Origin of the sequence: Elstera cyanobacteriorum (genome assembly GCF_002251735.1) — a bacterium.
Classification (GTDB): Bacteria; Pseudomonadota; Alphaproteobacteria; order Elsterales; family Elsteraceae; genus Elstera; species Elstera cyanobacteriorum.
Window position 1 is genome coordinate 282,425 of the sequence record NZ_NOXS01000031.1, and the last position, 85,306, is coordinate 367,730.

An 85,306-nucleotide genomic window follows, 5' to 3' on the forward strand; every position below is an offset into this window, starting at 1 on the left:
CATAGGCCATGAGCAAACGTCCTCTTATTTCGCTGGCCGATCCGGCGATCTTGGTTCCGGCGATGGGCCAGGCGTTCACCAAACTGAACCCGCGCGCGCTGGCCCGGAATCCCGTTCTTTTCGTCGTGGCTGTGGTGGCCTTGGTGACGAATCTTCTATTAGCCCGCGATCTGATCATCGGTGCGGGCGGTACGGGTTTTACGGCACAGATCACCGCTTGGCTGTGGTTCACTGTGCTGTTCGGCACGTTTGCCGAAGCGGTTGCCGAGGGGCGCGGGCGCGCCCAGGCCGATAGCCTGCGCAAAACCCGCACCGAAACCACGGCCCGCCGCAAGACCGCGGGCGGCGAGACGGAAACCGTCTCCGCCCTCGACCTTAAGCCCGGCGACGTGGTGATTGTCGAGGCGCTGGAAATCATCCCCTCCGATGGGGAGGTAATCCAAGGCGTTGCCTCCGTCGATGAAAGCGCGATTACCGGCGAAAGCGCCCCGGTGATCCGCGAAAGCGGCGGCGACCGCTCGGCGGTCACGGGCGGCACGCGGGTTCTATCCGATGAACTGACGATCCGCATTACCGCCGCGCGCGGCTCCACCTTCCTCGACCGCATGATTTCCCTGGTCGAAGGCGCGCAGCGGCAGAAGACGCCGAACGAGATTGCCCTGTCGATCCTGCTGGCGGGCCTGTCCATCATCTTCCTGCTGGCGGTGGCGACCGTGCCGGGCTTTGCCGCCTATAGCAGCGGCAGCATCTCCGTCGTCGTGCTGATTGCGCTCTTCGTAACGCTTATCCCCACGACGATTGGCGCCCTGCTGTCCGCCATCGGCATCGCCGGGATGGACCGCTTGGTGCGCTTCAACGTGCTCGCCACCTCGGGCCGCGCAGTGGAGGCGGCGGGGGATGTTGATACGCTGCTGCTGGATAAGACCGGCACGATCACGCTGGGTAACCGCGTGGCGTCCGACTTCTTGCCGCTACCAGGCGTCGAGGCCAAGCGGCTGGCGGAGGCGGCGATGCTGGCATCCTTGTCGGACGAAACGCCGGAAGGTCGCTCGATCACGGTGTTGGCAAAGGATAACTTTGGCCTGCGGGCGCTCGATATGGCCGACCGTGGCGCCAAATTCATCCCCTTTTCCGCCAATACGCGCATGAGCGGGATCGACATTGGCGCGCGGCAGATCCGCAAAGGCGCGGCGGATGCCGTTATTGCCTGGAGCGGCGGCAAGGCCCCGGCGGCGCTGACGGCCAGTGTGGAAGCGGTCGCTAAATCCGGCGGCACGCCGCTGGTAGTGGCGGAAGGTGGCCAGCCGCTCGGCGTCGTTCACCTCAAAGACGTGGTGAAGGGCGGCATTCGTGAGCGGTTTTCCGAACTGCGGCGCATGGGCATCCGCACGGTGATGATCACCGGCGATAATCCGCTGACCGCCGCCGCCATCGCGGCCGAGGCGGGGGTGGATGATTTCCTCGCGCAAGCCACGCCGGAAGCAAAACTAAAGCTGATCCGCGACGAACAGGCCAAGGGCAAGCTGGTCGCCATGTGCGGCGACGGCACCAACGATGCGCCCGCCCTCGCCCAGGCCGACGTCGGCGTTGCGATGAATACCGGCACCGTGGCGGCGCGCGAGGCGGGCAATATGATCGACCTCGACAGCGACCCCACGAAGCTGATCGAAATCGTCGGCATCGGCAAACAGTTGCTGATGACGCGCGGGGCGCTGACGACCTTCTCCATCGCCAATGATGTCGCGAAATATTTCGCCATCATCCCGGCGATGTTCATCGGCCTGTACCCGCAATTGTCGGCGCTGAACATCATGGGGCTGGCGACGCCCAGCAGTGCCATCCTGTCCGCCGTTATCTTCAATGCCCTCATCATCGTCGCCCTGATCCCGCTTGCCTTGCGCGGCGTTACCTATCGGCCCCAGGGCGCGGCGGCACTGCTGCGGCGCAATCTGCTGATCTACGGCCTCGGCGGCCTGATCGTGCCCTTCATCGGCATCAAGCTGATCGATTTGGCCGTTTCCGCCCTCGGGTTGGCTTAAGGAGGTTTCTATGCTTACGTTTCTACGTCCTGCCCTGGTGGTTTTGGGTGGTATGAGCCTGCTACTCGGCCTTTTGTACCCGGCGGCGGTGACCGGTATCGCCCAAGTGGCTTTCCCGTCTGAGGCGAATGGCTCTTTGATCGAGCAAGGGGGCCGTATCGTCGGCTCCCGCCTGATCGGGCAGAATTTTACCGAGGCGCGCTATTTCCACGGTCGGCCCTCGGCCACCTCCGGGACGGATGCCAACGGCAATAGCGTCGCACTGCCCTACAATGGCGCGGCGTCGGGCGGCTCTAACCTCGGTCCAACCTCGAGGGCCCTGGTGGAGCGGGTGGCGGCGGATGTGACGGCGCTGGAGACCAAGGCCCCCGTGCCCGCCGATCTCGTCACGGCGTCGGGCAGCGGGCTTGATCCGCATATCTCGCCGGAAGCGGCGCTGATCCAAGTGGAGCGGGTGGCCGCCGCCCGCGCCCTGCCGCCCTCCGTGGTGCGGGAGATTGTGGCGCAAACCCTCGAAACCCCGCTGATTGGGGTAATCGGCGAGCCGCGCGTGAATGTGCTGGCGCTCAATCTGGCGCTTGATGCGCTAGCCCGCCCGAAAAACGCGCCGTAATCTGTCTGGCATGACGACGCCTGAGTCCCACGCCCCCGAGCCGCGCCCCGATCCCGAGGCGCTGCTGGCCCTTGCCGAGCGCGAGGGGCGGGGGCGCCTGCGCATTTTCCTTGGCGCGGCGCCGGGGGTGGGCAAGACTTACGAGATGCTGCGCATCGCCCGGCAGCGGCGGCGCGAGGGCGTCGATATGGTCGTCGGCATTGTCGAAACCCACGGGCGGGCGGAAACCGCGCGGATGCTGGCGGGGTTGGAGGCGGTGCCGCTGCGCGAGACGGTCTATAAAGGCCGCCCGCTGCGCGAGATGGACCTTGACGCTATCCTCGCCCGTCGCCCCGCGCTGGTGCTGGTCGATGAACTGGCGCATACCAACGCCCCTGGCTCCCGCCATCCCAAACGCTATTTGGATGTCGAGGAAATCCTGGCGGCTGGAATTGACGTCTTTACGACGCTGAACGTCCAGCATGTCGAAAGCCTGAACGATGTGGTGGCGCGCATTACCCGGATCCGCGTGCGGGAAACCGTACCGGATTCGATCATCGACCGTGCCGATGAAATCGAACTGGTCGATGTGACGCCCGAAACCCTGCGTCAGCGCTTGGCGGAGGGGAAAGTCTATGTGAAGGAGCAGGCGCAGCGCGCCCTGCAGCATTATTTTTCCCCCGCCAATCTGACCGCCCTGCGCGAACTGGCCCTGCGCCGAACGGCGGAGCGGGTGGACGCGCAGATGCGCGATTTTATGCAGACCCATGCCATCGCCGGGCCGTGGGAGACTGGGGACCGGTTGCTAGTCTGCATCGACCATCGCGCCGCCCCCGATCTGCTGATCCGCCAGACCCGCCGCATGGCCGACCGGTTGCGCTGCCCCTGGGGTGTGTTGCACGTCGAAATCCCCAGCCCACTTGGCACGCCCGACGCGGCGCGCACGCGGATTGCCGAAGCGATGCGGCTGGCGGAGCAATTGGGGGCGGAAACGGTGACCCTGCCGGGGAGGCGAGTAGCGGAGGATATTCTCGCCTATGCCCGCGCGCACAATGTAACGCAGATCGTGCTGGGCCATCGGCGCCTGCCGCGTTGGCGGCGCTGGCTGGCGGGGTCGGTCACGCAGGATCTCGTGCGCAAAAGTCACGATATCGGTCTGCGGATCGTGCCGCTGGGGGCTGGGGCAGCGCTCGAGCCGATTATTCCAGCCTGGCCGCCGCTAAGGGCGTTGGCCGAGGCGGTGCTGATCACCAGCGCGGCGACGCTGCTGGCGGCAGGGCTTGATCGGATCATCGAGGTCACGAACCTTGCGCTCGTCTTCTTAACCGGCGTGCTGCTGGTTTCGGTCCGGCGCGGCTTGGGGGCATCGCTGTTTGCGGCGGTGCTTTCGGTTCTGGCCTATAACTTCCTGTTCCTGCCGCCGCTCTACACCTTCACCATCGCCGATCCCGCCAATGTGGTAGCGTTGGTGGCCTTCTTCGTGACGGCCCTGGTGACGAGCAATCTTGCCGCGCGGACGCGGGCCCAAGGGACGGTGGCGGCGCAACGGGCGAAGGTGACGGCGGACCTTTACAGCTTCAGCCGCAAGCTGGCCGCCATCGGGACGATGGACGATCTTTTGTGGGCGATTTCCCATCAAATCGCGGCAATGCTGCGCGTGCATACGGTGGTTTTGCTGCCCGAAGGGGGGCGGCTCGTGGTGCGCGCGGGCTATCCGCCGGAAGACGAGCTTGATGCCGCCGATCTTGCGGCGGCGGAATGGGCATTCGGCAAGGGGCAGGAGACGGGACGCGATTCCGATACGCTCCCCGGTGCCCGTTGGCTGTTCCTACCGTTGCGGACGGAGCGCGAAACCCTGGGCGTGCTGGGGCTGGACCGGGCGGAGCGGGGGCGCCCGATTCTCTCCCAAGACGAGCGCCGCTTGTTGATCGCCCTTGCGGATCAGGCGGCGATTGCCATCGAACGCATCACGCTAGCGGGGGCCGTCGATGAAGCCCGGCTGCTGGCAGAGACGGAGAAGCTGCGCGCGGCGTTGTTGACGTCCATTTCCCACGATCTGCGCACGCCGCTTGCCACCATCATCGGGTCGGTCACCGCCCTGCGCCGCTTCGGCCCGCAGGTGGCGGAGGTGGCGCGCGACGAGTTGCTTGAAACCGTGCAGACGGAGGCCGAGCGGCTGAACCGGTTCGTCGGCAATCTCTTGGATATGATGCGCCTTGAGGCCGGGGCCTTGGCGCCCAAGCAGGAGCTATTCGACCTTGCCGAAGGCGTCGGCACGGCCCTGGCGCGTACCAAGGCGCTGCTGGCCCAGCACCGCATCGAAACCGACCTGCCCGACGATCTGCCGATGGTGCGGCTCGACCATGTGCTGTTCGAACAGGTGCTGGTGAACCTTTTGGACAATGCTGCCAAATATGCCCCGCCCGGCACCCGCATCCGCCTTGCGGCTGCGCGCGTGGCGGCAGGGATCGAACTGCGGGTGGAGGATGAAGGTCCCGGCATTCCGCCCGATCAGCGCGGCTCGATCTTCGATCGGTTCCAGCGGCTCGATATGAGCGATGCCGCGCCGGGCGGGTCGGGCCTGGGGCTTGCCATCTGCCGGGGCTTTATTGACGCGATGGGCGGCGCTATTGAAGCCCAGGCCGCGCCCGGTGGCGGGGCCGCCTTCGTGATTTCCCTACCCGCGAGCTTGATCGATGTCTCCCCCCATCGCGACTAACCCGCGCGCAACCTTGCTGGTGGTGGATGATGAACCCGCCATTCGCCGGTTTTTGCGCACCAGCCTTGCGGCGCAAGACTATACGATCATCGAAGCGGAAACGGCGGCAGAAGGGCTGGCGGCGGCGCGGCGACCGGGGGTTGATCTGCTGATCCTCGATCTTGGCCTGCCCGACCGCGATGGGCTGGATGTCATCGCCGAATTGCGCATGACCAGCGCCCTGCCCATCATTGTGCTGTCCAGCCGGGGGGAGGAGCGCAGCAAGGTCGATGCCCTAGACCTGGGGGCGGATGATTACATCGTCAAACCCTTCAGCATCGAAGAATTGCTGGCGCGCATCCGCGTTGCCCTGCGCCACCGGCTACAAAGTCAGGGCGCGGCAGAGGTTTTTACCCTGGACGCGCTCAGCATCGACTTGTTTCACCGCCGTGTGCTGCTGGCGGGGGAGGAGGTGAAACTATCGCCGAAAGAATGGGGCATTCTGGCCGAACTCGCTAAGCACCCGGGCCGGGTTTTGACCCATAAGCATCTGCTGAAAGCCGTTTGGGGGCACGAGGATGGCGCCGACGTGCAGTATCTGCGCGTCTACATGCGGCAATTACGCCAGAAGCTGCGCGATCCTGCCGATCAGCCACGCTATCTGCTGACCGAGGCCGGGGTAGGCTATCGCTTGGCGGTAACCTGATCCGCTTACTTGCGAGTGCTGGTAAGAATCACTCTCATTGTTATTGATAATTCTTCGCAAGTGCGGCAGGATGAAGGGGAAAGGTCCGAAACGGGCCTATTTTCTGCTACGGCTTGAAGGAGAATCATCGTGGACGCACCCGTGACCGGTCACAGCCTGTCGTTCGTTGGGCTGTTCCTGCAGGCGGATAGCGTCGTTAAAACGGTGATGGTCCTGCTCGCCCTTGCGTCCGTTTGGGGCTGGGCGGTCATTCTGGAAACTTTCCGCCGCCTGTGGGTCGCGCAGCGGAGCCTTGCGCCGTTCGAAACCGGCGCCGTCGTGCCGCTTGCCGAGGTCGCGCAGCGCCCGGTCGGGGCGGCGCAACGGGTGCTGGCAGTGGGGCTGAAGCTGGTGCAGCAGGAACGCGGGCATGCCGCCAGCCTCGTGCGTGATCATCTGATCAGCGCCATGCGCGTGCAATTGGGCCGCGAAGTGCGGGCGCTCGACCGCCGCTTACCGGTACTGGCGACGATTTCTTCTTCCGCCCCATTCATCGGTCTGTTCGGTACCGTTTGGGGCATCATGAACAGCTTCACGGCGATTGCCAGTGCGCGCGATACAAGCCTTGCCACCGTGGCGCCGGGGATTGCCGAAGCTCTGCTGGCAACGGCGATGGGCCTTGTCGCCGCCATTCCCGCCGTCATCGGCTACAATCTGTTGGCGGCGGCGATTGGCCGGTTTTCGGCGCGCAGCCAGGCGGTGATTGCCGATGCGGCGTTGAAGCTGACCCGTGCCCCGACCCCGGCCAGTCAGGAAGCGGCATAATGGCCGGTGGACTCTTGCCCAGCGGCGGCGGGGAGGATGCGGACGGTCTGCCGCCCGTTGCCGATATCAATATCACCCCACTGGTCGATGTGATGCTGGTGCTGCTGATCATCTTCATGGTCGCGGCACCGATGCTGGTAGCGGGCGTGCCGGTCGAACTCCCCAGCAGCCAAGCCGCGCAGATTACCCCGCCCGCGCCGCCGATCACCGTGTCGGTCGATGCGCAAGGGCAGGTGTTCCTCGATCACGAACCTTTGCCGAAAGAGCTTCTCTCCGCCCGCCTCAAGGCCCTTGCCGCCGCCGATAAGACCCGCCCGGTCTATGTGCGCGGCGATAAAAACCTGTCCTATGGCGTAATCGCCGATCTGATGGGGCAGGTGGGGGCTTCGGGCTTTAACCGCGTTGCCCTTCTGACCGAACAACCCCGACCGTAGCCCCCCGCCGGAAGCGAACGGATATGGCCAAAGCGTTTGTTGCCTCCTTTACGCTGCATGCGGCAGCGGTCGGCTTGCTGATCTGGGCGACCCCCGATCCGCAAATGCAGCCTGTTGAAGCGCCGCAATTGATCGAGTTGCAGCCGCTTGCCATGCTGTCGGAAGCGCCGCCGCCCGCACCCGCCGAGCCGCCGCCAGAGCCGGTTAAGGTCGAAACGCCGCCGGAACCGACGCCCGTGGAACCAACGCCAGTAGCAGTGGCCGAGGTGCCTCCGCCCCCCGAACCGCCGCCCTTGGACCTACCGTTGCCGGAACCGCCGCCCGAGCTGAAGCCGGAAGAGTTGATCCGCAGTGCAACGCCGCCCGTCGCGGATTTACCGCCGCCACCGCCACCGCTGCCGCCAAAACCGGCGCCCAAGCCGAAGCCTATCGTCGCGAAATCGCCGCCCGCCGTGCCGAAGCCTCCGCAAGCGGTGATTCCGGCGGCGCAGCCCGTGGGCGAGCCGGTACCTCAGGCCGCGCCGTCGCCCGTTGTTGCGCGTGACCCGGCGCCGGTGGTGGCCGCCGCGCCGCCTGCCCCTCCGGCGCCCGATAGCGATTACATCAGCAAGCTGTCGAGCTGGCTGGCCCGCCATAAGCCCGACGCCGGGCGCACGATGCGCGGTCAGCGGCAGGGGGAGGTGCTGGTCGAATTCACCCTGCGCCGCGACGGGAGTGTGCTGGGGAAGAGGCTAGTGCAATCGTCGGGCAACGAGACGCTGGACAAGGCGGCGCTGGAGATGATCGACCGCGCCAACCCGATGCCAGCCATGCCTGCGTCTTTCGCTGCCGAAACCTGGACCCTGGTTATTCCCGTGAATTTCCAATTGCGGTAAAAATATGGCTGATGCAATTAAGACGCAGTTGCGATTTTTGCGTCACACTGTTAAGGGCTAGAAAGCTCCCGCTGTCCGGCCGCCGCCGCTTCCCCCGGACTTTCCGAAGAACTCGATAAGGATATTCCGATGCGATCCCCTGATCCCTCGGCGACGCCCCGCCGTTTGCCTTTGGCGCTTGCCGCCGCTGCCCTGCCGCTGGCCGGGGCGTTTTTTCCGGCGGCGGCCCAAACGCCCGCCTCGGCGCCCAAAAACACCGTGCTGCCTGCGGTGACCGTGGAAGATAAGGCGGCCAAGCCGGATGCCAATCCGAACGCCAATCCCAACGCGCCGCTGGCGGTCGAACGCTCGGCCAACCCGAAGTTTGTCAAGCCATTGCTGGATACGCCGAAGAGCGTGACCGCGATTACCAAGGAACAAATCCAGGAATCGGGTGCAACCTCGCTGCGCGACGTGATGCGTCAACAGCCGGGCGTGACCTTGGGCACCGGGGAAGGCGGCAACGCATTCGGCGACCGCATTTTCATTCGTGGCTTTGATGCGCGCAACGATGTGTTCATCGATGGGCTGCGCGATCCGGGTGTGATTTCCCGCGAGACCTTTGCGGTCGAACAGCTCGAAGTCGTTAAAGGCCCAAGCTCGACCATCGGCGGGCGCGGCACCACCGGCGGGTCGGTCGATATCGTCACCAAGACGCCGACCGATAAGAACTTCATTAAGGGCGAAGGCTCGGTCGGGACCGATAATTACCGCCGCTTGACCGCCGATGTGAACCAGGTGATTTCCGACCGGTTTGCCGTGCGCTTCAACGGTCTGATCCACGATACCGACGTGGCGGGCCGCAAAGAAGTATTCGACAAGCGCTATGGCGGTGCCGTTGCAGCGCAGATCAAGCCCGCCGATGATTGGAAAATCACCCTCGATTATTACCACCTCAATACCGATGCGATGCCGGATTGGGGGATTCCCTACGATACCCGCGCCAATGCGCCGTTCAATGTGCCGCGCGATACTTTCTATGGGATTGTTGGCCGCGATTACTGGAAGACCCAGGCCGATATCGGCACCGTGCGCGTCGAAGGTAAGCTGAACAGCAACCTGAAGCTCGACGTGCGCACCCGCTATGGCGTGACCGGCAATGATTACGTAATTTCGGCGCCGGAAGGCGTCAATCTGGCGGCGTTGACCGTCGGCTCCAACGCCAAGACGCGCGAACAGACGAATAAATACGGCGGTCTCCAGGCCAATCTGATCTACGATCTTGATAGCAGCTTCGGCCAGCATACCTTTGTGGCCGGGACGGAAATCTCGCGCGAAAAAGTCTTCAACCGCGCACCGGGGGTAACCCCGCGCTCGATCACGCAGCCGATCTATAATCCCAATCCGAACTATCCGTGGACCGGCCAGATCACTGGCGGCACCTCGATCTCGGATACCACGGTTGATACCCGCGCCTTCTACCTGTCCGATACGCTAGAACTGTCGGATCAATGGCAGGTCAGCGGCGGTATTCGCTATGATCACTATGATATCGGCGCCTATTCCGGCCCCGGCGATTATTCCGCCACCGCCAACCGCGCGACCTATGAAAAAGGCTTCTTTAACTGGAACCTTGGCCTTGTCTATAAGCCGGTTCCCTATGCCAGCCTTTATGGGGCGGTCAGCACCTCCTCCAACCCGCCGGGCGAGCAGATTGACGGCGGCACGTCGGCCGGTTACGGCGGTTTGGCGCCGGGCTATGCCCAATATTCGCCGGAACGGAACACCAATTTCGAAATCGGCACCAAGTGGCAGTTGTTCGACCGGCGCCTGAACGTCAATGCCGCGATCTTCTACACGCTGAAAGACGAAATGCTGGTCAATAGCGGCACCCGCTTCAGCAACGGCGGTTCTGCCCGCTCGGCAGGGTTCGAAATCGGCGTGGCGGGGAATATCACGGACGACTGGAGCGTGACCGGCGGCTATACCTATCTTGACGCCAAGGTGACGGATAATCCCCTGAACCCGAGCGTTAAGAACAAGAAACTCGCCAATATTGCCAAACATTCGCTGCTGCTACAGACGAAGTATCAGGTGACGGAGGCTTTCTCCATTGGCGGGTCGGCGAATTACCGGTCAGAAGTGAATGGCGGCACGTTCGAAGCGCTGAGCACCAAAGTTCCCAGTTACTGGCGCTTTGACCTGATGAGTGAGTATAAGATCAACCAGAACGCCAGCCTGCGCCTCAATATCCTCAACCTGACCGACGAGACCTATTACGATACGCTGTATCGTAGCGCCTCGCCGTTTACCTATGTGGCGCCGGGCCGTTCGGCGATGATGTCGCTGGCTGTGACGTTCTAACCGGAAGGGCCTACCAGGATCATGCTTCTCGCCATTCCCGATATTCTGACGCCCGACGAAGTCGCTACCGCGCGCGCCGCTTTGGACGCGGCGGAGTGGATCGACGGGCGGGTGACGGCAGGTGCCCAGTCGGCTGCCGTGAAGAATAACGCGCAATTGGCGGAAGGCTCCCCCGTCGCGGACGCGCTGGGGGAGATGATTCTGGCGGGCCTTGCGCGCTCGCCTCTGTTTATTTCGGCGGCGCTGCCGCAGCGGATTTTTCCGCCGCTCTTTAACCGCTATGGTATCGGCGCGGATTTTGGTGTGCATGTGGATAACGCCATCCGCGCCGTGCCGCGCACGCCGATCCGGCTGCGGACGGACCTTTCGTGCACGCTGTTTTTCTCGCACCCCGAGGAATATGACGGCGGCGAGTTGTTGATCGAGGATGTCTACGGCCCGCAGCGGGTGAAGCTGCCTGCTGGGCATCTTATTCTCTACCCCTCGACCAGTCTTCACCGAGTAACCCCGGTAACGCGCGGGGCGCGGGTTGCCTCCTTCTTCTGGTTGCAGAGCATGATCCGGCAGGATGCGCAGCGCAGCTTACTATTCGATCTGGATCAGACCGTGCAGCAATTGGGGCTAGAGCATGGCGGCAATGATGCCAACGTTCTACGTTTATCGGGCATTTATCATAATCTGTTACGGCAATGGGCGGAGACGTAAGAAATATTTACGCTTAATTAATCTTGACCTGAGCGAAGGCGGGTGCAACCTAGCCTCAGGGCAGGTGTCATACAAGCGTCGGCACGGAGGGCCCTAGGGTGATAATGGGGGGCTGGGTGCGGGCAGGCCGGAAAAAGATTTGGCGGGTTCTGATCCTTGCGTCGGTATTGATGCCCGGCGCTGTGCGGGCGGACGAACTCCGGCTCGTCGCCCCCCATTTGCCGCCCTTTGCCTATCTTGAAGACGGGAAACCGAGGGGCTTTATGCTAGAAAGCCTGCTGGCCGTGGCGGCCGAGGTTGGCCATTCCGGCAAGGTTTCCGTCGTGCCGATCCCGCGCATGTTGCAAGAAATGGCCGAAGGTCACCGGATGATGACGGCCTTTCTGGCCCGCACGCCCGAACGGGCGGATCGCTATCGCTGGCTTGAGACGGGGGTCGAGGAAGCCCTATCCTTCGCGACCTTGGCGTCAGACCCTGGGCCGATGACGCTGGACAGGGCGCGGGAGTTCAGAGCGATTGCGACCATCGGCAATGGCGTGCCGGAAAATTTTCTGCGGGCGCGTGGGTTTAACAATTTCGACTCAGCAGGGACCGAGGACGCGGGGTTACGCAAGCTCTTGGCCGGGCGGGTGGAGGCGTGGTTTACCTCGCAATGGGTGATCCCCGCCGTCGTCGCCGCCGAAAACGCCCCGCGCGGCCTCGTCAAACTCTGGCCGCCGGTAACGCGCTACCCGCTGTATTTTGCCGCTACCCTCGATGTTCCGCCGGACGAATTGGCGGCTTGGGCCAAGCATTTGGCCGCCTTCCGGGCCGCTGGCGGGATTGACCGGCTGGCGGCGCCGTATCGGTATCGCCCCGAACTATGACGGACTGCCCGATACTGTGACGAGATGACGCAGCGTGCATCTCGACAAAACCCCGCTTTGCCGGTAAGGCGACGCTTTCCGTCACGTCCCCGGGGAGTCCGCAATGATCGCCACCTTATCCCGTCGCCTGTTTCTGATGTCCGGCGTAGCGCTCTGGTGGGCCGGGGGCGCCAGCGCGGCCGAACCGCTGAAGCTGGGGGTGATCGCCAGCTATTCCGGCGCTTACGCCGATTATGGCAAGCAATTTGATGGCGGCATGGCCGTCTATCTCGCCGAAACGGGCGGCACGCTGGCCGGGCGTCCGGTCACCTTTGTGCGCAAGGATACGGCGGGGGCAGCGCCCGATTTGGCGGCGCGGTTTGCCAAAGAACTGATCGTTCGCGATAAGGTGGATATCATTGTCGGTCTCGATTTCAGCCCGAATGCGCTGGCCGTCGCCCCGGTGCTGACCGAGGCGAAAGTGGCCGGGGTGGTGATGAATGCCGCCTCCTCAGTCATTCCCAGCCGCTCCCCCTATATCGTCCGCACGTCCTTCACGGTCGGGCAGGTATCGGCGCCGATGGCCGAATGGGCGCTAAAGCAGGGGATCAAGCAGGTCACGACGCTGGTGGCGGATTACGGGTCGGGTCACGACGCCGAACGGGCGTTTCAAACCGTGTTTAAGGCAGGCGGCGGGACGATCCTTAATCCCGTGCGCGTGCCGCTCAGCAATCCCGATTTCTCGGCCTATGTGCAGCGACTGAAGGACGATAAGCCGGAAGCCGCCTTCATCTTCTTCCCCTCCGGCGACCTGCCCACCGCCTTTTTGCGCAGCTTCCGCGAACGTGGGCTGGCGGCGGCCGGGGTCAAGCTGCTGGCGACGGGGGAGGCGACGGACGACGCTTTCCTGCAAAACCAGGGCGATGACGCGGCGGGCGCTTTGACCACCCATCATTATTCCTTCGTCCACGATAGCCCGCGCAATGCCGCTTTTACCGCCGCCTTCCGCAAAATCGTTGGCGAGGGCATGCGCCCCTCCTATATGTCGGTCGCGGCCTATGATGGGTTGGCGCTGATTGCGACGGCCCTTGGAAAGACCGGCGGAAAATCTGACGGCCCGGCCTTGGTTGAGGCGATGAAGGGTACGACGCTCGATAGCCCGCGCGGGCCGATCCTGATCGATCCGACCACGCGCGATATTGTCCAGACGGTCTATATTCGGAAAGCCGAGCGGGTGAACGGCCAGATGGTGAATGTCGAGTTCGACGCGATTCCCGCCGTGAAAGACCCCGGCATCGCGCCGTAAGCACAGGAGGGGCGATGGCGACGGTTTGGATCGGCCTACTGTTCGATGGGCTAGCCTATGGGATGCTGCTCTATCTCATGAGCCTCGGGCTGGCCATTACGCTGGGCTTGATGGGCTTCATCCATCTTGCCCACGGCGGCTATGCCGCATTGGGTGGGTATCTTGCGGTTGCGTGGGTTAAACAGGCGGGCGGGTCGTTCTGGGCGGCGCTGCCCGTTGGGTTTCTGGCGATGGCAGCGCTGGGGGCGGTGGTTGAACGCACGCTGCTGTGCCGCCTCTACGCCCGTCCGGCGTTCGATCAAATTCTCTTTTGCATCGGCTTTCTGTTTGTGGTGGTGGCGGGGATCACCGCCGTTTGGGGCGGCAGCCAGCAGACGGTGCCCTTGCCCGCCCTTTTGCAGGGGCAGATCGCCTTTGCCGGTCTCGAGCTTGGGCGCTACCGGCTGTTTCTGCTGGTCTTGGGGGCGGCGCTCATCGTTGCCCTACAACTCGGTCTGGCCCGGACGCGCTGGGGAATGCGCTTGCGTGCCGCCGTCGATGATCGCGATGTGGCGCGCGGCCTGGGGCTGCCGGTTGCGCGGCTTTTCGCCGGAACCTTCGCCCTCGGCACTGGGCTCGCGGGCTTGGGCGGAGTGCTAAGCGTGCCCCTGGTTGGGCTGGACCCGGCTTTTCCGCTGAAATATCTGGTGCTGTGCCTGATCATTGTTGCGGTCGGCGGCGTTGGCGGGATCGGCGGTCCGCTCGTCGCGGCGCTTAGTCTCGGGGTGCTGGATGTTTTCGGGAAATATTATCTGCCGCAGGTCGGCGGTTTCTTGATTTACGCCGTGATGGTTGGGCTGCTGCTGCGCTGGCCGGGCGGTCTGTTCGCTGGGCGACAGAGTTGATGCGCCGTTGGGCTGAACCGCTGGCCTGGGCCGTTGCAGCGCTGGCGATCTTCTGGGGGCTACCCGACCGGCTGGCGCTCGCCACCCATATCAGCGTGCTGGCGCTGTTTGCGCTATCCTTGCACGTGCTGACCGGTCTTGGCGGGATTCTCTCGCTGGGTCAGGCGGTGTTTTTTGGGCTGGGGGCCTATACGGCCGGAAAACTGGCGCAGGCGGGGTGGGACGAGCCGCTGTCCGGCCTGCTCGCCGCCGCGCTTGTCGGCGGGGTCGCCGGGGGGCTGGCGGGGGGCGTGCTCGCCCGGCTGCGCGGTCTGCCTGCGCTGATGGTCACGCTCGGGCTGGGGCTGCTGCTGCACGAGGCTGCCCTACGCCTGCCGGGGCTAACGGGCGGCGAAGATGGTCTCCCCAGCCTGACGATTGCCCCACTGTTCGGAACCTTCGCCTTCGACCTATGGGGGCGCACGGCCTATTGGTACGGGGTGGCCCTGCTGGCCCTTGGGTTCTGGGGTGTAAAACGGCTGGAAGCCGCGCCCTTCGGCCTGTCGCTGCGGGCTTTGCACGATAACCCTGTGCGGATGCAGGCCCTCGGCATGAGTATCGCCGCCCGGGTGCGCGGGGCGTATCTGATTGCAGGCGCCTTGGCCGGGGTGGCGGGCGGGCTTTTGACCCAAACGACGCAATTCGTCTCGGCGGAGGTGTTTAGCTTTCATCGCTCGGCGGATATTTTGGTGATGCTGATCCTTGGCGGCATCGGGCGGCGCTATGGCGCGCTCTTGGGGCCGCTGCTCTATGCCATACTGCGGGACTTTCTGGCCGATTGGCACCCGGCCTATTGGGGGGCGGGGCTGGGGGTGGCTCTGATGGCCATCGTGCTTTTAGCCCCGAAAGGGCTGCTGGGTTTGCGCTTTCCGGGCCAATGAAAACCGCCCCGGTCCAAGGGGACCGGGGCGGCATCGGGAAGGCTAAACGCTTAAGCTTACTTGAACTCGACCGGGGGCGGTTCGCTTTCATCCATCGGCGGAAGCTCGATCTGAATGGTATTCGGATCGAATTTAGCGGCGCCATGTACCGAGTCGAGCACCAGCCCCGGCCAGAAGATCAGGATCGCGACCATGATAATCTGGATCAGCACAAAGGGCACCGACCCCCAGTAGATCTGCTGGGTCGTGATCGGCGCCATTCGTTTGCCGGTAACCTTATCGGTATACTCCTTCTCCGGTGCGACGGAGCGCAGGAAGAAGAGCGCGAAGCCGAACGGCGGATGCATGAAGGACGTTTGCATGTTCACGCCCAGCAGCACGCCGAACCAAATCAGATCGATCCCAAGCTTATCCGCGACCGGCCCAACCAGCGGCACCAGAATGAACGCCAGTTCGAAGAAGTCGAGGAAGAAGGCGAGGACGAAGAAGAGGATGTTCACCACGATCAAGAAGCCGGTCTGACCGCCGGGAAGCCCGGTCAGCAGATGTTCGACCCACAGATCGCCGTTCACGCCCCGGAAGACCAGACCGAAGACAGTGGAGCCAATCAGGATGAACAGCACGAAGGACGAGAGCTTCGTCGTCGAGTCCATCGCCTGCTTCACCAGATCCCAGGACAGCGTGCGCTTCATCATCGCAAGGATCAGGGCACCCGCTGCACCCATCCCACCGCCTTCGGTCGGGGTGGCGATTCCAAGGAAGATGGTGCCCAGTACGAGGAAAATCAGAACCAGCGGGGGCACGAGCGAAATAAGAACCCGCTTCACCATCTCCATCCCGCGTAGGGTGCGGGCTTCTTTCGGTAGGGCGGGCACGAAGTCGGGCTTGAAGATCGAAATCAGGAAGATGAAGCCCGCGTACATCGCGCTCAGCATCAACCCAGGTAGAAAGGCGCCTTCGTACATATCGCCGACCGACCGGCCCAATTGGTCGGCCATGATAATCAGCACCAGCGAGGGCGGAATGATCTGCGCCAGCGTGCCCGAGGCGGCGATAACGCCGGAGGCAACGCGGCGGTCATAGCCGTAGCGCAGCATGATCGGCAGCGAAATCAGGCCCATCGAGATCACCGAAGCCGCGACGACGCCGGTGGTCGCCGCCAGCAGCGCGCCGACGAAGATCACCGCATAGGCAAGCCCGCCCCGGATCGGCCCGAAGAGCTGACCGATGGTATCCAGCAAATCTTCCGCCATCCCAGATCGTTCCAGGATCAGCCCCATGAAGGTGAAGAAGGGGATCGCCAACAGGGTATCGTTGGTCATAATCCCAAACACGCGCTCTGGCAGCGCCTGGAACAGTTGAACCTGAATAAGCCCAAGTTCGATGGCGAGAAGGCCGAACAGCAGCCCGTTTGCCCCCAGGGCGAAGGCGACCGGATAGCCAAGTAGGAGGAAGACGATGAGGCCGCCGAACATCAGCGGCGCCATATTCTCGATTAAAAATTGCGTCATGATGGATTACTCGCTCGCCGCTCAATGATGACCGCGCTTTTCGCCGGGATCAGGGATCAATCCCTGTAAAAAGGCGAAGCGCTTAATCATTTCCGACAGGCCCTGAAGCGAGAGCAGCACAAATCCAATCGGAATCAATACTTTGGCGGGCCAGCGGATCAACCCGCCCGCATTGCTGGACATTTCGCTATGGATAAAGGAGTCCCATACCATCGGCAGCGAGAGATAAAAAATCATCCCCGTCACCGGCAGCATGAAGACCAGCGTGCCGAAGATTTCGATCTTGGCGCGCGTTTGCGGGCTGAAGCGCCCGGTCACAACGTCGATGCGCACATGTTCGTTTTTCAGCAGCGTATAGCCTGCCGCCGGCAGAAACACGGCAGCGAATAGGTACCATTGCGCTTCCAGCCACGCGTTCGAACTCATATCGAAAAGGTAGCGCACGAACGCATTGACGGTGCAGATGATCACGGCGACGAGCAGCAGCCATTTGACCGCGCCCCCGACAAACGTGTTGAGCCGGTCGATCAACCGGCTGAGAGCAAGTAAGCCTGTCATAGCCCCCCTCGTTTCTTATGGCAGGCGGGGGACCGATCCCCCGCCCTTTATCCCTTCTTACTGCGCGCGTTGGCTGCCCGCCGTAAAGGTAAAATTGTCGAACGTGGTTTCGGCAACGCGGAACCACAGGTACTGGTCGTCGCGGAATGCCTTCCACGGTTCGTAGATTTTTTTCCACTTCGGATTGGTTTGCGCCAATTCGTCGTAGAGCGCATAGGCGGCCTTATGCGCGGCCTGCAGGATTTCGCGCGAGAACGGACGCAGCAAGGCCCCCGACCCAATGAGCTTTTTCAACGCGATGGGATTTTGCGCGTCGTATTTGCTCATCATCGTGACCGTTGCCTCGTGGCAGGCGGCTTCCAGAATGGCCCGATACTCCTTCGGCAGGGTTTCAAGTTGCGCCTGATTGACGATGGCCGACAGATTCAATCCGCCTTCCCACCATCCCGGATAATAATAATATTTTGCGACTTTGTAGAAGCCGAGTTTTTCGTCGTCGTAAGGGCCGACCCATTCGGCGGCGTCGATCGTGCCTTTTTCCAGCGCCGGGTAAATGTCACCGCCCGGGATCTGCTGCGGCACACCGCCGAGCTTCGCCAACACCTGACCGGCCAGACCGCCGATGCGCATCTTAAGACCGGTGAGGTCGGCGGGGGTTTTGATTTCCTTGCGGTACCAGCCGCCCATCTGGGCACCGGTCTGGCCCGCCGAGAAGCTGACGATGTTATAGTCCTTCAGGAAATCCGCTATCAGCGCATTCCCGCCGCCCTGGTTCAGCCACGCCAAGTGCTGGCGGGTATTCAGACCGAAGGGGATGGTCGATTCGAAGGCGAAGGTCGGGTCTTTCCCGACGTAGTAATACATGGCGGTATGGCCCATCTCGACCGTCCCGGCCTGCACCGCATCCAGCACCTGAAGGCCCGGAACGATTTCCCCGGCGGCGAAAACGCGGATCTGGAACTTGCCCCCGGTTGCGGCGGAGACCCGTTGGGCGATGGTTTCGGCGCCGCCATAAATGGTATCGAGGCTCTTCGGGAAGCTCGACGCCAGGCGCCATTTAATTTCGGGTTGGGATTGGGCAATTGCCGGGGCGGCGATGGTGGTGGCGGCAGCAGCGCCCAGCCCGGCGGATTTTAGAAACGCACGACGTTCCATAATCATTCCCTCAGCCTAAGGTCGGCCTTACGGGAAGCGGTCTGTTCGTGGCGAACCGAACGGTATGCCCCTCCCCCTAGGTGCCGACGATTTTTATGATTGTGTCGGTTCGTAGGCGGGAAGATAGGCTTCCGCTCTGAAAGCGGGAGAGCTACCTTCGTAGGGGGCGCGTAGCGCGCTACAGAAAGGGTTTGGCGGCGGGTGCAAGGCTGGGTGGTCATCGCGGTTTCGGCGGCTTACATCGCGGCCTTGTTCGGCGTTGCCTGGTACGGCGACCGGCGGGCGGAAGCCGGGCGCCCCCTGTTTCCCGGGCTGTGGCGCAGCGGCATTTTCTTCGCCCTGACGCTAACGGTCTATACGACAACCTGGAGTTTTTATGGTTCCGTCGGGCGGGCGTCGACGGGCGGTTTCGATTTTCTGCCGATCTATGTCGGTCCAACCCTGGCGCTGCTGTTCGGGCAGCGGATGCTGCGCAAAGCGTTGACGGTGGTGAAGGCACAGAACATCACCTCCATCGCCGATTTTCTGGCGGGCCGCTACGGCAAAAGCCAGGGGTTGGCGGCACTGGTCACGCTGACGGCGTTAATCAGCGTTCTGCCCTATATCGCCCTGCAACTCAAAGCGCTGGCCAGCAGTTTCGACGGTTTGACCGGGCAGGGTGCCTTGCCGTCCGATCCGATTTGGTCCGATACCGCCTTTGCCGTCACCTTGGCGACGGCGGCTTTCGCCATTCTCTTCGGCGTGCGCCATATCCACGCGCGGGAGCATCATCGCGGGCTGATGCTCGCCATCGTTTTTGAAAGCCTCGTGAAGCTGGCGGCCTTTATCGCGGTGGGCGTGTTTATCATGCTCGGGCTGCCGGAAGGGCCGGTGGAACTGTTCCAGATCGCCGCCCGCCAGCCGGAACTGATGCGCCTGCTCGATCTCGATTTGCTGGCGCCGACCTGGATCAGCAATACGCTGATCGCTTTTTTTGCCTTTTTCTGCCTACCGCATAAATTCCACGTGTTGATGGTGGAAAATGAGGACCGTCGGCATCTGCGCCCGGCGGCGCTGATTTTTCCAGCCTATTTATTGATCCTCTCGATCTTCATCGTGCCCATCGCGCTTTCGGGTCTCATGCTGGTGGGGCAGGGGACGCTGAACCCCGATAGTTTCGTGTTATCGCTGCCCCTGCGCCTGGGCGCGCCGGAAGTGGCGCTGATCGCCTTTATCGGCGGCCTGTCGGCGGGGACCGGCATGCTGATCATGACCGTGGTCGCCCTGGCGACAATGGTCTGTAACGATGTGGTGATGCCGCTGCTGCTGCGCCGCCGGGGGTTTCGCCAGGAACGCGATCTGGCGGGCGTGCTGCTGTTCATCCGCCGCGCCGCGATTATTGGGATTCTGCTGCTGGCCTATCTCACCTATCGGCTGATCGGCGAGAATTATGCGCTGACCACCATCGGCTTGCTGGCCTTCGTGGCGGTCGCGCAGTTCGGCCCAGCCTTTCTGGGGGCGCTCTATTGGCGGCGGGCCACGCGCTTGGGGGCGATTGCCGGGATCGGCGCGGGGATGCTGGTCTGGGTTTATACGATGCTGCTGCCCGCAACCGTCATTCTGCGCCGCATGGAAATCGAGTTTTTGCAGAAGGGGCCGTTTGGGCTGGAGTGGCTGTCGGCCCATGCGCTGTTTGGCATGGGCGGGCTGGATGCGATTTCCCACGCAACGCTGTGGAGCCTGCTGGCGAATATCCTGTTCTACGTCGGCGGCTCGCTGCTCTCCCGCCCCTCGGCGGTAGAGCGGGCGCAGGCCGCGGCCTATGTCGATGCCGACCCGCAGCCGGCGACCCTAGGGCCGCGCGGCTGGTCGGCGCTGACGCGGCTGGAGGAGCTGCGCAGTATCGCCGCGCGCTATTTGGGGGAGGAGGCGGGGGGCGGGGCCTTCGACCGGTTCGTTGCCGGGCGAACCGCCCAGGCCGGGCCGGTGTACCGCGACGGGGTGGCCGACCTCGACGCGGTGCGCTTTACCGAACATCTCTTGGCGGGGGCCATCGGCTCGGCTTCCGCCCGCGTGGTGCTGGCCGCCTCGCTGAAGCGGCGCAGCCTGTCGCGCGGGGCGGCGCGGCAGATGCTCGATCAAGCGTCGGAAGTCATCCGCACCCAAGCCGATCTGTTGCGCGGTACCATCGATAGCGTCAGCCAGGGCATCTGCGTCCTTGATACCGATCTGACGATTTTGATGTGGAACCGCCGCTTTCTCGATCTCTTGGATTTTCCCCCCGGCCTCGTCCGGGTTGGCGTGCCGCTGGCCGAATTGGTGCGCTATAACGCCGCCCGCAGCGATTACGCGGCGGGGGATGTCGATGCCCTGCTGGTCAACCGTTTTGATGCGATCACCGACTGGCCCTATCGCCACGAACGCACCCGCCCCGATGGCACCGTCATCGAAATGCTGACCAACGTCATGCCGGGCGGCGGCTATGTGACGACCTATACCGATGTGACCGAGCGGCATCTGGCGGCGGCGCGGCTTCAGGAAATCAATGAAAATCTGGAAGCGCGGGTGCGCGACCGGACGGAGGCGCTAGAGGCGGCAAAAGCGGAAGCGGAACGGGCCAATTCCTCTAAAACCCGCTTTCTCGCCGCCGCCAGCCACGATCTGATGCAGCCGCTGAATGCCGCGCGGCTTTTTTCGACGGCACTGTCGGATCGGCTGTCAGAAGGGAATATTGCCGCCGCGCGCGATATGGTGCGGCATATCGGGGCGTCGTTGCGCTCGGTCGAACAATTGCTGTCAGCGCTGCTCGACATTTCCGCGCTCGAAGCCGGGGCGATGCGGGCACAGAAGCGCGATTTCGCCCTGGGGCCGCTGCTGGAACGGCTTGCGATGGAAGTGGCGACCCAGGCGGCCCAGCGCCCGGCCCATCGACCCTTAAGGGTGCGCTTTGTGCCAACGTCGGTGCGGGTGCAGACCGACCCCGATCTGCTGCGCCGGATCGTCCAGAATTTTCTGACCAATGCCGTGCGCTACACGCCGCGCGGCACGGTCTTATTGGGCTGCCGCGTGCAGCGCGACACGGTGCGGATCGAGGTTTGGGATACCGGCCCCGGAATTCCCGAGGACCGGCAGCAGGAGATTTTCGAGGAATTTCGCCGCCTCAGCCCTGGCGGGGAGGATGGGCATACCGGCCTTGGTCTGGGGCTTGCGATTGTGGACCGGATCGCGCGCGGTCTCGGTCATCCCGTCGATGTTCGGTCGGTGCCCGGGAAGGGGGCCTGCTTTGCCGTAACGGTGCCGCGCGCGCTGACCCCGACCCCGCCGCAAGCCTCGCCCGTTCCCGTGGCGGCGCCGGTCTTCGCGGGTCTTGATATTCTCTGTCTCGATAATGATGCGGCAATCCTCGCAGGGATGCAGGCGCTGCTGGAGGGGTGGGGCTGCCGCGTGCGGCTGGCGGCGACGCCCAATGCGGCCCGGCAAGCTTTAGCCGAAGCCGTTCCCGCGCTTCTGATCGCCGATTATCATCTGGAAGCCGAGGTCGATGGCCTGGCGTTCTTGATCGAATCCGCCGCGCCCGATCATGCTCGGCTGCTGCTGACCGCCGACCGGTCCGAAGATTTACGCCGCCGCGCCCGCGCCGCCGGGGTGCCGCTTTTGTATAAGCCCTTGCGCCCGGCAGCGCTGCGCAGTTATCTCAGCAGTCTCACGCTCAGCCTGCCTGCGGAGGAAGACGCCGAGTGACGCCCCGCTTTCTGATTGCCGACGATCATCCGCTCGTGCGCGCCGCGCTGGGGGAGACGTTGCGCCGCCGCTGGCCAGAGGCGGAGATTCTGGAAGCGGCGGATTTCGACACGGTGACCGGGCGCCTTGCCCCTGCCGATCCAGGCGCGGCAGATACCGAGATTGACCTGGTGTTGCTCGATCTGACCATGCCGGGCAGTCAGGGGCTAATGGGGTTGATGCTGCTCCGCTCCCACGCGCCGACGGTGCCGGTGGCGGTGGTTTCGGCTCAAGAAGACCCGGAGACGGTGCGCCGCGCCCTTTCGTTCGGGGCGGCGGCCTTCATCCCGAAATCGGCGTCGGTCGAGGGTATTCAAGACACGATTGCCGCCATCCTGCGCGGCGAGTCCCTGCCTAGCGAGCCGCCCGCCCAGGAGGCTGCGGACGACCGAGATCTCTATCAGCGCCTCGCCACCCTGTCGCCGCAGCAGTTGCGCGTGCTGGCGATGATCGGCGAAGGCAAGCTGAACAAGCAGATTTGCTTCGAACTGGGCATCGCTGAACAGACGGTGAAAGCCCACGCCAGTCAGATATTCCGCAAACTCGGCGTTGTCAGCCGCACCCAGGCGGCGCTGGTCATGAACCGGCTGGCGCCCGGGGGCGGGGTTTAGCGTTTTGGCTTAGCGCTTCGGTGGCAGGCTTTGCAGGGCCGAGAGGGTGCCCTGGCTAACGGCGGCAACCGCCCGGTTTAGGGCGGTGACGGCGCCGGTGAGACCGGTGCCGCTAAAGCTCTCCCGCTGGCTGAAAACGGCGGCCTGCAGTTCTTTCCGGGCGTCGGTATCAAACAGGCTCCAGGTGCCTTCCAAGCTAACGTTCCGTCCAGCGGGGTCGATGTCAAGGCGGGTGACGGTCAGGAATAATTCGTAATCCGGCGCGGCGCCCGGTCGGTCGGCGGGGGTCAGCGGCACCGGGCGCCCGAGGGCGCGGGTCAGATTATCCGCGACCCCGCGCGCGAGCGTCAGCGGCAGCCGTTCGGCCCAGCGTTCGCCATCCACCGCTTTAACCTCATTCGGTCCCGTCCGCACGATCAACTCGGGCCGGTCGAGATACTCCGGCACCTGCGCCGGGGCGACGGCGAGGGAAACGCGGGTTAGGCTTGCCGCCGTTGGCACAACCGGGTCCAGCACATAGAGTTTCGGCGCCGGCTCCGGCGTAAGGCAGCCGGTTAGGGCAGGGGCGAGCAGCAGCAAGGGCAGCAGGCGGCGCATCAGCGTTTTCCGACGATCAGGGCATTGGGGTTACGCTCCAACTGTTCGGCAAAGCCGCGCAGGGAGCGGGTGACGTAATTAAGGTTGCGCAAAATCTGTTCAAGATCGGCGCGCTGGGCCGAGGCTGGGCCGATCAACCCATTGGCCGATTGGAGGGTTTGATCGAGCGATTTCAGCACACCGCTGGTCTGTGCGGTCAGGGCCAGAAGCTGCTTATCGGCATCCTGCGCCAGTTTGCGTGAATCGCCCATCAGGCCCGACACCTCGGTCTGGGTGGCCTTGGTGACCTGCTGGATGGTTTGCAGCGTGGTCCGCGCTTCGGTCAAGGTCGCCTGCAACGATTGGCTGATCGGGCCGATGGCGTCGCGGGCAGCGGTGGCGGTCTGTTCCAACGCTTCGGCACTGCGGGCGGTATTGGTGATGACGCTTTTGATTTCCGGCGAGGTCAGCAACTCGTTCAGGTTCGTCAGCAGCGCGAGCGCGGTGCCCGCCAAATCCTGCAAGGGCAGGGCGCCCACGGTTTCCAGCAGCGAATCGAAGCTGGACCGCATCGTCGGAATTTCCATCATCTGCCCTTCGATGAAGGGCGGCGGCGGCGGGGCGGCGGGGAAGAAATCGAGGTTGACCGACACAAGCCCGGTCACGAAGCTCTGCACTTGCAATTGTGCGCGCAGGCCTTTAGCGACGGCATCGTGCAGATTTTCGGCGATGGTCTGCGACACAGGACCGTCGAAGGAAATCTTGTCCCGGTCGATTTCCAGTTCCACCGGAATGCGCGCGGCATAGGTGCCGGGGGTGAGTTGCAGTTGAATACTGCGCACCTGACCAATGCGCACGCCCCGGAAGGTGACGGCGGCGCCGATGTTGAGGCCGCTGACCGACCCATCAAACCGCGCGATGGCGATTTCCTTGGTGTCCTTTTGGAACAGGCCAGAGCCAAAGGCCACCAGCCCGCCTAAGGCCAGCACCAGCGCCCCTAAGACGAAGCCACCGATAACGACTGGATTGGCGCGTTTACTCATTGTTTCAAGTTTTCCCGTTGGGGTGTCTAAGCTCGCCGCAAGCTGCTGAAGAAGCCATCGACCTGACCGCGCAAGGTTTCGGCCTGTTGGAACAACTCATGCGCCGCCCGCCGCACGTCGGCCGCATCCGTGCCCGTTGCGGCAGCGGATTGATTGATCCGATCAACCGTTTCCAGCACTTTCTGGGTTCCCTGAGCGGCGTTTTCGGAACTGCGAACAATCTGCTGCGTTGCCATGCTCTGTTCGTCAATCGCGCTGGCGATCGCGTTGGCGCTATCATTAACCGATGTGATCGTTCCAGCGATTTCTTGGATACCCGCTAAGGTTTCCTGAGTGGCCTCTTGGATCGCCGCAATTTGTTGGCTGATTTCTTCTGTAGATTTTGCCGTTTGACTGGCAAGGTTTTTGACCTCCGTCGCAACGACAGCAAAACCTTTACCGGCTTCCCCGGCGCGGGCCGCTTCGATGGTGGCGTTCAACGCTAAAAGATTGGTTTGGCTGGCAATATCGGTGATCAGTTTCACGACATCGCCGATTTGTTGCGTGCGGTCGGCGAGGCCCTGCATTGTGCCCTTAGTGCGGCTTGCCTGGGTCATGGCGTCGCTGGCGACCTTGGTTGAGTGTAAGACCTGTTGGCGGATTTCATCGACCAGCGTCAAAAGATCGCGCGCCGCCCCGGCAACCTTTTCGACATTCTGGGTGGCCTCGCCCGAGGCGCTCGCTACGGTGCCCGATTGCCGCGTGGTTTCATCGGCAGAGGTCGCAAGGCTTTGGGCCGTTTTTTCGAGCAGGGCCGACGCTTGGCTGATCCGGCCAAGGGCGGTCGTGGTTTGGGCGTCGAAAGCGACAACATTTTCTTCCAGCTTGGCCCGCTTGGTCAGTTGCCGCTCCGCCTCCTCCCGCGCTTGACGGTCGAAGAGGCGCGCCTGTTTGGCGGTTTCGGCATAGGCCATGAAGGCGTTGGCCAGAACCCCCACCTCGTCCCGGCGCTGGGCCGTCGCCGGATCGACGCTTCCGTCAACGACTGCGGGCTCGGTCCCAGCGGTCGTGCTGGCCATACCGCGCGCGATTTGAGTAAGCGGTTTGGCGATCAACCGATGCGCCATTAGAATAGCCAACCCCAAAGATACGGTAAGGCCAACGATGGCTAATCCAAATAGATCCCGTCGCGTATCGGTATAAAGCTCGTTCCCTCGAACGATATTATCGCCAAATTTTTTGAAGTTCGGTTCCTGGATCAGCGCAACTTGCGCCGGTAGGCTTTGTACAAGTTTGCGAATAGTATTAAGCCGCGCAGCGTCATGGGCCGTCATTAAAGCCTGGGTTTCGGTTTTAAACTGCGTGAATATTCCGTCGATGGCTTTCAGCGGGGCGGCGGATTGCGGGGTGACAACTGCGGCTTTCAGGGCGTCCAGGGATGCGCTCGCCTTCTCCAAATCTTTTCCGATTTGCGTGATCAGGGCGGGCCGTTCGGCGGCCGGGATGCCAGCGGCATTTTCCAAATGCTGCGCCGTTATCAACACATCGACCATCACCACGTCGGCGGTATGAACCTCGGTCGTTGCAATAAGAAGTTCATCAACGACGGTTGGAATAGCGCCAACGCGAATGACCCCGAGCGTCGCGACGGCAATCGTCGCAAAGCTAATCAAAATAAATGTAACGCAGAGCTTCCAAATCAGGGGAAGGTTCTCGATTAGCCGTATCATTGCAGCGCTCTCATTCCCGGGGGCTTGGGTTAAGCATTTCTAACACAGAGCCGGTATTTTTTCCGAGATGTTAATCTTTACCGCGTCACGCGGTTTCCGCCCCGCGTCTCAGAAAGGCCTGCACTTGCGGGCTTTGACAGTCCGTCAAAAGCTGACGCGGGGCGCCGTGGGCAATGGGGGTGCGCGTTTCGGCATCGAGGAAGATTGAATTGTCTGCGATGGCAAAAATGCTAGCAAGTTCGTGGGTGACGACAATGATCGTTGCCCCCAGCGAATCGCGCAGTTCCAAGATAAGATCATCGAGCCGTTTGGAACTCACGGGATCAAGCCCCGCCGAAGGTTCGTCGAAGAATAGAATATCGGGATCGAGCGCGATGGCCCGCGCCAGCCCAGCGCGTTTGCGCATCCCGCCCGAAATCTCCGACGGCATATAATCTTCAAACCCGCGCAGCCCGACCAGGGCGAGCTTGAGCGCCACCAATTCTTCGATTTCAGGCTCGCTGAGCTTCGTATAGGTGCGGATCGGCAGGGCGACATTTTCCGCCAGGGTCATCGAACTCCACAGCGCGCCGCTTTGGAACAGTACGCCAAAGCGGCGGGTTAGGCTATTCCGCTCTTGCCCGATGGCCGTGCAGAGATTCTCGCCATCGTAGCGGATCGCGCCGCGCACGGGGGTAAGCAGCCCGATCATATGGCGCAGCAGGGTCGATTTCCCGCAGCCGCTGCCCCCCATGATCACGAAGATTTCCCCGGTTTGGACGGTCAGGTTGATATTCTTCTGCACGACATAGGCGTCGAAAATCATATCGAGGCCGGTCACTTCGATGCGCGGTGCCATGCTTACAGCCCCAGAAGGTTCAGCAGCACGGCGAAAAGCCCGTCCGCGATGATGATGAACAGAATGCCGGTCACAACCGCTTTCGTCGTCGCATCCCCGACCGCCGCCGCGCTACGCCCGGCACGCAGGCCCTGCAGACAGCCCGCACTGGCGACGATGATGCCGAACACTAAGCTTTTCGCGAGGCCGACGAAGAAATCTCCCAGTTTAACGGCATTCATCGTTTGATTGACGTAGGCCGCGCCGGTGACGTCGAGAATCCCAACGGAGACGATATAGCCGCCGATGAGCCCCATGACATCGGCATAAAGGCACAGCAGCGGCGTCATCAGCACCAGCGCCAGCACGCGCGGCAGCACGAGGAAATCGATGGGCGACACGCCGAGGGTGGAGAGGGCGTCGACCTCCTCATTGCCCTGCATGGCGCCGATTTGCGCGGCAAAGGCCGCCCCCGTGCGCCCAGCCAGGACAATGCCGGTCATCACCGCCCCCATTTCCCGCGCCATTGCAATGGCGACGAGGTTGGCAACATAGAGTTCCGCCCCGAACTGCTTGAGCTGCATCGCGCCGACGAAGGCGAGGATCAGCCCGATCAGCAGCGAAATGATGGTGACGATGGGCAGCGCCTGCGCCCCGCATTCCTGCACGAACAGCAGAAAATCCCGATGCTGAAACTGCGCCTTGCCCCGGAACAGCCGCAGCATCGAGACCGTGATGGCACCGAGGAAGTTGAGCCAATCCTTCCCCTCCTTCACGGCACGCAGGGTGGTTTTGCCGATGGCGGTCAGCGGGGCGAACCCCAGGCCCTTTTTATCCGTGCCCTCGCGTTCCGGTACGGCGGTGGCGAGGGTATAGAGCCGCTGCGCCCCCTCTGGCAGGCCGGTGAGGGTCAGCGGAATATCGCCGAGCGCGCAAACTTCGTGCAGCTTTAGCAAAAAGGCGATCAGGCTGCTGTCGTAGCCATCGAGCTGGGCGTTGACCGTGATGCCCGCGATATAATCGCCATGCGCCAACTCCTGCGTAATTGGCCCCAGCGAGGCCACCCCCTGCGCCACCCGCCATTCCCCGGTTAGGGTGATGCGCAGGCAGCGATCCGATCCGCGTTCGACTGCAACGCGCGGGTCAGGCTCGCGGGAACGGGACCAGAGCAAGGCCAAAACAGAGTCTCCTTTTTACCGCACTCCGGTCTAGCGCCGGGGCGTGCGCAACCCTATCTTGTCGGGGCGGGAATGCCGAGAGGGAGGATAGCGGCCCGACCGATTTACCACAGGCGGCTTTCTTAGAAGCGTTATAAAATAGCCCTTGACGTCGCCCGGACGCCCTGCCATATCTAACCTCGTTCTTTGGAATTATTCCAAACCGGGGAGCGCCCCGGTTTTTTGCAAGTTTACCCTTACCCGAACAGGAGATGTTCACAATGTTGACCGTTGGCGATAGCTTCCCGAAATTCAACCTGACCGCCGTGACCGGCCCGAACCACCAGACCGATTTCGCGCAGGTTTCGAACGAAACCTATGCCGGTAAGTGGCTGGTCGTGTTCTTCTGGCCGAAGGATTTCACCTTCGTCTGCCCGACCGAAATCGTCGGCTACGGCAGCCTGGAAAAGGATTTCGCGGATCGCGATGCCGTGCTGATCGGCGCGTCGACCGATAGCGATTTCGTCCATGCCGCGTGGCGCACCCATCATGCCGACCTGAAGCCGCTGACCTTCCCGTGGCTGGCGGACATTAAGCGCGAACTGTCGACCGAACTCGGCATTCTCGCCAAGGACGCCGGCGTTGCCCTGCGCGCCACCTTCATTGTCGATCCCGAAGGCATCATCCGCCACGTGACCGTCAACGATCTGTCGGTTGGTCGTAACCCGCAGGAAGCGCTGCGCATCCTCGACGCGCTGCAGACCGACGAACTCTGCCCCTGCAACTGGAAGCAGGGTGAAGCCACCCTCTAATCCAGGTTAGGATGATCTCCCGCCAAGCTTGTCTTGGCGGGAGTTTGCCGGGGCCGTCCGGCGGCAGTCTGCCTGCCCCCCGACGACCCCGGCACTCTCGGAAATCACCTCGAAAATGCCCGCGCGCTGACGCGGCAGGAGATCGCTATGTCCATCGAAACCCTGAAATCCGCGCTGCCCGATTACGCCAAGGATCTGCGCCTCAACCTCTCCTCGGTCCTGTCGCAGCCGATGCTGTCGGCAAACCAGACCTGGGGCACCGCGCTTGCCACCGCAATCGCCGCGCGCAACCCCGCCGTGATCGCCGCGATCAATGCCGAACTCCAAGGTAAGATCGACGCCACCAACATCACCGCCGCCAAAACCGCCGCCGCGCTGATGGGTATGAACAATATCTACTACCGCTACGTCCACCTCTCCCCGACCGCCGACTTCAAGACGATGCGCGCGGGCTTGCGGATGAACGGTATGGTCGGCCACGGCGCCGATGGTCTCGATTTCGAACTCTGGTCGCTCGCCGTCTCCGCCGTCAACGGCTGCGGCATGTGCATCGAAAGCCACGAGCACGAAGTCTTTAAGAAAGGCGCGACCAAGGAACAGGTGCAAGCCGTCGTGAAAATCGCCGCCGTAATTACGGCTGTGTCGGCAGCCCTGGAAGGCGCGGCGGCGCTCGGCGAGTAAGCTTGGTGGGTTTGCCGGGGCAGCACTGCCCCGGCGCCCCGCTTAAGGGCGATTGCCCTTAAGAATCCCCTGCTTTTGAATGAACGCTATCCTGATTGGTCTGAGAATATTTTCCCTCAAAATATTGAAAACATATTTCAGTTCCAACATTCAGAAACTTCCGGTATAGATCGTTCGTTTTTTCTAAGAATTGATCGATATGTGAAATCCCCTTTGGCAGAGCAATTTTCTTAGAAATTACATTTGATAGGATGATATCAGGCGCTGATATGTATCGATAATCGCTATCATTATCCCACCGTATCAAAAATGTAGAATTTTCCAATTCTTTAATAGAGTCCTCTACATAACGTTTATCGTCTTTGTAATGGAAGATTAGATTATTTCTCATATGCGTCAGTGAGTCGAGAAATGAATTATTAATTTTTTTGAATTCTTCCAGTATAGTTTTATCGTTTTTTTCGAGTTGTGTTATAATGGAATTAATATTGCTTTCTGGTTTCTTCTGACAAAAGGAAATCATCTCCTTTATGACATATATTGCCTCATGTAGATGTCCTATTGTGATTTTTATGAGGTACATTTTATGTGATAAATCATTCCTGTTTTCATCTTCTTGTAAAAAATAATAATGAAGTTTTCGAATATCTTGCACTGCTAAGCAGAATCTTATCATAATATTTAATTCTTCTTTATTTTTAAAGTTTGAAAAATCTATCTTGATTTCCTGTAAGGTCATAATTTTTATCTTTTCTCATGGGTTTGATTTTTAGATGCAACCCTGAAATCTTACCTGGGCAACGACGAGGAGCACGCCTTACTCAGCAGCGCTTTTTGCAGCTTCTTCGGCGATCAAATCGGCGGCACTCAATTCAACCAGCTCACCGTGGCGACGGATGACGATCCCAGTATTGGTTTGAATGGCAATTTTGCGCGCCTCGGCAGCGGCGCGGCGCAGAGCAGCCAGAGCAACCAACGCTCCTTCAGGGAGAGGTTTTAAAGATGGAACGTCATTCATAACTCGCCTCCGCCATCTAAAGGGATCGGCACGTCACCATCGTTATCATATAGCGCCCAGCCATCGACGGCAAAACGGTAATGGTCGAAAAGATTTCGAAGGCCCGCGTCGAAGCGCCTACGGATCACATCTTCCGGGATCGAATGCCCGCCTTGATGAATGCGCAGGCGAACGCGCGCGACTGCTTGGTCGGCGGTCGGGAGGGAGAGAAAATACAAGCTCACCCGATACCCCGCCGCCCGCCACGCTGCGATCTGCTTGAGATACCCCAGCCCCGACAGGGTGGTTTCAATCGCAAAATCCTCCCGTGCCGCAAAAGCCCGGTCGATTTCTTCCAGCATGAGCCGCCCCGCCCGCAAGGCCACCTTTTCCGGGGCAAAGGGCGACAGGCCCGCCGCGATTAAATCGGCGTTAATGAAGCGCGGGCAGTCGGCTTCGTTCGGCAGAAACGCGCGGGCGAAAGTGGTTTTGCCCGCGCCGTTCGGCCCCGCGATCATCAGAACCCGGGGCCGCATCCGCTTACCCGCCCCGATAGCCGTTGGTGATCGGATACCGCCGCTCGCGCCCGAAGCTGCGGCGGGTGAGTTTTACCCCCGGCGCGGCTTGGCGGCGCTTATATTCGGCGCGGTCGAGCATCCCCCAAACGCGGGTGACGAGGGCTTCGTCGAACCCTGCGGCTACCAGCTCGGCGCGGGATTTTTGGTCTTCGATAATCCCGGTCAGAATGGCGTCCAGCACGTCATAGGGCGGCAGCGTATCTTGATCGGTCTGGTTGGGCTTCAGTTCGGCGGTCGGGGGCTTGGTGATAACGGTTTCCGGCATCACCAGCGTCTCCGATCCAATCATCGGCCCCAGGGCGCCCGCCGGGGCGGTGTGGTTGCGCCAGCGCGAGACGGCGAAAACATCGGTCTTATACAGGTCTTTCAGCACCGCATAACCGCCGCACATATCGCCGTAGAGCGTGGCATAGCCGACCGCCATTTCCGACTTATTGCCGGTGGAAAGCACCATTGCCCCCAGCTTATTGCTGAGCGCCATGAGGGTAACGCCGCGCGCGCGCGACTGGATGTTTTCTTCGGTCGTATCCGCCGCCCGCCCCTGGGTGAGCGGTGCCAGCATCTCGCCGAAGGCGGCCATCGCCGGGCCGATGGTCACCGAGTGTAGGGTAATCCCCAGGCGCATCGCCACGCCCGCCGCATCATCCAGGCTTTCCTGCGAGGTATAGGGGGAGGGCATCATCACGGCGGTCACCCGGCCCGCGCCCAACCCATCGACGGCAATCGCGGCGGCCAGCGCCGAATCGATCCCGCCCGACAGGCCTAGGATAACGCCGGGAAAGCGGTTCTTATTCACATAGTCGCGCAAGGCCACGACCATCGCGGTATAGAGCGCTTCTTCCCGTCCCAGCGCCGGGGCGGGGGGCTGGTCGGACGATAGCGCAATCCGCCCGTCCGCCCCGCGCGTAAGTGTCAGCCGTCCCAGCGCCGATTGAAAGGCGGGGAGGGTCAGCACGGTTTTACAATCAGCATCGACGGCGAAGGACGCGCCATCGAAGACCATTTCGTCCTGCCCGCCCACCTGATTGACATAGACCAGCGGCAGCGCGGTTTCGCCGATGCGGGCGACGGCGAGGGACAGGCGCTCGTCGGCCTTACCGTCTTCGAAGGGGGAGCCGTTGGGGACGATGAGGATTTCCGCCCCCATTTCCGCCAAGGCTTCGCAGACGTCCGGCGTCCACATATCTTCGCAGATCGGCACGCCCAGCTTCACGCCGCGAAACAGGATGGGGCCGGGGATCGGGCCGGGGGCGAAGACGCGCTTTTCGTCGAACACACCATAGTTCGGTAGATCATGCTTCACGCGGATCGCGGCGATTTTGCCACCGTCGAGCAGGGCGACGCAGTTGCACGGATAGCCGCCCTGATCGAGCGGCACGCCGACCAGCAGCGCCGAGCCGCCATCGGCGGTTTCGGCAGCGAGTTCCTCCAGCAAGGCCCGGCAGTCGGCCAGGAATTGCGGGCGCAGCACCAAATCTTCCGGCGGATAGCCGCACAGGGTGAGTTCGCCGAAGACGACGAGATCGACGCCGGTTTTCGCAGCCTCCGCCCGGGTGGCACGGATCAGCGCGGCATTGCCCGCCAGATCGCCGACATGGGGGTTGACCTGCGCCAGCGCGAGCGTCAGCCGATCCGTCATTCTAACCGTCCTCCAGGTACAAAAGCGTCGCAAGGCCGAACAGGCAACCAATCGCCGCCGGGGTCCAGGCCGCCATCAGCACGGGGATGCTGGCGGATTTGCCCAAGGCCTGCACAAGGTCGTTCATCAGATAGAAACCGAAGCCGATCAGCACCCCGAGACCGATGCGCGCGCCCACCCCGCCGCGCCGGGCCGGGCGGAGGGAGAAGGTGGCGGCGATCAGCACCATCGCCCCCAGCAGCACCGGCACGGCCAATTGGCTGTGCAGATACAGCCGGTGGCGGGTGGCGGAGAAGCCGGCGCTTTCCAGCACGGAGATAAAGTCCGGCAGCGCCCAGAACGACATGGTTTCTGGCCGCGCGAAACTTTCTTGGATGCGGTCGGGCGTCAGATCGGTCGGCAGCACCAGCCGCCCGATGGGTTTCGACGGTTGACCGTTCGGCGCTTCCGACGCGGGATCGATCACCCAGGCGCCGTCTTCCAGCGTTGCTGTGGGGGCATCGACGCGGGAAACGAAGCGGCCCTGCGCATCGTAGCGCAGGATCATCACGCCCCCCAGGCTGCGCAGATCGCGGCTGACCTGATCGGCGTGAATGATCGCGGTCGCGCCGCCGCCGCCCGCCTGCCGCAGCCAGAGACCAGCGGGGGAGACGACCATCTGTTCCACTTGCCCGCGCAGCAGCCGACCTTCCAACACCTCATAGCGGGCGAAGGTGACGGCGGCGAGCTGGTTTAGCAGCGCGACTTTCAAAATGCCCAGGCCAACCGCCACAAAAAGGGCGGGGGCAAGGAACTGCCAGACGGAAATCCCCGCCGCGCGTGCCACGATCAACTCGTTGCTGCGCGTCAGGCGCCAGAAGGCCATGATCGCGCCGAACAGCACGGCGAAGGGCATCAGGGTTTGCGCGGTCTGCGGCAGTTTCAACAGGGCGAGATGCAGCACCGTGGCAAGGCCAACATCGGGCTTACTGGCCGCCCGGCGCAGCAGTTCCACCGAATCGGCGAGGAAAATCACCGCCGACAGGCCGAAGAAGAAACTGAGCAGCCAGACGCCGAAATGCTTGGCGATATAGCCGCAGAATAGCGGGGAAATGCGCATCAGCGCGCCTCCGTCGCGGGGGAAAACAGCGTGGGGCGGGCGATGACCAGCGCTGCGACCGCCACTGTTACCAGCGGCAGCAGGTAGAACAGCAGCACGGCGCCGCTCATACGGTTCGCCAAACTGCCGAAGGCGAAGAACAGCCCTTGCACCGCAGCCGCCAGCACGACGGCCAGCAGAATGCGTCGGTTCTGGCCGCGCCGGTTGAAATCGCCGGACAGCAGCGCACCGAAGGCAATCGCCAGAAACGCCGGGATCATCAGCGGCGCAGCAAGGCGCTGATGGGCTTCGATGAAAAAGCCGCGCCGGGTGCGGTCGTCCACCCCATCCTCCGGCCACAGCAATTCATCAAGGTAGCGTTCGGTGCCTTCGCGCTGGCGATTAACAATCTCGCCGGTCACCCGGTTGATATCCACCGTGTAGCGGTCGAAGAACAGAAAGCTGATGCGGCCCGTCGTGCGGTCGAGTTCCTGCCGATTGCCGTTGATCATCACCAGGCGCGGGCCATCGGGGCTTTGCACCATCGTTCCCCGGTCGGCGATATAGGTCGCGGGCCGGTCGGCGATGCGGCTGTCGTGGGCCATAATGCCGAAGAGATCGCCTTCCACCCCCTGCTCGCGCACGAACAGCGTCAGCTTATCGTCAAGCTGGGTAAAAACACCCTCTTGCAGCAGCACGGCAGTAAAATTATTGCGCAGATTGGCCTGCAAATCCTTGAAAGCGCGGTAGGAGGCCGGGAGGCCGTAGAGCGTTAACCCGTAGCCGACCAGCAGCAGCGCTGCCATCACCATCACTGCCGGGCGCATCAACTGGCTCGGCCCCAGCCCGGCTGCGCGCATCGCCAGCAACTCGCTATCCGCCTGCAAGCCGTTGTAGGTGAACAGCACGGCGGCAAACAGCGCGATAGGCAGGATCACCGTCAGGAAGTTCGGCAGCACCAGGGCCGAAATGGTGATGAAGGTCGAGACCGGCAGCCCGCGGTTCACCGTCAGGTCGATGAAACGGAGCGACTGGCTAAGCCAGATGGCGGCGGCAAGAACGGCGAGTACGGCGAGCGTCGCGACCAGAACCTGCCGGGCGATATAACGGTCGAAGCGGGTCAACATCGGCGGCACTATAGGCGGCAGGGCAGCCCGTCGCTAGTCCCCCCTTGCAGGGGGCGCCCGCGCATCGTACATCCCCGCTATCACGCCCTAAGGGGCAAGGAGGAATGATGGATCGGTCGGCGAAGATTCTGGTGGCCGGGGCGCGGGGCCTTGTCGGTGGGGCGATTGTGCGCCAGTTGCGCGCGCAGGGGTTCGAAAACCTGCTAACGCCGTTCCGGGCCGAGCTTGATTTGACCGACCGGGCGGCGCTCGATGCCTATTTGGCCCAGCACAAGCCGCAGTTCGTGTTCGATGCGGCGGCGAAGGTGGGCGGCATTCAGGCGAATAATCAGTTCCCCGGCGATTTCATCCGCGACAACCTACTGATCCAGACCAATCTGATTGATGCGTCTTACCGGGCGGGCGTTGAAAAATTCGTCTTCCTCGGCTCTTCCTGCATCTATCCGAAGTTCGCACCGCAGCCGATGAAGGAAGAGCATCTGCTGACCGGCATTCTGGAGCCGACCAATTCCGCCTATGCGGTCGCCAAGATCGCCGGGATCGAGATGGTCAAATCTTACCGCCGCCAGTTCGGCTTCAAAGGCATCTCACTGATGCCGACGAACCTTTATGGGCCGGGCGATAATTACGATTTGAACAACAGCCACGTGCTGCCCGCGCTGATCCGCAAGTTCCACGAAGCAAAGCAGAGCCACGCGAAAGAAGTGGTGATCTGGGGCACCGGCACGCCGCGCCGCGAGTTCCTGCATTGCGACGATCTGGCCGATGCCGCGATCTTCCTGATGCAGACCTACGATAGCGACGACATCATCAACGTTGGTGTCGGTGACGATATCGCCATCGGTGAGGTGGCGCGGATGATTAAGGAGATCGTCGGTTTCGACGGGGCCTTGGTGCAGGATACCAGCAAGCCCGACGGTACGCCGCGCAAGCTGCTGGATGTCTCGCGCCTGACCGCCCTCGGTTGGCGCCCGAAACTGTCGCTGCGCGAGGGGATTACCCAGACCTACGCCGCCTATCAGGCTACCCTGGCCGCCGCATGATGGCTGCCGCCGCGCTGGCGCTCTACCGCACCCTCGGGTGGGGGCTGACGCCGCTGCTGCCGGTCTATCTTGGGCGGCGGCGCGCGCGCGGGAAGGAGCATGCGACCCGTTGGCGGGAACGGCTGGGGGTGCCGGGGGCCGTGCGCCCCGCAGGGCGGCTGATCTGGCTGCACGGCGCCAGCGTCGGCGAATCCCTGGCCCTGTTGCCGCTGATCGAGGCGCTGCGGCGGGAGTGGCCCCAGGTGACGCTGTTGATCACCACCGGTTCCATCACCTCGGCGGCGCTGATGGCCGAAAGGTTGCCGCCCGGCGCCTTGCACCAATTCGTGCCGCTCGACGCGCCGGGGGCGGTGGACCGCTTCCTTGCCCATTGGCGCCCCGATCTGGTGATCTGGACCGAATCCGACCTATGGCCGACGATCCTGACCCAGCTTCAGCGGCGGCGGACGCCGATGGTGCTGGTCAATGGGCGGCTGTCGGATCGCTCCTTCCGGCGCTGGCAGCGGGCGAAGCCAATCATCGCGCGGCTGCTTGGGTGCTTTACCGAAGTGCTGGCGCGCGGGCCGGAGGATGCGGCGCGGTTTTCCGCCCTCGGCGCGGCGCGGGTCCAGGCTGCGGGGAACCTAAAGCTCGCCGCTGCCCCCCTGCCGGTGGACGCGGCGGTTCTCGCCGCCGCCCGCGCCCGTCTTGGCGACCGTCCGGTGCTGGTCGCGGCGAGCACCCACCCGACCGAGGAAGCCCTGATCGCCGCCGCCCATCGGGCGCTATTGGCTGATTTCCCTGACCTGCTAACGATCATCGCCCCCCGCCACCCGCAGCGTGGGGCGGAGATTGCGGCGGACCTTGCCGCCCCCTGCCGCTCGCAGGGCGCCGATATCCCCGCCCACGGCCTCTATATCGCCGATACGATGGGGGAACTGGGGCTTTGGTACCGCCTCGCCCGTGTCGCGGTGATCGGCGGCAGCTTCATCCCCCACGGAGGCCAGAACCCGACCGAAGCGGTGCGCCTCGGCTGCCCGGTGATCTTCGGCCCGCATATGGACAATTTCCGCGAGGATGTGGCCGCGCTGCTCGCCGAAGGGCAGGCCGTGCAGGTAACGGCGGAAACGCTGGCCGACGCCGTGAAAACCGCTGTCGCTGCCTCAAGGTTGCCGGAATCAGTTGGTACAGAGCAAGGAACGGCGGTGGAAACCGCGCTTGCCTTAGTGGGAAAGCTGCTGCCGGATCGGCCTTCTCCTACTCCTCTCCCTCCGGGAGAGGCAGGAGCCGTAGGCTCCGGGTGAGGGGGCAGCGCACTGGCCTGCGGAGATTATTCCCTCACCCCGGCCCTCTCCCAAGGGGAGAGGGGGATCCCCGGTACGGTTAGAACCTTTGTTAAGATGAGCAAAGGCCACTTTTATGCTATAAACGGGCAATGCCCCAACAACCATGCACGCCGTCTGCGGCAAGCCCTGACGGATGCCGAGCGGCGCTTGTGGTCGGCCCTGCGAGGACGGCAGTTAGGGGGCTGGAAATTTCGGCGTCAGCATCCGGTAGGGCCATATATTTTAGACTTTGCCTGCCTGGAGGGTCGGCTTGCCGTTGAGGCGGATGGTGGGCAGCATACCGATTCGCATTATGACGAGCGCCGCTCGCTTTGGCTGATTGACCGGGGCTGGCGGGTAGTGCGTTTCTGGAATAACGATATCCTTCAGAATACCGAAGGGGTCTTGACGGAGATTCTGCGCGTGCTGGAGGAGGGGCGGAAGGCATCCCACCGTCAACCCTCGCGCTCCAATCCATGTGCCGGGGAGGAAGAGGGTCTCGGTAAATGGCTCACCTAACCCATCCCGCCGCCTATGCCGTGCAGGGTATTGCGGCGTTTCCGTTCCGAAAATGATCTGCTATACAACCCTGGGGCGTCACGCGCGCCCTGGGGCGTAGAAACCCCTCAGTAAACGGTTGGTACCCGCCGTTAGGGTGCCTGTATCCTTGACCTTTCGGGTCGGGGAGCCTGTGGCGCATGTCCAGGCACCCCGTGCTAAAGGCCACAGGGACCGTTTTGCTGCGGTTTTCTACCTCCCCGACTAAAGGGGTCAGGAGTGCTGTTCGCGGGGGCGTACCGCAACACAGCGCCTGCCAGCAGGGTGAGGCCGATCATGCCGCAGGATATAGTCGTTCCCCGTCGCCGCCGGGGCCGCCCGCCGCGTACAGAAGCACTGACTTTTATCGATCAATGCATCGGCGCCCGCATTCAACTCTATCGTCGCAGTCAGCGCCTTACGCAGGCGGCACTCGGCGAGGGGCTGGGCGTGACCTTCCAGCAAATCCAAAAATACGAAAACGGGCGCAGCCGGGTTACCGTTTCGACGCTGTATCAGATCGCCGATCTTCTGAATGTGCCGATCATGCTGTTTTTCACGGATTTACCCGACGCCGGGGCGCCCAATCCCTTGAGCGACCCGGACACTATGACCGCGCTGCGCCATTTCCAGCCGCTGCCCAAGCCGGTGAAAAAGCAGATGGTGGCTTTGATGAAAGTGCTGCGGGCAACCGAGAACGCGGGTTAGGGTTTAAGCTCCTCGCGCGGCTTCCCGAATCGTTCCAGCAATCCATTCATTCAGGCTCTTGCCGGCTGCGGCGGCTGCGATTGCGGCAGCCGCATGATCGTCGGGCGCGAGCCGGACGTTGAACTTGCCCGAGAATTTGCGGCGTGGTTCGATGCCTTTTTCCTTGCACATCGCAAGATAGACGGCCAGGGATTTGCGGCCTTCCTCAACCAAGTCGCGGACGCTCTCGGCATAGAAATCCGCCCCGCCGCTAAGGCCAATAAACTCGCCGCGCAGCATCTGAATTTCAGGATCAAAAGCGACAACCGCCCTTTCGCCATTAATCTCGATGACATTCTTCATGGCGTTACTCCGTGTTCGTCCAGCCATTTTCGGAGGCTGGCGATAGCGCCCTTATCAGTATCCGGCGATGGATGCGGGCGATGAAAGACCCGCACTTCGCCAAACAGGAAGACCCCCACGCGCGAACCTTCCCGCTCGCTGATTTCCGCCCCTAGCGCTGCAAGCAGCGCCTCAATATCGGTCCAGCGGATTGAGCCGTTAACCGGTCGTGCGAAAATCAGCTCCAGCGTAGCCTTGTGACGCTTCTTCATGAAAGATTTAGTACTGTTTATTGGTACTAATATCAAGTGCGTTTCGGGCAATCCCCAGTGCATTTCGCGCCAGAAAAGCACCTCGCCATCTGCCTCACCGTCTAACTATCATACACCATCAAACTATGGCTCGGCACGCCCAGCGCGGCCAACCGCTCGCGGCCCTTAAGGAAGCTGAGTTCGATCAGATAGGCGCTGCCCGCCACCGTGCCGCCGACCTTGCGGATCAGTTCGACGGCCGCCGCCATCGTGCCGCCGGTAGCCAGCAGATCATCCAGCACGACAACGCGCTGACCGGGCTGCACGGCGCCGTCCTGAATCTCAATCGTGTCCTCGCCATATTCCAGCGCATAGGAATGGCGGATGGTGTCGCCGGGCAGCTTGCCCTTTTTGCGCACCATGACGAAGCCGACCCCAAGTTCCAGCGCCAGCGGCGCCGCGACCAGAAAGCCGCGCGATTCGATACCGACCAGCACGTCGGGCTTCAGCGGCGCGACGGCGGCGTGCAACTGGCGCACGGCCTCCTTCCACGCCGCAGCATGGGCCAGCAGGGTGGAAATATCGTAGAACAGAATGCCCGGCTTCGGAAAATCCGGCACCGGACGAATATGATCTTTCAGCGTCACGCGCGTGTCCCTTATGTGACTGATTTCCCCGCAGATCAGCACTAGCCGGGGGGCTTTGGCAAGGCTAAGGTCGGGGTATCCCTCCCCCCTTGCGACGCTTTGCCCCATGAACCATTCCCTGCTGACCCTCGCCTCCGGCCCCTTGGTTCTCGACCTCGTCCCCACGCTTGGCGGGGCGGTAGCGAATTTCACCCATGACGGCACGCCGCTGTTCCGCCCGCCGCCCGCCGAAGGGCTGGTCGCGGCGCGGTCGCTGGGCTGCTATCCGCTGGTGCCATTTTCCAACCGCATCAAGGAAGGCCGCTTCCGCTATGGCGGTGTGCGCTATCAGGCCGGGCCGGTGGGGCCGATTGATCCGCTGCATGCGATCCACGGTGATGGCTTCCGCCATCCCTGGCAGGTCGTCGCCTCCGGCCCGAAAGCGGCGACGCTGGTCTACCAGCACGATGGGGCAGAAGGCTGGCCGTTCAGCTACCGCGCCATTCAGCATTTCGACCTGTCCGATACCGGCCTGACCGTGCGCATGACGTTGACGAACGAGGATATTCGCGCCTTTCCGGCGGGCTTAGGGCTGCATCCGTTCTTCCCGAAAGCTGGGGCGACGCTGACCACTTACGCGCCGACCTTCTGGAAAAGCGACGAAACCCGGTTGCCGCTGCTGGAAATGCCGGTACCCCCGGCCTGGGACTTCGCGGGCGGGCGGGTGATGGCGGAAATCGAGTTGGATAATTGCTTTGCGGGCTGGAGCCGCCGCGCGATTGTGCGCTGGCGCGACAAGGGCCTGAGCCTGACGATGACCGCCGACCCGATTTTCGGCAAAGTGGTGATCTACTCGCCGATGGGCCAAGATTTCTTCTGTGCCGAACCGGTGACCCATCTTAATAACGCTATCAATCTGCGCGCGGCGGGCGTGTCGGACAGTGGGGTTGTCGATCTTTCGCCGGGCGAGAGTTTGAGCGGCGCCGTGCTGTTCGCGGTCGAGGAAGATTAGACGGGCGAAAGCGCCGCATTGCGATAGGCCCGCGCCCTCTTCCAGCCGGGGCGCCGCTCGTGTAAGGAAGGGCAGGGCCAGCGGCCTTGTCCGCAGCATTGTATGAGAGAGTGATCCAATGGCGCAGGTGATTACGGTTCTGGGGGGTTCGGGCTTCGTCGGACGGCATGTGGTGCAGCGCTTGGCGAAGACCGGCGCGCAAGTGCGTCTGGGCGTGCGGAACATCGAGCTTGCCAAGCGCCTGAAGCCCCTCGGCGATGTCGGCCAGATCGTGCCGATGACGGTGGATATTGCGCGCGGCACCGGGCTTGCGGCAGCGATGGCCGGGGCCGATGTGGTGATCAATCTCGTCGGCATTCTGGCGCCGGGCGGTAGCAATAAATCCTTCCAGGCCGTGCAGGCCGAGGGTGCCCAGCGCGCCGCCGAGGCTGCCAAAGCGGCGGGGGTGCCGCGCTTTATTCAGATGTCGGCGCTGGGGGCTGATGCGGACTCGGAGTCCGAGTATGCCCAGACCAAGGCGGCGGGCGAAGCGGCGGTGCTGGCCCTCTACCCCGACGCCGCAATTTTCCGCCCGTCGATCATTTTCGGGCCGGATGATGGGTTCTTCAATAAATTCGCCGCGATGGCGCGGACGGCCCCAGCCTTGCCGCTGATTGGCGGCGGCGCTACGCGCTTTCAGCCGATTTTCGTTGGCGATGTCGCCGATGCCATCGTCAAGGCGGTCACCGATCCGTCGGTGCGCGGCATTTACGAAATCGGCGGGCCGAAGGCTTATAGCTTCAAGGAGCTGATGCAGTTCACGCTGACCGCATCGCATCTATCGGCGCTACTGCTGCCGGTGCCCTTCCCGGTGGCGGCCTTTATCGGCCTTTTCGTCGGCATGCTGCCGGGCGCGCCGATTACGCTGGATCAGGTGAAGCTGCTGAAGGTCGATAATCTGCCGAGCGGGAAGTTCCCCGGACTGAAAGAGCTTGGCATTGCGGGCGCAACGGTCGAAGCGATCATGCCCGCCTATTTGGCGCGCTTCCAGCCCGGCGGGCGGTTCGGCAGCCTGCACGGCGCCTAGGCCTTTCTCGCTACGCATGGTTTAAAACCGCCCCGACCCTCGGGGCGGTTTTTTTGTGTGCGCTTTGCGTACAAACATGCCTTGCGGTCTGGTTCGCCGCTCTGATTAACTGGCGAGACGGAAATCATCTGGAAAGGAACCCGGTCATGGCCCTGCATTTCAGCGCGGAAGAACTGGCCGGGCGCCGGGCGGCGGCCTGCGCCGCGATGGCGGCACAGGGGCTGGATGGGCTGCTGATTTTCCGCCAGGAAAGCATGTATTACCTGACCGGCTACGACACCTTCGGTTACGTCTATTTCCAGTGCCTCTATCTGGGTGTCGATGGGCGGCTGATGCTGATCACCCGGGCGCCGGATCTGCGCCAAGCGCAACATACGTCGATGATCGAGGATATCCGCATTTGGGCCGACCGCGACGGCGCCGACCCGGTGTTAGACCTCAAGGCGGTGCTGGTCGAATTCGGCCTATCCGGTAAAAAATTGGGGGCGGAGTTCAACGCCTACGGGCTGCCCTATGCCCTGGGCAAGCGGCTGGTGACGGCGTTGGAGGACAGTTTCACGCTGGTCGAAGCCTCCGACCTCGTGACCAACCTCCGGCTGATCAAAAGCCCCGCCGAACTTGCCTATGTGCGCCGCGCGGCGGAACTGGCCGATGCGGCGCTGGATGCGGCCCATCAAACCGTCGCGCCGGGGGCGTTCGAAGGCGATATTCTGGCGGCGATGCACGGGGCGATCTATCGCGGCGGCGGCGACGATCCGGCCAATGAGTTTATCATCGGGTCGGGGCGCGATGCGCTGCTGTGCCGCTATTTCACCGGGCGCAAATACCTTGGCGCGGAAGACCAGATCACGCTCGAATTCGCCGGGGCCTATCGCCATTATCACGCCTGCCTGATGCAGACGATCCCCGTTGGCACGATCACCGACCGGCACCGCACGTTGCACGGTGTTGCGATGGATGCGCTGGCGGCCTGCCGGGCGGCGCTGAAACCGGGCGAGCCGGTGGGCGGGGTGTTCGATGCCTATGCCCGCGTCTGCGATGCCGCCGGGGAAACCCCGCACCGGCTGAACGCCTGCGGGTATAGCCTGGGCACGACCTTCGCGCCGAACTGGATGGATTGGCCGATGTTCTACACTGGCAACCCGGTAATCATTCAGCCGGGGATGGTCTTCTTCCTGCATATGATCCTGATGGATAGCGACGTAGGCATCGCCATGTGCCCCGGGATGACCGTGGAAGTGACCGAGGGCGGCAATCAGCCCCTAACGCGCCATACGCTGGAACTGATTGGCCGGTAATAAAAGTGCCCCCTCGCCTAAGCGGGGAGGGGGCACGCAGATTAACCGATTTTGACGGCCTGGCGTTTGGTTTCCAGCGCCGTCAGCTCCTTCTGGCGCTTTTCTTCGACCTTCGTGGTTTCCGAATCGCACTGGGCTTGATTGTTCGCCGGGCAGGTTTCCTTCGCGCGGGCGGCGATTTTATCGTAGCGCCCGTTGATATCGGCCTTCAGCCCATCGAAGTAGCTGTCGCGCTCGGCCGGGGTCGGGAATTTTTCCGGTGGCAGAATGACTTTCACTAAGGCGGGGTAGCGGTTGTTGGCGCCGCTCGCCGCATCGACGATTAGGCCGACGCCGCCGCCCAGAAGAATATTGCCGATGGTTGCGCCGGTAAATTCGCTCTCCACCCGTTCGGTCACGGTCAGATGACCGGTCTTTTCGCAGGTGACGGCCAGATCGGCCTTGGATTTCACCAGTGTCAGCGTACCCGGCGTTGCATCGACCGTGCCGAGTTTGGCGCCGTCGCGCTCGATACCGCAGCGGGCGCCCGCGGGGGTGGTCTCGAACGACACTTTATCTTCGGTGCCCTCGACGACCGTCGCGCAGGCGGCCAATTGGCTGGCCATCAGGGTTGCGGCCAAGGCCAGAATAAGACGGAAAGGCATGATGCTCCTGAACGGATTGAACGGTTTCGCATTCCCCAGGATTTTGTTAGTATTTTATTAATATTCTCCCGTCAAGCCGGGTTGTAAATGCGTGGAAAATCTCCTGCAATAGTATGATGAGACGGATTGCTGCGCGAAAAAGCCATTCTGCGACAGGTTTCTAAAGCGGCTTGCTGATCCTCGACCAAAACGGTCCTGGGCACCCAAGTGGTAAGCAAAATTGACCTATTTTTGCGCGGTTCCAGGAATTTTACTGCGACTAACTCGCAATCATGCCAGAAATTAATCCCGTTTCGGTCCTATATGTGCGTTTTCCCTGGAAAACCGCCCTTTTGGTCGGTAACCCTGTCCTTCCCCAAACGGGTATGGGTTTTCGGGAAGGGAAGGATCGGCGCAATGGCGTCCAAGTCGAACAAGACGGCAGCGGAACAGACGGCTCAGCAGGCCCAGGTTGCCGCAAAGGCGGTGATGCAGCGCTTCACCAAGCTGGCCAAGGCCATGCCGGACAAGCGGGATGCCGATGATCGCCGGGCCGATTTCGACGAAATCTATGGCCGCTACAGCGCTACGGAAGCGACCGCGCAGGCGTCGCGCTGCTCGCAATGCGGCGTGCCCTTCTGTCAGGTCCATTGCCCGCTGCACAATAACATCCCCGATTGGCTGAAGCTGACGGCGGAAGGCCGCTTGCAGGAAGCCTATGAGATCAGCCAGGCGACCAATAGTTTCCCGGAAGTCTGCGGCCGCATCTGCCCGCAGGACCGCCTGTGCGAAGGCAATTGCGTGATCGAGAAGGGGTTCGAGTCCGTCTCCATCGGCGCGGTCGAAAAATACATCACCGATGCCGCCTGGGAACAGGGCTGGGTTGCCGCGCCGGTTGCCCGGACGGAGCGTGGCCAGTCGGTCGGCATCATCGGCGGTGGCCCGGCGGGGCTGGCGGCAGCGGAAGCGCTGCGCCGCAAGGGCTATCAGGTGCATATCTACGATCGCTACGACCGCATGGGCGGCCTGCTGATCTACGGCATTCCCGGCTTCAAGCTGGAAAAGGACGTGGTGGAGCGCCGCACGAAGCTGTTGGCCGATGGCGGCATTCATATGCACAGCAATTTCGAAGTGGGCCGCGACGCCATGCTGTCGGAACTGCGCGAAAAGCATGATGCCTTGCTGGTGGCCACCGGCGTTTATAAGGCGCGCGAGTTGGAAGCGCCGGGCGACACGCTGCCGGGTATCGTTCCCGCGCTGTCGTATCTCGTTGCCTCCAATAAGGTCGGCCTGGGCGATCCGGTGCCGGATTTCGACAGCGGCGTGCTGAATGCCAAGGATAAGAAGGTCGTCGTCATCGGCGGCGGCGATACGGCGATGGACTGCGTGCGCACGGCGGTTCGCCAGGGCGCGGCGTCGGTGAAGCTGCTGTACCGCCGCAATCGGGCGAATATGCCGGGCAGCCAGCGCGAAGTGCAGAATGCCGAAGAAGAAGGCGTCGATTTCGTGTGGCTGACGGCGCCGGAAAGCTTCCACGGCGCGGGCCACGTCCGCTCGGTGAAGGCCGTCGAAATGCACCTCGGCCTGCCCGATGCCTCGGGCCGTCAGGTGCCGACCAAGCTCGACGGGTCGGAATTCATTCTGGAAGCCGATCTGGTCATCAAGGCGCTGGGTTTCGATCCCGAAGACGTGCCGACGCTGTTCGGTGCGCCGGAATTGGCCGTTACCCGCTGGGGCACGCTGCGCGTCGATCACAAGACGATGATGAGCAATCTCGACGGCGTTTTCGCGGCGGGCGATATCGTGCGCGGTGCCAGCCTCGTCGTCTGGGCGATCCGCGACGGGCGCGACGCGGCGGAAAGCATCCATCGTTATATCCAGTCGAAGGCGGGCAGCCTCGCGGCGGCGGCCGAGTAAGATCATGGACCTGCACGTCATCCTGACCTTCGCGGGGCTCTGCGCGATCATCTCGGTCATGCCGGGGCCGAACGCCATGATGACGATGGCGCAGGGCATCACCAACGGGGCGCGCGGGGCGATCTGGACGATTGCCGGGTCGATCCTATGCCTCGCCGGGTTCATGCTGATTTCGGCGCTGGGGGCGGGGGCGATCCTGATGGCTTCCCCAACCCTGTTCGAAATCGTGCGTTGGGGCGGTGTCGCTTACCTCGTGTTCCTGGCCGTACAGGCGTGGCGCGCCCCGCCGATGGCGGCACAAGCCGGGGAGGCCGATACCCGCGCCAGCGGCGGCGTTCTGTTCGTCAAAGGCTTCGCTACTTCGCTATCGAATCCCAAGGCCATGCTGTTCTGGGGGGCATTGTTCCCGCCGTTCCTTGATCCGACCGTGCCGGTAGCGCTGCAAATCGGCGTGCTGGGCGGTGTGGCCTTCACCATCGAACTGGCGGTGATGCTGGGCTACGGCCTCGGCGCGGCCTTCATCAGCCGCGAGTTGGCGAAGCGCGGGAAGACGACGCTATTCAACAAAGTCTCCGGCGGGGCAATGCTCGGCGCGGCGGCGTTCCTCGCGTCGAAGTGAGGGGATGATGCGGGCAGTTGCAGTTCTTCTGGCGCTTGGGCTGTTAGGCGGCTGTACGACGACGCAGACCCCGGCCCCAGGAGTGACGGCTCAGCCGACGGCGACCTCGGAAGAAGCATCGCGGCCGCTACGGCTTGCCTACTCAGTCAAGTTTCTCCAGTACGTCAAAAACGTCGACGAGGTGAAAGACGCGTTACGGAAAAACTTGGGTGCGTCCCTCCTCGTTCTGGCGCAGCGGTATAACCCGAAGGAGCCTGAGCAACTGGTTGCGTTTTTCCGGGAGAACATTGTTCCGGAAATTGAACGGCGGCTTCCCGAGATTACAGACCTTTTGGCTGAGGTTTTCGCCGATACGTTCACGACCGATGAAATGCGGCGTCTTTCGGATTTAGTTTCGCTGCCAGCCTCCTTGAAGATGAAGGATAAAAAGCCGCTGACGGATCAGGAGTTGGCTGAAGTTGAAGCATTGCGTCCGCTGGAACTCATGCAAATTCTGGAGTCAAAGCAAAGCGCAATCAAAGAGTTGGCGCGGGTCAGAGGGGAAGTTTGGGGGTTGCGGCTTGTCGAAGAGCTTATTGCAAGAAACCCAGAAAAGTTTCGCCAAAAGGCGATCTGAAGAATTCGAAGTCGGCCGATGACCGGCATCCAGATGTTTGAAGAACCGTGGAATGCGGTGAGCGGGAAAGGGTAGAGCTATGACGGATCAGAAGAAAACCGAGATCATCGAATCGGGCGAAGCCTTTACCGCTGCCTATGCCCGCAATCAGGCCCATCTGACCGCGACGGGGATGTATCATCCGTCCGAAGAGCATGACGCGTGCGGCGTCGGCTTTGTGGCGGCCATCGACGGCAAGCCGACGCGCGCCGTGGTGGAAGCCGCTATTCAGGCGCTGAAGTCGATTTGGCATCGCGGCGCGGTCGATGCCGACGGCAAGACCGGCGACGGTGCGGGTATCCATCTTCAGGTGCCGCAGACCTTCTTCCTCGATTACGTTCGCCAGATCGGCCATCCGGCGCGGGAGAATGAGAAGCTGGCAGTCGGCATGGTCTTCCTGCCGCGTACCGATTTGGATGCGCAGGAACGCTGCCGCTGCATCGTCGAAGCCGAAATCCTGAACTTCGGCTATACCATTCACGGCTGGCGCCAGGTGCCGGTGAACGTCGATATTTGCGGTGAAAAGGCCAATGCCTCGCGCCCGGAAATCGAACAGATCATCATCGCCAACCCGCGCGGCGTGAACGAAAGCCAGTTCGAAAACGATCTGTTCGTCATTCGCCGCCGCATTGAAAAGCGGGTAGCCGAGGCGCGGATCAACGATTTCTACATCTGTTCGTTGTCCTGCCGGTCGATCATCTACAAGGGCATGTTCCTGGCCGAACAATGCACCGCCTTCTATCCCGACCTGCTGGACCCGCGGTTTATCTCGAATTTTGCGATTTACCATCAGCGCTATTCGACCAATACTTTCCCGACGTGGCGCCTGGCCCAGCCGTTCCGCGTGCTGGCGCACAACGGCGAAATCAACACGCTGCGCGGCAATGTCAATTGGATGGCCTGCCACGAACCGCGCATGGCGAGCGACGTGTTCGGCGATCTGATGGAAGATATTAAGCCGATCGTGCAGCCCGGCAGCTCCGATTCGGCGGCGCTCGATAGCGTGTTCGAAGTGCTGATTCGCGGTGGCCGTCCGCTGCCGATGGTGAAAACCCTGTGCGTGCCGGAAGCCTGGAACCCCGACGAAGGCACGACGCCCGATAGCTGGCGCGACCTATATTCCTACTGCAATAGCGTGATGGAACCCTGGGATGGTCCGGCGGCGCTGGCCGCTTATGACGGGCGTTGGGTGCTGGGCGGCATGGATCGTAACGGTCTGCGCCCGATGCGCTACGTCATCACCGGCGACGGTCTGCTGATTGCCGGGTCGGAAGCCGGGATGGTCAAGGTCGATGAACAGACGGTGCTGGAAAAGGGCCGCCTGGGGCCGGGGATGATGATCGGCGTCGATCTGCAGCGTGGGCGCGTGTTCCACGATGCGGAGATTAAGGACGAGCTGGCGTCGCGCAAGCCGTTCGGGCGCTGGGTGCAGCAGATCACCCGCATCGATGGTATCATTAAAGGTCATTCCCTGCCGGTCGAACGGCTGGACCGCGATACGCTGCGCCGCCAGCAGATCGCCGTTGGCTGGACCACGGAAGACCTGGAACTAATCCTGCACCCGATGGTGGAGGACGCCAAGGAAGCCGTCGGCTCGATGGGCGACGATACGCCGCTCGCGGTGCTGTCGGGCCAATATCGGCCGCTGTCGCACTATTTCCGCCAGAACTTCAGCCAGGTCACCAATCCGCCCATCGATTCGCTGCGCGAACGCCGGGTGATGACGATCCGCACGCGCCTCGGCAACCTCGGCAACATCCTCGAAGAAGATGAAAGCCAGTGCCATCTGCTGCAGCTCGACAGCCCGATTCTGTCCACGGCGGAATTCCTGGCGATGCGCGCTTATATGGCCGATACCGCCGCTGAAGTGGACTGCACCTTCGACCCCAAGGGCGGCGAGTTCGCCCTGCGCGATGCGCTGAAGCGCGTTCAGCGTGAGGCCGAAGACGCGGTGCGTGCCGGCTGCACCCATCTGGTGCTGACCGATGCGGCCATCAGCCAAGGCCGGGCGCCGCTGCCGATGATCCTGGCGGCGGGCGGTGTTCATAGCCACCTTGTGCGGCAGAACCTGCGCACCTTTACCTCGCTGAACGTCCGCTCGGCGGAATGCTTGGATGTGCATTATTGCGCGGTGTTGATCGGCGTCGGCGCGACGACGATCAACGCCTATCTGGCGGAAGAAGCCATCGCCGACCGTCACGCGCGCGGCCTGTTCGGCACCTTGCCGCTCGAAGACTGCATTAAGCGCTTTAAGAAGGCCATCGACGACGGGCTGCTGAAGATCCTGTCCAAGATGGGCATTTCGGTGCTGTCGTCCTATCGCGGCGGCTATAATTTCGAAGCGATTGGCCTGTCGCGCACCCTGGTGGCGGAATTCTTCCCCGGCATGACCAGCCGTATTTCCGGCCTGGGGATGAGCGGTATTCAAGAAGAGGTGACCGGCCAGCACGCCAAAGCGTTCCAGGGCGATGCGGCCGTGCTGCCCATCGGCGGCTTCTACCGCTATCGCCGCAAGGGCGAAACCCACGCCTGGACGGCGGACCTGATCCATATGCTGCAAACGGCGGTCGCCACCGACAGCTATGCGACCTACAAGAAATATTCCGACGCGACCCGCAAGCTGCCGCCGATTGCCCTGCGCGATCTCCTAGACTTCAAGGGCGGCCGCAATGCCGTTCCGCAGGAAGAAGTGGAATCGATCACCCAGATTCGCCAGCGCTTTGTCACGCCGGGCATGTCCCTGGGCGCGCTTGGGCCGGAAGCCCACCGCACGCTCGGGATCGCCATGAACCGCATCGGGGCGAAGTCCGATAGCGGTGAAGGCGGGGAAGATTCGAAGTACTTCAAGCCGCTGCCGAACGGCGACAACGCCAATTCGGCGATCAAGCAGGTGGCGTCGGGCCGCTTCGGCGTGACGGCGGATTACCTCGTCAACTGCCGCGAGCTTGAAATCAAGGTTGCCCAGGGCGCGAAGCCCGGCGAAGGCGGGCAGTTGCCCGGCTTCAAGGTGACCGAGATGATCGCCCGCCTGCGTCATTCCACCCCCGGCGTGATGCTAATCTCGCCGCCGCCGCACCATGACATCTATTCGATCGAAGATTTGGCGCAGCTCATTTACGACCTGAAGCAGATCAACCCGAACTGCATGGTCTGCGTGAAGCTGGTCGCCCGCTCCGGCATCGGTACGATTGCGGCAGGTGTGGCTAAGGCTAAGGCGGATATCATCCTGATCTCGGGCCAGGTCGGCGGGACGGGTGCCAGCCCGCAAACCTCGATTAAATTCGCGGGCGCCCCGTGGGAAATGGGCCTCTCCGAAGTCCATCAGGTGCTGACCCTCAACCGGCTGCGGCATCGCATCCGTCTGCGCACCGACGGCGGCATCAAGACCGGGCGCGATGTGGTCATCGCGGCGATGCTCGGGGCCGAAGAATTCGGCGTCGGTACGGCGTCGCTGGTGGCGATGGGCTGCATCATGGTCCGCCAGTGCCATAGCAATACCTGCCCGGTCGGCGTCTGCACCCAAGACGAAGCCCTGCGCGCTAAATACGATGGCTCGCCGGAAAAAGTGGTGAACCTCTTCAGCTTCATCGCCGAAGAAGTTCGCGAAATCTTGGCCGACCTCGGCGTGCGCTCGCTGAATGAAATCATTGGGCGGACGGATCTGCTAAGCCAGGTCAGCCGTGGCGCCCATACGCTCGATGATCTCGATCTCAACCCGCTGCTGGCCCAGGCCGATCCGGGCGAATATCCGCGCTATTGCACGCTGGAAGGCCGCAACGAGGTGCCGGATACGCTGGATGCGCAGATCGTCAAGGATGCCCATCCGGTGTTCGAGGCGGGTGAGAAGATGCAGCTCACCTACAACATCCGCAACACCTACCGCGCTATCGGTACCCGCCTGTCGTATCATTTGACCAAGCAGTTCGGCATGACCGGGCTGAACCATGATCACGTCACCGTGCGCTTGCGCGGCTCGGCGGGTCAGTCCTTGGGGGCCTTTGCGGTGCAAGGGCTGACGCTGGAAGTTTTCGGCGATGCCAATGACTATGTGGGTAAGGGCCTGTCGGGCGGGCGTATCATCGTGCGTCCAATGACTGCCAGCCCGCTGGTGACGAACCGCAATACGATCATTGGGAACACGGTGCTCTACGGCGCGACGGCGGGCCAATTGTTCGCGGCGGGGCAGGCGGGTGAACGCTTTGCCGTGCGCAACTCCGGCGCCCAAGTGGTCGTCGAAGGCTGCGGATCGAACGGTTGCGAGTATATGACCGGCGGTACGGCGGTTATTCTCGGCGCGGTCGGCGATAATTTCGGTGCAGGCATGACCGGCGGCATGGCCTTCGTCTACGACGAAGACGATAGCTTCCGGCATCGCATCAACCCCGAAACCGTGCTGCATCACCGCGTCGACGTGCCCCATTGGGAAAACATCCTGCGCGATCTGATCGAACAGCATGTTCAGGCTACGGGGTCGAAGTGGGCGATGAGCTTGCTGGCCGATTGGGATCGTCAGATCGGTCATTTCTGGCAGGTGGTGCCGCGTGAAATGATTGGCCGTCTGCAAGTCCCGACGCAATTGGCGGCCGCCAGCGCCGCCGAATAAGCGCTATCCGATAAGTTTCCCCTGCGGGCGAGACCTATGTGCTCGCCCGTCTTTTTTGGGGGACATCTATCGCAGCGGGACTTTTAGGCGCTCTTGATTCAAATCATGGCTGGTGTGCCCCCCTTGGCCCCATGTTAGGGAAAAGGGGGACTGCCATGCACGAACAAGAACGAGCGCAATTGATCCTCAAGCTGACGCGCGAAAGGGTGGTGGTTCCCGTGCGCGAGTTGATCGCCCGCACGGGCGTTTCCAGCGCTACGATCCGCCGCGATTTGACCGAGCTTGCCGATGCGGGGTTGATCCGCCGGGTTCACGGCGGGGTGCAGTCCTTGGATGCGGCGGATTTCGCCCCCCGCGTCCCGCAAGCGCCCGTGCCGGTACCCGGCCATGATCCGCGTAAAACGGCGATTGCTCGCGCGGCGGTCGATCTTTGTGAGGATGGCGAGGCGATTATCATCAGCGCGGGGGCGACGGCCTACCAGATGGTGGAGCCGCTGATTCACCGGCGTCTGCATATCCTCACCAACTCCTTCCCCATTGCCAGCGCCCTGCTGGCGGCGAGCACGGAAAGCCGGGTGGTGCTGCCGGGTGGCGAAGTGTATCCCGAACAGGGGATCGTTCTCTCGCCGTTTGAAGACGATGCGGTTCAGCATTATTCCGCCTCCAAACTTTTCATGAGCTGCTATGGCCTGTCGCCTATGGGAGTGATCGAGGCCGATCCGCTGATCGCCCGCGCCAATCTAAAGCTGCTGAAGCGCGCGCAGGATGTGATCCTGATGGTCGTGGGGTCGAAGTTCGAGAACCGCGGGTCGATCAGCCTGTGCCCGCTCGACCGGCTGCGCATGGTGATTACCGATCCCAGCGCGCCCCCGCCGGCGTTGGACGGGTTGCGGGCGGCCGGGGTTGAGGTGCGGGTCGTCCAACCGGTCGGATAATCGCCGCAGGGCGGCTATACTACGCCAAAACCCCCGGGGGCTTATCATCGGGGGACGGCGGGGAGGACCAGATGCTGATCGCGCTGATGACCGATCTTCACAGCAACCGGGAAGCGTTCAGCGCCTGCCTTGCGCATGCGCGGGCGCGTGGGGCTGATCGGTTCGTTTTTCTCGGCGATTACGTCGGCTATGGCGCCGATCCGCTGTGGGTCGTGCAGACCGTGGCGGCGCTGGTGGCCGAGGGCGCCATTGCCGTGCGCGGTAATCATGATGAGGCCGCCCTGGGCCGCAACGACCGGATGAACGAAGCGGCGCAAGCAGCGATTCGCTGGACGATCCCGCAGCTTGATACGGCGGCGCTGGCGTTTCTCGCTGGGTTACCGTTAACCGTGCCCGATGATGATCGGCTCTATGTTCATGCCGATGCCTCGGCGCCGGAGCGTTGGCGCTACGTGACCGATGCGCTGACCGCCCGCACCAGTCTGGAAGGCACGGCAGCCCGGCTGGTCTTCTCGGGCCATGTCCACGAACCCTGCGTCTATAGCCTCTCGTCGCTGGATAAGATCACACGCTTCATTCCGTCCGCCGGGGTGCCGGTGCCCTTGCTGCCGCCCCGCCGTTGGCTGGGGCTAATCGGCTCGGTCGGTCAACCGCGCGACGGCAACCCGGCGGCGGCCTATGCGCTCTATGATACCCGCACGGCGATGCTGACCGCACAGCGGGTTCCTTACGACATCGCAACGGCGGCAGCGAAAATCCGTGCGGCGGGGCTGCCCGCCTTGCTGGCTGACCGTCTGTTCCGGGGGCACTAAGATGGTTCTGAAATTTGAACCCGGGCGCGTCATCGACGGGTTTACAATCGAAGCCCAACTGCATCGTGGCGGTATGGCGGTACTCTGGGCGGTTCGGCCGCCGACGGGGGAGCCGCCGCTGATCATGAAAGTACCGATCCTGTCGGAAGGTGAAGACCCGGCGGCCATCGTCAGTTTCGAAATGGAACAGATGATCCTGCCGCGCCTCACTGGCCCCCATGTGCCAAAGTTCATCGCGCGGGGGGAGGTGAGTGGCATCCCCTATCTGGTGATGGAGCGGATCGAGGGCCGCCCCGTGCTCGACCGGTTGCCCGACTTGCCATTGCCAGTGGCGGAAGTTGCCGATCTCGGCGCCCGCATTGCCCAGGCGCTGCACGCTTTGCACCGGCAGGATGTTATCCATCTCGACGTGAAACCATCGAACCTGATGGAACGCCCCTCCGGCGAGATGGTGTTGATCGACTTCGGCCTGTCGGCCCATCTGCATTTGCCCGATTTGATGGCCGAAGAATTTCGGCTGCCCTATGGCACCGCCCCCTATATGGCGCCGGAACAGGTACTGGGGCAGCGGCGCGATGCGCGGTCGGATATTTTCGCCCTGGGGGCGCTGCTCTATTTCTTCCTGACCAATGTGCGGCCCTTCGGCGATCCGCAAACCTTGAAAGGCCTTAAGAAACGCTTGTGGCGCGATCCGGTCCCCCCGCGCAAACTGCGCCCCGACTGCCCGCCCTGGCTGCAAGAGATTATCCTGCGCTGCCTCTCCGTCGATCCGAAGGATCGGCACCCAACGGCGGCGCAATTGGCGTTGGATCTGCGCGCGCCGGAACAAATGCCGCTGACCGCCCGCGCCGAGCGGCTGGCGCAAGATGGGGGTCTCACCGTCTGGCGGCGCCGGATGCGGCAGGATACGCTGCTGACAGTATCGCGCGATTATCGCAGCGAGGCGCCGATTATTTTGGTGGCCATCGACCCCGCCACCCAATCGGACGCCGTGGCGGATGCCATGCGCGCCACCGTTCGGCAAGTTCTGGGGGCGCTACCGCACGCGCGGCTTGCCTGCGTCAACGTCCTGAAGCTCAACCGTCTGGGGCTGGATACGACGCTGGATGAAACCGGCACGAACAAACATATGCAACGGTTGCTCGACCTTGGCCATTGGGCGCGGCCCCTGGGGTTGGGGGAGGCACGGGTGACGTTTCACGTGTTGGAGGCCCTATCCCCCGCGGCGGCGATCCTCGATTTTGCGCGGGCCAATCACATCGACCATATCGTGATGAGTGCGCGGGCACGCTCCACCCTGCGCTCCATGCTCGGCAGCGTTTCGGCGGAAGTCGCTGCGGAAGCCCCCTGCACGGTTACGGTCGTTCGGCCCGGACATGACGGCGAGGGGCACGAGGGGACGCCCTCTTGACCCCGCTCCGTGAAGCGCCTTGTATGTTCGTCCTTTGCCGCCGTGTCGGACCATAATGCGTTTTACCCCAAAACCGTTGCTCTTTGCCCTCTTGGGGGCGCTGCTGCTGCTTCAGCCGCTCGCCGGGATGGAGGGTGGCCGGGTGACGGCGGCGGGGCAGGCGGAACGCGCCCTGATCCAATGGCTCGGCGGGCCGGTCGCCCTCTGCCGCGCGGGGGAGGGCGAGGCACCGCGCGACGGGGGGGACAGCCTGTGCCACCCCTGTTGCCCGCCTGGGGCCGCACGTGGCCCGGTTCTCTTGCCGTCCGGGCCGGTTTTGCCCCGACCGGATGCGCAGATGTTTCGCTATGTCGCCCGGCTGGGCGGGGCCGAACCGGGGTTGCCGATGCGCCAGGGGCCGCAGCAGCCGCGCGCCCCGCCGCAACGGGCATGAGAACCCTTCTTTTCCATCTTATTACGAGGTTCCCATGTCCTTATCCTTTCTCCGCGCGGCCCTGCTGGGGCTGACGCTAGCTGCCGGTGCGGCAGAGGCCCATGACTTCAAAGCCGGGCCGATTACCATCAATCACCCCTTCGCCCGCGCTACCACCAGTTCGATGAGCAATGGCGCCGCCTATATGGTGTTGACCAATACCGGCGCTGCCGCCGACCGGCTGCTGTCTGCCGCTGCCCCGGTGGCCGAGCGGGTAGAGCTTCATATGAATGTGAAGAAAGATACGGTCGTTGAGATGCATCACATCGGTGCGCTCGATCTGCAGCCGGGACAGAAGGCCGAGTTAAGCCCGGCGGGCACGTTTCATCTGATGCTGATGGGACTGAAGCAGCCGTTGAAGCTGGGGAGCAGCTTTCCCTTAACGCTGACCTTCGAGAAGGCTGGGGCGGTGACCGTTACGGTGACGGTGGAGCGCGCCGGATCAACCGGCCCCGCCGCCGGTCAGCACCATTAGAGCGCTTTCCGTTCGCTTTGGCTCACGACAAGCGCTCTAACCTTTTATTTTATAAGCAAATGCGTCGTCGCGGGTGTCTGCGCGTTTTACGCGCAAAGCGCATCGGGCACCCGCTCGGGATTTGCTCTAAATCAGCAGCCCGCCCCCGAGGATCAGATCGTCGGGGGCGGGCAGGTGCTTTGAACCGTTCGCTTAGAAATTGCGTTCCAAGACGCGGACGATATCGCCCGGCAGGATCGGGGTGCGTTCGTTGGCGCGGAATTCCTGCTGCTTGCCGCCAGAGGTGCGGACCAAAACAACCTCGCCCTGACGGCCCCGGTAATCATAGCCCCCAGCGCGCGCAATCGCCGACAAAACGGTCATGCCCATCGCATAGGGAAACTCACCCGGCGCACGGACTTCGCCCATCACATAAAAGGGATTGAAGGTCAGCACTTCCACCGTCACGCGCGGCTCCAGCAGATAGCCGTCGCGCTTCATCCGTTCTTCCAGCCGTTCGGCCAAACCGCGCGCGGTCACCCCAGTAGACGGGACCGAGCCGATGAGCGGCAGGGTCAGCGCGCCGCCTGGATCGAGCTGGAAATCGCCGGATAAGTTGGGCTGATTGAACACGGTGACGCGGATGCGGTTTCCCGGCTCCAGCACATAGGTTTCGGCAGGATTGGCGATGGTCGCCGGGGCCTGATCGCCCGGCAGCGAAATACCGCCGCCGCAGGCGGTCAGCAGCCCCAGGCTGGCAGCAGCGGCCAAGGCGATAAAACGGTTGCGGGCGGGGGTTGGCTTCCGAATAGGGTCCATTGCCTTTTCACCTTTTTTGCTCACGGCGGAGTCTCGCCCCTTATTAGAGGGAGGGAGAGGATGCCGTTGGGGTACCTTTCAGCATGCGGTGATGCTACAAGTTTTTTAACGCCCGGTGGTTTTAAAAATATGGCGACCAGAGAGTTTTGCACAGAGAAAGGGCGAGGGGGATGGTTCTGCGCGCTGGGTTTCTTGCCCGTCTGCGTCAACGGTTCGGGGGCGCGACGGCAGCCCTCGACAGCCGTTCGGAACCGGGTTCGGGGGCGCTGATCTATGCCATTGGGGATATTCACGGCTGCGCCCGGGAACTGGATGATCTGCACGCAAAGATTGCGGCTGATGCGGTGCAGCGCCTGAGGGTGTTAGCCAGGCCCGTCACGCTCGTTTACGTCGGCGATTATATCGACCGGGGGCCGGATAGCGCCGGGGTGATTGACCGCTTGCTGGCGCCGCCACCGGTTAGCGGTGCCGAGCGGATCTTTCTGCGCGGTAATCACGAAGACGCGATGCTAACCTTCCTCGCCGATCCCGAGGCGGGGGCCGAGTGGCTGGATTATGGCGGGCTTGAAACCTTAAGCAGCTATGGCGTCAGCCCCGGCGGTGGGCCCTTGTGGCGGCACAAACTCTCGGAAGGATTGGCCGCCCGGCTTCCTGCGCCCCATAGGCAGTTTCTGGAAACCCTGCGCGACCGATGGAGCCACGGGGGCTATGGGTTCGTCCACGCCGGGATTCGCCCCGGATTGGCGTGGGAGGCCCAGAAGACCGACGATCTTCTCTGGATTCGCGAACCATTTTTATCGAGCCGCACCCGGTTTGATCGCAAGATTGTCCACGGGCATACGATTACCGACCGGCCCGATGTGCGCCCGAACCGGGTTGGGATCGATACGGGCGCCTATCATTCCGGTATCCTAACCGCCTTGGTAATCGATGATGCCACGGAGGCATTTTTGCAGACGGGGGCGCCTGCAGCGTCATAAAATGGCGTTTTTCCCAGGATCGGTGTGTTTCCTGGCTTGTTTTTCAGGTCGGACCGCCGCACAACATCTGGTTATGTCAATCAAGGGTTAACCCCTTTTGGGGAGAGTGGTGAGATGATGCGACTGCTGAAATTGGGTACCTGGCGGCAAAGCAGTGTCATCGGTCTGTCGGTGCTCATGTCGTGCACGGCGCTGGCTCAGATGCCGACCCGTCCTGATACCTCGCCGGGGCAAGATCCGCGCCGGGCGGGGGGGGCAAAAATCACCACCGATCCCAACCCGCCGACCAATATCAGGGAAAGCGACGATACCGAACAACTCGCGGATCGGTATCAGCCGAAGGGCATTACCCTCGGTAAGTTCCTGCTGTTGCCAAAAGTTGAAATCGATCAGACTTATAACGATAATATCTATGCGACCCAGCATAATACGAAGGGTGATTTTATTACGGTCGTTCGGCCGGAGGCGACGCTTCGGTTGAAAGAGCCAAATTACACTTGGAACACCAATGTTCAAGCTGAGCTTAATCAATATTGGAAATATACCGACGATAACAATGTTCAAGGCCGTTTTTTGACGGATGGTCTCTATGAGATCAACCGTGATCTTGAGGTGAGCGGGAGCTATAATTTTTCGGCTCTTGTCGAGGATCGCGGGGCCGACGATGCGGTGCAGGGCAAAGAGCCGACAAAACTGTGGATGAACGATGGGCGGCTGGGCGGCAAGGTGCGCCAAGGCCGCTACACATTCGGTTTGGATGCGGGCGTTACCAGTTATTCCTACGACAACGTCCCGACGACGGTCGGCACCATCGATAATTCCGACCGCGACCGGACCCAGTTTCTTGTTTCGGGCCGGGCTTCTTATGAAATCTTCCCAGGCTATGCGGCGGTTCTCGCGGCGTCGGTGAACCAGCGCGACTATGATCGCGCAACTGACCGCGCGGGCTATAACCGCGACAGCAAAGGCTATCGCATCGAAGGCGGTATCGGCGTCGATCTCGCCGAGACCATTCGCGGCGATTTCTTGGTCGGCTATTTGTCGCAAGACTATAAGGACAAGCGCTTCCAAGATCCGGCAGGGCTGGCGTTTAAGGCGTCGTTCAACTGGACGCCGTCGCGCCTGACCTTGGTCGTCCCCACTCTCGAACGGTCGATCCAGGAAACGACGGTCCTGAATGCCTCGGGGATGGTCCGCACCTCGGCGTCGGTCTTGGTCCGCCATGAATATGCCCGCAATATTCTGCTGACCGGTTTCGGCGGCATCTATTACGATGATTTTAAGGGCTTGAACCGCGACTCGGTGCTGTACGAGCTGCGGGGGCGCGTTACCTATGCCTTCAATGAAAATGTCTTCGTCAGCGCCGAGCTTGCGCACCGGACGAAGGACTCGGAGTTGACGGCGCGTAGCTTCAGCCAGAACTTCATCGGGTTGCGCCTTGGGTTGCAGATGTAGGGCTAAGGGGAAGTTTTCGTGTCTCAATCGGCTCAGCCGTTGCCGCCCGTTCCATCGTCCCCGATAGCCTCGGCCTTTCAGGGACGGGATACGATCCGTTGGGTGCGGGGCGTTATATGGCGGGGAAAGTTCCTGATCCTTGCCGTCCTGCTGCTGCTGTTGGTCCCGACCATTCTTTATTTGCAGCAGGTGACGCCGCTTTACACGGCGACGGCTGAAGTTCTGATCGAAAGCAGCGAGAATAACGATACGCTGTTGGATCGGAATAATCCCTATCGCCAACGCCTGAACGAGGCGGCGGTGATGACAGAGTCGGAGGTCTTGACCTCGACCCCCTTGGCGCTGCGGGTGATCGAGAAACTTGGTCTCGACAATGACCCGGAATATAACGCCAGACTGCGGAAACCCTCGGCCTTCGCGGGCTTCATGGCCGATGCGCTATCGCTGCAGTGGTTGCCGGAAGAGTGGCGCCCGGCGCCATCGGCCCCCACGGTCGAACTGTCCCAAGACGCGCAGGAGCGGATGGCGCAGGCCCGCATCATCCAGCGCTTTTTAAGCCGAGTCGATGTCCGCGCGTCCCGTCGTTCTTATGTCATCACTGTGGCCGTTTCCTCCGAAAACCGGGAAAAGGCCGCCCGCATCGCCAATATGCTGGTGGAATTCTATATTCTCGACCGGCTGGAAGTTGGTTTCCAGGAAACCCGCCGGGTGACCGGCTGGCTGTCGGAGCGGCTTGAAGGTCTGCGGCGCGATGTTGCGGTCGCCGAAGCTGCGGTCGAACAATATCGGATTGCCAATAATCTGCGCCGCAGTTCTGATCGGTCGGGGACGATTAACGAACAGCAGTTGAGCGAGATTAACTCCCGCCTCGTGCTCGCCCGGTCCGACCTGGCGCAGAAGCAGGCGCGGTTGGATCAAGTCCGGTCGCTGATCCGTCAGCGCGGCTCGGTCGAAACCTCGATCGATGTGCTGCAATCCCAGCTTATCCAGCGCCTGCGCGAACAGGAAGTGGCGCTGATCCGCGAAATGTCGGACGCGACCAAGACTTTCGGCGACCGTCACCCGCGCTTGATCGCTCTGCGCGCCGACCTCAATGAACTGCGCGCCAAAATCGCCTCGGAAGTTGAAAAAATCGGCACCTCGATCGCCAATGAGGTGGAGGTGGCGGCGGCCGGGGTGCGGACGCTGGAGCGCGAGTTGAGCCTGCTGCGCCGGACGTCCGATACGGCGGGGGAAGCCGAAATCCGGCTGCGCGAGTTGGAACGCGATGCGGCAACCAGCCGCGAGCTCTATCAATCCTTCTTGGCGCGCTTTAAACGCGATGCGGAACAGGACCGGATTCAGCGCGCCAATGCGCGGGTTTTATCCCCGGCCGAAATCCCGACCGCTCCCTCGTCGCCGCGGTCCCGCCTGATCACTTTTGCGGTGGTACTGCTCGGCCTCGGGGCAGGGGTTGCCCTGGTCTTCCTGCTTGATCATCTCGATAATGCCGTCCGCTCCACCAATGAGGCGGAGGATATCACCGGATTGCCGGTCTTTGCGGCGATTCCTGCCGCCCGGCGGCGGGGCGGACCGGCGGAGTTGCAGGTATTGAAGCGCCCCCGGTCGGGGTTGGCGGATGCGTTCCGAACCTTGCGCACGGCCTTAACCTTGTCTGGTACACCGGACGATAAGGTGATTATGGTCACCTCCTCGGTCCCGGAAGAGGGCAAGAGCTTCGTCGCGCTCAGTCTCGCCCGCCAATATAAGCGGGCCGATGGGCGCGTGCTGCTGATCGATGGCGATTTGCACCGTCCTCGGTTGCACAAGGCAATCAATGTCGATGGCGCGCGCGGCATGATGCAGTTGTTGAATGGGTCCGCGACCCTGGAAGAGCTGATCGTGCACGATACGGTCGGCGAGATCGATTTCCTGCCCGCCGGGCGCCTGGGCAGCGAGAAGCGCAAGGCCGACGAGCCGGTGATGGAACTGACCGCCGAGGCGTTGGACCGGGTGATGGAGATGCTGCGCGCGCGCTACGACCGCATCATTCTCGATACGCCGCCGGTGCTTGCCGTTGCCGATACCCGCGTGCTGGCAGGGGTGGCCGACCGGGTGCTCTATCTCGTGCGCTGGAACGCTACGCCGCGCCAAGCCGTGCGCACCGGTGTTCGGCTGCTGCGCGACGCCCGGGCGCAGCTTGCGGGCATCGTGCTATCGCGGGTCGATACCCGCCGCCACGCGCGCTATGGGTATGGGGACTATGGCCAATATTATGGGCGCTATGGCGGCTACTACGCAGACTGAGTCGAAGGGCCGCGCGGGCGGGGCCGGGGCGGCGGTTTTTGCCGTCGCCGTTGGCGGCCTGCTCGTTCTCGCCGGGGCCGCCCGACTTTGGACGGTTTGGCAGGCTGAACCGGCGCGGGTTGGCCTTGAGGCGGTTCAACGCTCCCCAGAGGCGCCGCGCCCCGCGCTATTGCTCGAGATCGCCCAGTCCCTGGCCGAAGCCGGGCGGCTGGGGCCAGTGATCGTACCGTGGGCGACCAGCGACCAGGGCGCTAGCCTAGAAGCCCTGATGCGCCTCTCGGCGGGGGATCCGGCGGCCTTGCCGACCCTTGAAGCGGCGTTGCGGACGGCGCCGGGCGATCCGAACGGATGGCTATGGCTTGCCCGCCTGCGCCTGAAGGACGGTAATGTGGCGGCGGCGGGGCAGGCGCTGCGGGTGTCGCTGCTGGCAGGGCAGGTCTTGCCGGAAAAGATGCGGGGGCGCCTGCGCTTAGCCTTGGACCTTTACCCGGCGCTGGACGCCGATACGCAGCAGTTGGTTCAGCGTCAGGTGCGGCTGGTGTGGGTAATGTATCCGCAGGATATCCCGGCGCTTTTGGCGGTGCAGGCCTATCGAACCGTGATTATCGAGGCCTTAGCCACGGCAACCGCCGCCGATGAACAGCAGTTCCGGCGGGTCAATCGCTTAGATCGCCCGCCGGTGCCGCAGCCGTAAACTCGCCGCTCGGCCAGGATTGCGCCATCCCAACCCCGGTCAGATAAGCGGCAAGGGCGGTGATCGCCGGGTTGGCGAGACTGAAATCAAACAAATTATGGGTGATCAGCAGCCCCGCCCCGGCGATAGCAAGGGCGGGGTGAATCTGGCTGCGCCGCCGCTGAACAAGGCCGATGCCACAGCGGATCAGGATCAGCAGGAGGGCCACCAGCCACAGCAGCGCCGCCGGAAGCCCCAATTCCATCGCCTGTTCAAGCGGCATGGAATGGGCGTAATCAAACAGCACGTCGCGATGCAGATCGGCGGACCGATAGGGTTTGAACGCGGCAAGATAGGCGCCGAAACCATGCCCAATCCACGGGGCGTCGAGGATGGCGTCGCTGGTCAGGCTGAACAGGGCGCCGCGCTCCCCCTCAAGCTCATTGCTCTCGGCGATCCGCTCCAATGTGGTTTCGCCACTGACCGCGACCAGCAGGGTACCGAGGCAGAGCATGCCCGAGAGCAACAAAACGGCCCAGCGGCGGGCGATCAGCCCGGCGGCAGCGGCGGCGAGAATAAGCAGCAGCATACTGATCGCCGTGGCCATAAAGCCCCCGCGCGAATGGCTGAGCAAGATCGCCGTCCCGAGCAGGATAACGCCCAAGATCGCCGTGCCTGCCTCGGTAATCAGGATCGAGACCCGGTCCCGCAGCCCCAGGCGCCCCTCGTCGGACGTGCGTCGCCCGCCGCTGGTTGCGCGGTAAAGCGCATGAATGGCAAGGGCAAGGCAGATCAGCAGCCCCAGCCCGGCGTAGGTGGCAAAGGCATTGCGGTTAACGAAAGTGGCGGTCAGATCGCCGAGATAGGCCCATTTCGGAAACCACAGGATCGCCTCAATCCCCGCGAAAAACAGCACGAGCCCGTACACTGCGTAGGCAACCGCAGCGCGGGCCAGCCAATGCAGGCCGAGATAGGCCCGTTCACGGTCGCGGCCCAGTTGGAGAGCCAGCCAGAAAACCCCGCCATAGGTCAGGCAGCGCTGAACAGCGCCCCAGGTCGCGGCGGGATCGAGCGAAATCGGCGCAGGGCGGACGGGCTGACCAAGGGCGACCGCCGCTTCCGCCCATAGCGGATGGGTCAGCGGGGCGGCAAAGGGGATTGCGGCTTGAACGGTGGCCCAGAGCAGCACGGCGCCTGCCGCCAGCAGCACCGGGGCAACCGCTGGGAACGGGACGGCGAGGCGCACCCGGCGGCGCAGCACCCCATAGCCCCAGGCGCACAGCAGCAGACCGACCAGCACGCTCAGCAGGCTCCAGGCCCAGGGCCGATGGCTACCAAACGGCAGCGGGGCCAGGCAGAGCAGCAGCAGCAGGGCGCGGAACAACCGGTCGGACATGCCTATCTCCGTTGGGGCGGCACTGGGCATATGCCCGCGCCACCGATAGCTAAGAACAGGGTTCGACAGTCCGGCCCCAGGTCTTTCGACAAAGCGAGCGGGATTACACAAAAATTATCCAGGGCCCGCAACAGGCTTTCCCGCGCGCCCCGGCCACTCACTGTGGGCGCCGGGGGTGGGTGCGTTTGCGTAGAACCATGCGCCGCAGCAGTAGGATCGGGCGGATCGCGATATAGGCCCACAGCAAATGCTTCGGAAGTTTGGCATCGATCACGTCGCCGATCCCGATGAAGTAATGTTTGATTTCGATCAGGAAGCCTTTGAGGCTCGGGCAAATCAGGAGATCGAGGAGCTTTTCGTGGAAGCGCTGTTTGGCCCAGGTCGCCAGATCAAGATCATCGGGCGTCATCGGGATGTCGATCAGATGGCGGATGCGCTGATCGATGCGCCCGGCAATCGCCCGCTGGTGCCAACGGATCGGCACGGGAATTGGTAGATCGACCTCGAACACGCTCTGCGCCAGTCGGGTGGTATGGGCCAGGGCCGGGATTAAATTATAGTGTTGGGCAAGTGCGAAAAGCGCCTTTCGGTCGGCGTCGTCTTGCAGCGCCACGGTAAGATCGACCAACCAGCGGGCGCGCCGCCAACCGTGCTTCAGACCATGCAAGGCCTGATACAAAATATGATGATGGCGCGCCAGCGTTGGCGCTTCCTGACTTTCCATCAAGATAACGGAAGAACGGTTTGCCCAAAGCTCGTCAAACGACCAGGGCAGCAGCGCCTGATTATCGAATAAACGCCAGTGAAGTTCGATACGAAGTTTGTTTGAGGTGTAAACTTGGTCCTTATTGATGAAGGATAGAGTTTCAACGTCTACGGGATAGGTTGGCGTAAACCCATTTTCGACCATCAGGTTGTGAGCGACAGTCTTCATGGCGGGGTCAACCAGGAAGTCGATATCCGACGACATGCGCAAATCGGCGCGGCCATAGAGCTGAAGGCTCAGCGCCTGGCCCTTCAGCACGAGGGCGCGGCACCCGGCGCGTGCAAAGAGGTCGAGAAGCCGCGCGGTCTCGGCGGCTTGGCGGAGTGCGCGGATGCTGACGCGGCGCTGGACCGCCTGCAATTCAGGCCATAGCGCTATGTCACCACTGGCGGCGACGGCCCAGGACAGCGCGGGGAGCAGCCGGTGTTTTTGCGCCAGTTTGATCATCGCAGGTCGGTCGATCTCGGTGAGCATCGCCGGGGTTAGCAGGGGTTTGCGGACCGGCCACAGCGCAACCCGGCGCAGGAAGTCGCCCTCTGGGCTGGCGGGCAGCACGGGGATAGGGGGAAGCGTCGCCGGTGTCTCGTTCACAATCGTCCCCGCGCCGATCCCAGAGTACTGCCGTCTCTATGCCGGACTTGGTTCAGAAATGCCATCATCCGTTGACCGATCCGGTCAATGTTACCGTGTTCGGCGGTGAAGGAAAGGCCCGCCGCCCGGCAGGCTAGCCGCAAGGCCGGATCGTCAAGCAACCGCCGGGCAGCGGCGAGAAACCCCGCCACATCATCCGGCCCGACGACGAGGCCCAACCCGTGGGTTCGGATGAGATGGGCGGCGTGATTATCGCTGGGGATTGCCGCCAGGATCGGTAACCCCGCCGCCGCATAGCTATAGACTTTCGATGGAATCGACATGCCGTTGGCGCTGGCGCACAGTTGCACGATGCCAATCTCGGCGCTGGCCAGCATTGCCGGAACCTGCGCGGCAGGTTGATAGTCGCGAAGCACGAGATGGGGCAGGGCACCGGCGGCCTTCAGCGCTTCCAGCCGGTCCCGGCCCGGCCCTTCGCTGACGACGACCAGCCGCACGCGGGGATCATCCGCCAAACCGGTCGCCAAATGGGCCAGAAGCTCGGGATCGTGCTTTTGCCCCAAAGTGCCTGCCGCGAGCAGGATGCGCGCGGTGCCAAGGCCCTGACCCTCGGCCCAGGCGGTGGGCGCGGGCGGGGTGGGGAGCGGGACGGCCCAGTTTTCCTGCACCAGCGTCTGCGGGTGCCGAACGCCCGCTGCGGCCAGATTGTCAACGAAGGTGGGGGCAATGGTGATCACGCCCGCCGCGCGCCGCATCGGGCCGAACTCCAGCCAGCGCAGGGCCGCCAGCGCCACCCCGGCGAGGGGGGCGGGCAGCGTGCCGACCATTGGGGCGGCGCCGAGGCTGAAAATATCCTGAACCCAGGGAACGAAGGGGATTTTCAGACGGCGGCTATGCCAGGCGGCCAGCGCTTGGGCGAGCGGCGGCGTATTCGCCGATAGGATCAGATCAGGTTGGAAAGCCGTGATGGCCGCCGCCAGTCCGCGCCCATAGCGCGCTTCGTCCCATAAGCGGCGGGGCAGGGAATAGCGGCGGAACGGGCGACCCAGAGCCACCGTATCGAAGGTCAGGCCCGCAGGATCATCGACGGTCCGGCTGGGCGCCCCCTTGGGGCCGATCAAGTCCCGGGCGCTCAGATGCAAGACCTCGTGCCCCTGCGCCGCAAACCAGCGGGCGAGGGGAATGATGAAGGCGTAGCAGCCAAAATCATGCACGAGGAGGCGCATGCGTCATCCTTCTATCGGGGCCTGCGCGGTGTCGAGAGGGGGAACGCGCAGGACCAGGGTAAAAAAACTGATCGTGATAGCCTGTCAATATCAGTAGTATGCGGCGCAGATTGTTTTCCCGCTGTGGGGTAGCCCTTTTAAAGACCAAAAATGATCAGGTAGGAAATGGATGATGCAAAACCTGGCGATGGGCGGATAGAGCCAGACCCTCGCTTTCGTTCCCGTTTACAAGTCGCCTATGGGCTTCGTCTTGCTATCGGTCTTGCATCCGATATTCTTGCATTTGTGTTAGCTTTCTTTTTGGCTTTGCTCGTCGGCGTTATCGTCAATCAACTCTTTTTAGAAAATACCTATGTAGACGGGATTACGGGAACCTTCGAGTGGCGTACCTTGCAGTTCACGGTCTTGGCGGCGGTGGCGCTCTTCGTTTTTTTTGTTCTTGGGCACTATCGCTTACCAGTGCCGGCCTGGACCGCCTATTGTCATGTTGTGCTGGTTTGCTTGATCCTGCTGCTGGCCGAGGGATTTTTGGTCTATGCCGCCAAATATCATCTCTCCCGGCTCTGGTTGGTGAATAGCTGGCTGCTGGCGACAGGGTTGATCCCGCTGGGCCGGGCGGTGACCCGGCGGATTTTGGATCGGATGGGCCTGTGGCGCATCCCGTCCCTCGTCGTCGGCACGGGGGAGGTGGCGGAACACGTCCGCCAAGTGTTCAGTGCCGATCCGGCGTTGGGGTATGAGATCGTCGGCGTCGTTGCCCCTGCCTCGATGGCGGCCCCGCAGGATGGCCAACTCTGGGGGCAACTTTGCGAAAAGCGCGGCGGGCGCTTTATTATCCTCGCTTTGTCGGCGGAGGAAACGATCGTCTACAGCGATCTGCTGGCCGATCTGGTGCGCGAACGGCTGCCCTTTGCGGTGGTGCCGTCCTTGGGTGGGTTGCCGATCCTGGGGTTCGATCAATTGAGCTTCATCGGCCAAGATTTCATGATGCTGGTGGCGAAGAATAACCTGGGGCAGCCGATCCGCCGCCGGGTGAAATTCGCCGCCGATCTGCTTATGGCCAGCGTGATGATGCTGGCGTGCCTGCCGCTGTTTGCGCTGTTTGCCTGGCTGATTTCCCGCGATGGTGGGCCGGTGCTGTTTCGGCACCGGCGCGTTGGGCAGCGGGGCAAACCCTTCGACTGTTTAAAATTCCGCACGATGGTCCCCGACGCCCAGCGGGTGCTGGAGGAGCATTTACGCCGCAACCCCGACGATGCGGCGGAATGGGAACAGAATTTCAAACTGCGCAATGATCCGCGCGTAACGCCCATTGGGCGGTTTTTGCGCTCTACCAGTCTTGATGAGCTGCCGCAGTTGATCAATGTGCTGCGCGGGGAAATGAGCCTCGTCGGCCCGCGCCCGATTACAGAAGCAGAACTCTCCTATTACGGGCGGGATGTCATGTTTTACCTAGAAATCCGACCCGGCATTACCGGTCTCTGGCAGGTCAGTGGGCGCAGCGATACGTCCTATGCCCAGCGGGTGATGTTCGATACTTGGTATGTAAAGAATTGGACCTTGTGGCACGATATTGCGATCTTGCTGAAGACCATCCCGGTGGTCTTCGGTCGCAAGGGTGCGCTATGAGCGGCAGCGTCACCGTCAGCCGAACGCCGTTTCGCATCTCTCTCTTCGGTGGGGGCACGGATTACCTGCCGTGGGTTCGCCGCTTTGGCGGGGCGGTGCTGGGGCTGGCCATCGATAAATATTGCTACATCCGCCTCGCCCCCCTGGAAGATGGCGAGACCGGCTATCGGATCCACTACGCCCGGCACGAGCAGGTTGAGGCAATCGCCGCCATCCAGCACCCGGCGGTGCGGGCGGTCTATGCCGATCAAAGCGTCGCGCCCGGCCTGATGATGGTACACGAGTCGGATCTGCCCGCCCGCTCCGGCCTTGGCTCCAGTTCGTCCTTCGTCGTCGGCCTTCTGCACGCGCTTAGGGCGCGGGCGGGGGCGCTCCCGGACCCGCAGTGGCTAGCGCGCGAGGCGATCCGCATCGAGCAGGATGTGATCGCCGAGAATGTTGGCTGTCAGGATCAGGTTTGGGCAGCCTATGGTGGGCTAAACCACATTCGCTTCGATCCCGCAGGCACGTTTTCCGTTGCGCCGGTGGCGCTGAGCCCGGCCCGGCGGGAGGCGCTTTGTGCGTCGATCCTGATGGTTTCCACCGGCCTCTCGCGCATCGCCTCCGATATCGCGGGACAGCAAATCCAGAATATCGACCAGCGAGAGGCGCAGTTGCATGGGATCGCCGCCTTGGTCGGGGAGGCCGCCGCCTGGCTTGCGGACGAGCATCTGCCCGTTCATCGGTTGGGTGAACTTTTGCACCACTCCTGGATGCTGAAACGACAACTCGCGACCGAAATTTCCAATCCGGTGATCGACGAAATCTATGCCGAAGCGATGGCGGCAGGCGCAACCGGCGGCAAACTTCTGGGGGCGGGAAAGGGCGGTTTTATGGTGTTTCTGATCGAGCCTGGGCAGCGGGCTGCCCTTGCCAACCGTCTCGCGCGGTTGCGGACCGTTACGGTCGGGATTGACGATATGGGCAGCACGGTTCTGTCGTAGGGCTGGCAACGCAGCGGGGGCCGGTGTAGTCAGAAAGCGGCGATCAGAACCGGCGCAACGAAGGATGGGTAGTGATGGCAAGTCCCGAGCCGACCGACCAAGAGACAATCGCTCGCCTGTACCGGGGGATCGCCCGTATCCGCCGGGTTGAGGAGCGGGTGGCGGCGATTTATCCGACCGATAAGATCAAAAGCCCGATCCATCTGTCGATCGGTCAAGAGGCCGTCGCGGTCGGCATCTGCGAGGCGTTGCGGGCGGATGATACCGTTTCCGGCACCTATCGCGGCCATGCCACCTATCTCGCGAAGGGCGGCGATCTGAACGCGATGCTGGCAGAAATGTACGGCAAAGTCAGCGGCTGCGCGCGTGGTAAAGGCGGCTCGATGCATCTTGTTGGGCTCGAGCAGGGCATTCTCGGCTGTTCGGCCGTTGTCGGCTCCAACGTTCCGGTCGCGGCGGGCTATGCGCTGGCACTCAAGCGGCGCGGGCGCGGGCAGATGGTCGCCTGTTTCTATGGCGATGGCGCTAGCGAGGAAGGCGGCGTGTATGAAACGCTGAATTTTGCGGCGCTGCATAAGCTGCCGATCCTGTTTGTCTGCGAGAATAATTTCCTCGCCATTCACGAACCTTTGAACCGGCGCTGGGCGGCGGACCGCTTGACGGAGCGGGTGGCGACCTTCGGCATGCCCGCGCAGCGGATTACCTCGGGTGATATTTTCGAGATTAGGACCGCTGCCGCCGAGGCGGTTGCCGCGATCCGCGCTGGGGCCGGTCCGGTATTTTTAGAGTGCCATACCTATCGTTGGCGCGAACACGTCGGCCCGGCAGAGGATTATGCGGCGGGCTATCGCGACCGCGCTGATTTGGAAGCCTGGCAGGCCAAGGATCAGGTCGCCCGTCTTGCAGCGCTGCTGCCCGAGGATGCGCGCCAGACGATCGACGCTGCGATTGCTGCAGAGATTGACGCGGCAGTCCGCTTTGCCGAAGACAGCCCGTTTCCTGCGCTAGAGGAACTTTACGATCATGTCTACGCCTGATCCCAAACCCCGCAGCCTGCGTTATGTTGATGCGCTGCGCGAGGCGGTGGCGCAGGAGATGCGGCGCGACCCGGAGGTATTCGTCTTCGGTCTCGACGTCGATGACCATCGGGCGATCCAAGGCTCGACCCAAGGGTTGCTGGAGGAATTCGGCGCCGACCGTTGCTTCACGACGCCGCTGTCGGAAGATGCGATGACCGGGGTGGCGATTGGCGCGGCGATGGCGGGGATGCGGCCCATCCATGTGCATATCCGTATGGATTTCCTCATGCTGTGCATGAACCAGCTCGTCAATATGGCCGCGAAAGCCCATTACATGTACGGCGGTTCGGTGAAGGTGCCGATGGTTGTACGCTCGATGATCGGCAAATCCTGGGGGCAGGGGGCGCAGCATTCACAAGGGTTGCACGCCATGTTTATGCATGTGCCGGGCCTGAAAGTGGTCGCCCCGTCGAATGCCTATGACGCTAAAGGCTGCTTGATCGCCGCTATCCGCGACGATAACCCGGTCATTTTTATGGAACATCGGCTGCTCTACCCGACCGAAGCCGAGGTGCCGGAAGAAGATTTCACCGTTCCTTTCGGTAAGGCGCGCCAGATGCTGCGCGGCACCGATATCACCATCGTCGGCATCTCCAATATGGCGCAGGAATGTTTGCGCGCGGCCAGCTTGCTCGCGGATCTTGGCGTCTCGGTCGATTTGATCGATCCGGTCAGCCTGTTGCCGCTTGATATGGAAACGATCCTCGCGTCGGCCCGGCGCACCCGGCGGTTACTGGTGGTCGATAACGCCTGGGTTTCGGCGGGGGCAGGGGGGGAGATTGCGGCGCAGGCGGCGGAACATTTGGGCGGCGAGGGGCCGTTGACCGTCCGCCGTCTCGGCTTCGCGCCGACGACCTGCCCGACGACGCCTACGTTGGAGGCCGCCTTTTATCCCAATCCGACGAGTATCGCCCAAGCCGCCTACCGCATGGTCGGGGGCGATCCCGCCTGGACGCCCGACCCGGCGCAGGCGCAACTCGCCTATCAGCAGGTTTTCAAGGGGCCATTTTAGATGTTCTACGAGTTGGCCGCCCCTAGTTGGGGTCAGGAAGAAGTCGATGCCCTGCAGCGCGTCATCGCCTCGGGCCGCTTTACGATGGGCGAACAGGTCGCGACGTTCGAGCGGGCGTTCGCCGAGTACTTCGGCATGCGCCAAGGGGTCATGGTCAATTCCGGCTCCTCCGCCAATCTGGTTGGCATTGCCGCGCTTTTCTACCGGCAGGACAGGCCCTTACAGCGCGGGGACGAGGTGATCGTCCCGGCAATTTCTTGGGCGACGACCTATCATCCCTTGCAGCAATACGGTTTGCGCCTGCGCTTCGTCGATGTCGAGCTTGAGACGCTGAACCTCGACGTGTCGAAACTGGAAGCGGCGCTGACCCCGCGCACCCGCGCCATTTTGCCCGTTTCCATCCTTGGCAATCCGGCGGCGCTGGACGTGATCCGCGCTTTCGCCGATGCCCACGGCCTCTATGTTTTCGAAGACAATTGCGAATCGATGGACGCCGAGCTGAACGGTCGCAAGACCGGCACCTTCGGCGACCTCAATACCTTCAGTTTCTTCTTCTCCCATCACATCTCGACGATGGAAGGCGGAATGATCCTGACGGATGATACCGAGCTAGCGCACCTCTGCCGGTCGTTGCGCGCCCACGGCTGGACGCGCGACCTGCCGCCAGATAGCCCCGTCTATCAGCGCCGGTCAGAGGATCATTTCGAAGCCTATCGCTTCATCCTGCCGGGCTATAATGTGCGCCCACTGGAGATGGAAGGCGCGGTGGGGCTGGAACAGTTGAAAAAACTTCCAGCGATGACGGCGGCGCGGCGGCGCAATCTCGCCCTGTTCCAGTCGCTTTTTGCGGGGGACGAGCGCTTCATCATCCAGCGCGAAAACGGCAAAAGTTCCAGTTTCAGTTTTACGATTATTTTGAACCCCGCCGCTAAGCTCGACCGGCGCAAAGTCTTTGCCGCGCTGGGGGACGCTGACATTGGCTATCGCATCATCACCGGCGGCTGCTTCCTGCGCCATGACGTAATTAAATATTATGATCACGACATCGTTGGCGGGATCGAGAACGCCAATCTGGCCCATGATTGCGGGTTCTTCGTCGGGAATCATCCCTTTGATCTGACGCCGCAGATTGAACGTCTGCGCGACGTTCTCGATACTGTTTGCCGGTAAGGGACTTAGAATGAGCGATAGTTTTTCGATCCTGATCACCGGCGGCGCCGGCTATCTCGGCGCGGTGATGGTTCCGGCTTTCCTGGCCGCCGGGCACCGGGTGACGGTGCTGGATAACTTTCTGTTCAAGCAAAATTCCCTAGCGGCGGTCTGTGCCGATCCGGGGTTCGATGTTGTGCGCGGCGATGCGCGCGAGGCGGCGGTGCTGAAGCCACTGGTCGCCAAGGCCGATATCGTCATTCCGCTGGCTGCCCTGGTTGGCGCGCCGATGTGCGATGCCGATAAGATCGCCGCACACTCCACGAATTTCGATGCCGTGCGGACCTTGCTGGACCTGCTGTCACCACAGCAACGGGTTTTGATGCCCGTTACCAACTCCGGCTATGGCATTGGGGAGCAGGGGCAGCTTTGCACCGAAGACTCGCCGCTCAAGCCGCTATCGCTCTATGGCCGCAGTAAGGTTGCGGCGGAAGCGGCGGTGCTGGATCGCGGCAATTCCCTTAGCCTCCGCCTCGCCACGGTATTTGGCATGTCGCCGCGCATGCGGATCGATTTGCTGGTCAATGATTTCGTCTATCGCGCCCTCTATGACCGGGCGGTCGTGCTGTTCGAACCGCACTTCAAGCGGAATTACATCCATATCCGCGATGTTGCCCGCGCCTTCCTGCACGGGATCGCGCAGTTTGATACGATGCAGGGGCGCCCCTATAACCTTGGCCTGTCGGACGCCAACCTGTCGAAATGGGAACTGTGTGAGCGGATCAAGGCGCATTTGCCGGATTTCGCCTTCCTCGAAGCCCCCATCGGCGAAGACCCGGATAAGCGCGACTATATCGTCTCCAACACCCGGATCGAGGCGACCGGTTTCAAGCCCGCCCATAGTCTCGACGCTGGGATTGCGGAATTGATCAAAGGCTATCGCATGCTGCGCAATAGCCGTTACGGTAATGTCTAGCCGCCAAGCCGTTCTATTGGTGGGCGGGCGTGGCACCCGGCTGGGGGATTTGACGGCCCGCACGCCGAAACCCCTGCTACCGGTTGCCGGGCGACCGTTTCTGTCCCATCTCGTCGAACGGCTGGCGGTCCAGGGGTTCCGCGATATTCTGTTGCTGACCGGCTATCTGGCGGAGGCGTTTCAGGCGTTTCAGGCGGATTGGTCGGCGCGGGGCGTCACGATAACCTGCCGGGTCGAGACGGAACCGGCGGGGACCGGCGGCGCCTTGCACCTAGCCCTGCCGGAGCTTGCGCCGGACTTCCTAGTGTTGAACGGCGACTCGCTGTTCGCGATTGATCTTGCGGATTTCCTGGCCTCGCCACTGCCGCCGGGGGTAGACGGGCGCCTTGCCCTGCGCCGGGTGCCGACGACCGACCGGTATGGCACCGTGACACTGGCCGATGGGCGGATCACGGGCTTCCAGCCGCGCGCGGCGGCACCGGGGCCGGGAGTGATCAATGCTGGGGTTTATTGGCTGCGCCGGGAAGCGGTGACCGAAGCGCACGCGTTGCCCTGTTCGCTGGAGGCCGATATTTTCCCCGGACTTGCGCAGGCCGGACGGCTGGAAGGCCGGATTTTGGACGGCTATTTTCTCGATATCGGCGTACCGGATGATTTTGCCCGCGCGCAGGTGGATTTTGCCCCCGGCGGGGCTGCGGCGCTTTATAACGGCACGGGGCAGGCGGAAGCAGGGGCGTAAGGCAAGATGCAAGATCATTTCGGTTTCAGGCCCGGCCAGCGGCCCGCGCCGTCCCCGGGGGTGCCGCTCTATACGCTGATCACCATCGTGCGTAACGCCGTGGGCAGCATCGAGCAGACCCTGCGCAGTGTCGAGCGGCAGACCTATCCCGCCATCGAGTATATTGTCGTCGATGCCGCCTCGACCGATGGCACCGTCGAGGTTTTACGTCGTTACGAGCATCTTATTAGCGTTTGGTGCTCCGAACCCGATCAAGGCCATGCCGATGGTCAGAACAAGGGCGTTCGGCAGGCCAATGGGCAGTTTATCGGCTTCGTCTATGCCGATGATTGGCTGCCCGACGATTTCGTTGAAACATCCGTTGCGTCCCTGCTGCGCGACGGGGCCGATTTCGTTTTCGGCGATATGGATTACCATATGGACGGAGAGTTTCTGTTCACCATCCCCGGCGATCCCGAATATCGCACGCGCATACACTACCGCGCGCCGGTGATGAATTACCCGACCCTGACGGCCCATCGTCGTGTTTTCGATGGGGTAGGGCTATTCAACCCCGCGTATCGTGTGGCGCCGGACTATGAATGGCTGTTCCGGGTTGATCGCGCGGGCTTCCGTGGGTGTCATGATCCCGCCATCCGCTATCATTTTGCGCTTGGGGGCAATTCCAGCCAATATGCCACGCGGTCGGCCTTGGAGGTTGCCCGTGCGCTCTGCGCCCAGGGGGCTAATCCCTTGCGGGTCTGGTCCTATGCTTGCGTACGCATCGCCTTCCATGCCGTGGATGAGCGCCTACGCCGCTATGTTTCCCCTGCAGTTTACGCGCGGGTACGGGCGGTTCGCAAAGCGATTAGCGGTTAGCAAAGGACGCAAAGCTGGCGAGGGGCGGAATCTGATCGGGCATTAGGGCGAAATAATTGACGACACCCTGAATAGGTTCGGTAACCGAAATGAATACACCGTCCTGATCGGTGAGAATCACATAACCAAGGTGGTGGAGCGGCCCGAAAACATCCGGCCAATCATACCCCGCGCGCCGTAGATGCGCTGGCTCGCATTCAAAGAAAATCCAGGGGTGATGCTGGGTTAGAAGCTCTGCCATCCCCGCTAGGGCTGGCGGTTCGTATCCCTCGATATCGATTTTCAGAAGTACCGGCGGGGCAAGGCGGATCGTGCCTGCGGCAATCAACCCATCCAGTCTTTTTAACGTAACCGCTTGGGTTGCCCTGTGATCGGCGGGAGGCGGCCCATCCAGAATATAACCTAAGCCGCTGACGGGGGTACCCGTGGCGTCTTGCGGAACGGCTAAGGTCGCCGTCTGATCGTTTTCGGCCAAGCCGACGGGGAGGAGGGTGAGCGCTGGTAGGCCCGCCAAGTTCCGAAGAGCGAGCGCGTAAGCCTCGGCATTTGGTTCGAACCCATAAAGCGGGACGCCGGGGCGGCGATGACGGGCAAGAAACCAGCTAAACCGCCCGATATTCACACCAACATCGATAATTGTTCCGGCCTGCCCGGCGAGCGCGGCCAAGAGCCGTTGGGTTGCAGCAGTTTCAGGCACACCGAAAGCACCGATCCGGCGGAGCACGGCGTGATAGAGGGCATGGGCGTAACGGGTCGCCCCTTCACCGAAGGTTGCCCGCAACAGGCGTTTGGTGAGCATTCGGCCTGCGGCGATCATCGAACGTCCTCCCGATGGAGTTTGGAGAGGGAAGCCAGCGTTTGATGCAGGCTTTGTCCCCGGTCATGCCACTGGAACCCCTCTCGGCACGCATCGAAGGCCGCCGTTTGGAGGGCGTTCAATCCGTCGAAATCATCGATACTCCGGCGGATACCGTCGACCAAAGACGGAAAATCACGGAAGAAACGCACGGATTTCCCATCGATCAACGGTACCTCCGCCAGGGAACCCGCTAAGGCGAAGAGCGGGCAGCGCTGAAACACAGCATTCAGCACTTTCAGCTTGAACCCGCCGCCGACCCGCTCGGGAACGATGCTCATGCGCGCGCCCGCAAGATAGGGCTCGACAGCCTCGACCCGTCCATGAATGGCAACATTGGGAAAGCGGTGACGCCAGTGGTCTAGAACTGCGGCTGGCCCGGCGCCAACAATGTCGATGCCAATACCGTCATGGGCAAGCGGGGCCGCCGCCGCTTCAAGAAACTCAACAAGATTCTGTTGTTTGACGATCCAATCGAAACTCCCGACGACGACGACACGACGGGGGGTTTCGGCGGTCAGGGTCCGCTGCGCTAGCCGGGGGCCATCATATCCAGGCACGAGACTCAGAAACCTTTGATTGGGGGCATCGGCGAGAAAATGGGCACGATCCCCCGTCGGGCTTATGGTGGTCACAAGGTCGGCCTCGGCCAGCAGTTGGCGCTCGAGGGCCGCGATCCGCCCACCATCGATCCACTGGGCAAGACGCAGTGGCGCCAAGGCCATCGAGTGGTTGACGGCGAGCCGACGCAGGCTGGCTTCGTGATTATGCGCGACGTAGGCGAGCGTCGGGCGATGGCCTGTCACCCGTGTTGCCTCGGCCAGGAGCGGCAGGGTCCACCCCATGCTTACATAGTCGATCAAGATGGCGTCCCACGGCTGTTGGATCAGCAGCGGCCAGAGGCTTCGGCGGGGATCGGGGCCAGACAGCCGTAACGCATGCTGCGGCAAATAGGAGAAGGGATATAGCCACAGCCGATGACGGCTATTATCCCGGCACAGAACCCAGTCTGCTCCCCGGGCGGGGCCATCGGGGGGCACCGGCGCGTCTCTCCCTTGATAGGTGCAAAAGACGCTGACCCGGCACGGCTGCGCGGCCAGGGACTCGATCAATTTGGCCGAATAGATCCGATCCCCGGCGTGGGTCGGGTAGGGGAAGAACCGGGTGAGCCACAGATAGTTTGGGCGGGCTTCGGGGGGAGAACTTGGCATCAAACCGTCCCGTCGCGGCCCGCCGCCTCCCGGGCGGTGCGGCCCCGCTCTAAACCGATGATCGCGGCTAGAACAAGATAAGCGGGTTGAATAACGGTTCCCGACGTTAGGACCATAATCATCACTGCGACAAACACCAAGACATTACTTCGGCTTGAAAAATTCATAATGAAGAGAATGGTAAGGACGATACCAAAAAAGCCGAGCTCCGCGATGAAATTTAGGGCTAAAACGTCCGATTTATAATAAGTAGCCTCAGAAATATCTAAGAACCCCCCCCAGATAGTCGGATCAAAGATCGCATGATCTTGATAGTTACCAAAACCGGTTCCGATTGGAAAGGTTTCGGCGATGACCTCGGCGGCGACGGTCGTCGATTCGAGGCGCATCTGGCTGGAAGGGTCATTCTGGTTCAGCACTTCGCTGATACGGCCACTAAACACGACCAACACCAAAAGCCCGAGGACAGCAAGAACTCCCAGACGCAGAACAAGATTACCCCGGCGATTGATCAGCACCTGCTGGGCAATAAAAACACAGGCCATAATCAGCCCGGCGCCTGCCCCCGTTACCCCGATGGCGAGCAAATAGGCGATCTGGGGCAGCCACAGGCGGTTCGGGCGGGTAATTAAGACGCCAAGATAAGAACTCGCCAAAGCATAACCGGCCCAGGACGGTTCCCGATGCAGGCCACTGGTGCGGTTAGCCGCAAAGCCAGACAGTGTATCGAAATCAACTATATAGAGACTGATATCTTCGCCCACCACCCTTAAAATAATCCATGAGAAAATGGCATAAAAACAAATAATATAGTGAATCGTTATAATTCCATTTGCAAAATGAGGTCGTAGAATTATTTCGTTTTCCTTAAATAAGTCTGTTATGAGGAAACTGACTCCAATCATCACGATAACTTGAATATAGCCGACGGTATAAATTTCCCCGACGGAAAATATTTGAAAAAAGAACAAAGCAATCGCAAAAGATATAAAGAAAATTTGCCGTCTTGCGAGAGAAGTGGAGAGAGATATTTTGCAAAACATGAATAAATATATTATATAAATAATGATTACGGGTGTGATATACACCATATACCCCGTAATTTCGGTTAGGTTGATCAGCCAATAGACCAAACCATCCGAGTATCCAATCAGAAACCAAGCCAGGGCGTGTATCACCGACGCAATGCTCCCGCAGAAATCCAACTATTGATCCGTCCAATCATCGGGGCCTCACGGTCCCCGGACGGGATGGTGGCGAAGATATAGCAGACAGGCCAGCAAGACGCCTACTTCTCCGAGAACGGTGGCCCAGGCGGCTCCCGACGCCCCGAGCCCCCCGGCGAGGAGAGCGCAGAGCAGAAGGCGACCGCAGCCCGCCCCCAGGTAAATATTCCGAAGCGCCACCGCCCGCCCTGCAGGGATCAGCCATTGTACGCCGATCAGGCTATTGAGGGTGATTAGCAGCGGCAAGGGGCTGAGGAGGCGGAGCACGGGGCTCGCGGCGGTCGCGGTTGGCCCCAGGATCAGCGGCACCAACCACTCGGCGAGCAGGAACAGCATCAGGCTGCCTATCGCCGCAAGGCCGCCGATCCGAAGGGCCGACCAGCGGAAGAGCCGCGCCGCTTCCTCCGGGGCAAGGGCCATCAGGCGGCTCATCTGGGGGAACAGGGCGGTGCGGAAGACCGAGAGCAGACTGGCGGCCGCGCGGGCCAGCTTCTCTGCCGCCACAAAAAGGCCGACCGCGATCGGATTGGCGACCGCGCCCAACACCAGCGGCAATAGGTAATCGAAAGAACTGCTGCCGAGGTAGAGCTGGAAAATGCTTCTGCCGTCGCGCAGAACTTTAACTGCCCCGACGCAGTGCCGATGGGAAAAACCGGTCTGGCGGCGAACGATCCATAGGCCTGCGCCGAAGACGCCCAGCCAAGCGGCGGCTTGCGCGGCGAAATAGACCCACGCATCACCCGGCCCGCGAATGCCAATCAGCAGGATACCAACGGCGGCCAACCGCAAAACGACCGTGAGGACCCCAATTTTGCTGGCCTGCTGGGTTCCCAGAAAATACCAGAGCGGGTCATGGGCCTGCAGGACGGCGGCGGCCAGCGCCCAGAGCAGCAGGGGATCATCGACCCGGACGGGTAGAAGTCCGATGGCTGCGATCAGTACCAGCGGCAGGGCGAGCACGGCGACGGCCAATTTGGCCAGCGTCACCGCGCCAAACAGGGCGGCGAGCGCGGCGGGATCGTCGGCCCGTTGGGCGGCGGTCTGGGTGGCCGAGAGGTGAAACCCGTAATCAAAAACGATCAGCGCCAATTGCCCCAGCGCCATCAGTTGGGCAACCTCGCCCCAGCGCTCCAGCCCCAGTGTTCGCATCAGAAAGGGCAGGGTCAGCAGAGGGATGAGGTATTGAAGGCCTTGCAGGGCAGTTAGGGCAGGAACGGCCTTGAAAACCTGTCGCGTGGCAATCATGGCGCCGAGCGTTGAAAAAGCAGATCGGCTTGTTGAATGGCCCCCCGCCGATCCCGGGCGATTCCACCAATTCCGACCAGCCGGTAAGCCTGGGCATGAAGATGGGTCAGAATTTGGTCGGCGGTCGGTTGGCCTGCGTAAAATTCGGTAAAGGAGAGTTCGACATAGATGTAATCGATACGGGGGAGCAAGTGTTCGGCCCCTTTCAGAACCTCAAGCTCGCCGCCTTGCGTATCTATTTTCAGTAAGCAGGGGCGCAGGAGCGCCGCATCGGCCAGTAGGGCATCTAGCCGCTGAACCGCAACGGCCACCGTGCCGATCTCCTCGGTTCCCGGAGCAAAAGCAGCTTGATTATTGCTGATCGGTAGCAGCGACGAGTTATCGGAACGGCGGGAGATATGAAGGCTGGCCCGTCCCTCGGCGGCACCTAGAGCAACCGGGTAGAGCTTTACGGCTGGATCGGCGGCAAATAGCCGCTTGAAGACGGCCACGGCTTCGGGGAAAGGCTCGAAGGCATGAATTTCGATCGTGGGGTGCAGTCCGCGCATCAGCAGGCTGAATTGCCCGACATTGGCCCCGGCGTCGATGACGGACCCGAGCGTCAGATCGCGCATGGCGACGAAATTCTCTAAGGACGCAGCAACGCCGAACCGCAGGCCGCGCCGAAACGCCGGGTGGCGCAGCAGCCGCAGCAGCTTAACCGCGCGCCGGAGAGGATTTCTGAGCAGACCCATTGTCGCCGCCGTTTCTAAACTCACCGGCATGGATACCAGCCCGCCGCCGTTCTGCCTAGGGTAGTGCCGTTAGAGCCAGCCGAACTGCCGCCCGACTCATAAAAAACGCCAATAATCAAGATCAGCTCTTTCAAGTTGCCGCGAGTCTTGTGTATTCTTCCCCAAATATGGGCTTATGGTGATCGGGCGGTTCGCCGCGCGATGGAGGATAGAGCATGAACATTGGTTTTCGGTCCCTAATCGCGGCGGCGCTGGCCGGTACGGCCCTGACGGCGTTTTCGGCTTTTGCGGTTGACGCCGATCCCAAGGTTGTGGGCCGCGCCGCCATTGTGCAGGACGTCGTGAAGGGGCGGACAACCCTGACTGACGAACGGGTGATCAAGCTCGACGATATTCTCTTTGCGCAAGAGCAGGTTGTCACCGGCCCGAAGTCTAAGGCGTTGATCGAGTTCCGCGACGGAACCACCCTCGAACTCGGCCCGAATGGGGCGCTGACCATTGATAAGATGGTCTTCGATCCGGAAGGCGGTAAGAAGGATAAGGCGGTCAGCATTTCGCGCGGGCTGTTCCGGCTCGTTTCGGGGGCGGCGGCGCCGGACTCGAGCACAACGATCAAGACGCCCTCGGGCACCATCGGCATCCGCGGTTCGCTGATTGCCGGGGTTGTGCCGAGCGACGCCAATCAGCCAACCGTGTTCGTTGGCGGTAGCGGCAATTTCACGGTGACCAATGGCGCGGGGACCACTTCGTTCACCGGTGGGCAAGCGGTTGCCGTTAGTGGCCGGAATCAGGCGCCGACGCCGCCGGGCCGTGTTCCGGATGTTGTTGCCGGGGCAGTCGTTCAGTCGATTAGCAGCACGCTCGGCACGACGCCGCCTTCCACGCCACCTGCCTCGCCCGGCACGCAGCAGGCCATGAACCTGGCCAATACGGTTCCGGCAACTCAGCAGCAACAGCAGCAACAGTCGACGCAAAATAATTTGCCGACTCCTCCGGCAACAGGGGCGGTGAACCTGCCCGCCGGAACGCAGGCCGCGATCACCAATAATGCGCCGTCCACCCCGCAGCAGCAGCAGCAGATGGCCAATTATGCGGCGCAACAGCAGCAGGTAAACGATCAGGCGCAGCAGCGGGCGACGCAGAATGTTGTGCAAGGTCTGTCGACGGTGATGAACCCGACGCAGCTTGCCAATTCGGTCAATAACATCACGGCGGGGAACCCACGGCAGGGGCAGACGGCTCAAAACGCTTCGGGCCTGTCGCAGCAGCAGTTGGCCCAGGCGTCGACGCAAGCCGCGCTTCCGCCCGCGCTGCAGGCTGCCGTGAATAGCGGCAATGCCCAGCAGATCCAGCAGGCGGTCCAGGTTCTCTCCGGTGGCAACCCGCAGCGGGCGGCGGTCTTGGCGCAGCAGGTGGTGACCCGGGCCGAACAGATTCTGGCGACCAATCCGCAGGCTGCCGTCAATGCGGCAGCGGCGGCGTTGCAGGTTGTGGCGAACTTACCGGTCCAGACGACGGCCCCGTCGGAAACCCTGCAAACGACCGTAATCGCTGCGCGTATTTTCGTGAACCCGACCGCCCAGCGCGTTGCGCCGGAGACGGTGGCGAATGGCGCCGCGTCGGCGGCCCGTATCGTGACCAACCCCACCGTCTATCAAGCAAGCCCGCAGGCCGCCATTCAGGTGATGGCCAATGCTTATGGGACGGTCAGTTCGCCAGGGATAACTGCTACGAACCCGAATGCCCAGGCGACGGTTGCTCAGGTTTTATCGCAGGCGGCGCAGGCTAATGGTTTGAACGCGGCGAACCAGACGAACTCTGCCCAGATTCAGCAGATTCTGGGGCAGCAGGCTGTTACGTTCGCGCAACGGCCTGCTGCTGTAGATCAACAACGAGGTGCCACCGGGGCCACCGGGGTCCTGGACCCCAGCGAAACGCCGCTGCGGTCTGAGTTGAACAGCTTCCAAGCCAGCCCGACCTAAACCGGCAGGCGAGCGACAAAGACAAACGGGCGCCCCCAATCAGGGAGCGCCCGTTTTATTTTTAAGGGGTTTAGAGGGCGGTTAGGCCCAGTCGCTGCCGTTGAGCAGCAGGGCCATCAGGGCCGCGCAACCCTCGGCATCCGCTTGATCGAAACGGTTGGGGATCGGACTATCGAGGTCGAGCACCCCGAGCATCCGGTCCGCTGCGATCAGCGGCAGCACCAGCTCCGAGCGGGAGGCGGCATCGCAGGCGATATGGCCGGGGAAGGCGTGAACGTCGGGCACGATCTGCACCGCGCCCGTCGCAACCGCCGTCCCGCACACCCCGCGCCCAACCGGAATGCGCACGCAGGCGGGCTTACCGTGGAAGGGGCCGAGCACCAGCAGATCGGGCTGTTTTAGAAAATAGAACCCCGCCCAATTCAGATCGGGCAGGGTCCAATAGAGCAGCGACGCCAGATTGGCGGCATTGGCGATGGGGTCGCGTTCTCCGTCCAGCAGGCCGCGCGCTTGCCGGTGCATTTCTGCGTAAAGATCGGCTTTCGGCAGCGTGCGCAGGCTATCGTCGAGAGCGAACATGCTTAGTTCCCCACCACCAAGCCTTCGCGGCGCGGGTCGGCACCGCCGAGCAGTTTGCCGTCCTTCACCAGAATCGCGGCCAGGCCGCTGTTCATCTCGCCGACCGTTACCTTATAGCCCATGGTCTCCAAGGCCTGCTTGAAGCCGGTGGCGCCCGTGCCATCCTCCAGCAAGGCATTGCCGTTGCGGTTGCCGAAATGGGCCTGGGAAACGGCGGTCTGCGGGTCCATACCCCAGTCGATCATCCCAAGCAGGGTTTGCGCGACGTATTGGATGATCGCGGCGCCACCGGGCGAGCCGAGGACCATTTTCACCGCGCCGCTGTCGTCAAAGACAATCGTCGGCGCCATCGAGCTGCGCGGGCGTTTGCCCGGTTCCACCCGATTAGCCACCGGCTTACCGTCGCGCTCTGGCACAAAGCTGAAATCGGTCAACTGATTGTTCAGCAAGAACCCGGCGGCCATGCGGCGGGCGCCGAACCCATCTTCGATGGTGGTCGTCATCGACAAGGCATTGCCATAACTATCGACAATGGCGATTTGGGTGGTCGAGGGAAACTCCGGCGTTTCCCCTACGGCCAGGGCGCCGCTGCTGGCGGGCGGCTGCCCGGCGGGCGCCGTGCCCTTATCGGCGTTCCAGTCGATCAATTGGGCGCGCTGCCCCAAATAGACCGGATCGAGCATCCCGGTGATCGGTTGCCGCACGAAAGCCGGGTCGGCCACATACATGTCGCGGTCGGCAAAGGCGAGGCGCCCGGCCTGCATGAACAGATGCACCGCCTGAACGCCGCCGGGGCCGAAGGACTTCAGGTCGTAGCGTTCCAGAATCCCCAGCATCTGCGCAACCGCCAACCCGCCAGAGGAGGGGGGCGCCATCCCGCAGATTTTAAGGCCCCGATAGCCGCTGCACACGGGGTCGCGCTGAATGACCTTATAGGCCGCAAGATCGGCCATACTCAGGCTGCCGGGGTTCGGTTCTTGGCGCACGGCGGCGACAATCGCCTCGCCGATGCTGCCTTTGTAGAACGGCTCTACCCCATGCTCCGCCAAGATTTTCAGCGTCGCAGCATAGTCCGGGTTGGTCAGCAGCTCCCCTTCCCAGCGCGGCTCGCCATTCGGGCGGTAGAAATAGGCCTTCGCCACCGGATCGCGCATCAGATATTTTTCGGCGGCCAGCAGCTTGGCGAGGCGTGGGGAGATCGTGAACCCCTCCTCGGCAATCCCCAGGGCGGGTTTCACCAGATCGGCCCAAACGGCTTTACCGTGCCGCTTATGCAGCACATCCAGCAGGCGCGGCACGCCGGGCACCCCGACCGACCGGCCGCCGACAACCGCATCATAGAACGGCAGCGGCTTGCCGTCGGCATTCAGAAATAACTGCGGCGTTGCCTTCTCCGGCGCGATTTCGCGGCCATCGTAGGAGGTGAGCTTACCAGCGGCTTTGTCGTAATAAAGCACGAAGGCACCGCCGCCGATGCCCGACGATTGCGGTTCGACCAAATTCAGCACCAGTTGCACGGCAATCGCCGCATCGGCCGCCGTACCGCCCTTTGCCAATACCTCCGCCCCCGCGCGGGAGGCGAGGGGATTGGCGGCAATCACCATGAATTTATCGGCACTCACCAGCGCTTTCGCTGCCGTTCCCGTCGCCGCTTCCGGGGCTTTTTCAGGGGCTTGCGCGAGGAGGGGCGGGGCGAGCAATAGGCCCGCGAGGAGGCCGGTCAAACAGGTACGCCGCAGATTCCGCATGGTTGCCATAGACCTTTGCCTCTCTCAGCCCTAGCTTGTTGCCCGAGGGGGCGCACGACGCCCCAATCCTTAAGCAGAGCCTAACCGCGCCCCCGTGTGTATGCAATCGCGGGGGCGGGAAAGAGCGGAGGAATCATGAGCGCAACGGCGGCAATTCTGGTGATCGGCAACGAAATTCTGTCGGGCCGAACCCATGATACGAATATTCACTCCATCGCCGGGGCCTTGACGGCGCGCGGGATTGTAGTGGCCGAAGCGCGGGCGGTGCCGGATGTGGAAGCGGTGATCGTGGCGACGGTCAACGAGCTGCGCGGGCGCTATACCTATGTTTTCACCACCGGCGGGATCGGCCCGACCCATGACGATATTACCGCCGCCTGCATCGCCAAAGCCTTCGGCGTGACCCTGCACCGCGATCCGCTGGCGGTGAAGATGCTGGAAGCCCATTACGAACCGGGACAGTTGACCGAAGCGCGCCTGAAGATGGCCGAGGTGCCGGTCGGCGCCAGCCTGGTGGAAAACCCCGTCTCCCGCGCGCCGGGGTTTCGCATGGCGAATGTCTTCACCCTGGCGGGCGTGCCGCGCATTGCCCAGGCGATGATGGATAATATCCTGCCGACCCTGGCGGAAGGCCCGGCTATCCACGCCCAGACCGTTTCCTGCACCTTGGGCGAGGGCGTGATTGCCGAGGGGCTGGGGGCGGTGCAGGCGCGCTACCCCGATCTCTCCATCGGCTCCTACCCCTATTTCCGCAATGGGGTGTTGGGGGTCAGTTTGGTCACGCGCGGCACCGACCGCAGCGCCGTCGAAGCGGCGTCGCGGGAGATCGCGGCGATGGTCGAAGGTTTGGGCGGCACAGCGCTGGTGGTGGAGGGGATGGCCTAACCCCGCCGCGCGGCATGGGGGGACCGGAATGTCTTGGCTGAATACGAAGGTCCCGCCGCTGGTGGTTCTGGGGCTTGTGGCGCTGGCGATGATCGTGCTGGCGCCGGGCTTCCCCCGGCTAGACGCGGCGCCGCTGGTCCGGGGGATCATCGCGCTGGCGATGTTTGGCGGCGGGGTAGCAATGGTCGTCACGGCGATCAGAACCTTCCGCCGCGCCAAAACCACGGCCAACCCGATCCATCTCGACGCGGCCTCCGCCCTCGTCACCCACGGGATTTTTGCCTATAGCCGCAACCCGATGTATGCGGGCATGGCGCTGTTTTTGATCGCCCTCGCGGTCGCCCTGGCCTCGCCCGCCGCGCTGGTCGGCGTGGCCGTCTTCGTTGGATATATCACCCAATTCCAAATCCGCCCGGAGGAGGCGATGCTGCGCGAAAAATTTGGCGAGGCTTACGCCCGCTATTGCGCGGCGGTTCGGCGGTGGGTTTAGGGGGAGTGTCGATGTTTGTGCGCGCCCGAAATTGCTGCGCTCGCCCTATTGCCGCCAACGATTGGTCACCTCGAATTACCGTGCGTTTTGCCGTAGCGAGAGAAGCT

Annotated in this window: 77 protein-coding genes; 48 read left to right on the forward strand and 29 right to left on the reverse strand. The window is 62.4% G+C overall.

The annotated features are described in order from the left end of the window. Positions 1-8: 8 nt before the first annotated feature. The 13 genes from kdpB to CHR90_RS08720 all read left to right on the forward strand — a co-directional run bounded on the left by kdpB (position 9) and on the right by CHR90_RS08720 (position 15,151). The gene (kdpB, locus tag CHR90_RS08660; protein ID WP_094408584.1) at positions 9-2,039 is read left to right on the forward strand and encodes a potassium-transporting ATPase subunit KdpB; all 2,031 of its coding nucleotides are present in this window, start codon (positions 9-11) and stop codon (positions 2,037-2,039) included. A 10-nt stretch (positions 2,040-2,049) separates the two neighbouring features. Next, the gene (gene kdpC / locus CHR90_RS08665; protein ID WP_094408585.1) at positions 2,050-2,652 is read left to right on the forward strand and encodes a potassium-transporting ATPase subunit KdpC; all 603 of its coding nucleotides are present in this window, start codon (positions 2,050-2,052) and stop codon (positions 2,650-2,652) included. A 10-nt stretch (positions 2,653-2,662) separates the two neighbouring features. Beyond that, positions 2,663-5,350: a sensor histidine kinase gene (locus tag CHR90_RS08670; RefSeq protein WP_094408586.1), complete on the forward strand. Its 2,688-nt coding sequence runs from the start codon at positions 2,663-2,665 to the stop codon at positions 5,348-5,350. After that, positions 5,328-6,035: a response regulator gene (locus CHR90_RS08675; protein ID WP_094408587.1), complete on the forward strand. Its 708-nt coding sequence runs from the start codon at positions 5,328-5,330 to the stop codon at positions 6,033-6,035. Before CHR90_RS08670 ends, CHR90_RS08675 begins: the two co-directional genes overlap by 23 nt. Before the next feature lie 129 nt (positions 6,036-6,164). Continuing rightward, positions 6,165-6,839: a MotA/TolQ/ExbB proton channel family protein gene (locus tag CHR90_RS08680; RefSeq protein WP_094408588.1), complete on the forward strand. Its 675-nt coding sequence runs from the start codon at positions 6,165-6,167 to the stop codon at positions 6,837-6,839. Continuing rightward, positions 6,839-7,273 carry an ExbD/TolR family protein gene (locus CHR90_RS08685; protein WP_094408589.1) on the forward strand — a complete coding sequence of 145 codons (435 nt, stop codon included), beginning with the start codon at positions 6,839-6,841 and terminating at the stop codon, positions 7,271-7,273. Before CHR90_RS08680 ends, CHR90_RS08685 begins: the two co-directional genes overlap by 1 nt. 23 nt (positions 7,274-7,296) lie before the next feature. After that, positions 7,297-8,148 carry an energy transducer TonB family protein gene (locus tag CHR90_RS08690; protein ID WP_094408590.1) on the forward strand — a complete coding sequence of 284 codons (852 nt, stop codon included), beginning with the start codon at positions 7,297-7,299 and terminating at the stop codon, positions 8,146-8,148. 129 nt (positions 8,149-8,277) lie between these two features. Next, entirely contained in the window at positions 8,278-10,491 is a 2,214-nt protein-coding gene (locus CHR90_RS08695; protein WP_094408591.1) for a TonB-dependent receptor, read from the forward strand. Between the two features lie 21 nt (positions 10,492-10,512). Further along, positions 10,513-11,196: a Fe2+-dependent dioxygenase gene (locus CHR90_RS08700; RefSeq protein ID WP_094408592.1), complete on the forward strand. Its 684-nt coding sequence runs from the start codon at positions 10,513-10,515 to the stop codon at positions 11,194-11,196. A 104-nt stretch (positions 11,197-11,300) separates the two neighbouring features. Next, the gene (locus CHR90_RS08705) at positions 11,301-12,062 is read left to right on the forward strand and encodes a substrate-binding periplasmic protein (protein WP_094408593.1); all 762 of its coding nucleotides are present in this window, start codon (positions 11,301-11,303) and stop codon (positions 12,060-12,062) included. A gap of 103 nt (positions 12,063-12,165) precedes the next feature. Next, positions 12,166-13,347, forward strand: coding sequence for an ABC transporter substrate-binding protein (locus CHR90_RS08710; RefSeq protein ID WP_094408594.1), 1,182 nt, complete (start codon positions 12,166-12,168; stop codon positions 13,345-13,347). 14 nt (positions 13,348-13,361) lie between these two features. Beyond that, positions 13,362-14,231 (forward strand): branched-chain amino acid ABC transporter permease, encoded by an 870-nt coding sequence (locus tag CHR90_RS08715; protein WP_094408595.1) that lies wholly within the window; start codon positions 13,362-13,364, stop codon positions 14,229-14,231. Continuing rightward, positions 14,231-15,151, forward strand: coding sequence for a branched-chain amino acid ABC transporter permease (locus tag CHR90_RS08720; protein ID WP_094408596.1), 921 nt, complete (start codon positions 14,231-14,233; stop codon positions 15,149-15,151). The genes CHR90_RS08715 and CHR90_RS08720 overlap by 1 nt, the downstream gene beginning before the upstream one ends. Positions 15,152-15,207: 56 nt before the next feature. Here the strand turns inward: CHR90_RS08720 and CHR90_RS08725 are convergent, their stop codons facing one another. From CHR90_RS08725 to CHR90_RS08735, 3 genes are read right to left on the reverse strand one after another with little or no spacing between them, the layout of a single operon-like run. Continuing rightward, entirely contained in the window at positions 15,208-16,662 is a 1,455-nt protein-coding gene (locus CHR90_RS08725) for a TRAP transporter large permease (protein WP_094408597.1), read from the reverse strand. Between the two features lie 21 nt (positions 16,663-16,683). After that, complete coding sequence (locus tag CHR90_RS08730) at positions 16,684-17,220, reverse strand: TRAP transporter small permease subunit (RefSeq protein WP_094408598.1); 537 nt, start codon at positions 17,218-17,220, stop codon at positions 16,684-16,686. Positions 17,221-17,277: 57 nt separating this feature from the next. Beyond that, entirely contained in the window at positions 17,278-18,375 is a 1,098-nt protein-coding gene (locus CHR90_RS08735; protein ID WP_094408680.1) for a TRAP transporter substrate-binding protein, read from the reverse strand. A 201-nt stretch (positions 18,376-18,576) separates the two neighbouring features. Here CHR90_RS08735 and CHR90_RS08740 point away from each other — a divergent pair, with 201 nt between their 5' ends. Beyond that, complete coding sequence (locus tag CHR90_RS08740; RefSeq protein ID WP_094408599.1) at positions 18,577-22,095, forward strand: hybrid sensor histidine kinase/response regulator; 3,519 nt, start codon at positions 18,577-18,579, stop codon at positions 22,093-22,095. Further along, positions 22,092-22,745: a response regulator transcription factor gene (locus tag CHR90_RS08745; RefSeq protein WP_094408600.1), complete on the forward strand. Its 654-nt coding sequence runs from the start codon at positions 22,092-22,094 to the stop codon at positions 22,743-22,745. Before CHR90_RS08740 ends, CHR90_RS08745 begins: the two co-directional genes overlap by 4 nt. Positions 22,746-22,754: 9 nt before the next feature. On the opposite strand, the gene CHR90_RS08750 is transcribed toward CHR90_RS08745, so the two are convergent. The 5 genes from CHR90_RS08750 to CHR90_RS08770 form a co-directional block, all read right to left on the reverse strand. Further along, complete coding sequence (locus CHR90_RS08750) at positions 22,755-23,342, reverse strand: PqiC family protein (RefSeq protein WP_094408601.1); 588 nt, start codon at positions 23,340-23,342, stop codon at positions 22,755-22,757. Beyond that, positions 23,342-24,364 (reverse strand): MlaD family protein, encoded by a 1,023-nt coding sequence (locus tag CHR90_RS08755; RefSeq protein ID WP_094408602.1) that lies wholly within the window; start codon positions 24,362-24,364, stop codon positions 23,342-23,344. The genes CHR90_RS08750 and CHR90_RS08755 overlap by 1 nt, the downstream gene beginning before the upstream one ends. A 26-nt stretch (positions 24,365-24,390) precedes the next feature. After that, the gene (locus CHR90_RS19825) at positions 24,391-26,073 is read right to left on the reverse strand and encodes a methyl-accepting chemotaxis protein (protein ID WP_094408603.1); all 1,683 of its coding nucleotides are present in this window, start codon (positions 26,071-26,073) and stop codon (positions 24,391-24,393) included. 85 nt (positions 26,074-26,158) lie between these two features. Continuing rightward, positions 26,159-26,911 (reverse strand): ABC transporter ATP-binding protein, encoded by a 753-nt coding sequence (locus tag CHR90_RS08765; RefSeq protein WP_212668652.1) that lies wholly within the window; start codon positions 26,909-26,911, stop codon positions 26,159-26,161. Positions 26,912-26,913: 2 nt separating this feature from the next. After that, on the reverse strand, positions 26,914-28,068 hold the full coding sequence (locus CHR90_RS08770) for an MlaE family ABC transporter permease (protein ID WP_094408604.1): 1,155 nt from the start codon (positions 28,066-28,068) through the stop codon (positions 26,914-26,916). A gap of 260 nt (positions 28,069-28,328) precedes the next feature. Between CHR90_RS08770 and CHR90_RS08775 the strand changes: the two genes are divergently transcribed. After that, positions 28,329-28,859, forward strand: coding sequence for a peroxiredoxin (locus CHR90_RS08775; RefSeq protein ID WP_094408682.1), 531 nt, complete (start codon positions 28,329-28,331; stop codon positions 28,857-28,859). Between the two features lie 147 nt (positions 28,860-29,006). Beyond that, a complete protein-coding gene (gene ahpD, locus CHR90_RS08780; protein WP_094408605.1) occupies positions 29,007-29,540 on the forward strand; it encodes an alkylhydroperoxidase, AhpD family in 534 nt (177 codons plus the stop codon). 58 nt (positions 29,541-29,598) lie between these two features. On the opposite strand, the gene CHR90_RS19200 is transcribed toward ahpD, so the two are convergent. The 6 genes from CHR90_RS19200 to lptF all read right to left on the reverse strand — a co-directional run bounded on the left by CHR90_RS19200 (position 29,599) and on the right by lptF (position 34,959). Then, on the reverse strand, positions 29,599-30,279 hold the full coding sequence (locus CHR90_RS19200) for a hypothetical protein (RefSeq protein ID WP_141210911.1): 681 nt from the start codon (positions 30,277-30,279) through the stop codon (positions 29,599-29,601). Between the two features lie 78 nt (positions 30,280-30,357). After that, on the reverse strand, positions 30,358-30,558 hold the full coding sequence (locus CHR90_RS19205; protein ID WP_141210912.1) for a hypothetical protein: 201 nt from the start codon (positions 30,556-30,558) through the stop codon (positions 30,358-30,360). Continuing rightward, a complete protein-coding gene (locus CHR90_RS08785) occupies positions 30,555-31,073 on the reverse strand; it encodes an ATPase (protein ID WP_094408606.1) in 519 nt (172 codons plus the stop codon). Before CHR90_RS08785 ends, CHR90_RS19205 begins: the two co-directional genes overlap by 4 nt. Before the next feature lie 4 nt (positions 31,074-31,077). Next, entirely contained in the window at positions 31,078-32,754 is a 1,677-nt protein-coding gene (locus tag CHR90_RS08790; protein ID WP_094408607.1) for an NAD+ synthase, read from the reverse strand. Between the two features lies 1 nt (position 32,755). Next, positions 32,756-33,853, reverse strand: coding sequence for an LPS export ABC transporter permease LptG (gene lptG / locus CHR90_RS08795; RefSeq protein WP_094408608.1), 1,098 nt, complete (start codon positions 33,851-33,853; stop codon positions 32,756-32,758). Continuing rightward, positions 33,853-34,959 carry an LPS export ABC transporter permease LptF gene (gene lptF / locus CHR90_RS08800; protein WP_094408609.1) on the reverse strand — a complete coding sequence of 369 codons (1,107 nt, stop codon included), beginning with the start codon at positions 34,957-34,959 and terminating at the stop codon, positions 33,853-33,855. Before lptF ends, lptG begins: the two co-directional genes overlap by 1 nt. A gap of 104 nt (positions 34,960-35,063) precedes the next feature. Between lptF and CHR90_RS08805 the strand changes: the two genes are divergently transcribed. The 4 genes from CHR90_RS08805 to CHR90_RS08820 all read left to right on the forward strand — a co-directional run bounded on the left by CHR90_RS08805 (position 35,064) and on the right by CHR90_RS08820 (position 38,551). Then, positions 35,064-36,002: a GDP-L-fucose synthase family protein gene (locus tag CHR90_RS08805; RefSeq protein ID WP_444542354.1), complete on the forward strand. Its 939-nt coding sequence runs from the start codon at positions 35,064-35,066 to the stop codon at positions 36,000-36,002. Continuing rightward, positions 35,999-37,285 (forward strand): 3-deoxy-D-manno-octulosonic acid transferase, encoded by a 1,287-nt coding sequence (locus tag CHR90_RS08810; RefSeq protein WP_229671544.1) that lies wholly within the window; start codon positions 35,999-36,001, stop codon positions 37,283-37,285. Before CHR90_RS08805 ends, CHR90_RS08810 begins: the two co-directional genes overlap by 4 nt. 96 nt (positions 37,286-37,381) lie before the next feature. After that, the gene (locus CHR90_RS08815; RefSeq protein WP_094408611.1) at positions 37,382-37,825 is read left to right on the forward strand and encodes an endonuclease domain-containing protein; all 444 of its coding nucleotides are present in this window, start codon (positions 37,382-37,384) and stop codon (positions 37,823-37,825) included. Positions 37,826-38,140: 315 nt separating this feature from the next. Continuing rightward, complete coding sequence (locus CHR90_RS08820; RefSeq protein WP_094408612.1) at positions 38,141-38,551, forward strand: helix-turn-helix domain-containing protein; 411 nt, start codon at positions 38,141-38,143, stop codon at positions 38,549-38,551. 3 nt (positions 38,552-38,554) lie between these two features. Here CHR90_RS08820 and CHR90_RS08825 read toward each other — a convergent pair whose 3' ends face one another. The 3 genes from CHR90_RS08825 to CHR90_RS08835 all read right to left on the reverse strand — a co-directional run bounded on the left by CHR90_RS08825 (position 38,555) and on the right by CHR90_RS08835 (position 39,770). Next, the gene (locus CHR90_RS08825; protein ID WP_094408613.1) at positions 38,555-38,893 is read right to left on the reverse strand and encodes a type II toxin-antitoxin system HicB family antitoxin; all 339 of its coding nucleotides are present in this window, start codon (positions 38,891-38,893) and stop codon (positions 38,555-38,557) included. Next, positions 38,890-39,144: a type II toxin-antitoxin system HicA family toxin gene (locus CHR90_RS08830; RefSeq protein WP_094408614.1), complete on the reverse strand. Its 255-nt coding sequence runs from the start codon at positions 39,142-39,144 to the stop codon at positions 38,890-38,892. The genes CHR90_RS08825 and CHR90_RS08830 overlap by 4 nt, the downstream gene beginning before the upstream one ends. 101 nt (positions 39,145-39,245) lie before the next feature. Then, positions 39,246-39,770 (reverse strand): adenine phosphoribosyltransferase, encoded by a 525-nt coding sequence (locus CHR90_RS08835; protein WP_094408615.1) that lies wholly within the window; start codon positions 39,768-39,770, stop codon positions 39,246-39,248. A 106-nt stretch (positions 39,771-39,876) separates the two neighbouring features. Here CHR90_RS08835 and CHR90_RS08840 point away from each other — a divergent pair, with 106 nt between their 5' ends. From CHR90_RS08840 to CHR90_RS08850, 3 genes are all read left to right on the forward strand, one after another. Beyond that, on the forward strand, positions 39,877-40,761 hold the full coding sequence (locus CHR90_RS08840; protein WP_094408616.1) for an aldose 1-epimerase: 885 nt from the start codon (positions 39,877-39,879) through the stop codon (positions 40,759-40,761). Positions 40,762-40,879: 118 nt separating this feature from the next. Continuing rightward, positions 40,880-41,827: a complex I NDUFA9 subunit family protein gene (locus CHR90_RS08845; RefSeq protein ID WP_094408617.1), complete on the forward strand. Its 948-nt coding sequence runs from the start codon at positions 40,880-40,882 to the stop codon at positions 41,825-41,827. A 146-nt stretch (positions 41,828-41,973) separates the two neighbouring features. Then, positions 41,974-43,125, forward strand: coding sequence for a M24 family metallopeptidase (locus CHR90_RS08850; RefSeq protein ID WP_094408618.1), 1,152 nt, complete (start codon positions 41,974-41,976; stop codon positions 43,123-43,125). Between the two features lie 41 nt (positions 43,126-43,166). Here the strand turns inward: CHR90_RS08850 and CHR90_RS08855 are convergent, their stop codons facing one another. Then, positions 43,167-43,769 carry a hypothetical protein gene (locus tag CHR90_RS08855; protein ID WP_094408619.1) on the reverse strand — a complete coding sequence of 201 codons (603 nt, stop codon included), beginning with the start codon at positions 43,767-43,769 and terminating at the stop codon, positions 43,167-43,169. Between the two features lie 468 nt (positions 43,770-44,237). Between CHR90_RS08855 and CHR90_RS08860 the strand changes: the two genes are divergently transcribed. From CHR90_RS08860 to CHR90_RS08900, 9 genes are all read left to right on the forward strand, one after another. After that, complete coding sequence (locus CHR90_RS08860) at positions 44,238-45,665, forward strand: NAD(P)-dependent oxidoreductase (protein WP_094408684.1); 1,428 nt, start codon at positions 44,238-44,240, stop codon at positions 45,663-45,665. Positions 45,666-45,669: 4 nt separating this feature from the next. Then, positions 45,670-46,284: a LysE family translocator gene (locus CHR90_RS08865; RefSeq protein ID WP_094408620.1), complete on the forward strand. Its 615-nt coding sequence runs from the start codon at positions 45,670-45,672 to the stop codon at positions 46,282-46,284. Between the two features lie 4 nt (positions 46,285-46,288). Next, positions 46,289-46,900 carry a DUF2059 domain-containing protein gene (locus CHR90_RS08870; RefSeq protein ID WP_094408621.1) on the forward strand — a complete coding sequence of 204 codons (612 nt, stop codon included), beginning with the start codon at positions 46,289-46,291 and terminating at the stop codon, positions 46,898-46,900. Between the two features lie 79 nt (positions 46,901-46,979). Next, positions 46,980-51,542, forward strand: coding sequence for a glutamate synthase large subunit (gltB, locus tag CHR90_RS08875; RefSeq protein WP_094408622.1), 4,563 nt, complete (start codon positions 46,980-46,982; stop codon positions 51,540-51,542). Between the two features lie 155 nt (positions 51,543-51,697). Further along, entirely contained in the window at positions 51,698-52,477 is a 780-nt protein-coding gene (locus CHR90_RS08880) for a DeoR/GlpR family DNA-binding transcription regulator (protein WP_094408623.1), read from the forward strand. Between the two features lie 71 nt (positions 52,478-52,548). Further along, positions 52,549-53,289, forward strand: a complete 741-nt coding sequence (locus CHR90_RS08885) for a metallophosphoesterase family protein (protein WP_094408624.1) — start codon at positions 52,549-52,551, stop codon at positions 53,287-53,289. A gap of 1 nt (position 53,290) precedes the next feature. Further along, positions 53,291-54,700, forward strand: coding sequence for a serine/threonine protein kinase (locus CHR90_RS08890; protein ID WP_094408625.1), 1,410 nt, complete (start codon positions 53,291-53,293; stop codon positions 54,698-54,700). Between the two features lie 55 nt (positions 54,701-54,755). After that, positions 54,756-55,133 carry a hypothetical protein gene (locus CHR90_RS08895; RefSeq protein ID WP_094408626.1) on the forward strand — a complete coding sequence of 126 codons (378 nt, stop codon included), beginning with the start codon at positions 54,756-54,758 and terminating at the stop codon, positions 55,131-55,133. 34 nt (positions 55,134-55,167) lie between these two features. Continuing rightward, positions 55,168-55,647: a copper chaperone PCu(A)C gene (locus CHR90_RS08900; RefSeq protein WP_094408627.1), complete on the forward strand. Its 480-nt coding sequence runs from the start codon at positions 55,168-55,170 to the stop codon at positions 55,645-55,647. A 192-nt stretch (positions 55,648-55,839) separates the two neighbouring features. Here the strand turns inward: CHR90_RS08900 and CHR90_RS08905 are convergent, their stop codons facing one another. After that, complete coding sequence (locus CHR90_RS08905) at positions 55,840-56,445, reverse strand: polysaccharide biosynthesis/export family protein (RefSeq protein WP_094408685.1); 606 nt, start codon at positions 56,443-56,445, stop codon at positions 55,840-55,842. A 170-nt stretch (positions 56,446-56,615) separates the two neighbouring features. Here CHR90_RS08905 and CHR90_RS08910 point away from each other — a divergent pair, with 170 nt between their 5' ends. The 4 genes from CHR90_RS08910 (at position 56,616) to CHR90_RS08925 (ending at position 61,860) form a co-directional block, all read left to right on the forward strand. Then, the gene (locus tag CHR90_RS08910; RefSeq protein WP_094408628.1) at positions 56,616-57,425 is read left to right on the forward strand and encodes a metallophosphoesterase family protein; all 810 of its coding nucleotides are present in this window, start codon (positions 56,616-56,618) and stop codon (positions 57,423-57,425) included. Positions 57,426-57,539: 114 nt separating this feature from the next. Continuing rightward, on the forward strand, positions 57,540-58,880 hold the full coding sequence (locus CHR90_RS08915; protein ID WP_094408629.1) for an outer membrane beta-barrel protein: 1,341 nt from the start codon (positions 57,540-57,542) through the stop codon (positions 58,878-58,880). Positions 58,881-58,982: 102 nt separating this feature from the next. Beyond that, positions 58,983-61,166, forward strand: a complete 2,184-nt coding sequence (locus tag CHR90_RS08920) for a GumC family protein (protein WP_229671545.1) — start codon at positions 58,983-58,985, stop codon at positions 61,164-61,166. Next, positions 61,144-61,860 (forward strand): hypothetical protein, encoded by a 717-nt coding sequence (locus CHR90_RS08925; protein WP_094408630.1) that lies wholly within the window; start codon positions 61,144-61,146, stop codon positions 61,858-61,860. The genes CHR90_RS08920 and CHR90_RS08925 overlap by 23 nt, the downstream gene beginning before the upstream one ends. Here the strand turns inward: CHR90_RS08925 and CHR90_RS08930 are convergent. The 3 genes from CHR90_RS08930 to CHR90_RS08940 all read right to left on the reverse strand — a co-directional run bounded on the left by CHR90_RS08930 (position 61,823) and on the right by CHR90_RS08940 (position 65,818). Next, on the reverse strand, positions 61,823-63,235 hold the full coding sequence (locus CHR90_RS08930) for an O-antigen ligase family protein (RefSeq protein WP_170941353.1): 1,413 nt from the start codon (positions 63,233-63,235) through the stop codon (positions 61,823-61,825). The two genes, CHR90_RS08925 and CHR90_RS08930, sit on opposite strands and share 38 nt — an antisense overlap. A 157-nt stretch (positions 63,236-63,392) precedes the next feature. After that, a complete protein-coding gene (locus tag CHR90_RS08935; RefSeq protein ID WP_141210913.1) occupies positions 63,393-64,592 on the reverse strand; it encodes a nucleotidyltransferase domain-containing protein in 1,200 nt (399 codons plus the stop codon). Further along, positions 64,589-65,818 carry a glycosyltransferase family 4 protein gene (locus CHR90_RS08940; RefSeq protein ID WP_094408633.1) on the reverse strand — a complete coding sequence of 410 codons (1,230 nt, stop codon included), beginning with the start codon at positions 65,816-65,818 and terminating at the stop codon, positions 64,589-64,591. Before CHR90_RS08940 ends, CHR90_RS08935 begins: the two co-directional genes overlap by 4 nt. A gap of 165 nt (positions 65,819-65,983) precedes the next feature. On the opposite strand from CHR90_RS08940, the gene wbaP reads away from it, so the two are divergent. The 8 genes from wbaP (at position 65,984) to CHR90_RS08980 (ending at position 74,243) form a co-directional block, all read left to right on the forward strand. Continuing rightward, positions 65,984-67,447, forward strand: coding sequence for an undecaprenyl-phosphate galactose phosphotransferase WbaP (wbaP, locus tag CHR90_RS08945; protein ID WP_094408634.1), 1,464 nt, complete (start codon positions 65,984-65,986; stop codon positions 67,445-67,447). Continuing rightward, a complete protein-coding gene (locus tag CHR90_RS08950; RefSeq protein ID WP_094408635.1) occupies positions 67,444-68,430 on the forward strand; it encodes a GHMP family kinase ATP-binding protein in 987 nt (328 codons plus the stop codon). The genes wbaP and CHR90_RS08950 overlap by 4 nt, the downstream gene beginning before the upstream one ends. Before the next feature lie 74 nt (positions 68,431-68,504). After that, positions 68,505-69,467 (forward strand): thiamine pyrophosphate-dependent dehydrogenase E1 component subunit alpha, encoded by a 963-nt coding sequence (locus CHR90_RS08955; RefSeq protein WP_094408636.1) that lies wholly within the window; start codon positions 68,505-68,507, stop codon positions 69,465-69,467. After that, a complete protein-coding gene (locus CHR90_RS08960) occupies positions 69,454-70,521 on the forward strand; it encodes an alpha-ketoacid dehydrogenase subunit beta (protein ID WP_094408637.1) in 1,068 nt (355 codons plus the stop codon). The genes CHR90_RS08955 and CHR90_RS08960 overlap by 14 nt, the downstream gene beginning before the upstream one ends. Beyond that, positions 70,522-71,691: a DegT/DnrJ/EryC1/StrS family aminotransferase gene (locus tag CHR90_RS08965; RefSeq protein WP_094408638.1), complete on the forward strand. Its 1,170-nt coding sequence runs from the start codon at positions 70,522-70,524 to the stop codon at positions 71,689-71,691. Positions 71,692-71,701: 10 nt separating this feature from the next. Next, positions 71,702-72,646, forward strand: a complete 945-nt coding sequence (locus CHR90_RS08970; protein WP_094408639.1) for an NAD-dependent epimerase/dehydratase family protein — start codon at positions 71,702-71,704, stop codon at positions 72,644-72,646. After that, the gene (locus tag CHR90_RS08975; protein WP_094408640.1) at positions 72,639-73,385 is read left to right on the forward strand and encodes a nucleotidyltransferase family protein; all 747 of its coding nucleotides are present in this window, start codon (positions 72,639-72,641) and stop codon (positions 73,383-73,385) included. The genes CHR90_RS08970 and CHR90_RS08975 overlap by 8 nt, the downstream gene beginning before the upstream one ends. Positions 73,386-73,391: 6 nt before the next feature. Continuing rightward, the gene (locus CHR90_RS08980) at positions 73,392-74,243 is read left to right on the forward strand and encodes a glycosyltransferase family 2 protein (RefSeq protein WP_094408641.1); all 852 of its coding nucleotides are present in this window, start codon (positions 73,392-73,394) and stop codon (positions 74,241-74,243) included. Here the strand turns inward: CHR90_RS08980 and CHR90_RS08985 are convergent. The 5 genes from CHR90_RS08985 to CHR90_RS09005 are packed head-to-tail and all read right to left on the reverse strand — an operon-like array spanning position 74,233 to position 79,515. Next, complete coding sequence (locus tag CHR90_RS08985) at positions 74,233-75,060, reverse strand: FkbM family methyltransferase (protein ID WP_094408642.1); 828 nt, start codon at positions 75,058-75,060, stop codon at positions 74,233-74,235. The genes CHR90_RS08980 and CHR90_RS08985 overlap by 11 nt on opposite strands. Next, positions 75,057-76,310 (reverse strand): glycosyltransferase, encoded by a 1,254-nt coding sequence (locus tag CHR90_RS08990; protein WP_094408643.1) that lies wholly within the window; start codon positions 76,308-76,310, stop codon positions 75,057-75,059. Before CHR90_RS08990 ends, CHR90_RS08985 begins: the two co-directional genes overlap by 4 nt. Then, entirely contained in the window at positions 76,310-77,488 is a 1,179-nt protein-coding gene (locus CHR90_RS08995; RefSeq protein WP_141210914.1) for an O-antigen ligase family protein, read from the reverse strand. The genes CHR90_RS08990 and CHR90_RS08995 overlap by 1 nt, the downstream gene beginning before the upstream one ends. 54 nt (positions 77,489-77,542) lie before the next feature. Next, positions 77,543-78,781 (reverse strand): oligosaccharide flippase family protein, encoded by a 1,239-nt coding sequence (locus tag CHR90_RS09000; RefSeq protein ID WP_094408645.1) that lies wholly within the window; start codon positions 78,779-78,781, stop codon positions 77,543-77,545. Further along, positions 78,778-79,515 (reverse strand): FkbM family methyltransferase, encoded by a 738-nt coding sequence (locus CHR90_RS09005; RefSeq protein WP_170941355.1) that lies wholly within the window; start codon positions 79,513-79,515, stop codon positions 78,778-78,780. Before CHR90_RS09005 ends, CHR90_RS09000 begins: the two co-directional genes overlap by 4 nt. 215 nt (positions 79,516-79,730) lie before the next feature. Here CHR90_RS09005 and CHR90_RS09010 point away from each other — a divergent pair, with 215 nt between their 5' ends. Beyond that, the gene (locus CHR90_RS09010; protein ID WP_094408647.1) at positions 79,731-81,497 is read left to right on the forward strand and encodes a FecR family protein; all 1,767 of its coding nucleotides are present in this window, start codon (positions 79,731-79,733) and stop codon (positions 81,495-81,497) included. An 81-nt stretch (positions 81,498-81,578) separates the two neighbouring features. On the opposite strand, the gene CHR90_RS09015 is transcribed toward CHR90_RS09010, so the two are convergent. Next, positions 81,579-82,076 (reverse strand): GAF domain-containing protein, encoded by a 498-nt coding sequence (locus CHR90_RS09015; RefSeq protein WP_094408648.1) that lies wholly within the window; start codon positions 82,074-82,076, stop codon positions 81,579-81,581. Positions 82,077-82,078: 2 nt separating this feature from the next. After that, positions 82,079-83,833: a gamma-glutamyltransferase gene (gene ggt / locus CHR90_RS09020; protein WP_094408649.1), complete on the reverse strand. Its 1,755-nt coding sequence runs from the start codon at positions 83,831-83,833 to the stop codon at positions 82,079-82,081. A 126-nt stretch (positions 83,834-83,959) separates the two neighbouring features. Here ggt and CHR90_RS09025 point away from each other — a divergent pair, with 126 nt between their 5' ends. Further along, positions 83,960-84,709: a competence/damage-inducible protein A gene (locus CHR90_RS09025; RefSeq protein ID WP_094408650.1), complete on the forward strand. Its 750-nt coding sequence runs from the start codon at positions 83,960-83,962 to the stop codon at positions 84,707-84,709. Positions 84,710-84,737: 28 nt separating this feature from the next. After that, positions 84,738-85,199, forward strand: coding sequence for a methyltransferase family protein (locus CHR90_RS09030; RefSeq protein ID WP_094408651.1), 462 nt, complete (start codon positions 84,738-84,740; stop codon positions 85,197-85,199). The last annotated feature ends 107 nt before the right edge of the window (positions 85,200-85,306 follow it).

What these genes read in the sequence shown, in the direction of transcription:
- CHR90_RS08870 (WP_094408621.1), top strand. Translation starts at nt 46,289, where the DNA reads ATGATGCGGGCAGTTGCAGTTCTTCTGGCGCTTGGGCTGTTAGGCGGC.
- CHR90_RS08915 (WP_094408629.1), top strand. Translation starts at nt 57,540, where the DNA reads ATGATGCGACTGCTGAAATTGGGTACCTGGCGGCAAAGCAGTGTCATC.
- CHR90_RS08790 (WP_094408607.1), bottom strand. Translation starts at nt 32,754, where the DNA reads ATGACGGATCGGCTGACGCTCGCGCTGGCGCAGGTCAACCCCCATGTC.
- ahpD (WP_094408605.1), top strand. Translation starts at nt 29,007, where the DNA reads ATGTCCATCGAAACCCTGAAATCCGCGCTGCCCGATTACGCCAAGGAT.
- CHR90_RS08755 (WP_094408602.1), bottom strand. Translation starts at nt 24,364, where the DNA reads ATGAGTAAACGCGCCAATCCAGTCGTTATCGGTGGCTTCGTCTTAGGG.
- CHR90_RS08885 (WP_094408624.1), top strand. Translation starts at nt 52,549, where the DNA reads ATGCTGATCGCGCTGATGACCGATCTTCACAGCAACCGGGAAGCGTTC.
- CHR90_RS08675 (WP_094408587.1), top strand. Translation starts at nt 5,328, where the DNA reads ATGTCTCCCCCCATCGCGACTAACCCGCGCGCAACCTTGCTGGTGGTG.
- CHR90_RS08750 (WP_094408601.1), bottom strand. Translation starts at nt 23,342, where the DNA reads ATGCGCCGCCTGCTGCCCTTGCTGCTGCTCGCCCCTGCCCTAACCGGC.
- CHR90_RS08705 (WP_094408593.1), top strand. Translation starts at nt 11,301, where the DNA reads ATGGGGGGCTGGGTGCGGGCAGGCCGGAAAAAGATTTGGCGGGTTCTG.
- CHR90_RS08700 (WP_094408592.1), top strand. Translation starts at nt 10,513, where the DNA reads ATGCTTCTCGCCATTCCCGATATTCTGACGCCCGACGAAGTCGCTACC.
- CHR90_RS08990 (WP_094408643.1), bottom strand. Translation starts at nt 76,310, where the DNA reads ATGCCAAGTTCTCCCCCCGAAGCCCGCCCAAACTATCTGTGGCTCACC.
- CHR90_RS08955 (WP_094408636.1), top strand. Translation starts at nt 68,505, where the DNA reads ATGGCAAGTCCCGAGCCGACCGACCAAGAGACAATCGCTCGCCTGTAC.
- CHR90_RS09005 (WP_170941355.1), bottom strand. Translation starts at nt 79,515, where the DNA reads ATGGGTCTGCTCAGAAATCCTCTCCGGCGCGCGGTTAAGCTGCTGCGG.
- CHR90_RS09000 (WP_094408645.1), bottom strand. Translation starts at nt 78,781, where the DNA reads ATGATTGCCACGCGACAGGTTTTCAAGGCCGTTCCTGCCCTAACTGCC.
- CHR90_RS19825 (WP_094408603.1), bottom strand. Translation starts at nt 26,073, where the DNA reads ATGATACGGCTAATCGAGAACCTTCCCCTGATTTGGAAGCTCTGCGTT.
- CHR90_RS08970 (WP_094408639.1), top strand. Translation starts at nt 71,702, where the DNA reads ATGAGCGATAGTTTTTCGATCCTGATCACCGGCGGCGCCGGCTATCTC.
- CHR90_RS08925 (WP_094408630.1), top strand. Translation starts at nt 61,144, where the DNA reads ATGGCGGCTACTACGCAGACTGAGTCGAAGGGCCGCGCGGGCGGGGCC.
- CHR90_RS08820 (WP_094408612.1), top strand. Translation starts at nt 38,141, where the DNA reads ATGCCGCAGGATATAGTCGTTCCCCGTCGCCGCCGGGGCCGCCCGCCG.
- CHR90_RS08980 (WP_094408641.1), top strand. Translation starts at nt 73,392, where the DNA reads ATGCAAGATCATTTCGGTTTCAGGCCCGGCCAGCGGCCCGCGCCGTCC.
- CHR90_RS09025 (WP_094408650.1), top strand. Translation starts at nt 83,960, where the DNA reads ATGAGCGCAACGGCGGCAATTCTGGTGATCGGCAACGAAATTCTGTCG.
- gltB (WP_094408622.1), top strand. Translation starts at nt 46,980, where the DNA reads ATGACGGATCAGAAGAAAACCGAGATCATCGAATCGGGCGAAGCCTTT.
- CHR90_RS08855 (WP_094408619.1), bottom strand. Translation starts at nt 43,769, where the DNA reads ATGCCTTTCCGTCTTATTCTGGCCTTGGCCGCAACCCTGATGGCCAGC.
- CHR90_RS08890 (WP_094408625.1), top strand. Translation starts at nt 53,291, where the DNA reads ATGGTTCTGAAATTTGAACCCGGGCGCGTCATCGACGGGTTTACAATC.
- CHR90_RS08985 (WP_094408642.1), bottom strand. Translation starts at nt 75,060, where the DNA reads ATGATCGCCGCAGGCCGAATGCTCACCAAACGCCTGTTGCGGGCAACC.
- CHR90_RS08775 (WP_094408682.1), top strand. Translation starts at nt 28,329, where the DNA reads ATGTTGACCGTTGGCGATAGCTTCCCGAAATTCAACCTGACCGCCGTG.
- wbaP (WP_094408634.1), top strand. Translation starts at nt 65,984, where the DNA reads ATGGATGATGCAAAACCTGGCGATGGGCGGATAGAGCCAGACCCTCGC.
- CHR90_RS08845 (WP_094408617.1), top strand. Translation starts at nt 40,880, where the DNA reads ATGGCGCAGGTGATTACGGTTCTGGGGGGTTCGGGCTTCGTCGGACGG.
- lptF (WP_094408609.1), bottom strand. Translation starts at nt 34,959, where the DNA reads ATGTTGACCCGCTTCGACCGTTATATCGCCCGGCAGGTTCTGGTCGCG.
- CHR90_RS08735 (WP_094408680.1), bottom strand. Translation starts at nt 18,375, where the DNA reads ATGGAACGTCGTGCGTTTCTAAAATCCGCCGGGCTGGGCGCTGCTGCC.
- CHR90_RS08830 (WP_094408614.1), bottom strand. Translation starts at nt 39,144, where the DNA reads ATGAAGAAGCGTCACAAGGCTACGCTGGAGCTGATTTTCGCACGACCG.
- CHR90_RS08715 (WP_094408595.1), top strand. Translation starts at nt 13,362, where the DNA reads ATGGCGACGGTTTGGATCGGCCTACTGTTCGATGGGCTAGCCTATGGG.
- CHR90_RS08940 (WP_094408633.1), bottom strand. Translation starts at nt 65,818, where the DNA reads ATGCGCCTCCTCGTGCATGATTTTGGCTGCTACGCCTTCATCATTCCC.
- CHR90_RS08805 (WP_444542354.1), top strand. Translation starts at nt 35,064, where the DNA reads ATGATGGATCGGTCGGCGAAGATTCTGGTGGCCGGGGCGCGGGGCCTT.
- CHR90_RS08900 (WP_094408627.1), top strand. Translation starts at nt 55,168, where the DNA reads ATGTCCTTATCCTTTCTCCGCGCGGCCCTGCTGGGGCTGACGCTAGCT.
- CHR90_RS09030 (WP_094408651.1), top strand. Translation starts at nt 84,738, where the DNA reads ATGTCTTGGCTGAATACGAAGGTCCCGCCGCTGGTGGTTCTGGGGCTT.
- kdpC (WP_094408585.1), top strand. Translation starts at nt 2,050, where the DNA reads ATGCTTACGTTTCTACGTCCTGCCCTGGTGGTTTTGGGTGGTATGAGC.
- CHR90_RS08910 (WP_094408628.1), top strand. Translation starts at nt 56,616, where the DNA reads ATGGTTCTGCGCGCTGGGTTTCTTGCCCGTCTGCGTCAACGGTTCGGG.
- CHR90_RS08895 (WP_094408626.1), top strand. Translation starts at nt 54,756, where the DNA reads ATGCGTTTTACCCCAAAACCGTTGCTCTTTGCCCTCTTGGGGGCGCTG.
- CHR90_RS08690 (WP_094408590.1), top strand. Translation starts at nt 7,297, where the DNA reads ATGGCCAAAGCGTTTGTTGCCTCCTTTACGCTGCATGCGGCAGCGGTC.
- CHR90_RS09015 (WP_094408648.1), bottom strand. Translation starts at nt 82,076, where the DNA reads ATGTTCGCTCTCGACGATAGCCTGCGCACGCTGCCGAAAGCCGATCTT.
- CHR90_RS08850 (WP_094408618.1), top strand. Translation starts at nt 41,974, where the DNA reads ATGGCCCTGCATTTCAGCGCGGAAGAACTGGCCGGGCGCCGGGCGGCG.
- CHR90_RS08880 (WP_094408623.1), top strand. Translation starts at nt 51,698, where the DNA reads ATGCACGAACAAGAACGAGCGCAATTGATCCTCAAGCTGACGCGCGAA.
- CHR90_RS08905 (WP_094408685.1), bottom strand. Translation starts at nt 56,445, where the DNA reads ATGGACCCTATTCGGAAGCCAACCCCCGCCCGCAACCGTTTTATCGCC.
- CHR90_RS08865 (WP_094408620.1), top strand. Translation starts at nt 45,670, where the DNA reads ATGGACCTGCACGTCATCCTGACCTTCGCGGGGCTCTGCGCGATCATC.
- CHR90_RS08670 (WP_094408586.1), top strand. Translation starts at nt 2,663, where the DNA reads ATGACGACGCCTGAGTCCCACGCCCCCGAGCCGCGCCCCGATCCCGAG.
- ggt (WP_094408649.1), bottom strand. Translation starts at nt 83,833, where the DNA reads ATGGCAACCATGCGGAATCTGCGGCGTACCTGTTTGACCGGCCTCCTC.
- CHR90_RS19205 (WP_141210912.1), bottom strand. Translation starts at nt 30,558, where the DNA reads ATGAATGACGTTCCATCTTTAAAACCTCTCCCTGAAGGAGCGTTGGTT.
- CHR90_RS08930 (WP_170941353.1), bottom strand. Translation starts at nt 63,235, where the DNA reads ATGTCCGACCGGTTGTTCCGCGCCCTGCTGCTGCTGCTCTGCCTGGCC.
- CHR90_RS08840 (WP_094408616.1), top strand. Translation starts at nt 39,877, where the DNA reads ATGAACCATTCCCTGCTGACCCTCGCCTCCGGCCCCTTGGTTCTCGAC.
- CHR90_RS08825 (WP_094408613.1), bottom strand. Translation starts at nt 38,893, where the DNA reads ATGAAGAATGTCATCGAGATTAATGGCGAAAGGGCGGTTGTCGCTTTT.
- CHR90_RS09010 (WP_094408647.1), top strand. Translation starts at nt 79,731, where the DNA reads ATGAACATTGGTTTTCGGTCCCTAATCGCGGCGGCGCTGGCCGGTACG.
- CHR90_RS08960 (WP_094408637.1), top strand. Translation starts at nt 69,454, where the DNA reads ATGTCTACGCCTGATCCCAAACCCCGCAGCCTGCGTTATGTTGATGCG.
- CHR90_RS08965 (WP_094408638.1), top strand. Translation starts at nt 70,522, where the DNA reads ATGTTCTACGAGTTGGCCGCCCCTAGTTGGGGTCAGGAAGAAGTCGAT.
- CHR90_RS08975 (WP_094408640.1), top strand. Translation starts at nt 72,639, where the DNA reads ATGTCTAGCCGCCAAGCCGTTCTATTGGTGGGCGGGCGTGGCACCCGG.
- CHR90_RS08950 (WP_094408635.1), top strand. Translation starts at nt 67,444, where the DNA reads ATGAGCGGCAGCGTCACCGTCAGCCGAACGCCGTTTCGCATCTCTCTC.
- CHR90_RS08810 (WP_229671544.1), top strand. Translation starts at nt 35,999, where the DNA reads ATGATGGCTGCCGCCGCGCTGGCGCTCTACCGCACCCTCGGGTGGGGG.
- CHR90_RS19200 (WP_141210911.1), bottom strand. Translation starts at nt 30,279, where the DNA reads ATGACCTTACAGGAAATCAAGATAGATTTTTCAAACTTTAAAAATAAA.
- CHR90_RS08720 (WP_094408596.1), top strand. Translation starts at nt 14,231, where the DNA reads ATGCGCCGTTGGGCTGAACCGCTGGCCTGGGCCGTTGCAGCGCTGGCG.
- CHR90_RS08730 (WP_094408598.1), bottom strand. Translation starts at nt 17,220, where the DNA reads ATGACAGGCTTACTTGCTCTCAGCCGGTTGATCGACCGGCTCAACACG.
- lptG (WP_094408608.1), bottom strand. Translation starts at nt 33,853, where the DNA reads ATGCGCATTTCCCCGCTATTCTGCGGCTATATCGCCAAGCATTTCGGC.
- CHR90_RS08785 (WP_094408606.1), bottom strand. Translation starts at nt 31,073, where the DNA reads ATGCGGCCCCGGGTTCTGATGATCGCGGGGCCGAACGGCGCGGGCAAA.
- CHR90_RS08695 (WP_094408591.1), top strand. Translation starts at nt 8,278, where the DNA reads ATGCGATCCCCTGATCCCTCGGCGACGCCCCGCCGTTTGCCTTTGGCG.
- CHR90_RS08860 (WP_094408684.1), top strand. Translation starts at nt 44,238, where the DNA reads ATGCAGCGCTTCACCAAGCTGGCCAAGGCCATGCCGGACAAGCGGGAT.
- CHR90_RS08725 (WP_094408597.1), bottom strand. Translation starts at nt 16,662, where the DNA reads ATGACGCAATTTTTAATCGAGAATATGGCGCCGCTGATGTTCGGCGGC.
- CHR90_RS08815 (WP_094408611.1), top strand. Translation starts at nt 37,382, where the DNA reads ATGAGCAAAGGCCACTTTTATGCTATAAACGGGCAATGCCCCAACAAC.
- CHR90_RS08765 (WP_212668652.1), bottom strand. Translation starts at nt 26,911, where the DNA reads ATGGCACCGCGCATCGAAGTGACCGGCCTCGATATGATTTTCGACGCC.
- CHR90_RS08685 (WP_094408589.1), top strand. Translation starts at nt 6,839, where the DNA reads ATGGCCGGTGGACTCTTGCCCAGCGGCGGCGGGGAGGATGCGGACGGT.
- CHR90_RS08710 (WP_094408594.1), top strand. Translation starts at nt 12,166, where the DNA reads ATGATCGCCACCTTATCCCGTCGCCTGTTTCTGATGTCCGGCGTAGCG.
- kdpB (WP_094408584.1), top strand. Translation starts at nt 9, where the DNA reads ATGAGCAAACGTCCTCTTATTTCGCTGGCCGATCCGGCGATCTTGGTT.